The 115,343-nt window shown below is 37.8% G+C and carries 107 protein-coding genes (2 of these 107 running past the window's edge); 48 read left to right on the top strand and 59 right to left on the bottom strand.

Annotation, left to right across the window (positions count from 1 at the left end; genetic code table 11):
* On the bottom strand, positions 1 to 585 hold the 5' portion of the coding sequence (locus tag GGR22_RS01360) for a transporter (RefSeq protein ID WP_182492263.1). The gene continues 381 nt to the left of window position 1, outside the view; the window shows 585 of its 966 coding nt (coding positions 1–585); its start codon is at positions 583 to 585; its stop codon lies off the left edge, out of view.
* Between the two features lie 128 nt (positions 586 to 713).
* Between GGR22_RS01360 and GGR22_RS01355 the strand changes: the two genes are divergently transcribed.
* The 4 genes from GGR22_RS01355 (at position 714) to GGR22_RS01340 (ending at position 6,354) form a co-directional block, all read left to right on the top strand.
* Positions 714 to 992, top strand: a complete 279-nt coding sequence (locus tag GGR22_RS01355; RefSeq protein ID WP_121374610.1) for a DUF4834 family protein — start codon at positions 714 to 716, stop codon at positions 990 to 992.
* 72 nt (positions 993 to 1,064) lie between these two features.
* Entirely contained in the window at positions 1,065 to 3,518 is a 2,454-nt protein-coding gene (locus tag GGR22_RS01350; protein ID WP_182492262.1) for a YfhO family protein, read from the top strand.
* 45 nt (positions 3,519 to 3,563) lie between these two features.
* Entirely contained in the window at positions 3,564 to 4,841 is a 1,278-nt protein-coding gene (locus GGR22_RS01345) for a glycosyltransferase family 4 protein (protein WP_220477618.1), read from the top strand.
* A gap of 40 nt (positions 4,842 to 4,881) precedes the next feature.
* On the top strand, positions 4,882 to 6,354 hold the full coding sequence (locus GGR22_RS01340; RefSeq protein WP_182492261.1) for an oligosaccharide flippase family protein: 1,473 nt from the start codon (positions 4,882 to 4,884) through the stop codon (positions 6,352 to 6,354).
* A 196-nt stretch (positions 6,355 to 6,550) separates the two neighbouring features.
* Here the strand turns inward: GGR22_RS01340 and uvrA are convergent, their stop codons facing one another.
* Positions 6,551 to 9,337 carry an excinuclease ABC subunit UvrA gene (gene uvrA, locus GGR22_RS01335; protein ID WP_182492260.1) on the bottom strand — a complete coding sequence of 929 codons (2,787 nt, stop codon included), beginning with the start codon at positions 9,335 to 9,337 and terminating at the stop codon, positions 6,551 to 6,553.
* Positions 9,338 to 9,653: 316 nt separating this feature from the next.
* Here uvrA and GGR22_RS01330 point away from each other — a divergent pair, with 316 nt between their 5' ends.
* Entirely contained in the window at positions 9,654 to 10,238 is a 585-nt protein-coding gene (locus GGR22_RS01330; RefSeq protein WP_121376189.1) for an RNA polymerase sigma factor, read from the top strand.
* A gap of 236 nt (positions 10,239 to 10,474) precedes the next feature.
* On the opposite strand, the gene GGR22_RS01325 is transcribed toward GGR22_RS01330, so the two are convergent.
* Entirely contained in the window at positions 10,475 to 11,125 is a 651-nt protein-coding gene (locus GGR22_RS01325; protein ID WP_182492259.1) for an endonuclease III domain-containing protein, read from the bottom strand.
* An 84-nt stretch (positions 11,126 to 11,209) separates the two neighbouring features.
* On the opposite strand from GGR22_RS01325, the gene bcp reads away from it, so the two are divergent.
* Complete coding sequence (gene bcp, locus GGR22_RS01320; RefSeq protein ID WP_182492258.1) at positions 11,210 to 11,662, top strand: thioredoxin-dependent thiol peroxidase; 453 nt, start codon at positions 11,210 to 11,212, stop codon at positions 11,660 to 11,662.
* A gap of 74 nt (positions 11,663 to 11,736) precedes the next feature.
* On the opposite strand, the gene GGR22_RS01315 is transcribed toward bcp, so the two are convergent.
* Positions 11,737 to 13,209 carry a TonB-dependent receptor gene (locus GGR22_RS01315; RefSeq protein WP_121374603.1) on the bottom strand — a complete coding sequence of 491 codons (1,473 nt, stop codon included), beginning with the start codon at positions 13,207 to 13,209 and terminating at the stop codon, positions 11,737 to 11,739.
* Between the two features lie 85 nt (positions 13,210 to 13,294).
* Between GGR22_RS01315 and GGR22_RS01310 the strand changes: the two genes are divergently transcribed.
* From GGR22_RS01310 to GGR22_RS01300, 3 genes are read left to right on the top strand one after another with little or no spacing between them, the layout of a single operon-like run.
* Positions 13,295 to 14,059 (top strand): MBL fold metallo-hydrolase, encoded by a 765-nt coding sequence (locus tag GGR22_RS01310; protein WP_182492257.1) that lies wholly within the window; start codon positions 13,295 to 13,297, stop codon positions 14,057 to 14,059.
* Between the two features lie 13 nt (positions 14,060 to 14,072).
* On the top strand, positions 14,073 to 14,570 hold the full coding sequence (locus GGR22_RS01305) for a hypothetical protein (RefSeq protein ID WP_220477617.1): 498 nt from the start codon (positions 14,073 to 14,075) through the stop codon (positions 14,568 to 14,570).
* A gap of 50 nt (positions 14,571 to 14,620) precedes the next feature.
* Entirely contained in the window at positions 14,621 to 15,103 is a 483-nt protein-coding gene (locus GGR22_RS01300) for a hypothetical protein (protein ID WP_121374601.1), read from the top strand.
* Between the two features lie 46 nt (positions 15,104 to 15,149).
* Here the strand turns inward: GGR22_RS01300 and GGR22_RS01295 are convergent, their stop codons facing one another.
* Genes GGR22_RS01295 through GGR22_RS01280 form a run of 4 tightly spaced genes read right to left on the bottom strand, consistent with a single transcriptional unit; the run spans position 15,150 to position 19,328 of the window.
* Positions 15,150 to 15,800, bottom strand: a complete 651-nt coding sequence (locus GGR22_RS01295; RefSeq protein WP_182492256.1) for an alpha/beta hydrolase — start codon at positions 15,798 to 15,800, stop codon at positions 15,150 to 15,152.
* A 4-nt stretch (positions 15,801 to 15,804) separates the two neighbouring features.
* A complete protein-coding gene (locus GGR22_RS01290) occupies positions 15,805 to 16,131 on the bottom strand; it encodes a hypothetical protein (protein ID WP_121374599.1) in 327 nt (108 codons plus the stop codon).
* A gap of 3 nt (positions 16,132 to 16,134) precedes the next feature.
* Entirely contained in the window at positions 16,135 to 17,391 is a 1,257-nt protein-coding gene (locus GGR22_RS01285) for a dihydroorotase (RefSeq protein WP_182492255.1), read from the bottom strand.
* A complete protein-coding gene (locus tag GGR22_RS01280) occupies positions 17,388 to 19,328 on the bottom strand; it encodes a vWA domain-containing protein (protein WP_182492254.1) in 1,941 nt (646 codons plus the stop codon). The genes GGR22_RS01285 and GGR22_RS01280 overlap by 4 nt, the downstream gene beginning before the upstream one ends.
* Before the next feature lie 142 nt (positions 19,329 to 19,470).
* Here GGR22_RS01280 and GGR22_RS01275 point away from each other — a divergent pair, with 142 nt between their 5' ends.
* Positions 19,471 to 20,583, top strand: a complete 1,113-nt coding sequence (locus GGR22_RS01275) for a lactonase family protein (RefSeq protein WP_182492253.1) — start codon at positions 19,471 to 19,473, stop codon at positions 20,581 to 20,583.
* 7 nt (positions 20,584 to 20,590) lie between these two features.
* Here GGR22_RS01275 and GGR22_RS01270 read toward each other — a convergent pair whose 3' ends face one another.
* The 4 genes from GGR22_RS01270 to GGR22_RS01255 form a co-directional block, all read right to left on the bottom strand.
* Entirely contained in the window at positions 20,591 to 21,943 is a 1,353-nt protein-coding gene (locus tag GGR22_RS01270) for a DEAD/DEAH box helicase (RefSeq protein WP_182492252.1), read from the bottom strand.
* 80 nt (positions 21,944 to 22,023) lie between these two features.
* A complete protein-coding gene (locus tag GGR22_RS01265) occupies positions 22,024 to 22,788 on the bottom strand; it encodes a TIGR02757 family protein (protein ID WP_182492251.1) in 765 nt (254 codons plus the stop codon).
* A 3-nt stretch (positions 22,789 to 22,791) separates the two neighbouring features.
* Positions 22,792 to 24,483 carry an LIC_10190 family membrane protein gene (locus GGR22_RS01260; RefSeq protein WP_182492250.1) on the bottom strand — a complete coding sequence of 564 codons (1,692 nt, stop codon included), beginning with the start codon at positions 24,481 to 24,483 and terminating at the stop codon, positions 22,792 to 22,794.
* A 6-nt stretch (positions 24,484 to 24,489) separates the two neighbouring features.
* A complete protein-coding gene (locus GGR22_RS01255; protein WP_121374592.1) occupies positions 24,490 to 25,149 on the bottom strand; it encodes an ABC transporter ATP-binding protein in 660 nt (219 codons plus the stop codon).
* Between the two features lie 145 nt (positions 25,150 to 25,294).
* On the opposite strand from GGR22_RS01255, the gene msrA reads away from it, so the two are divergent.
* The gene (gene msrA, locus GGR22_RS01250; RefSeq protein ID WP_182492249.1) at positions 25,295 to 25,939 is read left to right on the top strand and encodes a peptide-methionine (S)-S-oxide reductase MsrA; all 645 of its coding nucleotides are present in this window, start codon (positions 25,295 to 25,297) and stop codon (positions 25,937 to 25,939) included.
* A gap of 43 nt (positions 25,940 to 25,982) precedes the next feature.
* Entirely contained in the window at positions 25,983 to 26,282 is a 300-nt protein-coding gene (locus GGR22_RS01245) for a hypothetical protein (RefSeq protein WP_121374590.1), read from the top strand.
* A 51-nt stretch (positions 26,283 to 26,333) separates the two neighbouring features.
* Here GGR22_RS01245 and GGR22_RS01240 read toward each other — a convergent pair whose 3' ends face one another.
* The 6 genes from GGR22_RS01240 to GGR22_RS01215 form a co-directional block, all read right to left on the bottom strand.
* Positions 26,334 to 26,660 (bottom strand): DUF6787 family protein, encoded by a 327-nt coding sequence (locus tag GGR22_RS01240; RefSeq protein ID WP_182492248.1) that lies wholly within the window; start codon positions 26,658 to 26,660, stop codon positions 26,334 to 26,336.
* A 30-nt stretch (positions 26,661 to 26,690) separates the two neighbouring features.
* A complete protein-coding gene (locus GGR22_RS01235; protein WP_182492247.1) occupies positions 26,691 to 27,116 on the bottom strand; it encodes a DUF6146 family protein in 426 nt (141 codons plus the stop codon).
* Positions 27,117 to 27,233: 117 nt separating this feature from the next.
* A complete protein-coding gene (locus GGR22_RS01230; RefSeq protein WP_182492246.1) occupies positions 27,234 to 27,791 on the bottom strand; it encodes a hypothetical protein in 558 nt (185 codons plus the stop codon).
* 67 nt (positions 27,792 to 27,858) lie between these two features.
* Complete coding sequence (locus GGR22_RS01225; RefSeq protein ID WP_121374586.1) at positions 27,859 to 28,818, bottom strand: D-2-hydroxyacid dehydrogenase; 960 nt, start codon at positions 28,816 to 28,818, stop codon at positions 27,859 to 27,861.
* An 18-nt stretch (positions 28,819 to 28,836) separates the two neighbouring features.
* Positions 28,837 to 29,910, bottom strand: coding sequence for a 3-phosphoserine/phosphohydroxythreonine transaminase (gene serC, locus GGR22_RS01220; RefSeq protein ID WP_182492245.1), 1,074 nt, complete (start codon positions 29,908 to 29,910; stop codon positions 28,837 to 28,839).
* Positions 29,911 to 30,055: 145 nt separating this feature from the next.
* Positions 30,056 to 31,114 carry an acyl-CoA reductase gene (locus tag GGR22_RS01215; RefSeq protein WP_182492244.1) on the bottom strand — a complete coding sequence of 353 codons (1,059 nt, stop codon included), beginning with the start codon at positions 31,112 to 31,114 and terminating at the stop codon, positions 30,056 to 30,058.
* Between the two features lie 114 nt (positions 31,115 to 31,228).
* Here GGR22_RS01215 and GGR22_RS01210 point away from each other — a divergent pair, with 114 nt between their 5' ends.
* Positions 31,229 to 31,579 (top strand): 4Fe-4S dicluster domain-containing protein, encoded by a 351-nt coding sequence (locus GGR22_RS01210; RefSeq protein WP_182492243.1) that lies wholly within the window; start codon positions 31,229 to 31,231, stop codon positions 31,577 to 31,579.
* 79 nt (positions 31,580 to 31,658) lie between these two features.
* Here GGR22_RS01210 and GGR22_RS01205 read toward each other — a convergent pair whose 3' ends face one another.
* Positions 31,659 to 32,198 (bottom strand): hypothetical protein, encoded by a 540-nt coding sequence (locus GGR22_RS01205; protein WP_121374582.1) that lies wholly within the window; start codon positions 32,196 to 32,198, stop codon positions 31,659 to 31,661.
* Between the two features lie 213 nt (positions 32,199 to 32,411).
* On the opposite strand from GGR22_RS01205, the gene ychF reads away from it, so the two are divergent.
* The 8 genes from ychF (at position 32,412) to GGR22_RS01165 (ending at position 42,614) form a co-directional block, all read left to right on the top strand.
* Positions 32,412 to 33,506, top strand: coding sequence for a redox-regulated ATPase YchF (ychF, locus tag GGR22_RS01200; protein ID WP_121374581.1), 1,095 nt, complete (start codon positions 32,412 to 32,414; stop codon positions 33,504 to 33,506).
* A 170-nt stretch (positions 33,507 to 33,676) separates the two neighbouring features.
* A complete protein-coding gene (locus tag GGR22_RS01195; protein WP_121374580.1) occupies positions 33,677 to 34,618 on the top strand; it encodes a YihY/virulence factor BrkB family protein in 942 nt (313 codons plus the stop codon).
* Positions 34,615 to 35,142: an NADPH-dependent FMN reductase gene (locus GGR22_RS01190; protein ID WP_182492242.1), complete on the top strand. Its 528-nt coding sequence runs from the start codon at positions 34,615 to 34,617 to the stop codon at positions 35,140 to 35,142. The genes GGR22_RS01195 and GGR22_RS01190 overlap by 4 nt, the downstream gene beginning before the upstream one ends.
* Complete coding sequence (locus GGR22_RS01185) at positions 35,139 to 35,822, top strand: TIGR02117 family protein (RefSeq protein WP_182492241.1); 684 nt, start codon at positions 35,139 to 35,141, stop codon at positions 35,820 to 35,822. Before GGR22_RS01190 ends, GGR22_RS01185 begins: the two co-directional genes overlap by 4 nt.
* 25 nt (positions 35,823 to 35,847) lie before the next feature.
* Positions 35,848 to 36,804 carry a transglutaminase domain-containing protein gene (locus GGR22_RS01180; RefSeq protein WP_182492240.1) on the top strand — a complete coding sequence of 319 codons (957 nt, stop codon included), beginning with the start codon at positions 35,848 to 35,850 and terminating at the stop codon, positions 36,802 to 36,804.
* Between the two features lie 113 nt (positions 36,805 to 36,917).
* Positions 36,918 to 37,925 (top strand): transglutaminase domain-containing protein, encoded by a 1,008-nt coding sequence (locus GGR22_RS01175; RefSeq protein ID WP_182492239.1) that lies wholly within the window; start codon positions 36,918 to 36,920, stop codon positions 37,923 to 37,925.
* Between the two features lie 141 nt (positions 37,926 to 38,066).
* Positions 38,067 to 39,920 carry a DNA topoisomerase IV subunit B gene (locus GGR22_RS01170; protein ID WP_121374577.1) on the top strand — a complete coding sequence of 618 codons (1,854 nt, stop codon included), beginning with the start codon at positions 38,067 to 38,069 and terminating at the stop codon, positions 39,918 to 39,920.
* A gap of 45 nt (positions 39,921 to 39,965) precedes the next feature.
* Positions 39,966 to 42,614, top strand: coding sequence for a DNA gyrase/topoisomerase IV subunit A (locus tag GGR22_RS01165; RefSeq protein ID WP_182492238.1), 2,649 nt, complete (start codon positions 39,966 to 39,968; stop codon positions 42,612 to 42,614).
* A gap of 40 nt (positions 42,615 to 42,654) precedes the next feature.
* On the opposite strand, the gene GGR22_RS01160 is transcribed toward GGR22_RS01165, so the two are convergent.
* The 10 genes from GGR22_RS01160 to GGR22_RS01115 form a co-directional block, all read right to left on the bottom strand.
* Complete coding sequence (locus GGR22_RS01160; RefSeq protein WP_182492237.1) at positions 42,655 to 44,439, bottom strand: cytochrome-c peroxidase; 1,785 nt, start codon at positions 44,437 to 44,439, stop codon at positions 42,655 to 42,657.
* Between the two features lie 70 nt (positions 44,440 to 44,509).
* On the bottom strand, positions 44,510 to 45,991 hold the full coding sequence (locus GGR22_RS01155; protein ID WP_121374574.1) for a PhoX family protein: 1,482 nt from the start codon (positions 45,989 to 45,991) through the stop codon (positions 44,510 to 44,512).
* Between the two features lie 524 nt (positions 45,992 to 46,515).
* Positions 46,516 to 47,292 carry a TerC family protein gene (locus GGR22_RS01150; RefSeq protein ID WP_121374573.1) on the bottom strand — a complete coding sequence of 259 codons (777 nt, stop codon included), beginning with the start codon at positions 47,290 to 47,292 and terminating at the stop codon, positions 46,516 to 46,518.
* 8 nt (positions 47,293 to 47,300) lie between these two features.
* A complete protein-coding gene (locus GGR22_RS01145; protein ID WP_121374572.1) occupies positions 47,301 to 47,681 on the bottom strand; it encodes a DNA topoisomerase IV in 381 nt (126 codons plus the stop codon).
* Positions 47,682 to 48,263, bottom strand: coding sequence for a DUF1572 family protein (locus GGR22_RS01140; protein WP_121374571.1), 582 nt, complete (start codon positions 48,261 to 48,263; stop codon positions 47,682 to 47,684).
* 1 nt (position 48,264) lies between these two features.
* A complete protein-coding gene (locus GGR22_RS01135; RefSeq protein WP_182492236.1) occupies positions 48,265 to 48,837 on the bottom strand; it encodes a pentapeptide repeat-containing protein in 573 nt (190 codons plus the stop codon).
* Positions 48,834 to 49,058, bottom strand: coding sequence for a DUF6095 family protein (locus tag GGR22_RS01130; RefSeq protein WP_182492235.1), 225 nt, complete (start codon positions 49,056 to 49,058; stop codon positions 48,834 to 48,836). Before GGR22_RS01130 ends, GGR22_RS01135 begins: the two co-directional genes overlap by 4 nt.
* Positions 49,059 to 49,061: 3 nt before the next feature.
* A complete protein-coding gene (murQ, locus tag GGR22_RS01125; protein ID WP_182492234.1) occupies positions 49,062 to 49,874 on the bottom strand; it encodes an N-acetylmuramic acid 6-phosphate etherase in 813 nt (270 codons plus the stop codon).
* 86 nt (positions 49,875 to 49,960) lie between these two features.
* On the bottom strand, positions 49,961 to 50,662 hold the full coding sequence (locus GGR22_RS01120) for a ZIP family metal transporter (RefSeq protein WP_182493493.1): 702 nt from the start codon (positions 50,660 to 50,662) through the stop codon (positions 49,961 to 49,963).
* A gap of 52 nt (positions 50,663 to 50,714) precedes the next feature.
* Positions 50,715 to 51,446, bottom strand: coding sequence for a class I SAM-dependent DNA methyltransferase (locus GGR22_RS01115; RefSeq protein ID WP_182492233.1), 732 nt, complete (start codon positions 51,444 to 51,446; stop codon positions 50,715 to 50,717).
* Between the two features lie 82 nt (positions 51,447 to 51,528).
* Between GGR22_RS01115 and GGR22_RS01110 the strand changes: the two genes are divergently transcribed.
* From GGR22_RS01110 to GGR22_RS01100, 3 genes are all read left to right on the top strand, one after another.
* Positions 51,529 to 52,692 (top strand): THUMP domain-containing class I SAM-dependent RNA methyltransferase, encoded by a 1,164-nt coding sequence (locus GGR22_RS01110; RefSeq protein WP_182492232.1) that lies wholly within the window; start codon positions 51,529 to 51,531, stop codon positions 52,690 to 52,692.
* Between the two features lie 26 nt (positions 52,693 to 52,718).
* On the top strand, positions 52,719 to 53,981 hold the full coding sequence (locus tag GGR22_RS01105; RefSeq protein WP_182492231.1) for a hypothetical protein: 1,263 nt from the start codon (positions 52,719 to 52,721) through the stop codon (positions 53,979 to 53,981).
* A gap of 64 nt (positions 53,982 to 54,045) precedes the next feature.
* Positions 54,046 to 54,279 carry a hypothetical protein gene (locus GGR22_RS01100; protein ID WP_121374564.1) on the top strand — a complete coding sequence of 78 codons (234 nt, stop codon included), beginning with the start codon at positions 54,046 to 54,048 and terminating at the stop codon, positions 54,277 to 54,279.
* Here GGR22_RS01100 and GGR22_RS01095 read toward each other — a convergent pair whose 3' ends face one another.
* Genes GGR22_RS01095 through rlmD form a run of 3 tightly spaced genes read right to left on the bottom strand, consistent with a single transcriptional unit; the run spans position 54,280 to position 56,958 of the window.
* Complete coding sequence (locus GGR22_RS01095; protein ID WP_182492230.1) at positions 54,280 to 55,020, bottom strand: DUF6048 family protein; 741 nt, start codon at positions 55,018 to 55,020, stop codon at positions 54,280 to 54,282.
* Positions 54,992 to 55,540, bottom strand: coding sequence for a DUF6452 family protein (locus tag GGR22_RS01090; RefSeq protein ID WP_182492229.1), 549 nt, complete (start codon positions 55,538 to 55,540; stop codon positions 54,992 to 54,994). The genes GGR22_RS01095 and GGR22_RS01090 overlap by 29 nt, the downstream gene beginning before the upstream one ends.
* Before the next feature lie 5 nt (positions 55,541 to 55,545).
* Positions 55,546 to 56,958, bottom strand: coding sequence for a 23S rRNA (uracil(1939)-C(5))-methyltransferase RlmD (gene rlmD, locus GGR22_RS01085; protein WP_182492228.1), 1,413 nt, complete (start codon positions 56,956 to 56,958; stop codon positions 55,546 to 55,548).
* 126 nt (positions 56,959 to 57,084) lie between these two features.
* Here rlmD and GGR22_RS01080 point away from each other — a divergent pair, with 126 nt between their 5' ends.
* The 3 genes from GGR22_RS01080 to rocD all read left to right on the top strand — a co-directional run bounded on the left by GGR22_RS01080 (position 57,085) and on the right by rocD (position 59,578).
* Positions 57,085 to 57,639, top strand: coding sequence for a DUF1697 domain-containing protein (locus tag GGR22_RS01080; RefSeq protein WP_182492227.1), 555 nt, complete (start codon positions 57,085 to 57,087; stop codon positions 57,637 to 57,639).
* An 83-nt stretch (positions 57,640 to 57,722) separates the two neighbouring features.
* Positions 57,723 to 58,139 carry an OsmC family protein gene (locus GGR22_RS01075; protein ID WP_182492226.1) on the top strand — a complete coding sequence of 139 codons (417 nt, stop codon included), beginning with the start codon at positions 57,723 to 57,725 and terminating at the stop codon, positions 58,137 to 58,139.
* 194 nt (positions 58,140 to 58,333) lie between these two features.
* Positions 58,334 to 59,578: an ornithine--oxo-acid transaminase gene (gene rocD / locus GGR22_RS01070; protein ID WP_182492225.1), complete on the top strand. Its 1,245-nt coding sequence runs from the start codon at positions 58,334 to 58,336 to the stop codon at positions 59,576 to 59,578.
* 54 nt (positions 59,579 to 59,632) lie between these two features.
* Here the strand turns inward: rocD and GGR22_RS01065 are convergent, their stop codons facing one another.
* Together GGR22_RS01065 and GGR22_RS01060 are read right to left on the bottom strand one after the other, a co-directional pair.
* Complete coding sequence (locus GGR22_RS01065; RefSeq protein WP_121374557.1) at positions 59,633 to 59,959, bottom strand: CCC motif membrane protein; 327 nt, start codon at positions 59,957 to 59,959, stop codon at positions 59,633 to 59,635.
* A gap of 22 nt (positions 59,960 to 59,981) precedes the next feature.
* Positions 59,982 to 60,257: a DUF2752 domain-containing protein gene (locus GGR22_RS01060; protein ID WP_121374556.1), complete on the bottom strand. Its 276-nt coding sequence runs from the start codon at positions 60,255 to 60,257 to the stop codon at positions 59,982 to 59,984.
* A gap of 111 nt (positions 60,258 to 60,368) precedes the next feature.
* Between GGR22_RS01060 and GGR22_RS01055 the strand changes: the two genes are divergently transcribed.
* Together GGR22_RS01055 and GGR22_RS01050 are read left to right on the top strand one after the other, a co-directional pair.
* Positions 60,369 to 60,554, top strand: coding sequence for a hypothetical protein (locus GGR22_RS01055; RefSeq protein ID WP_121376185.1), 186 nt, complete (start codon positions 60,369 to 60,371; stop codon positions 60,552 to 60,554).
* A complete protein-coding gene (locus GGR22_RS01050) occupies positions 60,544 to 61,098 on the top strand; it encodes a Smr/MutS family protein (protein WP_182493492.1) in 555 nt (184 codons plus the stop codon). Before GGR22_RS01055 ends, GGR22_RS01050 begins: the two co-directional genes overlap by 11 nt.
* 54 nt (positions 61,099 to 61,152) lie before the next feature.
* Here GGR22_RS01050 and GGR22_RS01045 read toward each other — a convergent pair whose 3' ends face one another.
* Entirely contained in the window at positions 61,153 to 62,154 is a 1,002-nt protein-coding gene (locus tag GGR22_RS01045; protein WP_182492224.1) for a hypothetical protein, read from the bottom strand.
* A gap of 131 nt (positions 62,155 to 62,285) precedes the next feature.
* On the opposite strand from GGR22_RS01045, the gene GGR22_RS01040 reads away from it, so the two are divergent.
* The 12 genes from GGR22_RS01040 (at position 62,286) to GGR22_RS00985 (ending at position 83,051) form a co-directional block, all read left to right on the top strand.
* Complete coding sequence (locus tag GGR22_RS01040) at positions 62,286 to 65,039, top strand: LuxR C-terminal-related transcriptional regulator (protein ID WP_182492223.1); 2,754 nt, start codon at positions 62,286 to 62,288, stop codon at positions 65,037 to 65,039.
* A gap of 254 nt (positions 65,040 to 65,293) precedes the next feature.
* Complete coding sequence (locus tag GGR22_RS01035) at positions 65,294 to 68,389, top strand: SusC/RagA family TonB-linked outer membrane protein (protein WP_121374552.1); 3,096 nt, start codon at positions 65,294 to 65,296, stop codon at positions 68,387 to 68,389.
* A gap of 11 nt (positions 68,390 to 68,400) precedes the next feature.
* Entirely contained in the window at positions 68,401 to 69,825 is a 1,425-nt protein-coding gene (locus GGR22_RS01030) for a RagB/SusD family nutrient uptake outer membrane protein (RefSeq protein ID WP_121374551.1), read from the top strand.
* Between the two features lie 14 nt (positions 69,826 to 69,839).
* Positions 69,840 to 71,210, top strand: coding sequence for a glucoamylase family protein (locus GGR22_RS01025; protein WP_182492222.1), 1,371 nt, complete (start codon positions 69,840 to 69,842; stop codon positions 71,208 to 71,210).
* Positions 71,211 to 71,213: 3 nt separating this feature from the next.
* On the top strand, positions 71,214 to 71,912 hold the full coding sequence (locus GGR22_RS01020; protein ID WP_182492221.1) for a carboxylesterase family protein: 699 nt from the start codon (positions 71,214 to 71,216) through the stop codon (positions 71,910 to 71,912).
* A 25-nt stretch (positions 71,913 to 71,937) separates the two neighbouring features.
* A complete protein-coding gene (locus GGR22_RS01015) occupies positions 71,938 to 74,181 on the top strand; it encodes a glycoside hydrolase family 3 N-terminal domain-containing protein (RefSeq protein WP_182492220.1) in 2,244 nt (747 codons plus the stop codon).
* A gap of 93 nt (positions 74,182 to 74,274) precedes the next feature.
* The gene (locus tag GGR22_RS01010) at positions 74,275 to 76,362 is read left to right on the top strand and encodes a glycoside hydrolase family 97 protein (protein WP_182492219.1); all 2,088 of its coding nucleotides are present in this window, start codon (positions 74,275 to 74,277) and stop codon (positions 76,360 to 76,362) included.
* Between the two features lie 21 nt (positions 76,363 to 76,383).
* Positions 76,384 to 78,174, top strand: coding sequence for a discoidin domain-containing protein (locus tag GGR22_RS01005; RefSeq protein WP_182492218.1), 1,791 nt, complete (start codon positions 76,384 to 76,386; stop codon positions 78,172 to 78,174).
* Positions 78,175 to 78,367: 193 nt separating this feature from the next.
* Positions 78,368 to 80,203, top strand: a complete 1,836-nt coding sequence (locus GGR22_RS01000; protein ID WP_121374545.1) for an MFS transporter — start codon at positions 78,368 to 78,370, stop codon at positions 80,201 to 80,203.
* Between the two features lie 78 nt (positions 80,204 to 80,281).
* Complete coding sequence (locus tag GGR22_RS00995) at positions 80,282 to 81,196, top strand: EamA family transporter (RefSeq protein WP_182492217.1); 915 nt, start codon at positions 80,282 to 80,284, stop codon at positions 81,194 to 81,196.
* A gap of 27 nt (positions 81,197 to 81,223) precedes the next feature.
* A complete protein-coding gene (locus GGR22_RS00990; RefSeq protein WP_182492216.1) occupies positions 81,224 to 82,348 on the top strand; it encodes a cysteine desulfurase family protein in 1,125 nt (374 codons plus the stop codon).
* 76 nt (positions 82,349 to 82,424) lie between these two features.
* Positions 82,425 to 83,051: a porin family protein gene (locus GGR22_RS00985; protein ID WP_182492215.1), complete on the top strand. Its 627-nt coding sequence runs from the start codon at positions 82,425 to 82,427 to the stop codon at positions 83,049 to 83,051.
* A gap of 94 nt (positions 83,052 to 83,145) precedes the next feature.
* Here GGR22_RS00985 and lpdA read toward each other — a convergent pair whose 3' ends face one another.
* The 4 genes from lpdA to truA all read right to left on the bottom strand — a co-directional run bounded on the left by lpdA (position 83,146) and on the right by truA (position 87,455).
* Complete coding sequence (gene lpdA / locus GGR22_RS00980; protein ID WP_182492214.1) at positions 83,146 to 84,534, bottom strand: dihydrolipoyl dehydrogenase; 1,389 nt, start codon at positions 84,532 to 84,534, stop codon at positions 83,146 to 83,148.
* Positions 84,535 to 84,630: 96 nt separating this feature from the next.
* Positions 84,631 to 84,921, bottom strand: a complete 291-nt coding sequence (locus GGR22_RS00975) for a hypothetical protein (protein ID WP_182492213.1) — start codon at positions 84,919 to 84,921, stop codon at positions 84,631 to 84,633.
* Between the two features lie 9 nt (positions 84,922 to 84,930).
* Positions 84,931 to 86,679: an ABC transporter ATP-binding protein gene (locus GGR22_RS00970; protein WP_121374539.1), complete on the bottom strand. Its 1,749-nt coding sequence runs from the start codon at positions 86,677 to 86,679 to the stop codon at positions 84,931 to 84,933.
* Between the two features lie 14 nt (positions 86,680 to 86,693).
* The gene (gene truA, locus GGR22_RS00965) at positions 86,694 to 87,455 is read right to left on the bottom strand and encodes a tRNA pseudouridine(38-40) synthase TruA (protein WP_182492212.1); all 762 of its coding nucleotides are present in this window, start codon (positions 87,453 to 87,455) and stop codon (positions 86,694 to 86,696) included.
* 155 nt (positions 87,456 to 87,610) lie between these two features.
* Here truA and GGR22_RS00960 point away from each other — a divergent pair, with 155 nt between their 5' ends.
* Positions 87,611 to 88,108 (top strand): metallophosphoesterase family protein, encoded by a 498-nt coding sequence (locus tag GGR22_RS00960; protein ID WP_121374537.1) that lies wholly within the window; start codon positions 87,611 to 87,613, stop codon positions 88,106 to 88,108.
* On the opposite strand, the gene GGR22_RS00955 is transcribed toward GGR22_RS00960, so the two are convergent.
* The 4 genes from GGR22_RS00955 to GGR22_RS00940 all read right to left on the bottom strand — a co-directional run bounded on the left by GGR22_RS00955 (position 88,105) and on the right by GGR22_RS00940 (position 91,430).
* Positions 88,105 to 89,883 carry an ATP-binding protein gene (locus tag GGR22_RS00955; RefSeq protein ID WP_182492211.1) on the bottom strand — a complete coding sequence of 593 codons (1,779 nt, stop codon included), beginning with the start codon at positions 89,881 to 89,883 and terminating at the stop codon, positions 88,105 to 88,107. The genes GGR22_RS00960 and GGR22_RS00955 overlap by 4 nt on opposite strands.
* A complete protein-coding gene (locus GGR22_RS00950; RefSeq protein WP_121374535.1) occupies positions 89,864 to 90,181 on the bottom strand; it encodes a hypothetical protein in 318 nt (105 codons plus the stop codon). Before GGR22_RS00950 ends, GGR22_RS00955 begins: the two co-directional genes overlap by 20 nt.
* Before the next feature lie 17 nt (positions 90,182 to 90,198).
* Positions 90,199 to 90,858, bottom strand: coding sequence for a response regulator (locus GGR22_RS00945; protein ID WP_121374534.1), 660 nt, complete (start codon positions 90,856 to 90,858; stop codon positions 90,199 to 90,201).
* Between the two features lie 161 nt (positions 90,859 to 91,019).
* Positions 91,020 to 91,430 (bottom strand): DUF4293 domain-containing protein, encoded by a 411-nt coding sequence (locus GGR22_RS00940; protein WP_121376184.1) that lies wholly within the window; start codon positions 91,428 to 91,430, stop codon positions 91,020 to 91,022.
* A 186-nt stretch (positions 91,431 to 91,616) separates the two neighbouring features.
* On the opposite strand from GGR22_RS00940, the gene rho reads away from it, so the two are divergent.
* Complete coding sequence (gene rho, locus GGR22_RS00935) at positions 91,617 to 93,446, top strand: transcription termination factor Rho (protein WP_182492210.1); 1,830 nt, start codon at positions 91,617 to 91,619, stop codon at positions 93,444 to 93,446.
* 57 nt (positions 93,447 to 93,503) lie between these two features.
* Here the strand turns inward: rho and GGR22_RS00930 are convergent, their stop codons facing one another.
* The 7 genes from GGR22_RS00930 to GGR22_RS00900 all read right to left on the bottom strand — a co-directional run bounded on the left by GGR22_RS00930 (position 93,504) and on the right by GGR22_RS00900 (position 101,473).
* Positions 93,504 to 94,301, bottom strand: coding sequence for a class I SAM-dependent methyltransferase (locus GGR22_RS00930; RefSeq protein WP_182492209.1), 798 nt, complete (start codon positions 94,299 to 94,301; stop codon positions 93,504 to 93,506).
* A gap of 81 nt (positions 94,302 to 94,382) precedes the next feature.
* On the bottom strand, positions 94,383 to 95,474 hold the full coding sequence (locus GGR22_RS00925) for an endonuclease (protein ID WP_182492208.1): 1,092 nt from the start codon (positions 95,472 to 95,474) through the stop codon (positions 94,383 to 94,385).
* Positions 95,475 to 95,607: 133 nt separating this feature from the next.
* Positions 95,608 to 96,717 (bottom strand): endonuclease, encoded by a 1,110-nt coding sequence (locus GGR22_RS00920; protein ID WP_182492207.1) that lies wholly within the window; start codon positions 96,715 to 96,717, stop codon positions 95,608 to 95,610.
* 132 nt (positions 96,718 to 96,849) lie between these two features.
* On the bottom strand, positions 96,850 to 97,941 hold the full coding sequence (locus GGR22_RS00915; protein ID WP_182492206.1) for an endonuclease: 1,092 nt from the start codon (positions 97,939 to 97,941) through the stop codon (positions 96,850 to 96,852).
* Between the two features lies 1 nt (position 97,942).
* On the bottom strand, positions 97,943 to 99,169 hold the full coding sequence (locus GGR22_RS00910) for an RsmB/NOP family class I SAM-dependent RNA methyltransferase (RefSeq protein WP_182492205.1): 1,227 nt from the start codon (positions 99,167 to 99,169) through the stop codon (positions 97,943 to 97,945).
* Positions 99,170 to 99,293: 124 nt separating this feature from the next.
* Positions 99,294 to 100,511, bottom strand: coding sequence for a hypothetical protein (locus GGR22_RS00905; protein WP_182492204.1), 1,218 nt, complete (start codon positions 100,509 to 100,511; stop codon positions 99,294 to 99,296).
* A gap of 89 nt (positions 100,512 to 100,600) precedes the next feature.
* On the bottom strand, positions 100,601 to 101,473 hold the full coding sequence (locus GGR22_RS00900; RefSeq protein ID WP_182492203.1) for a helix-turn-helix domain-containing protein: 873 nt from the start codon (positions 101,471 to 101,473) through the stop codon (positions 100,601 to 100,603).
* A gap of 115 nt (positions 101,474 to 101,588) precedes the next feature.
* Here GGR22_RS00900 and GGR22_RS00895 point away from each other — a divergent pair, with 115 nt between their 5' ends.
* Complete coding sequence (locus GGR22_RS00895; RefSeq protein ID WP_121374527.1) at positions 101,589 to 101,945, top strand: DUF983 domain-containing protein; 357 nt, start codon at positions 101,589 to 101,591, stop codon at positions 101,943 to 101,945.
* Here the strand turns inward: GGR22_RS00895 and GGR22_RS00890 are convergent.
* From GGR22_RS00890 to GGR22_RS00880, 3 genes are read right to left on the bottom strand one after another with little or no spacing between them, the layout of a single operon-like run.
* Positions 101,935 to 103,110 (bottom strand): PepSY-associated TM helix domain-containing protein, encoded by a 1,176-nt coding sequence (locus tag GGR22_RS00890; protein WP_246336905.1) that lies wholly within the window; start codon positions 103,108 to 103,110, stop codon positions 101,935 to 101,937. The two genes, GGR22_RS00895 and GGR22_RS00890, sit on opposite strands and share 11 nt — an antisense overlap.
* A 4-nt stretch (positions 103,111 to 103,114) precedes the next feature.
* Positions 103,115 to 104,215, bottom strand: coding sequence for a PepSY-associated TM helix domain-containing protein (locus GGR22_RS00885; RefSeq protein ID WP_182492202.1), 1,101 nt, complete (start codon positions 104,213 to 104,215; stop codon positions 103,115 to 103,117).
* Positions 104,216 to 106,639 carry a TonB-dependent receptor gene (locus tag GGR22_RS00880; RefSeq protein ID WP_182492201.1) on the bottom strand — a complete coding sequence of 808 codons (2,424 nt, stop codon included), beginning with the start codon at positions 106,637 to 106,639 and terminating at the stop codon, positions 104,216 to 104,218.
* A 364-nt stretch (positions 106,640 to 107,003) separates the two neighbouring features.
* On the opposite strand from GGR22_RS00880, the gene GGR22_RS00875 reads away from it, so the two are divergent.
* Positions 107,004 to 108,059 (top strand): sialidase family protein, encoded by a 1,056-nt coding sequence (locus GGR22_RS00875; RefSeq protein ID WP_182492200.1) that lies wholly within the window; start codon positions 107,004 to 107,006, stop codon positions 108,057 to 108,059.
* 4 nt (positions 108,060 to 108,063) lie between these two features.
* Here GGR22_RS00875 and GGR22_RS00870 read toward each other — a convergent pair whose 3' ends face one another.
* The 4 genes from GGR22_RS00870 to GGR22_RS00855 form a co-directional block, all read right to left on the bottom strand.
* Positions 108,064 to 108,501 (bottom strand): sensor of ECF-type sigma factor, encoded by a 438-nt coding sequence (locus GGR22_RS00870; protein ID WP_220477616.1) that lies wholly within the window; start codon positions 108,499 to 108,501, stop codon positions 108,064 to 108,066.
* A 2-nt stretch (positions 108,502 to 108,503) separates the two neighbouring features.
* Positions 108,504 to 108,917: a hypothetical protein gene (locus tag GGR22_RS00865; protein WP_182492199.1), complete on the bottom strand. Its 414-nt coding sequence runs from the start codon at positions 108,915 to 108,917 to the stop codon at positions 108,504 to 108,506.
* A 30-nt stretch (positions 108,918 to 108,947) separates the two neighbouring features.
* Entirely contained in the window at positions 108,948 to 109,490 is a 543-nt protein-coding gene (locus tag GGR22_RS00860) for an RNA polymerase sigma factor (RefSeq protein WP_182492198.1), read from the bottom strand.
* 123 nt (positions 109,491 to 109,613) lie between these two features.
* Complete coding sequence (locus tag GGR22_RS00855) at positions 109,614 to 110,792, bottom strand: SRPBCC family protein (RefSeq protein ID WP_182492197.1); 1,179 nt, start codon at positions 110,790 to 110,792, stop codon at positions 109,614 to 109,616.
* A 143-nt stretch (positions 110,793 to 110,935) separates the two neighbouring features.
* Here GGR22_RS00855 and GGR22_RS00850 point away from each other — a divergent pair, with 143 nt between their 5' ends.
* Positions 110,936 to 112,969: a dipeptidyl-peptidase 3 family protein gene (locus GGR22_RS00850; RefSeq protein WP_182492196.1), complete on the top strand. Its 2,034-nt coding sequence runs from the start codon at positions 110,936 to 110,938 to the stop codon at positions 112,967 to 112,969.
* Positions 112,970 to 113,019: 50 nt separating this feature from the next.
* Here the strand turns inward: GGR22_RS00850 and GGR22_RS00845 are convergent, their stop codons facing one another.
* Positions 113,020 to 113,208, bottom strand: a complete 189-nt coding sequence (locus tag GGR22_RS00845; RefSeq protein ID WP_121374519.1) for a hypothetical protein — start codon at positions 113,206 to 113,208, stop codon at positions 113,020 to 113,022.
* A gap of 80 nt (positions 113,209 to 113,288) precedes the next feature.
* Between GGR22_RS00845 and GGR22_RS00840 the strand changes: the two genes are divergently transcribed.
* Positions 113,289 to 113,672 carry a pyrophosphohydrolase domain-containing protein gene (locus GGR22_RS00840; protein ID WP_121374518.1) on the top strand — a complete coding sequence of 128 codons (384 nt, stop codon included), beginning with the start codon at positions 113,289 to 113,291 and terminating at the stop codon, positions 113,670 to 113,672.
* A gap of 227 nt (positions 113,673 to 113,899) precedes the next feature.
* Here GGR22_RS00840 and GGR22_RS00835 read toward each other — a convergent pair whose 3' ends face one another.
* Positions 113,900 to 114,967, bottom strand: coding sequence for a branched-chain amino acid aminotransferase (locus GGR22_RS00835; RefSeq protein ID WP_182492195.1), 1,068 nt, complete (start codon positions 114,965 to 114,967; stop codon positions 113,900 to 113,902).
* Positions 114,968 to 115,255: 288 nt separating this feature from the next.
* On the opposite strand from GGR22_RS00835, the gene GGR22_RS00830 reads away from it, so the two are divergent.
* Positions 115,256 to 115,343, top strand: the start of a protein-coding gene (locus tag GGR22_RS00830; RefSeq protein WP_246336904.1) for a DUF4920 domain-containing protein. 545 nt of this gene lie beyond the right edge of the window; only the first 88 of its 633 coding nucleotides appear in the window; the start codon lies at positions 115,256 to 115,258; the stop codon falls past the right edge of the window.

Raw genomic sequence — 115,343 nt, 5'->3', positions numbered from 1 at the left:
ATTCATGACGAACACATAGCGGCTTCCGAAATGGTTTTGCGTAATAACCATCAGCTTAGGGCTGATCTTCGGGTCGGTCGGAAAAGTATACGGATTGTTGGAGAAATTGATATTAGCTCCGGCATATACGCCCACGGCAGGAATAAATTGTCTCCATTTGAATCGGTGGTTGGCTTTCCAGCTATAGATGTTTACTTTTTCTTCGTAATTTTTAAAAGGATCATAGATGAGGTATTTGGCACCAAGCGTCAGTTTTTTGACTGCGTTTCTGTTTTCTGATCCTAAAACGGTATTGTACTGGTCAGCCTGATATTGCAGGTTCATGATGAATTCCAGCTGCTCTAGGAAAGCGCCATAACGGAGTGCCAGATCAAGGCCGAATCCTTTGGCATCGTAGTTTAAAAGGTCATGGTCTTCTGCCAAAGCATAAATTCCAGCTTCAGCTTGAAATACGGTCTTTCCGACTGAAAATCCAGACATGGATTCTCCAGGTCGGTTGGAGTTGATATCGTCAGTAAATTGGGCATAAATCGCAGAAGAACAGAAGGCGAAGAACAGTAAGGAAGCAAATCTTAATTTTGACATATTCTCTGTGGTTTTCATTAGCAATGGTTAGTATAACCCAAAAGTACTATAATTTATTATTTATTTAAGAAGGATATTTTAAATTTAAGCGTTCTATTTGCTAATTTTACGCTTTAAAATTTTAGATTATGCAATTCGCTTCATTTAACGGAGTTTTGAAAACCTTGTTTATCCTTGTCTGTATTTATTACGGCTTCAAGCTGTTGGCTAGGATATTTTTTCCAATCATGGTACGAACTGTAGTGCAAAAAGCAGAACAGAGTTTTCAACAGCAGCAGCAAAATTACCAAAGACAGAACAGCCAAGATGATTTTGTAAACGGCAACACCAATACCAACAGAAGATCAGACAGGCCTCGTGAGACTAAAAAAGTAGGCGAGTACATCGATTACGAAGAAATAGACTAAACTTTTCTTTGAATATATTTGCGGTAAAGCGTATCTTCACGCCTTTATTTATTTGTTTTCAATTTACACCGTATGAAAATAATCAGCAAGTATTATCCTCACTTATTGGCCATTTTAGGCTTTGTTTTGGTTTCCCTAATTTATTTTTATCCTGTGATGCAGGGCAAGCAGATTTACCAGTCTGATATTGCGCAGTATACAGGTATGGCAAAAGAGCAGAACGATTTCCGAGCCAAAGAAAAAGAAGAGCCGTATTGGACAAATGCTGCTTTTGGCGGAATGCCGACTTACCAATTAGGAGCCAAATACCCGAATGATTTTGTGGGTGCGCTGGATGATGCGTTGCGTTTTCTGCCTCGTCCTGCCGATTATCTTTTCTTGTACTTTCTCGGTTTTTACGGATTGCTATTAGTGCTTAGAGTCGATCCGCTTAAGGCCTTTTTCGGGGCTCTCGCCTTCGGTTTTTCGACTTATTTGATTATCATATTAGGTGTAGGACACAATGCCAAGGCCCATGCCATCGCTTATATGCCGCTGGTTGTAGCTGGTGTGGTTTTGGTCTTTAGGCGAAAATATATCTTGGGAGGTCTGCTTACGATGGTAGCTGGCGCTTTGGAAATCAACGCGAACCACTTCCAGATGACCTATTACCTGTTGTTTTTATTGCTGATATTAGGTGTCTTTTTTCTATACAAATACATTAAGCAAAAAGATTATAAAGGATTTTTATATGCCCTTGGAGTATTTGCAGTGGCAGGAATTCTGGCTATTGGAGCGAATGCGACCAGCTTGATGGCGACTTCAGAATATGCGGATTTCAGTATGCGCGGCAAAAGCGAACTGACCTACAACCCTGATGGTTCTAAAAACAGCACGACATCATCGATGTCGTATGACTATATCACGGAATACAGCTACGGAATCTCTGAGAGTTTGAATTTATTTGCGCCACGATTGTTTGGAGGATCTAATTCTGAGCACTTGGGAAGCGAATCTAAAGTATACGAGTTTATCTCGGCACAAGGAGCCACTCCAGAAGAAGCGAAAGGCTTTACAGAAGCCTACGCCAAAACTTATTGGGGCGACCAGCCTATCGTGGCGGCTCCAGCTTATATTGGCGCTGTCGTTTTCTTTTTATGCATTTTGGCTTTGTTCCACGATAAAAGAAAAATCAAATATGCGTTTTTAGCAGGAGCTATTTTCTCGCTGTTGCTTTCTTGGGGAAAGAACTTCCCGATTATGACTGACTTTTTCATCGACTTTGTTCCGATGTACGATAAATTCAGGGCCGTTTCGTCGATTCAGGTAATCCTTGAATTGTGTATTCCGGTTCTGGCAATTATGGGACTCCAAAGTTTTTTCAAATCCGAAAAAGACGAACAGTGGAAATCTTTGAAATTAGCTGCAGGCGTAAGCTTAGGAATCATCGTATTGCTTTTTGTAGCTAAAAGTATGTTTGATTTTACAGGACCGTATGATGCCCAAATGCAGCAGATGTTCAGCCAAGCACAAGGAAGCGATGCTTTCGGCTCTGGCTTTGTGGAAGCGTTAAGAGAAGATAGAAAAAGCATGTATAATGGAGACTTGTTACGTTCTGGATTCTTGATCTTAGTAGCTGCGGGCTTGTTATGGCTGCATGTGAAAAATAAATTATCACAGACTTTTGCTGTTGTATTGGTCGGTCTTTTTATGATCGGTGATTTGTTTTTTATTGACAAAAACTATTTAGATAGCACTGGTTTTGTAAGCGCAAGAGAAGTGAACGAGCCGTTCCAGCCGACGCATTCTGATTTGCAGATTTTAAAAGATACGACCCAATACCGTGTCTATGAAATTGCAGGAAGATTGCAGGCCAGAACATCTTATTTCCACAAATCATTGTCAGGTTATAGCGCCGTAAGACCGAGAAGAATAGAGCAGCTTTTTGACTATCAGATTGGCAAAAACAACTTGAACGTGTTGAACATGCTGAATACCAAATATGTCATCCAAGTTGATGAAAAAGGGCAGGAGTATCCGATTATAAATCCTGATGCCAACGGCAATGCTTGGTTTGTAAAAGAAGTAAAATTCGTAAATACGCCAGACGAAGAGATGAAGGCTTTGGATAAATTAGATACTAAAAACCAAGCGGTCTTCAACCAGAAAGAATTTAAGAATCCGATTTCAAAAACGTATCAAAAAGACAGCACGGCAACGATCGTGCTGAACAGCTACAAGCCGAACCATTTGAAATATACTTCTAATAATGCCAATAAAGGCTTGGCCGTTTTTTCTGAAATCTATTATCCAAAAGGATGGAAAGTGACAATTGACGGCAAAGAAACTGAACATTTTAGGGTAGACTATACTTTAAGAGGATTGGAAGTGCCTGCAGGAAAACATACGATTGAGTTTAAATTCGAGCCTCAAGTAGTAAAAACAGGAAGCACGATTACGTTAATCAGCTCAATATTGATGCTATTGCTTTTAGCGGGAGGCATCTATTTCGAAAACAAAAGGAAGAAATCCGAACCTAAAAATTAAGTTATCGAGTTATAACTCATAATTCCTAATTCATAACTCATAATTTTGAAAAAAGTACTTATCATAACTTATTATTGGCCGCCCGCCGGAGGACCCGGAGTCCAGCGCTGGCTGAAGTTTGTGAAGTACCTGCCAGACTTTGGCATACAGCCTATAGTGTATGTTCCCGAAAATCCGACCTATCCGATTATCGATGAAGGATTGGTTAGCGAAGTTTCTGACAAGGCAATCATCTTGAAGAACAAGATTTTTGAGCCGTATGGCTTTGCTTCTATTTTTTCGAAGAAAAAGACCAAGAAAATCAGTTCAGGCATTATCCCAAACCAAAAGAAACAATCCCTTTTGGAAAAACTTTTGCTTTGGATTCGTGGCAATGTTTTTATTCCGGATGCAAGGGTGTTTTGGGTAAAACCATCGGTATTGTTTTTGGAAAAATACATCAAGGAAAACGAAATTGATACAATAATCACCTCGGGACCGCCACATAGCCTTCATTTGATCGGTCTGGCGCTGAAAGAAAGAACAAAAGTGCAATGGCTTGCCGATTTTCGCGATCCGTGGACAACCATAGGCTATCACTCCCAATTGAAATTATCGGCTTCGGCTTCTAGAAAACATAAGGAATTGGAATCGATTGTCTTGAATGGTGCCGATACGATTTTGGTGACCAGCAATACTACAAAAAAGGAATTTGAAGCGCTGACTTCAAAACCTATCGAAGTGATTACGAATGGTTTTGATATCGAAAAAGTAGAAAAACAGCCGCTGGATGAAAAATTCAGCCTAGCGCATATTGGTTCTTTTTTGTCCGAAAGAAACCCGAGAATCTTATGGAAATGCCTCAAAGAAATCATCAAGGAAAATCCGGACTTCAAAAAAGATTTTGAGCTAAAATTAATCGGAGCCATAAGCCAAGAAGTATTGGATGCGATATCGGAGTTCCGACTTGACCGTTACGTGAGCAATCTGGGCTATGTTTCGCACAAGACAGCAGTGGAACATCAGAGAAAGTCGCAAATGCTTTTGCTGATTGAAATCAATTCTGAAGACACCAAAAGTATCATACCCGGAAAATTATTTGAATACATGGCTTCAGAAAGGCCTATTTTGGCTATTGGTCCAGAAGGTTCTGACTTCGCCACGATCATTAAGGAAACCAATACAGGAGCATTTTTTAATTACGATGAGTTCGATGCCTTGAAATCTAATATCTTGGCCAATTATGCTCTTTTCAAAGAAGGAAAATTAAAAACCTACGCAGTAGGATTACAACAATACAGCCGCAAAAGCCTTACGGAAAAGCTCTCAAAAATAGTGCAATAAGATCAACAAAAATCTTAAATCAAAAATCTAAAATCTTCACATGGGAATCGTATTAAATCAGTCTGCCAAGAACATTGCCGTTACCTATTTTGGTTTTGGTATTGGCGCTATTAATGCACTTTTTCTGTACACCAGCTTTTTAGGCAAGACCCATTATGGAATCGTTTCGTTTTTGCTTTCGGCCGCCAATATCATGATGCCGCTGATGGCGTTTGGCGTTCATAGCACGCTGATTCGGTTTTATGCGAAATACAAAGATGAAACAGAACGTGAGCGTTTCTTGAGCTTTATGCTCTTGATGCCGCTATTGCTGATTGTTCCGATCAGCATCATTACTATTTTTGGCTACGAGAAGATTGCTTCTTGGATTGTGGAAGACAACCCTACAGTCGAGCCTTTTCTGTGGCTGATTCCTGTCGTAGGCTTGTTTATGGGCTATTTCGAGATTTTTTATGCGTGGGTAAAAGTACACATGAAGTCTGTTTTTGGAAATTTTATCAGCGAAGTCTTGGTAAGGATCCTGACGACTGTTCTTTTGTGTTCTATTTATTTAGGATGGATTGACAAGGACACGTTTATTTATTGCATTGCCGGAGCGTATGGCTTGCAGATGCTAGCGATGATTATATATGCGATGTATGTCAAGATGCCTACGTTCCATGTCAAGGTTCCTGAAAATGTAAAGGATATTTTTGGTTATTCTTTCTTTATTATATTATCGGGCAGTGTTGCGGTTTTATTGCTTGACTTTGATAAGGTAATGATTCCGGCATATGAAGAAATCAGCAAGAATGCAGTATATTCTGTTGCTATTTATATTGCGACGGTTATCGCAGTTCCGAGTCGTGCCATGCTGCAGATTATCTACCCGATCACGGCACGCCTGATGAGCGAAGAAAAGATGGAGGAATTGAACGAGCTGTATAAAAAAAGTGCCATAAGCCTGCAGGTTTTTGGCGGTTTGGTGATGCTGGGAATCTTCTTGAATATCAAACAGCTCTATCTGGTAATTCCAGGGAATTATGAAGCCGGAATTTTAAGCGTTTTTTTGATTGGTCTAGGGAAGTTTTATGATGTAATCTTGGGAAATAACAATGCTATCATTCTCAATACGAAATACTATCGTATGGTCCTCCTTTTCGGCTTGCTTTTGGTCGTAATGATGATCGGATTAAACATGCTTTTTATACCGATGTATGGCATTACAGGTTCGGCCTTGGCTACCTTTATTTCAATCTTCGTTTACAATACCATCAAGCTTTTGTTTGTGGTAAAAAAGATGGATCTCTATCCGTTTACTAGAAATACCTTAAAATCGTTCGGGATTATAATCGTATTGTTCTGTGCTTTCTATTTCTGGGATTTTCCTTTTAATCCGTATGTGAATATCATCTTGAAATCAATATTGATTACGATTGCGTATGTATATCTGAATTATGTTTTCGCTATTTCTTCGGATATTAATTTGGTATTAAAAAATGTTATGAATAGAATAGGCAAGGGCTCAAAATAATAAATCCCGCCTACTTTGCAGTACAACGGGATTTATAACAAACCTAACCAACCAATTTTAATAATCAACCAAATTATTAAACTCTTAAATATTTTATCAGTTAACCAACTAACTTTTTATATCATAGTATATTCAAGTTCCATGCCAAAGTTAAAATGTCATGCTTCTTGAAGTGATAAATTAGTGTTAAACAGCGCTATAGTTTTTCCTTGAGGTATTTCCCCGTAATCGATTTTTTATTCTGTACGATTTCTTCTGGAGTACCAGACGCAATTAGGTGTCCGCCATTTTCGCCTCCTTCAGGACCGATATCAATAATATAGTCGGCACATTTTATCAAATCGAGATTGTGCTCGATGACAATGATCGAATGCCCTTTGTCTATCAACGCATCAAATGAAGCCAAGAGCTTTTTGATATCGTGGAAATGCAATCCCGTAGTCGGTTCATCAAAAACAAACAACGCCTTGTCCTTTGTCGCTCCTTTAACTAGGAATGTCGCCAGCTTGATTCGTTGTGCTTCTCCGCCCGAAAGTGTCGAAGAAGATTGCCCCAGCTGTACATAACCTAATCCCACATCTTGCAGCGGCTGTAATTTCTGAATGATTTTTGTCTGATTCTGTTCCTTGAAAAAGGCTACGGCATCGTCTATAGTCAAAGTCAATATATCATCGATATTTTTTCCTTCGTACGTAACTTCCAGAATTTCTTTCTTGAAACGTTTTCCGTTACAGGTATCGCAGACTAATTGCACATCGGCCATAAAAACCATTTCTACATTGATCGTACCTTCGCCTTTACAGGTTTCACAACGCCCACCATCTACGTTAAAAGAAAAGTGTTTCGGCTGGTAATTTCGTATCTGCGACAGTTTTTGCTTGGCAAATAAGTCACGGATATCATCATAGGCTTTTATATATGTCACCGGATTCGAGCGCGAGCTTCTGCCGATAGGATTCTGGTCTACATATTCGATATGCTTGATAAGCTGGTAGCTTCCGGTCATTTCGGTAAACTGCCCGGCTTTTTCTCCAACGCCTTCCAACGCTTTCTGCATGGCTGGGAAAAGGATCTTTTTGACGAGCGTACTTTTTCCACTTCCCGAAACTCCTGTAATTACCGTAAGCACTTCTAGTGGAAAGCGCACGTCTATATTTTGCAGGTTGTTTTCGCGAGCCCCTTTGATGTCGATGAAGTTTTTATACTTCCTGCGGATTCTTGGCGTTTTGATTTCTTCCTGTCCGTTTAAGTATTTAGCAGTCAACGATGTCGATTGAAGTATTTCGTCAAAAGTACCTTGAGCAACTAATTCACCTCCAAAAGTTCCAGCTTCTGGACCGATGTCGATAATCATATCGGCCGCTTTCATGATGTCTTCGTCATGTTCGACTACGATAACCGTATTTCCCAAATCACGAAGCGAAAGCAATACTTTTATTAATCTTTCAGTGTCTTTTGGATGAAGTCCGATACTAGGCTCATCCAAAATATACATCGAACCGACAAGGCTGCTTCCCAAAGAAGTGGCCAGATTGATTCGTTGTGATTCACCGCCTGATAATGTGGCAGAATTTCGGTTTAAGGTAAGATAATCCAAGCCAACTTCTGTCAAAAAGGCCAATCGGTTATTGATTTCTAAAAGCAATCGTTTGGCTACTTTTAGGTCGTATTCGGATAATTCCAGTTCCTTGAAAAAGACAACCAGTCTTTTGATTGGCAAATCGACCAAGTCGGAAATTGTCTTTCCGCCAATCTTGATGTAATTCGCTTCCTCGCGAAGACGTTTTCCTCGACAATCCGGACATTTGGTCTTGCCACGGTAGCGGGATAACATGACGCGGTTTTGTATCTTATAATTTTTTACTTCGAGTTCTTTGAAGAATTCATTCAATCCCACAAAATCTTTATTGCCTTTCCAAACCAACGCCTTCTGTTCTTCTGTAAGCTGGTAGTAGGGCTTGTGTATCGGAAAATCAAACTTATAGCCGTTCTTGACCAGTTCGTCTCGGTACCAGCTCATGCTTTCGCCGCGCCATGGATAAATAGCGTTTTCGAAGATAGACAAGGCTGTATTTGGAATAACTAGCTCTTCGTCAATCCCGATTATATTTCCGTAGCCTTGGCATGTAGGACAAGCACCATAGGGATTGTTGAAGCTAAAAAGGTGTACGTTTGGTTCGAAAAATTGAATGCCGTCTAGTGCAAAATTATTGCTGTAGGTAAAACGTTTTTCAGTATTCAGCTCTTGCAGATAGCAGATGCCTTTCCCTTCGTAAAAAGCGGTCTGTACGGCATCGGCAAGACGATTGTAGAATTCTTCTTCGTCTTTGACGACAATCCTGTCGATAATCAAAAGAATATCTTTGTTATCTAAAGTATGGCCGTCGATTTCATCGAGACGCACCATTTCGTTATTGATAAGGATACGGGCGAAACCTTGCTGCAAAAGCACTTTCAGCTTGTCTTCGAGCGCACGTCCTTCTTCAAGATGGATAGGAGCGAGGAGTAGCCATTTGCTTTCTAATTCAAACGATTTTACGTCATTGATGACATCTGTAATAGTATCTTTCTTGACTTCTTGTCCGGATATAGGAGAAAAGGTTTTTCCGATTCTGGCAAAAAGAAGCTTCAGGTAATCGTATATTTCAGTAGAAGTACCTACAGTCGAACGCGCATTTGTGGTATTGACCTTCTGTTCGATAGCAATCGCAGGAGCAATTCCTTTGATATAATCTACTTTGGGTTTGTCTAAACGTCCAAGGAATTGCCTTGCATACGACGACAAGCTTTCGACATATCTTCGTTGTCCTTCGGCGTACAAGGTATCAAAAGCGAGACTCGATTTTCCAGAGCCTGAAAGCCCCGTAATTACTACGAGTTTGTTTCTAGGAATGACGACATCTAAATTCTTAAGATTGTGAATTTGAGCGCCTTTGATGATAATATTTGTCTTTGGTTCTATTTTTGTGATATCAGTAATCATAGCAAATTTTGAGAGATGCAAAGATAATTAATTTAAGGAAGCTGTTGATGGTTTAAAATTGAGAAATATGTGTGTATTTCAATGTTAAAGGAGTGATAATTGTGTCGAAAATTGCTATGTTTTAGTGGATAATCATTGTTAAAATTTATTTTATTGTACGATTTATGTTAAAAATCAATATTTTGTTTTGTACTATAAAAAAAATAATACTACATTTGGTTCATAATTAATCTTAATTTAACACTTGCCTATTACAAAAAATTACTTTTTAGAAATTCTATTTTTCGTTTACAACCAAAAACTAAAAGGTAATACTATGGCAAATGTTCAAACCCCAGACGCTTTGTTGGTAAAGAGATATGTAGCAGGTGAAGAAATCGCCCTTGCTTCACTTATCGAAAGACACCAGTCAAAAATCTATGGATTTATCTATTCCAAGGTTTCTGACAGAGATATTACTGATGATATTTTTCAAGATACATTCATTAAAGTAATCCGCACCTTAAAATCAGGATCTTATAATGAAGAAGGAAAATTTCTTCCATGGGTAATGAGGATTGCTCATAATCTTATCGTAGATCATTTCAGAAGAAATAAAAAAATGCCAATGTTTAGAGAGACGGAAGATTTTTCTATCTTTTCGATTATGTCTGACAGTTGCCCGAATATCGAGAGCAAAATGATTACGGCACAAGTAGAAAATGATTTGAGAAAACTAATCGAAGAACTTCCAGACGATCAGAAAGAAGTACTGTTGATGAGAATCTATCAAGACCTTAGTTTTAAAGAAATCTCAGAGTTGACGGGCGTTAGCATCAATACGGCATTAGGAAGGATGCGTTATGCTCTGATGAACTTGAGAAAAGTTATCGACAAGCATCAAATTATCTTGACCAATTAACAATATTCGTATAATTGTTGCGTTGTAGTAGAAAGAACCTATAAAATAAATATATGGCAAAAATCTACTCTAAAAAATCATTAGCAACACAACCAATGCAGCCTAAGAAAGAAACAATATCGTTTTTATTAAATTACTCTAAAGCCTTGAGCTATATTAAAGTAAAAGGGCTAAAATTTGAGTCAATTGCTAACTGAGAAAATATCCCGATAATTTTTTATCGGGATATTTTTTTTTTACTTTTTGGTCAGCTCGGTCAATACTTTTTTACTTCCGATAGTACGGGTGATGATATCTTTTTCGAGATTCCAGCCTCTTGCTGGCGAATATTCTCTTCCGTACCAGATAATCTGAAGATGCAGGTCGTTCCATAATTCTTTAGGAAAAATCGCTTTGGCGTCTTTTTCGGTTTCTACTACATTTTTTCCGCTTGACAATCCCCAGCGATACATCAATCTATGGATATGCGTGTCTACCGGAAAAGCAGGAACTCCGAAAGCTTGCGACATGACTACGCTTGCGGTCTTATGGCCTACAGCCGGAAGCGATTCCAACGCTTCAAAGCTTTGCGGAACTTCGCCGTTGTATTTATCAATGAGGATGTGTGATAGTCCGTAAATTCCTTTCGATTTCATAGGCGATAGGCCGCAGGGACGTATGATATCTTGGATTTCTTCGACTGACATTTTTATCATATCGTAAGGGTTGTCGGCCTTTGCAAATAGGATAGGCGTGATTTGATTGACTCTTACATCTGTACATTGGGCAGAAAGCAGCACAGCTATCAGTAACGTATAAGCATCTTTATGGTCTAAAGGAACAGGGACGGTTGGATATAGTTGTTTTAACGTATTAATAACAAATGTTGCACGCTCTTTTTTGGTCATTTTTAGCTATTTTTATACTTGTAAAATTAGGATAAATATTTAGTTTTTCCTTGACTGATTCTCTAAAAACCCAATACCAAAAATATGACAACATTAAAAGCAGGCGACAAGGCACCGGATTTTTCTGGCTTTGATCAAGACGGAAAATTCCGCCAATTAGAAGATTATAAAGGAAAGAAATTGGTAGTTTTCTTTTATCCAAAAGCCAATACGCCGGGCTGTACTGCCGAAGCTTGTGATTTGCGCGACAATTTCGAGCGTTTTAAAGCCAATAATTATGAACTTCTTGGCGTCAGTGCCGATTCGCAAAAAGCACAAGGAAAATTCAAGGATAAGTTTAAGTTTCCGTTCCCGTTGCTAGCAGACGAAGATAAAGAAGTCATCCAGGCATTTGGAGTCTGGGGACCGAAGAAATTTATGGGAAGGACGTATGACGGTATCCACAGGACTACTTTTGTGATTAATGAAGAAGGCATTATAGAAGAAGTGATTTCGGATGTGAAAACCAAGGCGCATGCCAATCAGATCTTAAAGTAATTTATACGAATTCATAAAAAAAGCAGTATTCAATTTTATCTGAATACTGCTTTTTTATTTTTATCTGCTGAATCTTAATTCGTGCTTTCTTCCATGAGTTTCTTCGGGTCGTATCCGAAAAGATTGTCTCTTTTGATCAATTCGGCAATACCTTGCGGCAGCATGCTTTCCCAACCTGGTTTTCCTTTGCTGATCATTTTTAGTACTTCTCGAGAGAAAATTTCTAAGTCATGTTCGTCAAAATCTGTGATATCAACCACTTTTCCGTTGAATTTGAAGAATTTGTACAATTCCTTCATACGCGGATGAACTTTGAGATTTTCTGAGTTGATTACTACTCCGTCTTCATCTTTCATCGGATATAAGAAAACTTTTAAATCACGGTAGAATAATTTACCGAAAGCTTCCAAAATACCTCCGCTCAAGTGACGGTAATATTTCTCATCAAAAACGTCTACCAAGTTGTTGACACCCATGGCGAGTCCCATTCTCGCTTTGGTATAGTTAGAGAAATATTCAACAACTTTATAATATTCTTGGAAGTTGGAAATCATTACGGTCTGTCCTAACGAACAAAGTAACTCTGCTCTGTCCATGAAATCTCTTTCGTCAATTTCTCCATCGGAACGAAGATTGGAAAGCGTAATTTCAAAAACAACCAGCGTATTTTCCTTTTCTACTTTATTTTCTTCAAGAAACATTTTTAGCGACTTCTCATACATGTCCATGTTTACTCGCGTAACAGGTCGGAAGCTTCCTCTTAATGCCAAGATGTTTTTCTTGTACAATATCGCAGCCGGCAAAACGTTTTTTCCTTCCGGATCGAACATCACGGCATCTGTCATTCCATTTTTGACCAATTGAAGGCTCATCAAACGGTTGTCTACATCAGCAAAACGAGGTCCTGAAAAGTTTATCGTATCGATTTCCAATTGGTCTTTGTCCAAATGGTCATACAAATAACGCAACAGTTTTTTCGGGTCGTTGTATTTATAAAAAGCGCCATAAATCAAATTAACACCAAGAATACCAAGTGTTTCTTGCTGTAATCGTGCGTCAGTTTCTTTAAAGCGGATGTGCAGTACAATTTCGTTGTAATCTTCGTCTGGCTCGATCTGGTATTTGATTCCAACCCAGCCGTGGCCTTTGAATTGTTTCGCGAAGTCGATAGTGGCTACTGTATTCGCGTAGCTAAAAAACATCTTGCTCGGATGCTTGTCTCTTTTCAAACGCTGCTCTACAAGCTTGACTTCGTGCGAAAGCATTTTTTTAAGCCTAGCTTCAGTAACATATCTTCCGTCGGTTTCAGCGCCATAAATAGCGTCGCTAAAATCTTTATCATAAGCAGACATAGCTTTTGCTATAGTTCCAGAAGAACCGCCAGTTCTGAAGAAATGTCTTACGGTTTCTTGTCCGGCACCAATCTCTGCAAAAGTGCCATAAATATTTTCGTTCAAGTTAATACGGAGGGCTTTATCCTTTATAGAAGGAATTTGCTCGATGACCTTATCTCCTTTAAGTTTGATTTCGTTCTCGTCGTTTCTCATAATAGTGATAATACTTTGCAAAGTTAACAAAATAGGGCTTTTATTAAAGGGAATTAATCCTATTTTTGTAAAAAATTAACGTCAATTGAAAGTATATTTTTTAGGTACAGGAACTTCGCAAGGCATTCCAGTAATCGGAAGCAGTCACCCTGTATGTAAAAGCAATGATCCAAGAGACAAGCGCCTTCGCGTTTCGGTTTGGATTTCTTGGGAAAATCACTCTTTTGTCATTGATTGCGGCCCTGATTTTAGGCAGCAGATGCTGGTTTCCGAATGTCCAAAAATAGACGGAATCTTGTTCACGCATGAACATTCAGACCATACCGCTGGACTGGATGATATTAGGCCGTTCAACTTCAGGCAAGGCAATATTCCTATCTATCTCCACAAGCGCGTTTTAGAGTCTTTAAAGAGAAGGTTTGATTATGTCTTTGAAACGGTCGATAAGTATCCCGGAGCTCCTTCTGTAGAACCGATAGAAGTTGTCAATGGGCAAAATTTTTCTATCGGAGATAAAATAGCAATTCCGATTAATGTCATGCATGGCGGACTTCAGGTTTTTGGCTATAGGATTGACAATTTTGCTTATCTGACGGATGTCAAGACTATTGAGCAATCTGAAATTGAAAAGCTAAAAGGATTGAAAGTATTGGTCGTAAATGCCTTGAGAGAAGAACCGCACCATTCGCATTTTAATCTTGAGGAAGCGTTAGACTTTATCAAAATACTACAGCCTGAAAAGGCCTATCTGACTCACATCAGCCACCGAATGGGATTCCATGAGGAAGTACAAAAACAGCTTCCTGAGAATGTGTTTTTGGCGTATGACAACCTGCAAATAACTATTTAAATTGAAATAAACTATGAAAAAACCACTGCTTTATCTTTTCATATTATCCGTCTTGTTGAATATTTTCACGTACATGTATTTTACTAAAAAGACAAAATTTGAAGAAGATAGGATTGCTAATTTCCAAAAAGAATCCAAAGCAAAAAAAGATTCTATAGCAGCACTGAACAATCAGGTCATGGATGCCAATTATTTTTCGTTGGAATATAACGACAATGCGATAGAATATTTTGAAAACTTTGATGTGAATCAGCTGGCGGCAGAAATTCGTGATGAAATCAGCTCTTTGAATGAAAAGCCAGAAGGCAATCCGCTTACAAAATATGATAAGATTAATGATAACAAAGCAATCATTAACAAAATAAAAATCTTGAACAACCGCTGGATTATAGCCGATTTTAACATTGGCGGCGCTTGGGGTGAAGTCATGATCAAATATTTTAAAGAAGAGGGCAAGCCGACAGAATATGAAACGATGGATACTTTTATTTATCCGAAGACTCTTAAATAAAAGTTTTTTTATAATTTTATAGACTGTCAAGCCTAAACCCTCAATCGATTATGAAAAAAATATTTTTGCTGGCTCTTGTTGTCATTTCTGCTTATTCTTGCAAGGATTTAAGCAACGGCTCTGATATGACGATCCAAAAGGACAGCTTGGGAACTGTGGTCGGAAATGATAAGGATGATAAAGGCTGTGTTGCTTCGGCAGGCTATACTTGGTCTGAGCTGAAAAAGAATTGCATCCGTCCGTTTGAAGTCGGTATCCGCCTGAATCCTGCTACAGAAATAAAGCAAGGCGATGCTGTTTATAGTGCTTTTGCTGTCTTGGAAGAGAATGGCGACCGAGCCGAACTTTTTATACCTAACGAAAAATTGCCTTTGATGCTCGTGAGAGAATCAGAAGGAAAACCTTATGTGAAGGATGACTGGAAACTACAGACTACCAAAGGGTATAAACTTATGAAAGGCGATTCGCTATTGTATGCCGGCGCGCTGATTAATGAAGAAGTTATCACGGGAAGCGACAGAATAGACGACTAAGATTTAAATAATGATAAAAAAAGGATTCCATATTGGAATCCTTTTTTTATTTATGGTTTTCGAGCCAATTTTTGAAATCATAAAAATTTTGTGGAGAAACTCCGTGGCCGATAGGATATTCTTTATAAGTCACATCAATCCCTAAGTTTTTTAGCGCATCGGGAGCTTTTCTGGCCCATTCTACAGGAATGACCTGATCTACGGTTCCGTGGGAAGCAAACATTTTTAAATGGTTGAAATCCTTTTTTTCGTAACCAGAAACCAGCAAGTCTGGATTTAGGTAACCGCTTAACGCTACAACGTTTTTGATTTTTTCAGGATAGCTCAGCGCAACGGCATAACTCAAGATTGTTCCTTGACTGAAGCCAATTAAAGTAACGTCTTGAAAGTCAATAGGCAGGTCCGAAACCAATTCATTGATAAGTCTTGCTATCAAATCCCTTGATTCTCTTGCTTGGTCGTTGTCTGAAAATTTGTTCTCGTCGGCATCAAAATTTATAGCATACCAAGCATGGCCGTATGGCTGTAAATTATATGGTGCTCTTGCCGAAACTACATAATATTCATCTGGTAGTTCTGGTGCAAAGGAAAATAAATCTTCTTCATTGCTTCCGTAGCCGTGAAGCAACAACAATAAAGGATTTTTTTCTTTTTTTATTCTGGGCTCTCGAATGAGGTATTCTATGTTTGATTTCATTATTCTAAGTAAGATTTTTGAATGCTTTTTGGAAAAAGCTTCCTAGAAGAGGAATCATATTCATCTGTCCTTGCAGCGCGCTCACAAAGCTATAAGCCCAAAGTATAAAAATAAAAAGATACAATGCCGAGGAAATCATCCAGCTGTCAAACAATCCTACGGGATAGCCTAACGCAAAAAATAAAAGAAATATTCCTAAGGTCTGGCGAATGTAAAAGCCTGCAAAAGCATTTTTCTTGTCGCCGTTAAGTACTGCCGCTATAATCGTTCCTAAAATTGTAAGATGGGCGATGATTGCCGTATTTTTTCCTTCTTCAACTGTATTTTTCATAATCTAGTCGTTTAGAACTAATTTTTGGTTGTTGTATATTCCATAGGCTTTTCCTTTCATTGATTGTCCTAGGAAAGCTGAGTTTTTTGATTTTGACAAAATATTTTCTTTGCCAAATGTCCATTTTTCTTCTGGATTGAAAAGCGTGATATTGGCTTTATTACCTTCTTTAATTTCAGGATTCTCAATATTGAAGATTGCTTTTCCGGCTACCAATTTCTCAATGATACTATCTACAGGCAAAACGGTTGCTAAAGCTCCGAAAGTGCTTTCCAATCCGATGGTTCCGTTTTTAGCCATATCAAATTCCATTTTTTTATGCTCGATGTCTATCGGATTGTGATCCGAAGTAATCATATCGATAATGCCATCTTTTACTGCTTTAACCAATGCTTTTCTATCCGATTCGCTTCTTAAAGGCGGCGTTACTTTATATCTTGTATCGAAACCTTCTAGCTTTTCGTCCGTCAAGACCAAATTGTGAACCGCTACGCTGCACGTCACATTCAAGCCTTTAGCTTTTGCTTCTTTGATTAATTGTGCCGACTTTGCTGTCGAAATGGTAGGAATGTGCAATTTTCCTCCAGTATATTCTAAGATAAACAAATTTCTTGAAATCTGCAATTCTTCCGCCAAGGAAGGTATTCCTTTTAAACCTAATCGGGTGCTGACAATTCCTTCATTTGCTACGCCAGCTCCTTTGATATTGGAATCTTGAGAATAGGTAATAACCAATCCATCAAAATCTTGTACATATTGCAGCGCAATTTTTAGCAAGTTGGCGTTCGACAAGCTTTTGTTGTAATCTCCAAAAGCAACAGCGCCGGAATTTTTCATGTCGAATAATTCGGCAAGATCACTGCCTTCGCTATTTTTGGTCAAAGCTCCGATAGGGAATAAGTCCGTAGCAAAGCCTTCCGATTTTCTTTTTACAAAACTGATGCTGGATTGATTGTCTAGAATCGGAAAGCTATTCGGCTGCATCGCAATAGCAGTAAAGCCACTTTTTCCAGCAGTATCTAATCCGTTAGAAATTGTCTCTCGGTCTTCAAAACCAGGTTCGCCCAAGCTGACGCTAGAATCAAACCAGCCTTGAGATACGTGCAGATTTTCGAGAGATACTTCTTGTAGCTTGTCGGGGTTCTGCAATTTTTTTCCAATCTTGGTTATGACGCCACCCTCAATTTTTAAATCAGCAATTTCATTATGGTACGGGCTTTTAAGGTCGATAATTTTAGCTTGTCGGATGATTATGTTCATTTTACAAATTTTTGTATCAATATTTCAGTGACTAGAAACAGCAGGGTCAAAAACACAAACCATTTCCAAATTTCGTTGTCGGTTCGTTCCGTCTGTAAAGTATCAAAAACGTTGTCGATGCTTTCAATAACGTTATAATCGGATAATAAGGATTCGTTAGAAGCGCTCAAGTCGCTTTCGGTCCTGCCGTAGTTAAAGCTGATTTTCTTTAGCAGATTGTCTTGCTTGTATATTCCAAAATTTCCTGCTTCTTGAGGGAAATCGTTAAAAGTCAATTTTACTTTGTTATTCAGTATCTGCTGCATCGGAATAAACTTTTCATTGGCTTCTTCGGAAAGACTTCTGATTTCGACGATTTCGTCTTTTGACAAGGAAGCATCCATCAAAAACGGGCTGTTCTCACCGATTGTCAATGCGTTTATTCCGGTTTTCTGGCTGCTGAGTGCCATGTTGTAAAATGTCGGCACAATCAGCGGAGAGTTTTGGAAATTAGAATTATCCTTGTTTATAGGAGAAGAAAATACATAGACCGAACTGACTGGATTTTGTACAGCCGTAAGGAAAGCGCTTTGGTCGTCAAAGCTCAATATGGATGGATAGGCACTTGAAATTCCATACGAACTAGCGCTATTCGGATATTGGAAGTTGTCGATTTTTTTCTCAAATACCGTGCTGTATAGCGGATGATTGAAAGCAATTTTTGTGACTAATTTTTCTTTGTTTTCTAAAGATTTGAACTGGATTCCCCCAAAATTACCCATTAGGCTGTTCAGATTTGAAATACTGCTTTCTGCTGATGGAATTACAATTAGATTGCCTCCCTTTTCTACAAAAGATTTTAAAGTGGTCTGTAAAGCCTGTGGTATTTCTGGTAGTTCGTTTAAGACAATAGCATCTTGCTTTTCCAGAATATTATAGTCCAGCGATTTTAAGTCGAAATTATTAAATACGAACTCGCTGTCGGAATATATCTTTTTCAAGAAGTTGCTTTTTTCGGGCTGTCCGATGCTGACGACATTCAGTTTTTGCGGTTTCGAAATGCTGAAAAACAATTGATTGTCATAGTGCAAGGCATTGTCTTCGATTAAGGCATAGCCGTTAAAATCTTCTTTTGGAATCGTAAAATTGATGGATTTTTCTTTGCCTTCAAAATTTACGATGGTCTTGGCAATAAGCTTTTTATCATTGTATAAAGCAATTGGAATGTCGTTTTTATTATCGCCATACGAAGAAAGTTTTACGCCTATATCATAAAAATTGTCTGATGTCTGGTGGATAAATACGCTGTCGATAGAAATATTGTTTTTCTGTTCGGCCTTTGGAATGATAAAATACGTATTGAATGTAGAATCAATACTTTTCAGCTGTTTTGGCTGTAAACCGACAGCATCTGTAATCACGACGATGTCTTTGTTGTAAGGTGATTTTCTAGATTTTATCTTCGCCATCAGGTTGTCTAAAGCAAAAGGCGAAGCGCTATATTTTAGATTTTGCAATTCTCTTTGGATGGACTTTATATCCGTATTCCAGAAAATTTCTGAATTTGTGACCAGTGAAAATGTCTGGTTTTCCGGAGCATTTTCTAATAATTCCTGTACAGCCCTTTTCATCAGTTCGCCTTGTTTTCCTTTAGCTTGCATCGAAAACGAGTTGTCCAGAATGATAAACATTTCGTTTGTGATTCCTTTGCTGTCTTTTGCTTGGAAAAATGGTTGTGCAAAAGCAATAATCAAGCAGGCCAAAAGGAACAATCGCGTGAGCAGCAAAAGCCATTTCTTTAGTTTTGAGCTTTTTCGAGTCTGTATGGCAAGCTCTTTTAAGAAATGTACGTTGGTGAAATATTCTTTCTTGAAGCGTCGCAATTGAAACAAATGGACCAGAATTGGAATGACCAATAAGAAAAGGAAGTAAAGAATTTCAGGGTGTTTGAACTGCATTCATTGAAAGTTTGTCAAAAATACAAATTAGTTGGCAGTTGTCATTGCTAGTTTTGTGATTTTTTTGAACTATTAAATTAACAGTTCTTGAAGATGCTTTTGAGACTCGAAGCCTTATTTTTGCGGTAAACAATTATTGAAAATGAAAAAAATCGGGTTTCTACTTTCTGCCTTTTTCTTAGTACTAACGGCCAACGCTCAGGATAAAATCTATAGTTTGGTTGTGGGTACGTATACTAATCCCTGCGAGAGCAACGGAATTTATGTCTATGATTTTAGTACCGATACGGGTGATTTTTCTTTGAAAAGTACTTCCGATAAAATAATAAATCCAAGCTATCTGACTATTTCTGGCGATACAAAATTTTTGTATAGCGTAAATGAAAATGGAGCCGACAGCCAAGTGAGTGCTTTTGGATTTAATTCCAAAAACGGGAAATTAAATTTCTTGAATTCCCAAGATTCCCATGGAGCCGATCCTTGTTATATTATCAATGACGAAAAAAATGTCATTGTAGCTAATTATTCAGGTGGAAGTATTTCTGTCTTTGGGAAAAATGCTGATGGTAGCTTGAATAAAGCGAAACAAGTCATACAGCATGAAGGAAAAGGAATCAATGCCCAGCGTCAGGAAAGCGCCCACGTGCACATGGTTTATTTTTCGCCAGACAAGAAATACGTTTTTGCAAATGATTTGGGAACAGATCAGATTTCTGTCTACAAATACGATAAAAATGCTCCTGAAAAAGTTTTAGAATTAAAAGAAAGAATTGCCGTAAAATTAGGCAGCGGACCACGTCATTTGACATTTAGTAAAGATGGAAAATTTGCCTATCTGCTTCAGGAATTGGACGGAACACTGACTGTCTTTAAATATAAGAATGGTTCGCTAAAGCAGCTTCAAGAAACGACTATCGTTGCTAAAGATTTTAAAGGCGAAAATAGTGCCGCAGATATCCATATTTCGCCTAATGGTAAGTTTTTATATGCTACAAATAGGGGAGATGCCAACACAATCAATGCCTTTGTCATCAATAAAAAAGGGACTTTAGATTTGGTGAATCAGGTAAGCACAAAGGGCAAAGGGCCGAGGAATTTTGTGATTGATCCAACGGGTAAATTTTTGTTGGTAGGGCATCAGTACACGAATGAAATCGTAATTTTTAAGATTGATGAAACGACAGGAAAACTCTCTGATACAGGCAAACGAATCGAATTGTGTGCTCCGGTCTGTTTGGTTTTTACGAAAGCTTAAGGAAAATTTATTTGTCCTTATCTTTTCGTTTTTTATCACGTGATCTTTCCACGCCACGATTTCTAGACTTCGTTTTTCTAGGTTTTGTTTTTCCAGGACCTCCAAGATTGACTTTTTTGTTCTTGTCTGATTTTTCATGAAAAGCGCTACCGCCTTCTTTCTTGACTTTTTTCATCAGAAGCTTTACAGGCTGTCTTACTTTTTCCGATTCGATCAAGACTGTCGAAATTTCGACTCCTTCAGGAATTGGTTCCGTATCCACTTCTTTATTCATCAGCACTTCGCTTTCGATAAAGAATTCTTCTTCTTTCGGACCGACAAAACTGATGGCGATTCCGTCTTTGTCAGCACGTCCCGTCCTTCCGATTCTGTGGATGTACTGCTCTGGAACTTCCGAAACATCAAAATTCAGTACATGGGTAATGTCCGAAATATCCAAACCTCGCGCCATGACGTCTGTGGTGATGATTCCTCGAAGTGCTCCTTGCTGGAAGTTTTCCATCGTTGTCAGACGATAGTTTTGAGATTTATTAGAATGGATTACGCCAAATTGGTCACCGAAATCGTCTGTGATTCGGTCATAAACCATGTCTACAAATTTCTTGTTATTGACGAATATCAAGATTCTCGACATACTTTCATCATTTGACAAAAGGTATTTCAGAAGATTGATTTTTGTATTAAAATTCGGAACAGCATATTTAATCTGCTTGATTTTTTCCAACGGCGTTCCCGATGGAACCAACGAAACCTCTTCTGGAAAATCAAAATAATCTTCGAGAACAGCATCGACTTCATCTGTCATCGTAGCTGAAAATAGAATGTTTTGACGCTTTGGCTTCATCATAGCCAAGATAGAAGTCAGTTGAACGCGGAAACCAAGATTCAGCATTTCATCAAACTCGTCAATGACTAACTTTTGTGTTTCGTCAAAACGGATAACATTGTCCAAAGCCAAATCCATCACACGGCCAGGCGTACCAACCAAAATGTCAATTCCTTGATAAACAGACGTTTTTTGAGTGTTGATGTTTACACCACCGTAAATACCTAATGTTCTGACTGACATGTATTTTGTCAGTTTTTCGACTTCTTCCACAACTTGCACGACCAATTCTCTTGTTGGGACAAGAATTACGATTTTTGGCGTGTGTGTAGGAGTGAATTTGTATAGTTTTAATAAAGGCAAAAGATACGCAAAAGTCTTACCTGTACCAGTTTGTGCAATTCCCATCATATCACGGCCTGATGCAATCACAGAAAAAGATTTTTCCTGAATTGGAGTAGGCGATGTGAATCCTAAGTCATCAATTGCTTTTTGTAAGGATTTAGGAAGGTTGAATTGCTCAAAAGTGGACATAATGTGTAAATTTTGTGCAAAGGTACGTTAAAATTTGGACTTCGTTGGATTGTTTGATTTTTAGGGCATTAGATGATGAGCTAAAATCCTTCGAAAACGCCCAAGCCAAACAATGCAAAATCATATTTTACAGGATCTTTAGGGTCTAGTTTTCGCAACTGCTGGTCTAATTCAGCTAGCGCCTTTGCATCGTTTTGTTTTCGAGTTAAGAGTCCTAATTTTCGCGCCACATTTCCAGAATGTACATCTAACGGACAAGATAATGTTGAAGGTGAAATGCTTTTCCAAATACCAAAGTCAACTCCTTTTTTGTCTTGGCGTACCATCCATCTCAGAAACATGTTGATTCTTTTGGCCGCAGAATTATTTAGCGGATCGGAAATATGTTTTTGGGTTCTTTGCTGATGTTCAATTTCAAAGAAGATTTTTTTGAATTCGTGTATGCTTTTCTGCATGGTATCAGCTTCTTGATTTTTCAAAAAGACAGCTTCCAGTCCGTTGTGGTTTTTATAGATATGCTGCAAAGCCTTGATAAAACTGATAAAATCTTGGCCATTAAAAGTTCTATGTACAAAATTTTCTAACCGTTCCAATTGATACTCCTGATGCGTCATGATGAAATCATAAGGAGAATTCCCCATCAAATCCATCATTTTTTTAGAGTTGTTGATAATCATCTTTCGATTTCCCCAAGCAATTATGGAACTCAAAAAACCAGCAATCTCGATATCTTCTTTTAGGGAAAATAAATGCGGAATCTGAATCGGGTCGCTTTCAATAAAATCAGGCTTGTTATATAATTCGACTTTTTCGTCGAGGAAAATCTTTAGTTCTTTCTGAGTCATTTCTTATCTTTTTGAAGTGTCTTTTGCATAAAATCCATCCTTTATAGTATCACTTCGCATTTGGGGTTTTACTTGGTGTTTTTTTTCAAAATAATCGAGTTGCTTTTTTCTTACACAGGGTAACGGACCATCTCCAGTTCCCCAGAAAAAGTCAATATTTGTTGGATTATAATAATTCAGATTCTCATTTTTTAGCAATTCAAAAGCGGTATCGTATTTTGTGTCTGTATAGGGGAAAACGAAATTTTTAAAACTAAAATTACTTGATTCTAGCGTATGTTTGTTTTTTGTTAATAAGCTAAAATTCAAAGGTATAAAAACAAGTATTGTTAGTAAGAGTGTGAAAGCTGAAAGTGAAATTAGAATTATTTGTTTTTTATTTAGTATTAAAGATAGAAGTAAAAAACTAAAAATTAGAATGAAATTCATAAAAAAACGATACTGTGGAGACGACATAAAAAGCAGTATAAATTGAAGAACCATCACAGCATAAAGAATCCAAAACTTAGCTTTATTATAAAATTTATAAATTACAATTGGAGATAGTACAATTAAGACAATGCTTATCTTATTAAAAAATCCGTGAAGTTTTGGAAGATTTAACCAATGCATGAAAATTTCAAGAAAAGACATTTCTTGAAATTTTGATTTCGATAACGAATAGCCGAAATGTTTTGTCAGATCATAATAGTATGCTGCAATTTTTTCTGGAATCTGATAGTCAAAGGCCAATCCAAAATTTTTAGTTATTGGAAATAAAGGATATCCCGTGATAATTAAATTTTTAACGATAAAGAGAAATAAGATGACGAGAGCTAAACTAGTAATTTTATAGATTTTTAAATTCTTATAATTTTGAAAAAGGATAAAAATCGGAATCAAAGACAATGCGATAGATGTTGTTTTTATGTAAAGCGAGAAGAGCACTAAAATTGAAATCCAGTTGAAAGTTTCCGTACTAATCTTTCTGTAATTATCTAAAAATAAAGAACAAATTATAAAGGTGAAAACATAAATCGGAAGGTCAGGCGAAGGAGCACTTATAAATTGGAAAAGTAAAATATTTGAAAGGGGAAATAATCCAATAATCAGGTCTGTTTTATTTTTTGTTTTGAAATAATTGTCAAGTTTTTGGATTGAAAAAATATTTCCTAAAAGCAGACAAAATCCGCTCAAGTCATTGAAATTAGGATATATAAAAGAGAAATTAAAAGCACTTTGAAGCACATGCCATCCACTTGTTTGACCTAAATAAATATGCAAATTGCCTAAACCTTTTACAAAGCCATATTCGTTAATCCACTTAATTGTTTGAATATAATAGGATTCGTTATCAATTATAAAAGGGATTGAGGCACATTGTGCTACTATTAAAAGAGCAATTAAGCCTAGAAGAATTTTTAAGGTTTTGTCAAGAGGTTTTAATTCTAGAAAGAAGTTTTTATAAATAGAAATTATAGCTTTTTTGTTGCTTAAGAATAAAGCACAATTTAAAAACAAAATAGCCAAATAGAATTCGATATTTATCCTTCCGAAAATGGCCCAAAAGCTAGCCATTATAGTGGTCGAGAATAATCCAAGAATTGATAAGAAAGTAAGATTCTGAACTTTAAGCTTAAGGATTTTATCTAGGAGAAAACCTAGGTTTATGGTCGTAAATAAAATATAGACCCAACTTAAAAGTAATAAGATCATTTTGTTTTAAGGAATTAATCCATCAGACATTATCAGTTTTCTGTCAGCCATATTTGCCAATTCTTCATTGTGAGTTACAATAACGAAGGTTTGTCCGAATTCATCTCTTAGCTTAAAAAATAATTGGTGTAGGTTTTCTGCAGAAGCGGTATCGAGGTTTCCAGAAGGCTCGTCAGCAAATATTACAGCAGGCTTGTTGATTAACGAACGTGCAACAGCAACTCTTTGCTGTTCTCCTCCAGAAAGTTCTCCCGGTTTGTGGTTAATTCTATGTGATAATCCTAAATAATCTAATAGTCTTTTTGCTTCAGCCTCAGTTTCCGATTTTGATTTTCCAGCAATAAAGGCAGGAATGCATACATTTTCTAAAGCGGTAAATTCAGGTAGCAATTGATGAAACTGAAAAATAAATCCGAGCTGTAAGTTTCTAAAACGAGAAAGTGCCTTATCGTTTAGCTGCAAGATATTTTCTCCGTTTATCTGAAGCTGTGTACCATTTTCGATGCTAGGTTTGTCTAGAGTCCCAAGAATCTGCAGCAACGTAGTTTTTCCAGCTCCTGATGCCCCAACGATAGATACGATTTCGCCTTTTTCTATATGAAGATCAACGCCTTTCAGCACATGAAGCTTGTCGTAATATTTATGTAAATTCTTTGCCTGAATCATTTTTTGCAGTTTCTACAAAGAAACAAAGTTTTTGAAAAATTTCACATCTTTAGTACTATATTCTTTCGTAGATACAGTGATAAAGTTTAGTTAATGCTGTCTAGGAAACTTATAGATTGATTAATTTTGAGGAAAACATGATACAATGAAAAAGATGATCGGACTGCTGACGTTGATTACAATTTCATGCCAGTCAAAAGAAAAAGAACAATTAATTTCAGAAGTTAAGGAACCCGTAAAAATGGAAGTAGAAAAAGGATTAGAAGTCGCCACATTTGGAGGCGGCTGTTTTTGGTGCACAGAGGCTATCTTTTTAGAATTGGATGGCGTTAAAAAAGTAGAATCAGGATATATAGGCGGGAAGACTCCAAATCCGACGTATGAGGAGGTTTCTACAGGAACTACAGGACATGCAGAAGCAACGCAGATTACATTTGACCCAAGCAAGATCAGTTTTGGAGAATTGCTGGAAATCTTTTTTGCTACCCATGACCCAACAACTTTGAACCGTCAAGGCGCTGATGTGGGAACGCAATACAGAAGCGAAGTGTTTTATCATAGCGATGAACAGAAGAAAATTGCAGAAGACTATATTAAGCTGCTTGATTCTCAGAATACTTTCGGTAAGTCAGTGGTGACAAAGGTTTCTCCAGCGACTAAATTTTATGTTGCTGAAGATTATCACCAAAATTATTATGCAAGGAATAAAGAGAAATCCTATTGTAGTTATGTCATTACGCCAAAAGTCGAAAAAGTAAGAAAGCAGTACTCTGAGAAGCTCAAAAAATAATTGGCATTAGTTTTGCGTTATACAAGCAACTAAACGATTGAAAATGACAGAACAAGTTCAGATAAAGACCGCGTCAGATAAAAAGCAAAAACAGCTTATGCTGAGCCTTTTGTTTGATGCTATTGGAATGTTTTCGTATGCGTTGCCTTTCTTGGGAGAATTTGCAGATTTTGCTTGGGCTCCTATATCAGGATTTATCTTGGCAAGGATGTACAAAGGAACTGTTGGAACTGTTGGTGGAATTATTTCTTTTTTAGAAGAACTCTTTCCTTTCACTGACATCCTGCCGACTTTTACCCTAACATGGATATATACGTATTATTTCAGTAAGGAAAAGAAGTAAGCTAGCATATTAGCATAAAAAAAAGCCAGAATTAGTTTCTGGCTTTTTTATTTATTTTTCGGAATCAACTTTTTCCTTTGGCAATAAAAACCCCAATCTCATGCTCCGGATCATTCTTTTGGCAAACGGGAAGAAAAATCCTGATTGGCCGAAAAGATATCCAAATACCATCAGCATAAAAGGGTAGAGTGGCAGCACTAAAACCAATAAGATGATATAATAAAGCGACCAATGCGTATTTTCTTTTGTAATTCCGAGAAGTCCCATCAAAAAATAAGAAATTCGGGCAGAAAGCGAACCGTTGATGGCAAAGACAATAAATATTATGACAAGCTGGAAATTGGATGTAATTCCCCAGCGTTTTTTAAGCTTATTCATACTTAATAAATATAATGCAAAACTACAATTTTAAATTCGAGGGACAAAACCTCCCAGCTTTATATTATTGGTAAGTTGAAAATAAGTAAGATAATTGTAGAGCATATAATTTACTTCGTAACCATAATCGATATTGTTTTGATAATCGATGCTCATGTCGATAAGCCTATCGCCTCGATTGGCTCTAGCATTCCATTCAATAACCCATGTGCGGTTTCTTGCTTCTAGATATTGCTGCGAATAATAATCTCTTGGTTTTGCATAGGTATAAAACCAGCTGTTAAAGCCTGGATCGATAATAATTACTTCATAATCCAGTTCGTCATTAGCAATCCTGACCGTGTCATTTTGCACAGCTTTGTCGTCTTGTTTGAAAGTCTTCGCATTGTTATTTTTAGTTGCGGTGCATCCAAAAATAACGATGAAGAGAATTCCTATATAAACCAGATTTTTCATATCGTGAAGTTTGCATAAAGTTACTCATTCTGAACAGACCATTCTATTGATTTTTATATTTTTAACATAAAAAAGCCAGGCAATTGCCTGGCTCTAAGTTTATAGAAATTAGATTTTTTATCTTCCGAATAATTTCCCTAGCAAGCCTCCTATGCCGCCTTTTTTATTGACAGCAGCCATAGCATCGCTCATATCCACTTTACCGTCGTTGTTTTGGTCTAGACCAAATTGGCCGCCATATTTCTGGATGGCGTCCATGACAGAAGAATTTCCTTCGCCGCCAGAAAGTGAATTTACGATGTCGGAAATCTCAAAACTTTTATCATTTGGATTTTTTGCCTTCCCAATTAACGATCCTAATACCTTTGGGATTAATCCTCCAGCAACTCCTGAAGCTGCGTCGCCGCTAAGTCCGAATTTTTCACCCAGATTTCCAGAAAACTGTTCTGTTAATTGTTTTACGACAGGATTTGAAGCAGAACCCGCATTCTCGCCTTGGAATAATTCACCGATTTTATCAGCACCGCCTTCGGAAATAATTTTCTGCAGTCCAGAAAAAATAGAAGTGCTGGCTTCGTCCATCACACCTTCATTCAGCTCATTTGGTACGGCATTGTTATTTACAACTGCCTCATTTCCATATTGTTTTACTAAATCTGATAATTGTTCTAGCATCTTCTATAGATTTAAAGTTTAAAACAAATCTATGTAAAAAGATTTAAATTTAACAGAAAGAATAAATTTATATGTCTGATTTTAATAAACTTATAATTTGCTCTGCCAATTCAGTACCAATTCTGTCTTGAGCTTCAAGGGTAGCTGCTCCTATATGTGGTGTCAATGATATTTTTGGATGCATCAAAACTTGTACAGCAGGTGTCGGTTCTTCTTCAAAAACGTCTAAGCCTGCAAATAAAACTTTTCCACTATCCAAAGCCTCAATTAGTTCTACTTCATTGATTACGCCGCCTCGCGAGGCATTTACGATTCCTACGCCATCTTTCATCAGCTCAAATTCTTCTTTTCCGATTACATAGCCATCTTGGGCAGGGACGTGGAGGGAAATAAAATCAGAATGTTTGAAAATATCTTCCATAGGCTCGGTAACGATGTCTACGTTAATGAACTGTCCGTTATAAAAATCGACCTTGATTTCAGCATTGCCTACAAATTTATCAGAGGCAATAACGCGCATTCCAAGGCCGAGGCCAATTTTGGCGACTGCTTTTCCGATTCTTCCAAAGCCGATAATTCCAAGTGTTTTGCCTTTTAATTCAATTCCGTTCGCGTAGGCTTTTTTCAAGCCTTCAAAGTTAGAATCGCCCTCAAGAGGCATGTTGCGGTTGGCATCGTGAAGAAATCGTACACCGGAGAACAAATGAGCAAATACCAATTCAGCCACAGATTCTGACGACGAGGCTGGAGTATTTATGACATGGATGCCTTTTTCACGGGCATAATCCACATCGATATTGTCCATGCCGACACCGCCGCGGCCGATTACTTTTAACGAAGGACAATTGTCAATGATGTCTTGACGCACTTTTGTTGCGCTGCGAACCAAAAGCACAGCGACTTCATTCTTGTTGATATAATTGGCTACCTGCTCTTGAGCTACTTTTGTAGTGATGACTTCAAATCCGCCTTTCTCCAAAGCTTTGATACCGCTTTTAGAGATACCGTCATTGGCTAATACTTTCATGTTTTTTACTTTACTGTTTTAAGAAATTGTCTTTTCAAATTCTTGCATTACATCAACTAAGACCTGGACGCTTTCTAGCGGTAATGCATTGTACATTGAGGCTCTATAACCTCCGACTGAACGATGTCCTGATAGGCCAGAAATTCCGGCATCTTTCCATAATTTGTCAAAAGCAGCAGCTTGGGTTTCGTCTTTTAGAAGGAAAGTAGCATTCATAGTAGAACGATCTTCAGCTACGGCAGTTCCTATAAATAAAGGATTTCTATCGATTTCTGTGTACAAAAGCTTGGCTTTGGCTTCGTTGATTTTCTCAATTCCAGGAATGCCTCCAAGGTTTTTAAGCCATTGCAAGGTCAAAAGCGAGGTATAGACTGCAAAAACCGCCGGAGTATTATACATGCTTTCTTTGTCGATATGCTGCTGGTAGTTTAATATATTTGGAATAGTTCTGCCTGTCTTGCCTAAAATTTCTTCTTTGACAACAACGAGCGTAACGCCCGCTGGTCCCATATTTTTTTGAGCGCCTGCATAAATCAGGTCGAATTTTGAAAAATCTAACTGGCGTGAAAATATATCAGAACTCATATCGCAAACGATAGGAATATTCGTGTTCGGAAAATCCTTCATTTGCGTTCCAAAAATCGTATTGTTTGAAGTACAGTGAAAATAATCTGCATCCGCAGGAATTTCATACTGCTTCGGAATATGGTTGTAATTTTCTCCTTTAGAAGAAGCGACTACGATTGTTTCTCCAAAAGCCTTAGCTTCTTTAATGGCTCCAGCGGCCCAAGTACCTGTATCTAGATAAGACGCTTTGCCATTTTCTTTTAGCAAGTTGTAAGGGACTCTTAAAAATTCCATGCTGGCGCCGCCTTGCAAAAATAAAGCTTGGTAGCCTTTTCCTTCCAGGTCTAAAAGTTCTAAGACTAAAGCTCGGGCTTCCTCCATGACGGCTACGAAATCTTTGCTTCTATGCGAAATTTCTAAAATCGATAAGCCAGAATTATTGAAATTTAAAACTGCTTGTGCTGATTTTTCGAAGACTTCTTGCGGTAAAATGCAAGGACCTGCGCTATAATTGTGTTTTTTCATTGTGTGTGTTTAGGAAGTGTTGTCTAAAATTCTGAAAAGCAAATTTCAGAAATTAGCATTAAAGATTCCTTTACGTTTTTGTAATAATTTCACAAGGTTATTAACGAAAACGATATAGTAAGATTATGTTTATACAATGTTTTGTTTAAATTGATGAAAGAAATGCAATAGTATCGACATTGTCGGCATAATCCCAAAGCTCTGGTTTTTGTGTTTTTCCGAATGGAATGCTATTGTCGACAATTCCTTTTGAAACGATGCACTGAATCTGCTCATTGTCAGCTTCTAATCGATTTTTTAGTGTTTCTAAATCGTCGTAGAACTCATAAAAAACGCTTGAAATAGGAGAGGAATAGCTGGTATCTTCTTTGATGGTAAGGAATCCGTTATCTAACAATTTGAAGTTGCTCATCAAGAAGACAGCCTTGTTATAATCATAATTATTAGCGTATTTTTCGTAGTGGATAACGTCTTGGTATTCGAAAATCCCTTCAAAAAAAGAATCAAATTTATAGTCTTTCGGAACAAACAGCTTGGAAACGTTTCGGCATCCTAAGCCAAAATACCTAAAAATATCTTCACCCAGTCCGATGAAATCTTCTTTGGATTCGGAGCCGCCTAAGACAGCTACAGAATTTCTGTTTTTACGAATTATAGACGGTTTGTCTTTAAAATAATATTCAAAATAACGCGCCGTATTGTTACTTCCAGTAGCAATAACGGCGTCAAAATTTTCTAGTTTTCCATCTACAAAAGTGATGTACTCGGCTAATTTAGGTTCTATGGCGGTGAGATATTTCGCCAAGAAAGGCAATAAATGCTGGTCATTTGAAGATGTTTTGATTAAGACCTTATGTCCAGTGATGAGTACGGATAAAAAATCATGAAAGCCTACCAGCGGAATATTTCCCGCTAAAATCAGTCCGACGGTTTTGCCTCCTGTGTTTTCCAAATTATAGCTGGAAAGCCATTGATCGAGATTGTCTTTTGTCAACGCTTCTGCCCAAGAATTTACGGCAAAAAAGACCTGTTCAGGAGTATACCAGCCATTATGCGATTGCGATAATTGAATCAGATCCAGGAAATCATTGAAAAACAAATCATTATATAAAACGTTTTCTTTTTTAATACTTTCATTTTCAGAAAATTGGCTAAGAAATTTGCCAAGTTCAACAAAAATATTTTTTTTGTGTTCTAAAGTCATATTGATTTGCTTATGAATTGTTTTGGACGTAATTTTGCACAAAAATAAACCTTTTCTAGGCAGTAGGCAAGCCTAAAGCAGAATGCCTATAGCTTACAGCAAAAAAAAGAAAAAATGGCAATCATAATAACAGACGAATGCATCAACTGTGGTGCATGCGAACCAGAATGTCCGAATACCGCCATCTATGAAGGTGCGGACGACTGGAGATATAAAGACGGGACAAAATTAAGCGGCAAAATAGTACTTCCGAACGGCGAAGAAGTTGATGCGAATGATGCACAGACGCCACTTTCGGACGATATCTATTATATTGTTCCAGGAAAATGTACAGAATGCAAAGGATTTCACGAAGAGCCGCAATGTGCTGCAGTATGTCCTGTAGACTGTTGCGTTCCGGATGATAATCATGTAGAAAGCGAAGAAACGCTTTTAAACAGACAAGCATTCTTGCACGGCGAATAGCTTTCTTCTAAAACATAAAATAAAAAAAACCTGAATTATTAATTCAGGTTTTTTTTATGAAGTGATTTTGTATAAATGCTTATTGTTGCGAACGAACGTACGTTTCAATGCTTACTTTATCTGACTTGTCATCATACGTTTCAACAACTAAATTTCCGTTAGTGTCGAAATAACCTACAGAAGTCTGATTTTTTCCTCTATAGATATAACTGTTTGTAGTTGTTGCTCTCAAGATTCCCAATCGTTTTTTGTCTTGCGTAGAAATCACATATCCGGCAGGATCTAGAGTCAATTGATATGTTTTTCCGTTTGAAGTATAATAAGAAGAACGGTCAATATCTACAGTTCTTGTGCTTCCGTCAGGATTCATTACTTTGGTTTTTGAAACTACTTCAACAGGCGTTTCTTTCATATCCTTGTTTAAAGCTTTAGAATCTGCATTTTGGAACTCGATATTTTGAACTTCCTGTACCTCTTGAGTTTTTAAATATTTTTTCTCTCCATCTGAATCCTTCACCGTGGTTACAGTAGTTTTGGAAACATCAGTAACATTTTTATTCTGTGCCTGAAGGCTGATTGTAGCTAATAAGGCTACACTGCTTAATAAGATCGTTTTCATAGTGATTTGAATTAGAGTGTTTATTTTAACAAATTTAAGTTTTTTATGTTAAAATAATTAATAAAAAATCATAAAGTATTTGTAAAATATTGTTTTAGTTAGGAATATTTTAATTTTTTGGGAATCAAAATAGAAATGCAAATAGCGCTTAATTTCAAATCCAAAAGCTTATATTTGCACCCTTAAAATTATCAATATCATACTTATACCATAATGAAAGCAGGAATTGTAGGATTGCCAAATGTTGGAAAATCAACATTATTCAATTGTTTATCGAATGCAAAAGCACAAAGCGCGAACTTCCCGTTTTGTACCATTGAGCCTAATATTGGAGTCGTGAATGTGCCAGACCCGAGAATCAACAAGCTGGAAGAATTGGTAAAGCCAGAACGCGTTCAGATGGCGACAGTAGATATTGTAGATATCGCAGGATTGGTAAAAGGAGCGAGCAAAGGTGAAGGTCTAGGAAACCAATTCCTTGGAAACATCCGTGAGTGCAACGCTATCATCCACGTATTGCGTTGTTTTGATAATGATAATATTGTTCACGTAGACGGAAATGTAAATCCTATCCGCGATAAAGAAACTATTGATATTGAATTGCAGCTAAAGGATCTTGAGACTGTTGAAAAACGTCTTGAGAAAGTAAACCGTGCGGCAAAAACAGGAAACAAAGAAGCGCAGGTTGAGCAAGCATTGTTGAACAGAATCCGCGAAGCGCTTTTGCAAGCTAAATCCGCACGAACGATAACGCCACAAAATAATGACGAAGAAGCTTTAATGGAATCTTTCCAATTGATTACGGCAAAACCAGTATTATATGTTTGTAATGTTGACGAAAGCTCTGCTGTAAGCGGCAATAAATATGTAGATCAAGTTCGCGAATTGGTAAAAGACGAAGATGCAGAAGTTATCGTACTTTCTGTAGGAGCTGAAGCGGATATCACAGAATTAGAAAGCTACGAAGAGCGTCAGGTGTTCTTAGAAGACATGGGCTTGACAGAGCCAGGAGCTTCTGTTTTGATTCGTGCAGCTTATAAATTATTGAAGCAACAGACGTATTTCACAGCTGGTGTGAAAGAAGTTCGTGCTTGGACGATTAATATCGGAGCTACGGCACCGCAAGCGGCAGGCGTTATCCACACCGATTTCGAGAAAGGATTCATCCGTGCAGAAGTTATCGCTTATGATGACTATGTAGCTTTTGGTTCAGAAGCGAAAGTAAAAGAAGCAGGAAAACTTCGTGTAGAAGGAAAAGAATATATTGTAAAAGACGGAGACGTGATGCATTTCAGATTCAACGTTTAATCTTTTTAAACAAATTTTAAAAGGCGACACTTTTGTGTCGCTTTTTTTATGGCATGACAATAAGTATAAGAATGTGGCTTTAAATCTTCCTTACGTTAAAAATCCCATAAACCGATTCTTAAACTTCCCCAAATACGTTATATTTGAGTAAACCAAAACCAAAAATTATCATGAAAACCAAAGGATTGCTTTCAAAAACATGGTACTTGCTCAAGACGACTTTTAATGAATTTAACGATGACAATGCGATCAAATTAAGCGCGTCATTATCCTATTATACCATTTTCGCATTACCTCCCTTAATGATTATTATCATCACTATCTGCGGTTTCTTTTTTGGGACAGAAGCGGTTACGGGACAATTGTATGGGCAAATTAATGGGCTGGTCGGAAATGATGCCGCTATTCAAATACAAAACGCTATCAAAAATGTAGAGCTTTCCAATAGTAATGTTTTTGCAACGATATTTGGAGGTGTCATGCTTTTAATTGGAGCTTCGGGAGTTTTTGCAGAGATACAAAGCTCTATTAATTTTATTTGGGGACTTCGAGCAAAACCGAATAAAGGAATTAAAAAATTCATTCAAAATCGACTAATGTCTTTCTCGATGATTGCCTCTGTGGGATTCCTTTTATTGGTCAGTTTGCTGGTCAATTCTGTCATGGATTTATTAAGCGCAAGACTCAAGCTGTATTTTCCAGAAAGTACGGTTTATTTGTTTTATGTCTTAAATCTGATAATCGTATTTCTTATAATTACAATACTTTTTGCCATAATCTTTAGAACATTGCCAGACGGAAATATAAAATGGAAAGACGCTTTTATCGGAGCCTCGAGTACTTCCATACTGTTTATGATTGGTAAATTCGCTATTGGATTTTATTTGGGAAGTTCAGCAGTAGCAACAGTCTATGGAGCCGCAGGATCGGTGATAATTATTTTGCTTTGGGTATATTATTCCGCAATAATTCTTTACTTTGGTGCAGAATTCACTAAGGTCTATGCCAAAGCTTTTGGCGGCAGCATCAGCCCGAACGAATATTCTGTAGAAATTCAAAAAGAGATTTTTGAAATTACAGACGCGGAAACGAATACTAAATCCAAACTATGAAAATAATTGCCTTTGGCGGTAGCAATAGCTCGACCTCTATTAATAAAATGCTGGCAACCTATGCTACCGGTCTTTTTGAAAAAGCGGAAGTAGAAATCTTAGATCTCAACGACTATGAAATGCCTCTTTTTTCAGTTGATAGAGAAAAAGTTATCGGCCAGCACGAAATCGCAAAAAAGTTTTTGGCAAAATTAGCAGAAGCCGATATCTTGGTTATTTCGCTTGCGGAAAATAACGGCATCTATTCGGTCGCTTTTAAAAATATTTACGACTGGTGTTCTAGGATAGAAAACGAAGTATTCCAGCAAAAACCAATGCTGCTAATGGCGACTTCGCCAGGCGGAAGAGGAGGCAAAGGTGTTTTGGAATTTGCAAACGGCAACCTTCCAAGGCATGGCGGAAATATCAAAGCCCTTTTTTCGTTGCCAAGCTTTTATACTAATTTCGATGTTGAAAAGCGAATTATTTCAAACCCAGAATATGATAATCAATTGAAAGAAATCGTAAAAAACTTTCCTCTTTGAAACCCCTAAGAAAAATACTTCGCCTACTGCTGAAATTCCTTTTAGGGATTTTAGCTTTTTTTGTTCTCTATATAATTGTTGCCTTGGTTTTGCCAAGATTTTCAGTCAATTCTGAAGACAAGAATCCGACCGAAGATGTAGCGATTTATATCAAAAGTAATGGTGTTCACACGGATATCGTAGTTCCGATTAAGACAGAATATAAAGACTGGAGCGAGAAAATTAAATTTGACCACATCGCCTCAAAAGATGCTGCAATGCAATTTATTGGTTTTGGTTGGGGCGACAAAGGATTTTATCTGAACACGCCAGAATGGTCTGATTTAAAATTCAGTACTGCGTTCAATGCCGCATTTTATCTCGGAACTTCAGCGATGCATGCTACTTTTTTTAAGCAATTAAAAGAGAATGAAGATTGCATAAAAATCAATATCAGCAAAGAAGAATATGCAAAACTGATAAAATATATTGAAGATAGTTTTCAGTATGATGCAGATGGAAATCCAATCCTGATTCATGCGACGACCTATGGACAGAATGACAGCTTTTACGAAGCCAATCGCAAATACAGCCTATTCTATACCTGCAATACATGGGCAAATAATGCCTTGAAAAGTGCAGATCAAAAAGCCGCAGTTTGGACCCCTTCTGATACTGGAATATTTTGTCATTATAGATAAATTGTTTAACTAAATTATTTAAGCCTTGAAAAAAATAATTACTCTTTTAGTGTTTTTTTGTATTTCAAATTCTTTTTCAAAAGATTTTTTGGAAGTCGATGAAATTGTAAAAAAATATCCATCTAAAGTCCAAAACTTAGAAACCATAAGTAATTTGATAAAAAAGGATTTTACTGACGATTCTGAAAAAGCTAGAGCTGTGTATTCTTGGATAGCTTTTAATATTGAATTTGATGTTGCTGCTGCTTTTTCAATGAAAGGCCCGTCTGACATGGCATTTTCTTATCGAGATGAAAAAGAAAAGAAGGCTAAGGAAATAAAGTTCAAAGAAACAATCATTTCTAAAGCTTTGCTTTCAGGTAAAGCTATCTGTCATGGATATTCAATGTTATTTGAGAGATTAAGCAAGCTAGTAGGGCTAGAAAGCGAGATAATAATTGGAAATTTAAAGTCCGATCCATCACAAATTGGTCAGGTGAATTTGGCTACGGATCATGCATGGAATGCAGTAAAAATCAATAATGTATGGAAATTTGTCGATACGACACTTGGGGCTGGATATGTTTCTCAAAAAGACGATTCTTTTAAGCCAGACTTTAATGATTCATACTTTTTTATTTCTGCAGATGACCTATTTTTAAATCATTATCCAGAAGATAAAAAATGGATTACGATTAATAAGTCGAAACAAGACTTTTCAAAGTTGCCTGTGTATTACAGAGATTATTTTAAAGGTAATTATAAGATATCTCCAGAACTTGGAACTATTTCTTCTTCGGCAGCAAATTTTCATTTAGAAATTAAAAATCTAGGTGAATATGATAATGCTGAATATATTTTTAGTAGCGATAATAAGCTTACTTATCTAAATAACGAGAATAAAGAAACCCAATTTGACATTCCGCTATCTGGAAAATCAGGCGATTATTTGACGATATATGTCAATCGAAAAATTATGGTAACCTATTTAGTGAGTCGATAAAGGATTTTATTTTAATACGCTCGAATGGTGTGACCTGAAATTCAATAGGCTTGTCTCAGTCATAGTAATATTTATAGATTTCTTTTGGCAAGATTCTTGCTAATTGTCATGCTATGAAAGAGATATATGTAAGCGTTTTAAAAAAGGCATTTTTATGGATGCTTTTTTTGTGCCTGCCTGTTTTTGCGCAGGATTTTTCAAAAGTGGATGCCATTGTTTCCAATTATCCCAAAACATTTTCAAAACCAGAAGAACTAGCTTCAAAAATTAACCGTGATTTTTCGAAGGAAGAAGACAAAGCACGCGCAATTTTTTCGTGGATTGCTTTCAATGTAAAATACGATGTAAAAAGCTTTTTTTCTAGGTCAGGAGCAAACGTAACTGCCTATCGCTACCGAACAGAAGAAGAAAGATTGCAGAAGCAAAAGCAGATCAAGCTGGATAAAATCAATAGAGTGTTAAAGACAAATGTAGCGCTCTGTCAAGGCTATGCCTTGCTTTATGAACATCTTGCTAATTTGTCAGGATTAGAAAGTGCAGTCGTGACCGGAAATGCAAAAACAAGTCCGAGTGACATCGGGAAATTGCCAACAGAAAGCACGCACGCTTGGAATGCTGTAAAAGTCAATGGAAAATGGAAATTGCTCGATGTAACGTGGGGTGCAGGCGTCGTGAACGAACAAAAAAGAACTTTTGTTCCAAAGTTCAATTCAGGCTATTTTTTTACCGAGCCCGAGTTCTTTGTCTTGAATCATTTTCCAGACGAAAAGAATTGGATTCTAGGCAATTTTTCCGAAAAAGAGTATGCCAACTTTCCTTTTTATTATGCCGATTATATAAAGTCTGACTTTCGATTTATTGCTCCACAAAACGGAATTTTGTCCCTTAAAAAATCGAACACTATTCCATTTAAATTAGAAAATTTAGGAGAAAATGACAAAATATTTTATGTCCTGAGTTCGGACAATAAAGCCCAAAACGCCATCTTAAAACGAAACGGAAATAGCACAGAATTTGATGTTCATGTAGCTCCGAATTTAGATTGTTATTTGACTATTTTTGTAAACCAAAAAGCCGCTTCCATGTACAAAATAATACGCGGAAAATCGACTTCAATCTAACAGATAAGCAAAGCAAAAATCATAAATCTTCCATCACAAATCCCCAATTCCTTTGTCAATATTCTATTGATAACTTTACCCTGCAAGACTTTCATTTTTCTTGTCGATACTGTATATTAGCACAAAATCCATAATTTTCAAATGTCAGAACAAAATCAGTATACCGAAGACAATATCCGTTCTCTCGACTGGAAAGAGCACATCCGAATGCGTCCGGGAATGTATATCGGGAAATTAGGAGACGGTTCTTCACCAGATGATGGTATCTATATTTTATTAAAAGAGGTTTTAGACAACTGTATCGATGAGTTCGTTATGGGCGCCGGAAAAACTATCGAGGTGACTATCAAGGACAAGACGGTTTCCGTACGCGATTACGGCCGTGGAATTCCACTTGGAAAAGTAGTCGATGTGGTCTCGAAAATGAATACGGGTGGTAAATACGACTCGCTTGCTTTTAAGAAATCGGTCGGTCTGAATGGTGTCGGTACGAAAGCGGTAAACGCCTTATCCAATTATTTTAGGGTAGAATCTGTTCGTGAAGACAAACAGAAAGCCGCCGAATTTTCGGCAGGTAATTTAGTGCTTGAAGAAGATGTAATCGATACCACAAAGCGAAAAGGAACGAAAGTTACCTTTATTCCAGACGAAGCCATTTTCAAGAACTATAAATTCAGGAACGAATATATCCTGAAAATGCTGAAAAATTATTGCTACCTGAATACGGGCTTGACGATAATTTACAATGGCGAAAAATTTTATTCCGATAACGGACTTAAGGATTTATTAGAAGAAAATATTGCCGAAGACGATATGGTCTATCCGATCATCCATCTGCTAGGAGATGATATCGAAGTAGCCCTTACGCATAGCAAATCACAATATTCTGAAGAATACCATTCCTTCGTGAACGGTCAGAATACGACGCAAGGAGGAACCCATTTGGTTGCCTTCCGCGAAGCGCTCGTAAAAACGATTCGTGAATTCTACAACAAAGGTTTTGAACCTTCAGATGTACGAAAATCAATTGTCAGCGCCATTAGTGTCAAAGTGATGGAGCCTGTTTTCGAATCGCAGACCAAAACAAAGTTAGGTTCGACAGATATGGGGCCGGACTTGCCATCGGTTCGTACGTTTATCAATGATTTCGTTAAAAATAAATTAGATAATTTCCTTCACAAAAATCCAGAAACGGCCGAATTGCTTTTACGCAAGATTTTGCAGGCGGAGCGTGAAAGAAAAGAATTATCTGGAATCCGAAAATTAGCCAAAGACCGCGCTAAAAAAGCCAGTCTTCACAATAAAAAATTACGCGACTGCCGCGTACACTTGACCGATTCTAAAAACCCAAGAAGCTTAGAAAGCACGCTTTTTATCACCGAGGGAGATTCGGCTTCTGGTTCCATTACGAAATCGCGTGACGTTAATACCCAAGCCGTTTTCAGCTTGCGTGGAAAACCGCTGAATTCGTATGGCATGAGCAAAAAGATTGTCTACGAAAACGAAGAATTCAACCTGCTCCAAGCGGCTTTGAATATTGAAGAAGATATGGGCGACCTGCGTTACAACAATATCGTAATCGCAACCGATGCTGATGTCGACGGAATGCACATCCGATTGTTGCTGATTACCTTCTTCCTGCAGTTTTTCCCAGAATTAATCAAAGAAGGGCATTTGTATATTTTGCAGACGCCTTTGTTTAGGGTTAGAAACAGAAAGGAAACGATTTACTGCTATTCCGAAGAAGAACGCGTAAACGCCATCGAAAAGCTAAAACCGAAGCCAGAAATCACGCGATTTAAAGGTTTGGGAGAGATTTCTCCTGATGAGTTCAAGCATTTTATAGGAGATGATATCCGTTTAGACCCGATTATGTTGGACAAGCTCACCTCTATCGAACAGCTCTTGTCGTTTTACATGGGCAAAAATACGCCAGACAGGCAGGAGTTCATTATCAACAACTTGAAGGTGGAATTGGATGTGGTGGAAAAATAGAATACAATTTATAATCGAAATAATTTAAGGAACGAACTTGAATAAATGGACGAAGAAGAGAATTTAGAGCCAATAGAAGGTCAGCCAGAAGGAACAGGACAGCATTTTTACGACAACCAAGAAGAAGACAGCCAGGATACCATTACTAAGGTAACCGGAATGTACAAGGATTGGTTTTTGGATTATGCTTCCTACGTAATCCTTGAACGTGCCGTTCCTGCTATCGAAGATGGTTTCAAGCCTGTACAGCGCAGGATCATGCACTCCATGAAAGAGTTGGATGATGGTCGTTACAATAAAGTAGCGAATATTGTCGGGCATACCATGCAGTACCATCCTCACGGTGACGCGAGTATCGGCGATGCCATGGTACAGATCGGACAGAAGGACTTGATTATCGACATGCAGGGTAACTGGGGTAACATCCTTACTGGAGATAGTGCCGCAGCTTCTCGTTATATCGAAGCACGAATCAGCAAGTTTGGGCATGACGTTTTGTATTCGCCAAAGATTACATCGTGGCAGGCTTCTTATGACGGAAGACGCAACGAGCCGATCAATCTTCCCGTAAAATTTCCACTATTATTAGCGCAAGGTGCCGAAGGTATTGCCGTCGGACTTTCCACAAAAGTACTACCGCACAACTTTAATGAGCTGATTGATAGTTCCATAAAAATATTAAAAGGAAAACCTTTTACACTATACCCTGATTTTCCGACTGCGGGTATTGCCGATGTTTCTAATTATAACGATGGTATGCGTGGCGGACGTGTCCGCGTTCGTGCTAAAATCGGGCAATTGGACAAGCAGACGTTGGTGATTACCCAGATTCCGTTCAGCACGAATACGTCGACGTTGATTGAAAGTATCCTGAAAGCAAACGAAAAAGGGAAAATCAAGATCAAAAAAATTGAAGACAATACCGCCGCTGAGGTAGAAATCCTGATTCATCTTTTTCCAGGGGTTTCTCCTGATAAGACGATTGATGCGCTGTTTGCTTTTACAGCCTGCGAAACGTCTGTAGCGCCGTTAGGTTGCGTCATCGAGAACCATAAGCCTTTGTTTATCGGTGTTTCTGATATGTTGAAAATATCGACACACAGAACTGTTGATTTGCTGAAACGCGAGTTGGAAATCCAGCTTGACGAATTAGAAGAACAATGGCATTTCCTTTCTTTGGAACGTATTTTCATTGAAAAAAGAATCTACCGCTTGATTGAGGAAGAAGAAACGTGGGAAGGCGTTATCAAAGCCATCGATGAAGGACTAAAACCGTATGTACAGCATTTGAAACGTGCCGTAACCGAAGAAGATATTGTCCGTTTGACAGAAATCCGAATCAAGAGAATCTCTAAGTTTGATATTGACAAAGCACAAGAAAAGATCGAAGCTCTGGAAGGCGACATCGAGCAAGTAAAATACGATTTAGAGCATATTATTGATTTTGCCATTGCCTTTTTTACAAAGCTAAAAGAGAAATACGGAAAGGGAAGAGAACGCCAGACCGAACTCCGAATTTTTGATGATATCGAAGCGACAAAAGTAGTGCTGAGAAATACGAAACTCTATGTAAATAGGGAAGAAGGCTTTATCGGAACCGGCTTGAAAAAAGACGAATACGTTACCGATTGTTCCGATATTGATGATGTTATTGTTTTTCTTCGAAACGGAACCATGATGGTTTCTAAAGTCGATGACAAAAAGTTCGTTGGAAAAGATATTATCCATGTCGCTATTTTCGATAAAAACGACAAGCGCACGATTTATAACATGATCTACCGCGATGGTAAATCCGGGCCTTCTTATATCAAACGTTTCAACGTCTCTGGAATTACACGTGATAAAGCGTATGACCTGACCCAAGAAAAAGCAGGCTCGCAAGTACTGTATTTCTCCCATAATCCGAATGGCGAGGCCGAAGTCATTACGATTTTATTGCGCCAAGTCGGAAGCATCAAAAAACTGAAATTCGATATTGATTTTGCGACGCTGGCCATCAAAGGCAGGGCTTCTAAAGGAAATCTGGTGACCAAATACCCAATCAAAAAAATCGAATTGAAGGAGAAAGGAATTTCGACCTTAAAGCCAAGAAGAATCTGGTTTGACGATACGGTACAGAAACTAAATGTAGACGGAAGAGGCGAGCTGTTAGGCGAATTCCGACCAAATGACAGGCTGCTGATTATCAATCAGTCTGGAAAATTAAAAACCATTATTCCGGAACTGACGACGCATTTTGATGAAGATATGGTTGTTTTGGAAAAATGGATTCCTAAAAAACCGATTTCTGCGATTTATTATGATGGCGAAAAAGAACGCTATTATGTAAAGCGTTTCTTGATCGAAAACGAAAACAAAGAAGAAGTCTTTATTACAGAACATCCGAAATCACAATTAGAAATTGTTGCAACGGATTATCGCCCTGTAGCGGAGGTAGTATTTGCCAAGGTAAAAGGTGTTCAGAAAGAAAATCAGACGGTTGATTTAGAAAGCTTTATTGCCGTGAAAGGAATAAAGGCAATCGGAAATCAATTGACAGCCGATAAATTAAAACAGGTGAATCTGTTGGAACCTTTGCCGTATGAAATTCCGGAAGAAGAAGTCCCAGAAGAAATTGAAGTGTCTGGCGATACCGAAATTTCAGGAGATATACAGCTGGATGACGACGGACAGATTACGTTAAGCTTAGACTAAAATAAAAAACGGAATGCAATCGATTGCATTCCGTTTTTCGTTATTCATACCTTTTGTCGGTAAGTGTTTTCATAAAGGCAACCAAGGCTTTTTTCTCTGCTGCCGTCAAGTTTAGTTTGTCCGTCGGAAGCGTCTGGTTTTCTACGGAAAGGCCTAATCCTGTTCCGCCTCCCAAATCATAGAATTCTACAATTTCCTCTAACGTTTTATAAGCGCCGTTGTGCATATAAGGCCCCGTTACCGCAACATTGCGAAGCGTCGGTGTCTTAAAGGCTCCTTTGAGCTGTGGCAATTGGTTGAAAAGATATCTTCCAGTATCATCACTCAGGTGTTTTCCGGAAGCATCTTCTGGCGTACCGATAACTTCGTGTTCTGTTTTTGCAAAATTCGGAGGCACCGTTCCGTTAAACAAAGGGGTAAAGTGGCAGGTAGCGCATTTTGCCTTTCCCATAAAAACATTCATGCCTTGAAGTTCTTCGGTGTTCATCTTGGCTGTATCGCCTCTCATGTACAAATCAAACCTAGAATCAAACGAATTGAGCGAACGGACATAGCTGGCAATGGCATTCTGGATCTGCCAGGCTTCTGACTTTTCGGATTTCGGATAGGCTTTCTTGAATAGCTTTTGGTATTCTGTAGCTGCCGAAACTTTGGAATGAATGTCCGCCAGCGACCCGTGCATTTCGTCTTCGTTTTCAATAACATCAACGCTCTGTTTTTCTAAGTCGAGCTGTCTCATGTCCCAAAACTGGGCATTTTGCAGCGAAGCATAGGTGAGGGTAGGCGTATTGCGGTTTAGGTTCTTGCCTTTTAAAGAAATATTGGTCTTCAATCCGTCGGTAAATGCTTTTTCTGGATTATGGCAGGTGGCACAGCTTCTGTCGTTGTTTTTGGATAGCGTTTTGTCATAGAACAGTTTCTCGCCCAAAGCCACTTTTTCTTTAGAATATTTGTATTCGTTGGAAGCCACAAATCCATCCACGTCGAAAGCATTTTCATCAAATAAAGTCGTAGCCGTCGCTTTTAGCGGACGATTTCTTTCAACGAAAGGTATCTTTTCTTCTTTCTGGAAAGCGCTTAGTTTTCTGGAAATCGGATTTAGGTATTGCGTAATAAAGTCAGCCCTATTGAACGTATTAAAATCAGGGTTTGAATCGCAGTAGGCCTTTGCTTTGGCAACGATTTGCTGTAGTTCAGTCAAAGTCTTGCTTTTTGGATTGATAAGCAAAAGCAGTTCCGGTACTAATGCCAGGCTTTGTTTGGCTTCGGGGATGGAAGAGTTGAGTATCGGACTATCAAACCCCGTAATTCCTAACGTCAAGATCCTAAAGACATTTTGCTGCACAGCATCTACTACATAATCGTCGCTGATGGTAATGGCTTCAAAAGTAGCTTCTACTTGTTTGGCATTCGAGAGGAGTATGTCTAGCTCGCGGATGACCTCTTTTTTGTTTTCGGGACTGTATTCAGGATAGATGAGTTCTTCGATAACCTGAAAACCGTTAGGCACGAAAAATTTGTTTTCTTCCAATTCCATCTCGTCCAACGCTGGCCCGTTCATGAATCGTGCTGTTTCTGGTACAAAATATTCCACAGCCCATTCAATCCTTTTGTATTGCAGTCTGGATTTTTTAAACTGCTCTACGATTTCTTTTTGGGAAGCTTCCTTAAACACGATTTCTTGAAAAAGGATAATCTCATTTTTCAGTTTTGTAAGATCGACCAAAAGTTCCTGCTTTATGTTTTTCTCAGGCACGGCTTCTTTACAGCTAGAAAGGAGCAAGGAAAGCACTAGCGAGAGAAGGGCAAAGTATTTCAATTTCATGTAATTTGAATAAAAGCAACAACCCTTATGAAGGATAAGGGTTGTCAGTTATGGATATCTAAATTGAAAATTAGCGCTGTACGTTTCTGATGATTACCGTCTGGCCACCTTCTTTGTTTGTGCTTCTGCCGCTTCCGTCAGCATTTAGGAAAGCATCTTTCTGCCAAGTGTGCGGATGTACGTTGACCATGAAGGTATCCGGAACGCCGATGACATCAGAAATATCAATCATGGCTCCAAATTCCCAGCTTCCGAAACGCATTTCACCTGTCTGGTTGTACAAAGAGTTCCAAGCAGCATCCGTTCTTTTATGGTTCATGTTCAGCCAAGGCTTGTTTTGCTTAGTAGCAATGTTGTATTGCCAGATATACGAATCGTGTTGTGCCGCAGCATAGTAGCTGTCGCCATCTTCTTGGATGTACACGAAGTTTTCGGTAACGCAAAGGTTGTCAGGATTGATTAATCCCGTTCCCGGAGTACTGTCGCCTTCGGCTACTACTTCAAGAGTTCCAGCCAATGGGTTGTTGGCATCCATTTTTAATCGGTACACACGTCCCCACATCGTATAGCCATCTACAGGAGCGTTTGATGTCGCCTGACCTGTTGCTGTAAAATAGACTTCGCGGCTGTTGCTGCCTCCGCCTTTTCTGTAATCAACGTCTTCCACTCTTGAAAAACGGATAGCGCCTAAGTTGTTTACCGTCGTGTTGATTACCGCACCTGTAAGGTTTTTGGCATTCGGAATTTCAACAAACGAAACATTATACGTATTGTTTAAGGTCATAGCCGTTTCTACTTGGTTTCCGTCCGTTCTTTTTAAGGCATATAATTTTCCGTTCGACAGGTCGCCTACGGTATTGCTCATGTACATGATTAGCTGTCCGGCACTGGCATGAGACGTAGCATACGATTGGTCTTCTCCTATCAAGATAACAGTTTTGCCTTGGTACGCTTCTTTTGGAAGCGGCACGGCATTTTCCATACTTGCTTTTCCTAAAGCAGGAAGTACTCGGTCAGTTCTGCTTCTGTCGTTCGTAAGTCCCATTGGGTCGATACCGTGAACCATGCTTTCTTCGCCGCTTTCTCCAGCCGTCAAGAATATCGGTCCAAATCCGTGGATTTCTGGAACAGCCAATGTTGCAGAACACAAACGCGTCATACCTCCAACACCGTCAACAATATATTCTCCTTTGACAGGCTTGAACGTCTTGTCTAGGTATACTCTAGAAACCGCCTGTAGGATTTCGTGGTTGGAAATCAAGATGTAGCCTTCTCCAGAAGGATTTTTCATCAATCCGGCACCATCCGGCTGTGCGCCATAGACGAAGGTTGGCGATTGTGAAAGCTGGTCGGCACTCGTGATCAAGGTGCTGATCTGCATGTCTTCAAATCCGGCCATCGGAAAAACGAAAGGCGGTATTGAGGAATGCGATGTAAAATCAATGTCCTTGTTTACGGGAGTTCCGTTAGAATTGTCATCGTTCTGGCAGCTTGCCATCACAAGGCTCAATGTCGCCAATAAAGCGAAGTTTTTTGTTTTTAGTTGTCTCATTTTGTTGGTTTTTTGTTTGGCACAAAGCTATTTATGAGACGTTAACATTAAATTAAGGAATGATTTTTAAAAGTATATTTAAACGTAAAGGAATTGTTTTTTAAACCAACGGAATGTTATTTTATGTGCATGAAAGGGTATAAGTACCTAATTCATCTCCAAGCTTATGAAAAACACCCGCGAGCCCGATAAAAACGTTCGCCAACGTATGAAAATACCCCGTCCGACACGTTCTATCATCCGTGTTTGACGTCGCGACACCCGCGCTTGGCGTTCCGAACCTCAAAATCCAATCTCAGGACGCCAAAATTGGGGTCGCGAACGCCAGTTTTAGGGTTACTAACGTGTCGCCTGGAGTTAAGAACCCCGTACGCGGGACTTACAACGCCAATGGCAGATGATTGAACGTCAAGCGTGGGGTTTGGAGCGTCATTTTTAGTGAGCTAGGATAGAAGTAAGACAGATACTGCTCAAAAAAAAACGCTCCCAATCTGGAAGCGTTTTATATAGTATGTACTGTAAGCTTATTTAGAAGCTCTCTTGCGCATTTTCATATTGATAAATTCTACCGCAAGCGAGAAGGCAATGGCAAAGTACAAATAACCTTTTGGAACGGCACCTACGTGCTGTCCGGCCAATTGTGCGCCAGATAGGTGCATGCTTTCTGTAATCAGCATAAAACCGATAAGGATCAAGAAAGCCAATCCTAAAATCTGGATGGATGGGTTGGCATTGACAAAATTTCCAACAGGAACTGCAAAAAGCATCATGACTCCGACAGAGATAACTACAGCCGTAATCATAATATATAAGGCACCTTCTAGGCCGTTGGTCATTCCGACAGCTGTTAGGATGGAATCAACCGAGAAAATCAAGTCAATCAGCAAGATTTGAAGGATAACGTTGGAGAATGATTTTTTAGCAGCGCTGCCCAAGCTTTTTTCTTCTTCGCCTTTGTGGTCTACTTTTTCGTGTATTTCTTTGGTACTCTTATAAATCAAGAACAATCCTCCGAGTAATAAGATTAGGGCTTGTCCGGTAATATCGGCACTAAACCATCCAAAATCAAAAGAAAACAACGGCGCTTTCATGGCGATAAGAAGCGTGATTCCGAAAAGCAATCCGATTCTCATAAACATGGCCAAGAACAAACCTATTCTTGTGGCTTTTTTGCGGTCCTCAACAGGCAATTTTCCGGTTACAATCGAAATAAAGATGATGTTGTCGATACCCAAGATGATTTCCAGAAAGGTAAGGGTTAGCAAAGCGATCCAAGCGTCCGGATTTAAAAATACTTCCATTTTGATGTTTATTTATTGATTTTGGTTACTGTTCCTTTTTGTTTGTTTACGTCTCCTAATTTTGAAAACTCAAATGTATAAGAATTTTCGGTTGTACTCAAAATTTTCATGTGGATTGCTTGCTTTTCGGCCATATTCTTCGGATTTATTTTTTCCAAGACATATTCGCAATCGTTAATCCATCGGACAGAGGAACTGTCGGTCTTTCCCTCAAATGTATCAATTTCCAACGTATCGTTTCTTACAAAATGAGATGTTTTTTTTACACCATTGACTTCGTATGCAAATTCAAATTCTCCAGTTTTAAAGTCTTTGCAGTTGCGTTCTACCGTATAACATGAGGACAACAGTCCTAGTGAAAGTAATGCGAAAGGGAGTATTTTTTTCATTTATTTAGAGTTTAAGCCTTTTAGTTCGTCGTCGGTAAAATTTTTAATGGACTTTTCTTTTGAAAATTTGGCAGCGTTATAATCTCCCGATTTGTTTTTTGGTATAGAAAGGCTGTCCCATTCGGTCTTTTTTAATAGCTTGGCATAAAAGACAATCTGTCCGATATGATACGGATAATGTGCCAGCTGCCTGTTGATTGCTTCTACGACGGTATGGCCTTCATTTCGGATATAGATGATATCGGTAAGCTGTTCCGGCTGTAATGGGTTTAGCGCATTAAAAAGGCAGTCCCACGCCTCGTTCCATTTTTCTAGCAGTTCTTCTTTAGATTGGTAGGTATCTACAAATTCATCATCTCGCTTGCGCCAGTCTTTTTCTCCATCTGAAGTAAGAAAATCGGTCCAGCGCGAAAGCATGTTGCCATGCAGGTGCTTTACGATTGTGGCAATGCTGTTGGTATCTTCGTTTAGCGCTACAAAAAGCTGTTCGTCTTCTAATTGATGTATTGCTTTTTCGCCTAGTGTCTTGTAGTACAAAAACTGCTTTTTGGCACTTTCTAAAAAATGAGAATTTGCTTCCATATCAAACGAGTTTTAAGTTGTGTTTTTCTAATAAGCCGCCCGCATCTTTCAGCGAAAACTTTGCTTTTTTTATTGAATTTAATTCGGGATCGATCGAAAAGTTATAGGCTTTTGACAGATCAGCTTCCATTAGGATGGATTTGTCAAACAAGGCACCGTTTAGATTTATATCATCAAAAACAGCTTTGGTGAGGTTGGTACCGGAGAAATTGACTTCCTGCATGGACGAAGTTGAAAATTTAGTCTTCTGCATTTTCTTGTTCGCAAAAGAACAAAAATCTAACATGCAGTCTTTAAACTTTACTTCGAATAGGAAATCATCGCAATATTCAAAGGCAATGCCCATCATTTTACATTCCTCAAATTCGACGTTTTTTAGGCTTGTCGCATTCAGCTTTATCATCGAAAGGTTACAGCCTTTAAAAGTACAGTCTAAAAATTGGCTTTGCGAAAAGTTGCTGCCGTAGAAGTCGCAGTCTATAAAAGTACAGTTTTCAAATTCCCGATGGGTAACCGATTCTTCGGTATGGATTACTTTGGTAAACGTCTTGCCTATGTGAATCGTTTCTTTCATCGCTTCTTGAATAGGCTGTTCATGATTTTTCGGATACCTAAAAACATCATCATCATGGCTCCCAAACAGGCTAAAATACCAAAGCCCAAAACAACTACATACCACGGATGGCTTTGGTTTTTAAAAGCACTGTGGATGATGACAGGACCTAGAAAAAGCAAGGGCATTGCGATGGAAAGGTATAAGATTCCTTTTTGGAGTATTTTTTTATCAGTATTCATAGGTTACTTTTTATAATTCTCTATAGAATTTCTGACGTTCTTGTATTTTTCGAGTAATGATTTTGCTTCATCTTCTGATATGGAAAGTTCTTCCATGATCATTCCTACAGCTCGCCCTACTAGTTTGTGATTGCTCAATTGCATATCGACCATCTTGTTGCCTTTGACTTTTCCGAGCTGGATCATCGTTGCCGTCGAGATCATGTTTAGGACTAATTTCTGGGCGGTTCCGGCTTTCATTCGGGAGCTTCCGGTTACGAATTCGGGTCCGACCACCACGTCAATCGGAAAGTTAGATGTCTGTGACAGCGGACTTCCGGCATTGCAGGAAATGCTTCCTGTGGCGATGTTATTTTCATTGCATTTCTGCAGGCCTCCGATAACATAAGGCGTAGTTCCCGAAGCAGCGATTCCGATAACAATATCTTTTTCAGTAATATTCCACTCTTGCAGATCTTTCCAAGCTTGTTCTTTATCGTCTTCTGCAAATTCTACTGCTTTTCGGATGGCAGTGTCGCCTCCAGCAATAATTCCGATGACCCAATCAAATTGAACGCCAAATGTCGGCGGACATTCAGAAGCATCGACGATTCCTAATCGTCCAGAAGTTCCGGCTCCGATGTAGAATAATCGGCCACCGTTTTTCATCTTTTCGACTACTTTTTCAACCAATTTTTCAATCTGCGGCAGTGCCTTTTCAACGGCAAGCGGAACGGTCTTGTCTTCGTTATTGATGTTTTGAAGCAGCTCTGCAATAGGCATTTTTTCTAAGTGCTCGTATTTTGAAGATTGCTCTGTGGTTTTTATGAAGCTCATTTTTTAAAGTGCAAAGTGAATTAGTTTCAAAGTTACAAAGTTTTGCCTACTAAAGCAGGAGGCTAGGCTTTGAATTTAGCTTGATCTTATATAAAATAAGCCACTACAATTCCAATCGCAATCATCGACAGCTTAGCAAGATTGAATTTATGCCCTTCGCTGCTTTCAAAAATAATCGTAGACGAAATATGGAATAATATTCCGATTACGACTGCAGTAATTTCGGTATAATAAGCAGTCAAGAAGGGAAGGTATTCTGAAAGCACGGTTCCTAAAGGCGTCATTATTGCAAAGGCAATCATAAATAGCAAAATAGCCGTCTTGTTGAGGTTTGCATTGACGAAAAAAGAAGTCAGGATTATGGCAATCGGCAAGTGGTGTATGGCTATTCCTAATGCCAGGTCATGGTGATGGCTTACAGGAAAACCTTCTAACAATGCATGAATGCAAAGGCTGATAAATAGAAGCCAAGGCATTTTGTGGATTTCTTCATGGCCGTGAACGTGTCCGTGTTCCGCTCCTTTTGAGAAGAACTCTAAGATAATCTGGAATAAGATTCCGAGCATGATAAAAATCCCTATAACATTAGAATGCTCATGACCGTGGTCGTGATGGGCATGATGCTCGGCTTCATATACTTCGGGGAGCAGGTGCATCACCGTAATGGAAAGCAGGAATGATCCGCTAAAAGCCATCAATAGTTTCAGGTTGGTCTTTTTCTTTGGTTTTAGGAATAATGCGATGGCATAGCCGATTAAAACGGAAAGCAGGGGCAGTATATAAGGCAAAATGTTATTCATAGTGACACTTAGAAATTTAGTAGTGGTGGTTCGATCTAAATTATTTGAAAACCATTATCAATCGTTCGCTTTCGTGCTTGTAGAATTTTTTTAATTTATAATCCCCGAAAGTATCTAGGAGGAAAATACCCGCTTCTTCCATCATCTCTTCAAAATCCTCTAGTGTCAGGGCTTGGACTTTTTCTACGAAATGGAATTTCTCGCCTTTGTCCTCAAAATCAATTTCTTTGAAGATATGGCCGTCCTTTACATAGCGTTTAATCTTAAAATCGATGCCTTCTACGGTTTTGGTTTCTTCCGGAACCAGATTTTGGATAACGTGATGCACGTTCATAAAATCGATGACGGCAAAACCATATTCAGACAAGCTTTCTTTTATGGCTTTTAAAGTCGTAAGGTTGTCTTCGTCGTTTTCGAAATAGCCAAAGCTGGTAAACAGATTGAAAATGGCGTCGAATTTCTCATCAAACGAAACCCTCATGTCGTGAACCGTAAAATGCAATTTAGCATTTGAAGATTTAGAGGCTTCGGCAATGCTGTTTTCAGATAAGTCAGCACCCGTGACATCGTATCCAAGCTGGTTGAGATAGACCGAATGGCGGCCTTTTCCGCAGGCAAGGTCTAATATTTTTGCGTCTTCAGGAAGATTGAGATAATTCGTGATATTGTCCATAAACACTTGGGCTTCTTCATAATCTCGGTCTTTGTAGAGTATGTGGTAATATGGAGTGTCGAACCAAGAGGCAAACCAAGTATTTTTTTCTTTTTGCATCGTATTTATTTAAGCCACAAATTTAGTGTATTTTTGCAGAATATAACTATAAGTAGTGCCCATTTTAGAGGGTAAAATCCATATGGAAAATTTTAAAATGATAGCCAAGACCTTTTTTGGCTTTGAAGAAATATTAGCAAAAGAATTGCAGATTTTAGGAGCGCAAGACGTAGAACAAGGCGTGAGGATGGTGAGTTTTGTCGGTGATAAAGGATTTATGTATAAAGCCAATCTTTCGCTGCGAACTGCCTTGAAAATCTTGAAGCCGATTTACTATTTCAGAGCTACAAACGAGCAAGGCTTGTACAAAGGAATTTCGGGAATCGATTGGTCGCAGTATATGAACTCTAACCAGACTTTTGTAATCGATACGACGGTACATTCAGACTACTTCAAGCATTCGCAATTCGTTTCTCAGAAAAGCAAAGATGCGATTGTGGACCAATTTAGAAATAAGACAGGAGCAAGACCGAGTGTTGATAAGGATTACCCTGATTTGAGAATCAATATTCATATTGATAAAGACCAGATTTCGGTTGCTTTAGATACTTCTGGAAATTCGCTTCACCAAAGAGGCTACAGGACAGCGACCAATATAGCGCCTATCAATGAAGTTCTGGCTGCGGGAATGCTGTTGCTTTCTGGTTGGGACGGACAAGGACATTTTCTAGACCCGATGTGCGGTTCGGGAACCATCTTGGCGGAAGCCGCAATGATTGCCTGCAATATTCCGGCCAACCTAAACAGAAAAGAATTTGCTTTTGAGAAATGGAAGGATTGGGACAATGAGCTTTTCGACCAGATTATCGATTCGCTGATGAAAAAGATAAAGGAATTCCATTATACGATTCAAGGTTATGATAAAGCGCCTTCGGCGGTTTCAAAAGCAAAAGACAACATAAGAAATGCCAATTTAGACGAATATGTTTCTATCGCAGAAAAGAATTTCTTCGATACCGAAAAAACGACACAAGGCCCGCTGCATATGGTTTTCAATCCGCCTTATGGTGAACGTTTAGATATCGAGATGGAAAGTTTTTATAAAAATATTGGCGATACCCTAAAACAGAATTATCCGGGTACAAATGCTTGGTTTATCACCGCAAATCTCGAAGCTTTGAAGTTTGTGGGGCTAAAACCGTCAAGAAAAATCAAGCTTTTTAACGGAAGCCTGGAAGCACGATTGGTAAAATATGAAATGTATGAGGGTAGTAAAAGAGCCAAATTCGCGCCGCCTACTTCATAATTCTATAAAAGTAATAACGTGCGCTTATGAAATCCAAAATTTTGTTGCTCTTATGTTTGTTCTGTTTGCATCTGGCTTTTTCACAAGAAAGCAAGCAGGATTATTTGTCAAATAATAAGTTTGACCTAAATAAGCTGGCAGCATTTCCGCAAACGGAGATGAAAATAATAGGATTTGGGGCGTATCATGGAAGTGCCAAAACAGAAGAAGCAGAGTTATTGCTTTTGAAATCGGTATTAAAAAATAATACTATCCGATTCTATTTTCCTGAAACCGACTATAGCATTGCGTATTTCTTTAACGAATACCTCCAAAATGGAGACGAGAAATTGTTAAAAGATCTGGTTGAAACCTATGGCGGAAGAGTGCCTCAAGAGCGTTCTGTAGAAACCTTCATGAAATGGAGAAACCTTAAAAAGATAAATGACGATCTGGCATCAGACAAGAAAATAAAAGTTTTAGGCGCTGACCCTATTGTGAGCTACAAATATACCTGTAAGCATTTGCTGTCATTAGCGAATAGCGGAATAGGAAGCTGGAAGAAATTGGCCGTTTTGAAGGAGATGGTCGAAAAAGATACGGCAAACTATTCTCCCTATAAAGAAAACTATGCTAAGAAAATGCTCAGAGAATTTGTAGCGGATTATGAAGCAGATCAAAAATCCTATGAGAAATTTATAACTGATAAGAACCAGTTTCATCATTTGATTGCGACGATAAAGGAAAGTTTTGGAGAAAGTTCCAGAGAAAAAGCTATTTATAATAACTACATTGCCTTGTCAAAAATCTATAATTACGACAATGAGTTGAAATTTTTCAGATATGGTTTTGCACATTTGATGAAAATTAGAGAAGATGATAATTCTCCTTCATTTTTCACGCAGTTGATTGAAAATAAAATCTACAAAAAAGAAGAAATAGTTTCAATTCTAGGCTATCTGACCAAATCAAGAGTGCTTTGGGATGTCATTTATGATAAAAAGGGCAATTATAAAAAATCAACAACCGAAGGAGGCTTTGGTATCGGCGATTATAAAAAAGAATACTTTAAGGGAATTGACGAATTGAAAAAACAGAAGATTTCAGACATGACCATTTTCAGGCTCAACCAAAACGGAAGCCCTTATGAACAGATGGGTACTTCTGATCTAATGGAAGTTATTTTGACGCCCAAATCTAAAGAACAGATCGACTATAGTAAAAAATCGACGGCTGGTTTTATTGATTATGCTGTTTTGATTAGCAATTCCAAAGCAAATACTTCTATCTATAAACTTTCGGAAAAATAATTTTATAATTAGCTTTGCATCGATTATTCAACAGAGCCTATCTCTAATCTAACGAATTCATATAATGACTTTAAAAACAAAAGCATTCCTATACCAATTATTGTGCTTCGCCGCTTTGTTTATTCTTGTGCGCTTTTTAGTAGCTGCTTATACTAACCTGCAAGGATTTTGGATTCCGTTAACGGCATTTGTAGTAGGCACAATCCTTTCGCCTCAATTTCAGGCTATAAAAACGAATGACGGGGAAAAACTTTTTATGAAGTGGATTTTCATGAAAGGAATCAAGCAGCTAAAATAATTATTCTTCCTTTTTCTTTTCTTCCTCAACCTTAGGTAGGTTTTGCTTTTTGTAGATCGGAATGAAGTAGCTTATGGTGTAATTAAATCCTACGCCAAAATCACCATCATACGTCCTGTTAAAACCAGGAATGTACAAATTGTCAAAATCGCTAGGCTTTTTATTTGAAACCAAACGGTTCATGCGAAGCGTAAAGCCCATGAAAAGGTTGTCGAACACTTCTGCTTTTACGCCAGCAACGAATTCTATCCAATGCGCCGAAAGTCCATTGTATTTGCGAGATACGGTAACCACATCCGTTTCGTCAAAATAAGGATTAGGGTTATAGATAGTGTAGCTGTTCAATTCTTGAGAAAACGAGCTTACGCCATAGCGCATGCCAAGCGTAATCATGTTTTCCATGTCCAGCCAGTTTTTGTAGATATTGTAGTCAAAACCTGCCTTGAAATACGTTCCTTTTGTCGTAAAATTTAATTGAGGCTCGTCTGTTGTCTTTTTTTCATTACCGATTTCGCCAGCAATATAGATTTTTTGCGTCAGGCGGTAATCTCCCGTAATTTCAAAACCCTTATAATCTTTATCGTAGATCGATCTTGCTATTTTATACAGATCGGCTCCGACGCGCAAGCCATAGCGCTCGGTCTTCGGAACAATCGTATCGGGTTTCTTTTCTTGAGCAGCAGCGGATAATGAAATCAGCACTAAAGCCAGATTAAAAATAGATTTTAATGTGTATTTCATTTTCGGTTTCTATATTAGGTGTTTCGACAATAATATTGTTGATCCATTTATTACTGTCAACGGCATTTGGCTCTTGAATAGGACTTCCCGTTAGGTCAAAATTAGTCTTATAACCGCAAGCTCTGGAAACGTAGATTTCTTTAGTCGTATAATTGAAGGTAATCTTGTCTGCGTTCAGGATAGCAGGATTTGTACTGGTCGAATTTAGCGTAAGCGTATATTCTGTCGTCTCGCCATTGATTTTTAGAGGCAGTCCTATTTTGTTGGAATTCGCCAAATAACGGTTAGGGTCTGTCGATAGCAGGATGTCATTGAAAACAACTCCGTTTGGCGATCCATCCACAGCTACAGCTTTTAGGTTGGTTACCGTTTTTAAGACCGAAGGATTGTCTTTTTCGTAAAATTCGATAATCAATCTAGGAGTAGTGGGAGTGGTACCGGAACAGATATCGTCCTTCTCGCATCCGAAAAAACAAACGGCTATAAAAAGTGACGCAATTATAGTGTGGAATTTCTTCATCAATTTTATCTTTTTTCCAAAAGTACAACATTTTCAACGTGATGCGTCTGCGGGAACATATCCACAGGGCGAACTTTTGCAACTTTATAGAATTCGTCCATCAAAGCCAAATCGCGTGCTTGGGTTGCCGAGCTACAGCTCACGTAAACGATTCTGTCTGGAGCAATTTTTAAGATCTGTTGGATCACGTCTTTGTGCATCCCGTCTCTTGGTGGATCGGTAATAATCACATCAGGCTTGCCATGTTGGGTGATAAAAGCTTCGTTAAAGACAACTTTCATATCGCCGACGAAGAACTCACAATTGGTGATATTATTACGCTTTGCATTTTCTTTAGCATCGGCAATCGCTTCAGGAACAGCCTCGACACCAATTACTTTTTTCGCTTTTTTAGAGACGAATTGGGCAATGGTTCCCGTTCCCGTATATAAATCATACACCAGTTCGTTTCCGGTCAATCCAGCAAAATCACGTGTGATTTTATACAGTTCGTACGCTTGGTCTGAATTGGTCTGGTAAAAAGATTTGGCATTAATGCTGAATTTTAGCCCTTCCATTTCTTCCAGGATATAATCTCTCCCTTTGTAGAGAATTACGTTTTGGTCGTAAATCGTATCGTTTGGCTTGCCATTGATAACATACTGCAGCGACACGATATTTGGGAATTTTTCCAAAAGGAAATCCAATAAGGCTTCTCTTTGTTCTTTGTTCTCTTCAAAAAACTGAATCAATACCATGATTTCCCCTGTAGAAGCCGTACGAATCATCAACGTACGCAAAAGGCCTTCGTGGTTTCTCGGATTAAAAAAAGCAAGGTTGTGCTCGTTTGCATAATCACGAATCGAATTACGGATGGCATTGGACGGATCTTCTTGCAGATGACATTCCGTGATGTCCAAAATCTTGTCCCACATTTTTGGAATGTGGAAGCCAAGGGCATTTCGGTTTCCTAAATCCTCATCGCTTTCGATTTCTTTTTCGGTCAGCCAGCGGGCATTCGAAAAAGAAAATTCCATCTTATTTCTGTAGAAAAACTGCTTTTCAGAACCTAGAATCGGTTCGAATTCTGGCAGTTCTATCTTGCCGATTCTTTTTAAATGGTTGAAGACTTCGTTGTTTTTGTAGAACAGCTGCTTTTCATACGTCATGTTTTGCCATTTACAGCCTCCGCAAGCTCCAAAATGCTGGCAGACTGGTTCGATCCTGTCTTCAGAAAATTCATGAAAGGCTATGGCCTTTCCTTCATAATACGCCTTTCTTTTCTTGAAAGTCTGTACGTCTACCACATCGCCGGGCACTACATTCGGAATAAAAATTACTTTTCCGTCTGGTGCTTTTGCAACTGAAACTCCTTTAGCGCCTGCATCCAGCACCTTTATATTCTCAAAAACGATCTTGTCTGTCTTCTTTCTTCCCATACGGCAAAAATAAGCGATTGTTCTGTTTTTTGAATTGAAATTAAGAAAATTTTTCCATTGCTATTTGAGACCTTGCACAAGCTTGTTTTTTTATAAATTTGAGAGGAATTTAAAAGACAAAAAGCTATGAAATCTCATCTTGCTCTTCTTCGCGGAATCAATGTCAGCGGTCAAAAACTGATTAAAATGGAAGCTTTAAGAAAAGCTATGGAAGATAATGGTTATCAAAATGTTAAAACATATATACAGAGTGGAAATATTTTGTTTGATTCTTTAGAAAATTCTCCTGAAGCGGTAGAAAATCAAATCCATGACCTTATCGAAAAGTATTTTGGATTTGATGTTTCCGTTGTCGTTATCAACCAAGAAACTTTGGAATCGGTTTCTAAAAATAATCCCTATCTGAAAGAAAAAGAGATTGATTTGAAAAAGCTGTATATTACTTTTTTATGTTCTATGCCTGCCGAAGAAAATATAGAACTGCTCAAAAAAGCCAATTTTGAACCCGATGAAATTATTATTAAAGACCGTATTGTTTTTATGAAATACAACAATCCGGCTGGTAATTCAAAACTTACGAACAAGCTGATCGAAAGCAAGCTCAAAGTAAAGGCAACGGCCAGAAATTGGAATACGACGTTAAAGCTGTTGCAGCTGTTTCAAGAAAGAGACAGTGCGTAGATTCTTTTGTTAAAGTTTATGAAATTTAATTTCTTTCCGCTTTTGCTTTTCGTAATTTTAGGTAAAACAAATCTATAACAGTTATGAAAAGAAACGCTACAGCAGTCTGGGAAGGCTCATTAAAAGAAGGAAACGGAAAGATTTCTACACAAAGTACAGTTTTGAGCAATGCACAATATTCATTCAAGACCCGTTTTGAACAAGGAAATGGCACTAATCCCGAAGAATTGATTGCGGCTGCCCATGCAGGCTGTTTTACAATGCAATTGACGGCTTATCTAAACGAAGCAGGATTTACAGTGGCATCCATCGAAACCAAATGCGATGTTGATTTCCAAGACGGAAGCGTTGTAGGATCACATCTGTCGGTTTTGGCAAGAGTTGATGACATTTCAACAGATAAGTTTCAAGAATTGGTAAAAAAAGCAGAGACAACTTGTCCGATTTCACGATTGCTGAATACGAAAATCACATCAAATGCTACTTTGGTACTTCCTTGATAAATAGCCTATTTAAAATTATATGAATCCCATTTTTGCATCTGAAAAGTCAGTTGGAGAAATGGGATTTCCGTTTGTATTCGTTTACTACAACGATTGAAAATCAATTTAGATTCACTAATTTTGCAATGCGATATGGATGATTTCTCTCCACAAGAAGGAATTGATTTTTGAAGAATTAAAATACTTTCACAATGTCAGTTTTAGAAAAAAACAATGCTTCTGAAGCCATTTCTTTAGAAGATAAATTCGGCGCACACAATTATCATCCGCTTCCTGTAGTTTTAAGCAAGGGAGAAGGCGTATACGTTTGGGATACGGAAGGAAAAAGATACTATGATTTCCTTTCGGCTTATTCTGCGGTAAACCAAGGACACTGCCATCCAAAAATTATAGGAGCTTTAGTAAATCAGGCACAAACCTTGACGCTGACTTCAAGGGCTTTTTACAATGACAAGCTTGGGAAATATGAAGAATTCGTAACTCAATATTTCGGATTTGATAAAGTATTGCCGATGAATACGGGAGCAGAGGCAGTCGAGACGGCTATCAAGCTTTGCAGGAAATGGGCTTACGAAAAAAATGGAATCCCAGAAAACGAAGCGCAGATTATCGTATGTGATGGGAATTTCCATGGAAGAACTACCACGATTATCTCTTTTTCAAATGATGAAAATGCGCGCAAAAACTTTGGTCCTTACACTGCTGGCTTTATCAGTATTGCCTACGATGATTTAGAAGCTTTAGAAAATGTGCTTGAAACTCAGAAAAATGTTGCAGGCTTTTTAGTAGAGCCAATTCAAGGAGAAGCGGGTGTTTACGTACCATCAGAAGGTTATCTAGCGAAAGCAAAAGCACTTTGCGAAAAACATAACGTACTGTTTATTGCAGACGAAGTACAGACAGGAATTGCCAGAACAGGAAAATTATTAGCGGTTCACCATGAAAATGTACAGCCAGATATCTTGATATTAGGAAAAGCATTGTCAGGAGGCGCCTATCCAGTTTCGGCAGTATTAGCAAATGATGATATCATGAATGTAATCAAGCCAGGACAGCACGGTTCTACTTTTGGAGGAAATCCTATAGCGGCTGCAGTTGCTATTGCGGCATTAGAAGTTGTGAAAGAAGAAAAATTAGCTGAAAATGCGACTCGTCTTGGAAATATTTTCCGTGAAAAGCTAGGCGAGTATATCAAGACTAGCACTATTACGACGTTAGTTAGAGGAAAAGGATTGCTGAATGCCGTTGTAATTAATGATACAGAAGAAAGCGACACGGCTTGGAATATCTGTATGTCGTTGCGTGATAACGGACTTTTGGCGAAGCCTACGCATGGCAATATTATTCGTTTTGCGCCGCCTTTGGTCATGAACGAAGAACAGCTCTTGGATTGCGTTTCGATTATCATCAAGACGCTCAAAGAATTTGAGAAATAGAAATTAAAAAAGCCGCTGTAAAGCGGCTTTTTTGTTATTGGTTCTTCGTGATAATTATTTCTGTTGGATCTGGCGAATCCATTCTTGCTGCATCTCTTGTATTCCTTCTGGTCCGATAGCCACATAGAAATAAATGTTTACAATCAGATAAATTGCACTCAACGCGATTCCGATATACGCAAGAATTTTTCCTGTATTGATATTCGAATAGTTAGAATACAACTCTGGGTTTTCCAGATAAAGCTTTGTGTCTTTTTTTGCCAGCACGATTGCTATGATGCCTAGAATCAGACCGATTACGCCATAACAACAGCAAGTAAGGATTGATAAGATTCCAAGAATAAGAACGGCTTGAGCATTAGGTAATTTTTGTTTTTCCATAAGAGTAAAGAGGTTTTAGTTATTAGCTGGTTATTTTGTAAATGTAAGAAATTACCATTATTGTAGCATTGATTATGGCTAAAGAAATTATTAATTTATGATAATTTCTTGTCTTATCGATAAAATTCAGCCCTAAAACCATGAAAAACAAGATTGTAGTGTAAATGGCTGGAAACATATGGAAGGCATCGACAAACTCACCTTTTAAGATCAAGGCCAAGGCTCTTTGCGTACCGCATCCGAGGCAGTCTATTCCGAAAATTTTCTTGTTCATGCAGGGAATCATGTATTCTTCCATGGTCGTATAGATTTGATTGTACAATTTTACGAAAAAAGCATAAAGTTTGTTATTAACCAGATAATTATTTTTAAAGTTTACTACTTTTGGCAGACTACAATTAAAATTGTTATGAAAAAAATATATGTTCCCATAATGGCCCTTGCTGGAGTTTTTGCTTTATACGAGCAGAGCAAGCCGCATCCCAATGTGTATATTATGATTCTTGCAATCATCATTTTTATGTATGGAATGATGAGGCTGACAGCCAAAGTGCCAAGTAAAAACCAAGATAATTCTGATGATGATGTTAGCTAAAGGAGATAGGGTGACGGTGCTTGATGAAGCGGTTAATGGTGTTGTTCTATCAGTTAAAAATAACGAAGTGACGATAGAAACTGACGATGGATTTCAATTGACATATTTTGTCAATGAATTGGTTAAAATTCAGAATTTCAGTGATTTGAATTTTGGAATCGGAAGTCATAATTTAAGTCAGGTTTTGAAAGAAAAGGAAATCCCAAAACCAAGAAGTTTTGTAAAAGAAAAGAAACCAAAAGACGAAAGAGCTGCTCCAGAATTTGATTTGCACATTGAAAAACTAGTTCCCAATAAAAGAGGAATGTCCAATTATGATATCCTGACCTTACAGACTGAAACGGCAAAAAGACATATTGAATTTGCGATCAAGAACAGGATACCGAAAATTGTTTTTATACACGGTGTTGGTGAAGGTGTCTTAAAATCGGAACTCGATTTTTTGCTGGGTCGCTACGATGAAATTGTTTTTCAAGATGCCGATTACCAAAAATATGGTTTAGGCGCTACAGAAGTTTACATCAAGCAAAATCCTAATAGATAATAAAAAAGCCCAATAAATTTTATTGGGCTTTTTTGTTTTTTTTTGTATCGAAGACTAATTTGCCGTCCTATAATCTCCAAACGTTTGGATGCTTTGTACAAAGGTGTTGTTTGTAGCTCCGACTCTTTTGTATTTTACATTCGTAAGTGTAATCGTGTGGACAAGATTTGCGCCGTCTACTAAAGTTTCGATCTTGATTTCACCAGTTGCCGGGATAATGCCATTGCTGGCCACTCCATCTTCAGCTTGCCATTCTTCATACAAAGTAGGCAATCCTGCGCCATCTGTACTACATAGAGAGGTAGGCGTAACATCTCCTCCATATATTCTATAAGTAAGTTGATTGGTGTCGTTTACCAAATAAGTTGCCAAGCCTGCCGGTCCTTGAAAAACAGAAGCAGGAAGATTCAGTATTATCACCTCGTTGAGATTTTGTTTGTTTTCTGCATTTCCGACATTGGAATCAAATATTTTAAACAATCTGCCATCTGTACATTTTTGGATAGGTGTTGCGCCAAAAGCAAAAGTAATATTTGATTTAGTTTGGTATTTCCCGAAAATATATTCAGTATAGGTTACCGTTCCGCTACTCGCATTCGACAAGGTAATGTCTCTAAAAACAATAGAGTGGTCATATTTTGCTGCTTCAATAGTAGTTGTATTGTCTACAGGGGTTGTTTTGATTTCTATTTTGCCACTAGATTGATCTGCAGTGCTCCATTCGTCGATGACATTAGGAGATACAGGAGGGATCAAGGAGCAAAAATAATCAGTTGGAACTTCGCCGTTAAAAACGCGATAAATAATCTTATTTGCTGCTGAAATTTGCAGATTGCTGGTTCCTTCTAGATTTCTGAAAGGAAAAACGTTTGTCGGAAATTTTATCAGCAATGCTTCATTATTATTCAGCTTAAAAACAGAGTTCAATACCTCGCCATTCGTTGAGCAATTCGCTGCTGTCGCATTGCTAAAATCGAAGGAATCAAAAGTCAGGTCGCCATCATCGCAGGCACTTAATAAAAACAAGCAAGAGAGTATTCCAAAATACTTTTTCATTTCAATAGAATTTATAGCAAAAATAGTTTTTTTTATTATTCTGACAGACTACATTAATTTTTATTTAAGCTTCGGAATAGAACGCTTAAAATCGAATATGTTCTTATATTTGGAAAGCAAATCACTAAACCGTGAAATTTAAAACCCTACAGATCCTATTACTTTGGCTTTTCTCATTGTGTTCTCAGGCACAAGAACTTCTGCCTTTTGTTGAAAATTTTACCAAGTCTGATTATAATGGAGACAATCAGGTATGGAATGTAACTCAGGGAGAAGATAATGCCATGTACTTTGCAAATAACCATTATTTTTTGCGGTACAATGGCGTCAAATGGGAAAAGTATGCGCTTCCGAACAAGACTGTAATCCGTTCTATATTTATTGACGGAGACAGAGTCTATTCAGGTTCCTATAAAGAATTTGGCTATTGGAAAAGAATCAACGGTAAGATGAAATATTTTTCGCTCACCAACGGCAAAAATATTTTCTATGGCAGTTCCGATAACGAAGAGATATGGAAAATCTTTAAGTACAAAGGCAAGTTGTATTTCCAGACGTTTAATGAAATTTTTATTTATGACGGAAATACGATTAAAAAAGTAGAATTCCCTTCTCAAGTTTCCTATTGCTATCTTGTCGATGATGAGATTTATGTCGCGACTGTTCGTGAAGGCATTTATATCATGAAAGGAACCCAATTCATCAAGAAAAAGAATTGGGAAATTCTGGAAGAAAATGTAATCCATAATATTGAAAAGCATCACGGACAGGTTTACATCTTTACAAAAAATAAAGGTGTTTTTGTCGTAGTAAACGATAAGCTGGTTCCTTGGAATCATCCGTTAAATTCTGTGGTCAAGAGCGAGGTATTGGTTTCGGCAAAATTTGTAGATGACAATACCCTGGTTATAGGAAGCGGCTTGCAGGGGCTCTACATCATAAATCTAAATAATAACAGTTATAAGAACCTGAACAGGCAGAACGCGCTTAAAAATAACGCGATATTGTCTATCGGTATCGATAAGGAAAAAGATTTGTGGCTTGGGTTGGATAATGGAATCTGCCATGTAGAAATTAACTCTCCGCTTCGCGTGTTTTCTGATAATTCGGGTATTTTGGGTTCGGTATATTCGCTTTCAACCATAAACGACGGCTATCTTTTTGTGACCAATCATGGAATTTTCACCTGCAAAAATAAAATGCTGGAAGTCTTGCCTAATTCGCAAGGTCAGGTTTGGGATATCTATAAAAGAGACAACGAGTTTATCATTGGCCACAACGACGGAACTTTTTTATACGATGGAAGAACAGCGCGACTGCAAAAAGTGAGTCAGGTAAATGGAGGATGGAAATTCCTGAAAGGCGAATTTGAGAATGTATATTTTCAGGGGAATTATGCGGGAATTGTTGTTTATGAAGACACAAACGACTTGTCGAAATTCAAATTCTTGGATGGGCTAAAAAAACCAATCAAAAACATCGCGCAAAATAAGCCAGGAGAACTTTGGGCAGCAGACAATTACAGGAGTTTGTACAGGATTACCTATAATAAAGACTTCAGCGTCAAAAAAGTCGAAAATATTTCACAGCTTAATAATATAAAAAACGATTACGGCGTCAAGCTTTTTAGCTACAAGAACGAGATACTTTTTTTGATTGACAATTATTGGTATGTGTACAATTCTATTTCAGGAAAGTTGGTAAAAGACGAGCTTTTTAATGCTTCTTTTAAAAATATATCAGATATAATACCTATTGATGACGAAAATTTCCTTGTATTAAAAAATGGCCTTCTATATGTTGTTTCTCAAGTAAAAAATGAATTTGTATGGGAGCTGATTCCTGAAAAGTATTATGAAGGGCGAATCATCATCGAAAATATAAAAGTATATAAAGATGGTGATCAGTATCTGATGAACTTGGATGACGGCTTTATTTCGTTCCAGATCAACAAAAGCAAAAGAAAAATACAAGGCATTTATGCAGAAGCCTATTATCAAGGCAATCTTATTGACGAAAATACGCGCATCAAATACAACCAGTCTGTTGAAGTTAATGTGATAACGGAATATTTGGGATACAATCGTCCGGATTTGTTTTATAAGCTCAACGATTCTAACGGATTTATTCCAATAAAAAAAGGACATCTGATTCTAAATAATTTGAGCAGCGGCACGCAAGAGCTTGAGTTTTATTATAATGACGGGAAAAAATTTGTAAAAGTTGCTTCTTATAATTTTAATGTCAGAAAGCCTTGGTATTTTTCTGTCTGGATGATAGTGTTTTATGTGCTTATTATTTCTGGCAGTTTCTTTCTTTATTATAGATGGAATAAGATCAGATATCTGGAAAAGATCAAGCTGAAAGAAGAAGAGTTGAAGCACCAAAAAGAAATCCTCGAGCTGGAACTGAATACAGAGAATAAGCTGAAACTTCAGGAATATGAAAAGCACATTTTAGAAATTGAAGTGCAAAACAAAGCCTATGAAGTAGCCGGCAAGTCGCTTTCGATTGCCAAGCAAAGCGAAATGATCGACAGTATTCAGGAAATTCTTGAAACAGAGACAGATGTCAACCAGATCAAAAGCAAGATCAAAAAGTCAATCAAGATCAATGCGCTGAATAAAAATGAATGGGAAAGCTTTGAGCATAACTTGATGCAAAGCCATGAAGAATTCGTTCACAAGCTGTCTAATAAATTTCCAGTGCTTACTTCCAAAGATATTAAGCTTTGCATTTATCTTAAGATGAATTTATCTTCCAAAGAAATCGCTCCATTGATGAATATCTCGTTTCGAGGGGTGGAGCTACATCGTTATCGATTAAGAAAGAAATTAGGTCTTACTTCCGATGATAATCTTTCTAAGTTTATGATTAATATATAAGAAAGACCTGTTTTTTAATAATAATAAAATATTGGCATAATATTTTTATTAAATAACAACACATCAATACTACATCATTAACCGTTTTTAATGCCTCTTTAAATGTAGTGTCTTTTTTTATAAAACATTGTTATTCAGTTTTTTATTTTCTTTTTAAGTAAAAATGATGTATTCATGTAGTGACTTTCATAAGTTTACTACAACGTTGTAATTCGTTACTTTGGTATCACTAACTTTTAACAAAATATAAACAAATGAAAAACTTTATTTTCGGGGTATTCGTACTTCTTTTTTTTCAGGGACATCTCCATGCCCAGGATATAAAAGGTAAGGTACTGGATGAAAATGGAATTCCGCTCCCAGGAGTTAACATTTTAAGTTCTACATCAAGTTCGGTTTCAGATTTTGATGGAAATTTTTCAATCAATGCTAAAGAAGGCGAGCCCATTACCTTTACATTTTTGGGTTACGTAAGCCAGACAGTAAATGCGGCGGCTAACATGAGCGTGTCCATGAAAGTGGCAAGTACAGAACTTTCAGAAGTGGTGGTCGTAGGTTACGGTACGCAGAAAAAGACAGACCTGACCAGTGCTATTTCTACAATCAAATCAGACCAGATTTCAAAGCAGCCGGCATACAACGCCTTGCAATCTATACAAGGTAAGGCCGCGGGTGTAAACATCATAGCAAATGATGCACCTGGTGCTACACCAACAATTATCATCAGAGGTCTAGGAACTGCGGAATCAGGAAGATCGCCAATGTTTGTGGTAGACGGTGTTATCACAGGAAGCATTGCCAATTTGAATCCAAACGACATTGAGTCTTTTGATATCATGAAAGATGCAGCTTCTTCTGCAATTTACGGATCGAATGCTGCCAACGGAGTCGTATTTATTACAACTAAAAAAGGAAAACAAGGAAAGACTACTATTAAGGTAAATTCTTTCTATGGAGCAAAATCGACATTGAACCCTGTAAAAATGGCCAATTCAAGCCAATACGTTACTTTCTTTAATGAAAAACAAGCGGCGATTGGTTCTCCAGACAGACTTAACCTTAACCAGCCATACAACACGGATTGGTATGATGAATTGACAGGTGTAAGCTTTTCACAAAGCAATGATATCTCTTTTTCTGGAGGATCAGAAAATGCAACTTACTACTTCAGCTTCAATAACTATACTGAAGACGGACTTTTAGAAGGACATGAAGCTTCTAGAAATACGTTGAGATCTAGTAATACACTTAAAGCGATTGATGGAAAATTAAAAATCACTCAGAATTTCAGTGCTTCTTTCTCAAAATCGACTCCTAAACCGTACGGTTCTTTTACTGAAGCTTACAAGCAAGCTCCGGTTGTTCCAGTTTACTATCCTGATGGAAGATTTGCACAAAGCTTCTGGAATAGAACTACAGGAGAAGTAGGGTATATCATAGGGCCTGGAGAAACAGGAGGAAGATTGAATTCGATTGGTAACCCAGTTGCAAATGCTTTCTACCAAAATGAAAAAAACAAAATGGTTGAGCTTCAAGGATTGATTCAAGCTGACTATACTATTGTAGAAGGACTTACGGCTACTTCTAGATTTGGAGCTACTAAGTCGTATTCAAAAACAAGAATTTTCAACGACGTTAGAGGCAGATGGCTTACAGCAGATCCAATCCGAACTAGTGCTCAATTTGCGGCGAATGCTGCATCAAATCCAGGTGTTGTGGACTGGGCTAACAACTCTCTTTCTTATAAAGATGTTGAAAGCTTCCGATACAACTGGGATACTTACTTGACTTTCAACAAATCATTTGGAAAGCATAACCTTAATGCTACGGCAGGTGTGACTCAAGAAAGAAAGAATGATATTTATGAGTCGTACATGCAAGGATTCAACGTTCCTGAACAAGAACAATATTGGAACATCAACTTAGCTTCTGCTGATTACAGAAAAGTAGCGAATCAATTCTACTCAACTCCAACACAAGTATTGTCTTATTTTGGAAGATTGCAGTATAATTTCGACGAGAGATACTATATCTCTGGAACAATCAGAAGAGACGGTAACAGTATCTTCAAGCAAAATTCAAAATACTGGGGTACTTTCCCTTCTGTAAGCGCAGGATGGGTATTGACTAACGAAAGCTTCTTAAGCGATGTGAAAAATCTAGATTTCCTTAAGCTTAGAGTAGGATATGGTGAAGTAGGAAATGCGAACGTTCCTTTTAACGCAACAACAATCAATACTTCTCCTGGAACAGATGGTGGCGCAGGTATTAACAATAACAACTACGTATTTGGACCTAACCAAGACTTGGTTTTTGGTGCCAGTTCAGGAACTCCAGTAACCGACTTAACTTGGGAGGTTACTAAAGAGATCAATGCAGGTCTTGACTTCGAATTGCTTGACAGAAGATTATCAGGAAGCTTTGACTACTACAACAGGCTGAACACAAATGCAATCCTTAACATAACGCCATTATTAAACTCTCCAAACGAACTTAATTATTTTGATCACGGAGGAGAAGTTAGAAATGAAGGATATGAGCTAGCGCTTAACTGGAAAGATAATATTTCAGATGATTTCTCTTATAGCATCGGAGTAAATTATGCTAGAAATAAAAACACGCTTGAAAGTGTTAAGCCAGCTTATGACGGAATGACAGGAGGAAGCCTTGGTGACGGACAAATCACAAAAAGAATCCAAGAAGGACAGCCTTTATATTCTTGGTGGTTGCTAGAAGCTGACGGCGTTTGGCAGACTCAAGCCGAAATTGATGCTAATCCACACATCGGATCGCCAGCACCTGGGCACTTACGCTACAAAGATCAAAACAACGATGGTGTGATTGACGATAGAGATAAAAAATTCTTCGGTTCATACATTCCAAAATTCAGCTACGGTATCAACATCAACTTGATGTACAAAAACTTCGATTTATCTGTAGATGGATTCGGAGTAGGCGGAAACAAAGTTTATAACGGACTAAAAGGAAAACGCATCGATGGTGGTGAAAATATCGCAGAAGATACTTTCAACGGTCGTTGGACAGGTCCAGGATCAACAAACACAAATCCTGGTGCAAATAGAGACGCGCTATCTTCAAGCTACTTCCTAGAAGACGGTGACTACTTTAGAATCAACAACATTACGTTAGGATATACTTTCAAAGACATGTTTAAGATTTCTAGACTTAGAATTTACGGAACGGCACAAAATCCTTTCCTATTTACTAAATATTCAGGATTCACTCCAGAACTTAACAACAGTGGTGTTCCTAGAGAAACTGCAGGAATTGAAGTAGATGCCTATCCAAATATCAAGACATTCATTTTTGGTGTAAACATTGAATTTTAAGAAAAAATACTATGAAAATAAATTATAAAAAAATAGCTTGCCTCACTTTTGCTTTTGCTGTATTAGTGGGATGTGACGATTTCCTTGATGTTGATTCAAGAGAAAACGTGACAGAAGAGGATAGCAACCAGAACTTTGAGCCGGTGCAGTTTGTCAACGGTATCTACGGGATGATGACCAGCTGGGATTATGCTTTCTCGTATTTAGGAATTACTGAAATTATTTCAGACAATGCCGATAAAGGCAGCTCGCCTGGAGATCCAGGAGGAGATAAAGGATTGCTTGACGGACTTACATTCACGGCTACGGCAGGTTCTGTCGAAGCCATGTGGACAAACTGGTACAAAGCGATCGGACGTGCTTCTTACTCAATAAATTATACCGAAAATTACGGACTTACTGATGTTGCTTACAAAAACAGGCTTATTGGTGAAGCTAAATTTCTTAGAGCGTACCACTACTTTTTCTTGGTAAGAGCTTTCGGTGACGTGCCTTTGCAACATGTCGATTTGATCGTAAGAGCTCCAAAAGACCAAGTTTATGATTTTATTGAGCAAGACTTGCTTGAAGCGATTCAAGTATTGCCAGAGAAAAGCGAATATGCGCCAGCCGATTTAGGAAGAGCAACCAAAGGTGCTGCAAAAGCCTTATTAGCTAAAGTATACCTTTATCAAAAAGACTGGCAGAACGCCTATGAATATGCTGATGAAGTAATCACTTCTGGAGAATACGGTCTTGAGCCTGATTATGCACAAATTTGGAGAGCCAATACAGAGAACGGTGTAGAGTCCATTTTTGAAGTTCAAGCTCGTGGTGTCGCATTAGCGCATGGTGTTCAGCAATATTCTGAAACACAAGGAGCTAGAGGCCCAAGCGGCTGGGGTTGGGGATTCAATACGCCATCTCAAAACCTTTTAGACGCTTTTAATGCCGAAGGCGATGTGATTAGAAGAGATGCGACAATCATTTTCAGAGGAGAAACCTTGTATGATGGACGTGAAGTAAGTAATGCTGTAGAAAACCCGATGTATAATGAAAAAGCTTACTCTAGCGCAAATGCAGGCGCAGGAGACGGCGATAAAAACATCAGAGTATTGAGACTTGCAGAAATATATTTGATTCGCGCAGAAGCCGCTAATGAATTAAATAACCAAGATGTAGCCTTGTCTTCATTGAAAGAAGTTCGTGATAGAGTAAACTTAGGCGAAATCACCACAAGAGACCAAGCTTTGTTGAGAACCCTTATCTGGAAAGAAAGAAGACTAGAATTGGCTTTCGAACACGACAGATGGTTTGACTTAGTAAGGACTGGCCAAGCGGCACAAGCTATGCAAGCAAACGGCAAGCCGTTCGAAGTTGGAAAACACGAATTATTTCCAATACCAAACGCTCAATTAATACAAACACCAGCGATGGGACAAAACCTGAATTGGTAATTTAAACCCGATTAATGAAATACCTTCTTTTCATATTTTTAATAATTACAAGTTGTGGTTCAAACGAATCGTCTCCAAAAGGAGACGATTCGCCCACACCTTCAACTCCAACACCATTAACCGATGAGCAATTGGTTGATGTAGTGGAAAAACAAACGTTCAAATACTTTTGGGATTTTGCAGAGCCGAATTCAAAGCTCGCAAGAGAAAGATACCATCCTGATGGCAATTACCCAGAAAACGATTCCAATGTCGTAACAACTGGAGGTTCAGGTTTTGGCCTGATGTCTATCATTGCGGCAACTTCAAGAAATTATGTTTCCAGAAGCGAAGCAGTATCTCGATTAAATACCATTGCTGATTTTCTTGCCAATGCCGACAGATTCCATGGAGCTTGGCCTCACTGGATGGACGGCAATACAGGTCGTGTCAAGCCTTTCGGACAAAAAGATAACGGCGGCGATTTAGTGGAAACTGCATTTTTGTGCCAAGGTATTATCTGCGTTCGTGAATTTTTCAAAAACGGTTCCGAAGAAGAAAAAGCATTGGCCCAAAAATTTGACACCCTATGGAAAGGTGTGGATTGGAATTGGTACAGAAATAATCAAAATGTCTTGTATTGGCATTGGTCGCCTGACTATGCTTGGGAAATGAATTTTCCTTTAGAAGGCTACAACGAATGCCTGATTACGTATGTGCTTGCCAGTGCTTCGCCAACACATTCGATAGCGCCAACGGCCTACCATCAAGGTTGGGCAAGAAACGGAGGTATCGTATCTGCAGCGACAAAATACGGAATTCCTTTATTGCTGAAACACAACGGTGCCGAGCAGGCTGGAGGCCCTTTATTTTGGGCACACTATTCGTATTTAGGATTAGATCCTACGCAATTGACAGACCAATATGCAAATTATTGGAATGTGAATGTAAACCACACTAAAATTAATTACCAGCACTGTGTTGAAAATGCTGGAAATTTTGCAGGATACGGCCCTAATTATTGGGGACTGACAGCATCGTATTCTAGAAATCCAAACGGAAGTATAGGATATAATGCGCACATGCCAAGCAATGATATAGGAGTTATTTCTCCGACAGCCGCTATAAGCTCGATCGTGTATACTCCGGCAGAATCATTGGCCGCAATGCGAAATTTTTATGAAAATTATAGCGGACAGCTATGGGGTCCGGCAGGTTTTTATGATGCCCACAGCAAACATTACAATTGGATGGCAAACAGATACCTTGCAATTGATCAAGGGCCTATTGTCGTTATGCTTGAAAATTACCGCTCAGGCTTGCTCTGGAATCTATTCATGAATGCTCCAGAAGTACGCCAAGGCTTATTAAATCTTGGATTTCATTCCGGAAAATACGGATTTTAAAAGATGAGAATAAAGTTAGCTTTATTAGGTTTATTGGTTTCCGGTAGTTCTTTTGCGCAGAAAGACATTACCGGAACCATTACAACCGAAATTATTCAAAAGAATAAATTGAACTATGCATTGCATATTCCGAAAAATACAAAAGAAAAGAAACCGCTGCTCGTTTTTCTGCACGGTTCTGGAGAAAGAGGCTCAGATATTGAAAAAGTAAAAGTACACGGCCCTTTTAAATATTTAAAAAATAATGAATTAGAGAGTTACGTTCTTGCGCCTCAATGCCCTGAAAACGAATATTGGGATGCAGAAGTCTTATATAAATTGATACAAAAAGTCCAAAAAGAAAACAATATCGATTCGAGCCGTATCTATCTCACCGGTTTGAGCATGGGGGCTTGGGGAGCATGGAACTTGGCATTTTTGCATCCAGAAATGTTTGCCGCTCTTGTTCCTATTGCCGGTTTTGTGGATAGAGTTCCGATGATGGAAAATTGCAAGATTCAAGACATACCAACGCGAATCTTTCATGGATTGGTAGATGATGTGGTCGATGTGAATTATTCAATCGCAATCTATAAAAAGCTAAAATCGTGCAGCAAAGATATCGAACTGACCATTTTTGACGATGCCAATCACGACAGCTGGACCAGAGTATACGACAACAAAGAAATTTATGAATGGATAATGAAACAGCATAAACAATAAACAAATTTCCCAAATAAATAGCATAATGAAATTCAAAGCAGTATTACTATTATTATTAGCAAGTTCCCTTACGGTAAACGCCCAAAAGGATAAGAAAAAAAGCCAGATCAAGCCAAGGAAAGAATTCATTTCTGAACTTATGGCCAAAATGACCATTGATGAAAAAATAGGACAGTTGGTTCAATTTACAGCCGATGGTACTATCACCGGACCTGTTTCTGGAGATAACTATATAGAGCAAATTAAAAAAGGTAATGTCGGTTCTATTTTGAACGCGACAACTGTTAAATATACGGCCGAGCTTCAAAAGATGAACCTTGAAAATTCAAGACTTAAAATTCCGTTGCTTTTTGGCTATGATGTCATCCATGGTTATAGAACTATTTTTCCGATAACTTTAGGAGAATCGGCTTCATGGGACTTAAAAGCGGTTGAGCTTTCAGCTAAAATTGCAGCGGCCGAAGCTGCAGCAGGAGGTGTCCACTGGACATTTGCTCCAATGGTGGATATCGCTCGTGACCCGCGTTGGGGAAGAGTTTCAGAAGGAGCTGGCGAAGATACGTACCTAGGTTCAAAATTAGCGTTTGCAAGAGTAAGAGGTTTTCAAGGAACCGACCTTTCTTTAAATAATACAATTTTAGCCTGTACGAAACACTTCGCTGCTTATGGAGCTGCAGAAGCCGGACGTGATTACAATACAGTAGATATGTCCGAAAGAGTGTTGAGAGAAACTTATCTGCCTCCATTTAAAGCAACAGTTGATGCTGGTGTTAGGACTTTCATGACATCATTCAATGAAATTTCTGGCGTTCCGGCTACAGGAAACAAATTTTTGGTCAACGGAATTCTTAAAGACGAATGGAAATTTGACGGTTTCGTAGTGACAGATTATACAGGAATGAACGAAATGATTCCACACGGATTCGCAAAAGATGAAAAGCATGCCGGAGAATTGGCATTAAACGCTGGTGTTGATATGGATATGGTGGGCGGCATCTATATGAAACAATTGAAAAAATCATTGTCAGAAGGGAAAGTTACTGAAGCCCAAATCAATGATGCCTGCCGTAGAATCTTGGAAGCTAAATACGATCTAGGTCTTTTTGAAGATCCATACAGATATAATGATGCAAAGAGAGAAAAAGAAGTTATCTACAAAAAAGAATACCTAGATGCTGCCTTGGATGTAGCCAACAAATCGTTAGTCTTGCTGAAAAATAACAACAATGTACTTCCGTTGAAAAAAGAACAAAAAGTAGCTTTTGTCGGACCTTTGGTAAGCGATGAGTTTAACATTATTGGTTCTTGGGCAGCTTCTGGCGATAGAAACGGATTTGCAGTGAGCGTTGAAGAAGGCGTAAACAAAATCATCACGGACAAGAGCAAAATCAGTTTTGCAAAAGGCGTAGAGATTGTTGATGCAAAAAGAGACATGATCCAGAATGCGATTAACAATGCTAAAAATGCAGATGTTATTGTTGCCGTGATGGGTGAATTCGAAAACATGAGCGGCGAAGCAGCTTCTCGTACTAATATTGATTTGCCAGGAATCCAAAAAGAATTTCTAGCAGAATTGAAAAAGTTAGGCAAACCAATCGTTTTGGTATTATTAAACGGAAGACCGCTGACCTTAGAATGGGAAGACAAAAATATGGATGCAATCCTAGAAGCTTGGTGGCCTGGAACAAGAGGTGGCGATGCCATTGCTCAAACACTTTATGGAATCAACAACCCAAGTGGCAAATTGCCAATGACTTTCCCTAGAAATGTGGGTCAGATTCCAATCTATTACAACCATAAAAATACTGGACGTCCTTATTTGGGAACAGCAGATAACGAGCAGAAATACAAATCCCGTTACATCGACGTAGACAATTCTCCTTTATACGAATTCGGATATGGCTTGAGCTATACAAAATTCAGCTATTCTAATTTTAAAGTATCTTCCAACCAAATCAATTTCAGCCAAAAATTAAAAGCTAGCGTTGAAGTAGCAAATACAGGAAATTATGATGGAGAAGAAGTAGTCCAATTATATATCCATGATAAAGTCGGTTCTGTGACTAGGCCAGTAAAAGAACTAAAAGGTTTCCAAAAAATCTTCTTGAAAAAAGGAGAAAAGAAAACTGTAGAATTTGAAATCTCTGCAGAAGACTTGAAATTTTACGGAATCGATATGCAATTTGCTGCAGAACCTGGCGACTTTGAAGTTTTTGTCGGAGGTACCTCTGCAACAACTATGAAATTAGAGTTTGAGTTAGTTAAATAATTTTTTTTGTGAGTTTTGAAATGGCCCTTTAGAGAAACCTAAAGGGCTTTTTTCTAAAAAATCAATTAGCTGCTTTTAGATAAATTATATAGTATGAAAAACACCCTTACCTTATGCCTTCTCCTTTTGGCTGGAATCCTAAACGCCCAGACAATTCAATCTCCTTCCAAAGAAATTTCGGTAGCATTTAAACTGACTGCCGAAGGAAAACCATCGTATTCAGTAACCTACAAAAACAAGCAAGTCGTAAATGAAAGCTTATTAGGAATTGCATTGAAAGATACCGAAGCTTTAGACACAGGATTCACCATCGCAAATACCGAAAATAAAAGTGTCAACGAAAGCTGGAAGCCCGTTCTTGGCGAGCAGTCGACAATCCAAAACAAATACAACCAAGCGACTTTTTCGCTGGTTCAAAGAGATACAGGAAGAAAATTAGATATTGTCTTTAAGGTTTATGACGAAGGCGTTGCCTTTCGATATGAATTCCCAAAACAAGAAAAACTCAACTATTTTATTATTTCTGATGAAAAGACAGAGTTTAATTTGACAGGCAATCACAAAGTTTTCTGGATTCCTGGCGATTACGACAGCCAAGAATATGTTTACAACGAGACAAAATTATCAGAAATTGACAATGACAAGCTAAATCTCAATAATGGTATTGCTGTCAAATCGATTGGAGGAAGATATGTCGTGCAGTCGCCATTGATGATGAAATCGGCTGACAATCTTTATCTCAATATTTTTGAAGCCGCTGTGGTCAATTATCCAGTCATGCACTTAGATGTTAATGTTGCCAATTACAAGATGAAATCACATTTGGTACCGAATGCTATCGGTGATAAAGCCTATCTTCAAACGCCGGCAGTTTCGCCTTGGAGAACGATTATGGTCAGCGATGACGCAAGAGATATTGTCAGTTCCAAAATGATTTTGAATCTGAACGAACCTTCAAAAATTGACGATACTTCTTGGATCAAACCGATGAAATACGTTGGTGTTTGGTGGGAAATGCACGTCGGCATCTCTACTTGGGATTTGAGCGGTACGCAAGATGCTTCGCAAAAGAGTGTTGGCAAAAAACCACACGGAGCCACTACTGAAAACACAAAAAGATACATCGATTTTGCAGCAAAGCATGGTTTTGATGGCGTTTTGGTCGAAGGCTGGAATATAGGCTGGGAAGACTGGTTCGGGAATTGGAAAGAAGAAGTGTTTGACTTTACGACGCCTTATCCAGATTTTAATATTCAAGAAATCAGCGATTATGCAAAGTCTAAAAACGTAAAAATGATTATGCACCACGAAACTTCAGGTTCTGTTGCTAATTACGAAAGACGCTTGGATAGAGCCTATAACGTTATGAAAAAATACGGCTATCCGGCGGTAAAAACAGGATATGTCGGAAAAATTATTCCAAGAGGAGAATTTCATGACGGACAGGCAATGGTAAATCATTTCAACTATGTACCGCAAAGAGCCGCGGAATATAAGGTTATGGTCAACTCTCACGAATCTTCTCGACCGACAGGCGTAAGTAGGACATGGCCGAATTATATCGCAGCAGAAGCAGCAAGAGGTAATGAATTCAACGGTTGGAGTGTCGGAAATCCGCCTGTACATGAAACTATTCTTCCTTTTACGAGATTATTAGGAGGTCCGATGGATTATACACCTGGAGTTTTCGAAATCAAGATGAGTCATTACGATCCGAATAAAAAAGAGCAGGTCCATACGACTTTAGTTAAGCAATTAGCATTGTACATAACGATGTATTCTCCGTTGCAGATGGCTTCCGATTTGCCGCAAAATTATGAGAAGTATTCCGATGCTTTTCAGTTCATCAAAGACGTGGCCTTAGATTGGGACGAAAGCAAATACCTTGAAGCTGAACCTGGAGATTACTTAACCATTGCCAGAAAAGCAAAAGGAACCGAAAATTGGTTTGTTGGAGCCATTACAGATGAAAATCCTAGGAATACGACAATTTCGCTTGATTTCTTAATGCCAGGAAAAAAATACAAGGCAACCATTTATCAAGATGGAAAGACAGCCCATTGGGAGAAAAACCCGATCAATTACGAAATCAAGACTATCGAAGTTACCTCAAAAAGCAAGCTGAAACTGAATTTAGCTGCAGGCGGAGGAACAGCCATCAGTATTTTTCCAGCAAAATAAGCCAGACATAAAATCAGTACGATGAATTTTTTTAAAAAACGAAACCTGCAAAATACATTCAAAACCATTGCGATAGGAGCTTTGCTGCTTTCCTTTGGAGAAAGTTTTTCGCAACAAAAAACATATTGCAATCCGATAAATGTAGATTACGGCTATTGCCCGATTCCTAATTTTGTAACCCAAGGAAAACACCGAGCAACAGCTGATCCGGTAATCACTAATTTCAAGGGAGAATATTTTTTGTTTTCTACGAACCAATGGGGCTATTGGCATAGCGCCGATATGCTTGATTGGAAATTCATTCCAAGAAAATTCCTCCGTCCGGAACATAAAGTGTATGACGAGCTCTGTGCGCCGTCTTTGTCTTTTGTCAATGATACGTTGTTGGTAATCGGTTCGACGCATACCAAAGAATTTCCAATCTGGATGAGCAAGAATCCAAAAGTAGATGATTGGAAAGAACTGGTACATAAATCAGAAGCTGGTGCTTGGGACCCGCAGATTTTCTGGGATAAAGAAAAAGACGAAGTCTATATGTATTACGGTTCTAGCAATTTATATCCTTTATACGGAATGAAACTGAACCGCAAGACCTTCCAGCCCGAAGGTGAGCGTATTCCTGTTTTAGCCTTAAATGATGACGAGCACGGCTGGGAACGTTTTGGAGAATACAATGACAATACCTTTTTGCAACCTTTTACCGAAGGTGCTTTTATGACCAAACATAACAATAAGTATTATCTGCAATACGGTGCGCCTGGGACAGAATTTAGCGGTTATGCAGATGGAGTATACGTCAGTTCCAATCCTCTTGGGCCCTTTGAATACCAATCGCACAATCCGTTTTCGTACAAACCGGGCGGATTTGCAAGAGGAGCGGGGCATGGGGCAACTTATCAGGACACCAACAATGAGTACTGGCATGTTTCAACCATCGTAATTTCTACAAAAAATAATTTCGAAAGAAGAATCGGAATCTGGCCCGCAGGTTTTGATGAAGACGGAATCATGTACTCGAACACAGCCTACGGCGACTATCCAACGTACCTGCCATCGCAAAAAAAGAATCATTTGAATGAAAACTTTTCTGGCTGGATGCTTTTGAATTACAATAAGCCTGTCCAAGTTTCGTCAACTTTGGGCGGCTTCCAAGCTAATTTTGCGACAGATGAAGATATAAAGACCTATTGGTCGGCAAAAACTTCAAATAAAGGAGAATACCTGATTTCGGATTTAGGCGAAAAGTCTACAATCAATGCCATCCAGATTAATTATGCAGATCAGGATGTAGAATTGATGGGCAAGCCGGAAACGACCACAGGACACAAGTATATTATCTATTCGTCGAATGATAGAAAAAGCTGGAAAAAAGCTGTCGATAAAAGCAAAAATACCAAAGACGTGCCACACGATTATATCGAATTAGAAAAGCCAATTACGGCAAGATATCTAAAGCTAGAAAATATACAGATGCCGACGGGGAAATTTGCAATCAGCGGTTTTAGGGTTTTTGGAAAAGGCTCCGGTACAAAGCCAAATGCAGTGCAAAATTTCGCGCCTCTAAGAGCGGAAGCTAAGAAAAAGGGCGAGAGGAGAAACGTTTGGTTCAAATGGCAACAAGAACCAAATGCTGACGGATATGTAATCTATTTTGGAAAATCGCCTGAGAAATTATATGGTTCTATCATGGTCTATGGCAAAAATGAATATTATTTTAACGGATTGGATCGTTCGGATGCCTATTATTTCCAAATCGAAGCTTTTAATAATAACGGCATTGGACCAAAATCGGAGGTTAAAAAATCAGAATAGAAAAAAACGCGTAAAAAAGGTTTCGCAAACGTTGTATTTTGATTAAAAAACAGCTTAAGAAATCGTTTTCGTTAATAACTATCTTGTAATGTGTTGCTCGATGTTTTCATATAAATGTATATTTATCAAAAATTAAATCTTTTTTTTAAATACAATCTTATTTTTTATTGCTTTAACTAAACTATCTTAATAAATGAGTTCAGAAACTAAAACAAATTATCCTGCGCTGTATACTTTGATTACAGTATTTTTCTTTTGGGGATTTATTGCTGCTGGAAACAGTATTTTCATCCCTTTTTGCAAAAGCTATTTTTCGCTAGATCAATTCCAGTCACAGCTGATTGACTTTGCTTTTTATACGGCTTATTATTTAGGAGCGTTGCTGCTTTTTATATTTGGAGCTGTAAATGGAAAAGATTTAGTCGGAAAATGGGGCTATAAAAGAAGTATCGTTTACGGATTGTTATTTTCTGCTTTAGGAGCTGGAGCCATGATTATTGCGGTTGAAGCGAATGTATATGCCGGAATGCTTGTGGGTTTGTTTATCGTGGCCTTAGGCTTTTCATTACAACAGACAGCGGCCAATCCTTTTGCAGTTTTATTGGGTGATCCGAAAACTGGAACGAGCCGTCAGAATTTGGCTGGTGGAATCAACTCATTTGGAACTACAATCGGACCTATCATCGTTGGTTTCGCCTTATTCGGAACAGCAGCAGCAGTTAGCGACGACCAGATTAAAGGTTTAGGTTTAGATAAAGTAATTTTATTATACGTAGGCGTAGGAATCTTATTCTTGATTGCGGCCAGCGTATTTTACTTCTCAAAAAAATTACCAGCGGGAATCTCTGATGAGCCGATGGAAAAAGCAAACAAGGCTTTGACGACACTAATCATAATGACCGGATTATTGGCGATTATGTTTGCGCCAGTTTTTAACAGCTACAACTCACCAGAAGCGATAAGGATAGTAGAAATTGAAAAATCAATCGAACCTACTACAAAGGAAATCAAGAAGCTGAGCGACAATTTGGTGAAAATCAAGAAAGACAAAGTACTTACTGAAGAGCAAAAAACTACCGCTTCTGAAGAAATCAAAAATGAAATCAAAGTTTTAGAATTAAGCGTAGAGCCACAGCATGCAGAAATCAAAGCTATCAGACATCCTCTTGAAAAATATAGAATGTACTGGCTTTCTGGAGCCCTGGTAGTGATTGTGGGCGGACTTTTATTTGCCAACAGAAGCGCACAAAAGAAAAACGAAGGCTGGGGTGCCATGAAATACCCTCAATTGGTTTTGGGTATGCTTGCCATCTTTACGTATGTTGGAGTAGAGGTTGCTGTAGGTAGTAACTTGGGAGAATTGCTGAAACTGCCAGAATTCGGAAGTTTCCAATCTTCAGAAATTGCACCGTATATATCAATGTATTGGGGAAGTTTGATGATCGGCCGTTGGGCTGGAGCTATCAGTGTTTTTAACTTAAGTGCGAGCAAAAGACAATTAGCCTTGATTATCGTTCCGTTGATTGCTTTCTCAGTAATTATAGGAGTAAATACGATTGCACAGCAAGATATGACGCCATTGTATTATTATGTAATTTGCGTATTACTGCAAGTTTTAGTATTCTTCCTTAGTAAAAACAAACCAGCAAGAACATTAATCTTGTTCGGAATGATGGGTGTTATTGCTATGCTAATCGGATTGTTCTCAACAGGAACTGTAGCAATCTATGCTTTCCTTGCTGGTGGATTAGCTTGCAGTATCATGTGGCCGTCAATTTTTACATTGTCGATTACGGGTCTTGGAAAATATACAGCTCAAGGTTCTGCATTCTTGGTCATGATGATTTTAGGTGGTGGAATCATTCCTCCAATCCAAGGAAAATTGTCTGATATCATCGGAATCCATGCTTCGTATGTTGTGCCTGTAATTTGTTTTGCTTATTTGACTTTCTTCGCGATTGCGGTAAAAGGAATCCTAAAAAGACAGAACATAGATGTAGATGCTATCGAAGCTGAAGGAGCACATTAATTTATCTTAACGAATTCATAATAAAGAATCCGGAGCAGATTGTATTACCTACATTTGCTTCGGATTTTTTACTTCTACATGAGACTTTCAAAATACTATTTGGCGGCGATTACGGCCTTTATAATCTGGGGATTTTTCAGTCTGGCTTTAAAGCCGTTATATGAATATCCATCCTTAGATATTTTGTTTTACAGGGTATTCCTTTGTGTCGTCTTGATGATGGGAATCAATCTTTTTTTTAGAAGAAAGACCTTGAAAGAAACCAAGGAAAATTTCAAACTCATGTCACCGGTTCAGAAAAGAAACGTTGTCCTTCTCACATTGGGGGGCTCCTTGCTTTTATCTGCTAACTGGTTCTTTTTTATCTACGTCATGAACCATGTGAGCGTGAAAGCGGCTTCGTTTGCCTATCTCGTCTGTCCGATCCTGACGACTGTTTTTGCCTATTTTATCCTGAAGGAAAAATTAAACAAATGGCAATGGACAGCTGTTGGCTTGAGTATTTTTAGCTGTGTCTTGTTATCGTTTAATCATTTTATGGATATTTTTTATAGCTTGATTGTGGCTGCCACGTATGCTATGTATCTTGTCTCGCAGCGAAAAAATACGGCAATCGATAAGTTTTTATTGCTGACGTTGCAATTAACGACCACGGCCATCATTCTCTTGCCATTTTATCCTTTTTATAGTTCCGAAGTTCCCACAGCATTTGATTTTTATTTCTTTTTGGTAATTATCGTTGTCCTGTTTACGATTATTCCGCTGTTCCTGAACTTATATGCCTTGAAAGGAGTTAATTCTTCTACAGTAGGGATTTTGCTTTATATTAATCCGCTGATCAACTTTTTCCTAGCCATTTTTTATTACAAAGAAGAAATTACCCCTTTTCAGATTATAGCCTATTCTTTGATATTGCTTTCGATTATTGTTTTCAACAGCAAGCATATTTTTAAGTCAAAGCCAAAAGAACTGCAAGCCAAAGATATTTTGTAATTCATTTTATATCACGACTTTTGTATCATGAAAAATGTATATCTCGATAATGCTTCCACAACAGCCTTGCGACCAGAAGTTATCCAAGAAATAACTCGCGTGATGCAGGAAGATTATGGAAATCCTTCATCAACCCACAGTTTTGGAAGAACGGCCAAAAACATACTCGAATCTTCAAGAAAATCAATTGCAAAACAGCTCAATGCGACGGCTCAGGAAATTATTTTTACCTCTGGCGGCACAGAAGCCGATAATTGGATTCTTCGTTCTGCAGTCGAAGATTTAAAAATAAAAAGAATCATCACAAGCAAAATCGAGCATCATGCGGTGCTGAATTCTGTTTTGGCATTGCTGGAAGAATATGCTATTCAAGTAGATTATGTCAATCTGAAATCGAATGGAGAGATTGATATCAATCATTTAGTAGAATTGCTTTCGCAAGAAATTCCGACGTTAGTTTCATTGATGCACGTAAATAATGAGACAGGAACTATTCTCGATATCGAAAAAACGGCAAGACTTTGTAAACAATACAAGGCCTTTTTCCATTCCGATACCATACAGTCTATAGGAAAAACAGAAATCGACCTGCAAAAGACTGAAGTAGATTTTATCGTTGCCAGCGCTCATAAATTCCACGGACCGAAGGGAGTTGGTTTTGCTTTTATCAGAAAAAATTCGGGATTACAGCCGATGATTTTTGGCGGTGAACAAGAAAAAGGACTTCGCGCCGGAACAGAGGCCATCCATAATATTGCTGGAATGGCAAAAGCTTTGGAGCTTTCGTATGAAAATTTAGCTGCGGAAAGAAAGCACATTTTATCCATCAAAAACTATTTTGTTGAGCAACTGCAGCTTTTTTTTCCTGATTTTAAAATTAATGGAAATACTGACGGTTTTTATAATATAATCAATGTGCTATTGCCTTTTTCTGAAGAAAAAACGGCTATGATTCTTTTTAGCCTCGACATGAAAGGAATTGCTGTTTCAAGAGGAAGTGCCTGCCAGTCAGGAAGTATTAAGCCTTCGCATGTGTTGAAAGAAATGCTTTCAGAAGAAGACATTAAAAAGCCTAGCTTGCGGATTTCTTTGAGCCATTTTAATACAAAAGAAGACATCGACCTGCTAATTGAGGCTTTGAAAACCGTATAACTTTCCGAGATAAATTTCATAGTTATTTGATATACAGTTCTAATTTATTCTCTATGTTTGCGTAAAAACAAACTTTATGAAAAGAACATTAATTACCTCAATGGCTATCTTGGGCTTCATTTTTACCTCCACAGCACAAGACAAAGGGAAATTGGAATTTGGTTTGGGCATAGGCTTGAACAGTTCCAATATCAGCACGACCTATGATTCAGCTGATCCAAGCATCAATTTCAATTTAGGGGCTACGGCAGATTATTATTTTTCTGACCGATGGAGTATCAAAGCTAAATTCATCTATGACAGAAAAGGATGGGACAATGACCTTATTCCAGTTGTAGGTCCTGGTGGATCTAGATTTGTGAGAACAGACATCAATGTAGATTATATTACGGTTCCGGTAATGGCAGGATGGCATTTCGGAAGCAAGAGAAATTGGTATTTAAACTTTGGGCCTTACATTGGCTTTTTGATGAGTGCAAAAGATACGGAGCTTGATTCTGACCTAAAGGATAGTTTTAATACAGTGGATGGCGGTATTGCCTTTGGAATAGGTGTAAAAATTCCAGTATCGGACAAGCTTAAGTTTTTTATCGAATATGAAGGACAGGGCGGGATTGCCGAAGTTTTTAAAAATAATGATGGAGACCAAATTACCAATTCAAGAAGCGCTTTCAATGTAGGAATCAACTTTTTGCTTTATTAGTAGCATATAAAAACACAAAAAAGCCGTTTTGAATTTCAAAATGGCTTTTTTTATTTTGTTCTTCCTGCAAATCTAAAATCTGCAATCTGAAATTTTATAAGTGGATTACCTCTCCATAAGCATCGGCAGCAGCTTCCATGATAGCCTCGCTCATTGTAGGATGCGGGTGAATCGACTTGATGATCTCATGACCTGTAGTTTCTAATTTTCTAGCTACGACAGCTTCGGCAATCATATCGGTAACGCCAGAACCAATCATGTGGCATCCTAACCATTCGCCATATTTGGCGTCAAAAATTACTTTTACGAAACCATCAGGAGTTCCAGCAGCTTTTGCTTTTCCTGAAGCTGAGAAAGGGAATTTACCGATTTTCAATTCATAGCCTTTTTCTCTAGCTTGTTTTTCTGTCAAACCAACAGAAGCGATTTCTGGAGTCGCATACGTACAGCCAGGAACGTTTCCGTAATCTAGAGGCTCTACATGAAGACCAGCGATTTTTTCAACACAAAGAATTCCTTCTGCAGAAGCAACGTGTGCCAAGGCTTGCCCAGGAACTACATCTCCGATAGCATAGTAACCAGGGATATTAGTTTGATAGTAAGAATTTACTAAAATTTTATCTCTGTCAGTTGCAATTCCAACTTCTTCAAGACCGATATTTTCAATATTCGATTTGATTCCGACAGCAGAAAGTACGATATCAGCTTCAAGAATTTCTTCTCCTTTAGCAGTTTTTACAGTAGCTTTCACGCCATTTCCAGTAGTATCTACTTTTTCAACAGAAGCATTAGTCATCACTTTGATACCTGCTTTTTTCAAAGAACGCTCAAATTGTTTTGAGATATCCTCGTCTTCTACAGGAACTACATTTGGCATAAATTCAACGATGGTAACTTCCGTTCCCATTGCATTGTAAAAATGGGCAAATTCAACTCCGATTGCTCCAGAACCTACAACAATCATCGATTTAGGCTGTTCAGACAACGACATCGCTTGGCGGTATCCGATTACTTTTTTGCCATCTTGTGGCAAGTTTGGCAATTCGCGAGAGCGAGCTCCAGTTGCAATGATGATATGGTCGGCATCATATTCTGTAGTTTTTCCGTCTTTGCCAATAACGTCGATTTTCTTTCCGGCTTTTACTTTTCCAGTACCTTCAATAACGTCGATTTTGTTCTTTTTCATCAAAAACTGGATACCTTTGCTCATTCCGTCGGCAACACCGCGCGAACGTGAGATTACGGCATTAAAGTCTTTGTCAAATTTTTCAATGGTCAAGCCATAGTCAGAAGCATGTTTTAGGTAATCAAAAACCTGCGCTGATTTTAACAATGCTTTGGTTGGGATACATCCCCAGTTCAAGCAGATACCGCCCAGATTTTCTTTTTCGATTATGGCAACTTTAAAGCCTAATTGCGCTGCTCTGATGGCTGTTACATAACCACCAGGACCGCTTCCTAAAACAATAATATCGTATTTCATTAGAATATAATTTTTTCTTGTTATTTGAGAGTACGAAAATAGTTAATTATTTGGTCATGGAAAAGTTTCGGAGTTGCAAAGTTTCCACAAGCCTTGTTAGTATCCGTTTTTCTTTTTAGATACGATTCTAATGAATCCGTATAAAATTAATGTCTGCAATACTACATTGATCAGCATAAGCATCAAGCCGAAATTAGCAGAACCTTGCGCATAAAATGGATAGCTTTTATCGATAATATAAATCGGAAAGCTTAGAAATATAATCAGCAAACTGCAAATGGTTTTTAGAAGTCGACTGGAGGTCTCTTCCATGATAAACGTACAGGATATCGTGATTATAATCTCTAATACGATTACTATAAAAAGAAGTTTGAAAAATAATTTCATGGCTTTCTTTTAGCTTTCTACTGCAAATTGTGAGTAGTAGAGATTTTTATAATAACCTTCCGTTTTGTTGATCAATTCATAATGTGTTCCTTGTTCTACAACATTTCCTTTTTCCATGACGATAATCTTATCGGCATTTACGATAGTTGCTAAACGATGCGCTATTACGATTGATGTCCTGCCTTTGGTGATGGTTTCGGTTGCTCTTTGGATTAAATCTTCTGAATACGAATCGATAGATGATGTGGCTTCGTCCAAAATCAAAATGCTCGGGTTGCTGACAAAAGCTCTTAAAAAAGCTATCAATTGGCGTTGACCAGAAGACAGCATTACGCCACGTTCTTTTACGTTATAATCATAGCCGTGCGGCAGTGTCATAATGAAATCATGCACTCCGATTTCTTTTGCCGCCTTGATAACATCTTCTCTTGAAATGTTTGGATTTTCCAGAGTGATATTGTTGTGTATCGTATCTGCAAAAAGGAAAACATCTTGCAATACGACAGCAATTTGATTCCTAAGGCTTTTTAGAGTAAAATCTCGTATGTCGGTACCATCGATAAGGATCTCACCTCCATTGATTTCATAAAAACGATTCAGTAGGTTTATGATGGTTGATTTTCCTGCTCCAGTGGCTCCCACGATGGCGATAGTTTCACCTTCTTCTACATGAATATTGATGCCCTTTAAGACATCTTCTTTGCCAGTGTAACTGAAATGCACATCCTTAAAATCAATGTTTCCTTTGAAAGTTGGAGCGGTAACTTTTCCTTTGTCTTGGATATGTCCTTCGGTGTCTAAAACTTCAAAAACGCGGTTTGCGGCAATCATTCCCATCTGCATCTCATTAAATTTATCCGCAATCTGACGTAAAGGATTGTAAAGCATTCCGATAAACATAGTATATGAAAATAAGTCTCCAAACGTTGTAGAACCATTTCCTGCCAAAATGTTCAATCCGCCGTACCATACGACCAATCCTAGCGAAATAGACGAAACAATATCGGCAATCGGGAAGAAAATCGAGTTGTACCAAACGTTTTTAATCCACGCTTTTTTATGCTTATCATTGATTATCTTAAACTTTTCATATTCAATGTCCTCTCTTGAAAAAAGCTGTACGATTTTCATTCCGGTCACGCGCTCTTGTACAAATGTATTCAGGTTGGCAATCTGCGTTCTTACTTCTTCAAAAGCAACCTGCATCTTTTTTTGGAAAACACGTGTCGCATAGACCAAAACAGGCATGGCGCACATGACGATAATCGTAAGCTTCCAGTTCATGTAGAACATAAAGAGCAGTACGACAACCATTTTCAGCAGGTCGCTTATAATCATAAACAATCCTTGGCTGAAAATTTTAGAAATAGATTCAATATCGAAAACGGAGCGGGTTACGAGCTTTCCGACAGGTTCATTGTCGAAATATTTCATCTTAAAGCTCATCAGGTGGTTGAAAAGCTTTACGCGAATATCCCTGATGATATCTTGTCCGAGCCAGTTGGCAAGAAAGACAAAATAAAATTGAGAGACAACCTCTACAATCAAGGCTCCTGCCATCAAAAGGATGAAGTATAGCAAACCTGTGGCGTCTTCTTTTTGTATGTAGCTGTCGACTGTTTGCTTTAATAAATAGGGACGGAGTGCCGCAAAAATAGACAAGGTAACCGCAAACACAATAACCCAATAATATCGGGATTTGTACGGTTTTGTGTACTCCATTATTCGTTTAAATATTTTGGTATCTGATGCTTTCATTGCTTTATTTGAGGCTATTTTTTGTCAGCGGGCTCGTTGCTGTAAATATAAGGATATTCTACTTTTGTCAAAAACAGGCCGTGTGCCGGAGCAGAAGGCCCTGCTTGATTTCGATCTTTACTTTCGATGATTTTCCTGAAATCTTCCAGGCTTGTTTTTCCAATTCCGACTTCTACCAAAGTGCCTACAATAGCGCGGACCATGTTTCGGAGAAAGCGATCTGCTGCAATCGTGAAAATTAGCTTATTGTCATTTTGTTTCCAATCAGCTTCCATGATCTTGCATTGGAATGTTTTGACATCGGTATTTACTTTTGAAAAACATTGGAAATCGCTAAACTCAAAAAGAATTTTTGCAGCTTGATTCATCTTTTCAATATCCAGCTTTTGATGGAAATACCAGCTATGCTGTTCCTCAAAGACATCCTTTATAGTATTGATATGATATTCATACGTACGTTTCACAGCATCAAAACGAGCATGTGCATCGTCACTTACAGAATGAATATGGATGATGGCAATGTCTTTTGGAAGATAAGAATTCAGCTTTGCTTTTAAAAAAACGATGTCTAACGAATTCTCAACATCAAAATGTGCAAACATCTGCTTGGCATGAACACCAGTATCCGTTCTCCCTGCTCCCATGATTTCTATCGTATCTCTGAGCAAGACAGAAAGCGCCTTGCCTAATGTTTCTTGAACAGAAGGAGCATTCGGCTGCTGTTGCCATCCGTGATAATTTTTTCCGTTATACGCGAATTCGATGAAATATCTCAAGGTGAAGTAAATCCAAAGTTTTTGAAGAACAAAGATAGTTATAAGTTGGGATGCAAAGTTTCAATTTTTTCTTAAAAGTTATGAACTAAAACATCGGATCTTCGGCTTTAGAAATGGAAACTTTGTAATTTTACCCAGATATAATTTAAAAATTGATGAGAAAAATTCTTTTGCTTTCCGATACGCATGGCCATATTGACGATACAATCTTAAAGTATGTCGATCAGGCTGATGAGGTATGGCATGCAGGTGATATCGGAGATTTGAACGTGACAGATACTCTAAAAAAGCACAAGCCCCTGCGTGCTGTTTTTGGAAATATTGACGGCGACAAAGCAAGAATGGAATTTCCGCTCCACAATAGGTTTAGGTGCGAAGATGTCGATGTATGGATTACGCATATCGGAGGATATCCTGGAAAATATAGCCCTGCTATCAAAAACGAGATTGCAATAAATCCACCTAAGCTTTTTATTACCGGACATTCCCATATATTGAAAGTAATGTTTGATAAGAAATTAAACCTGCTCCATATGAATCCCGGCGCTTGCGGAATCCATGGTTTTCATCAAGTACGGACAATGCTTCGTTTTGTAATTGAAGGCGATAAAATCAAAGATTTAGAAGTGATTGAGATAGGGAAGAAGCCTTAAGCTTTCGAAATCTGTATCTTGATATAAATCAACGTTCCCGCGTTTATTTTTGAGTTGATGGTAATGCTGCCTTTCAAATGTTTTATCCTAGATTTTATCTGTGTAAGTCCGAAACCATCGCTGGAGAGTTCTTTGCTGGTGTCGAATCCTTTACCATCGTCTTCAATCGTTATCAAGAGCTGGTCGCCGTTTTCTTCTAAAGTGATATACGCCTTTGAAGCTTTGCTATGTTTCATGATATTATTGAAAAGCTCTGCGATGATAAAATAGACACGCATTTCAAATTCTTCATTGTAGCGTTTTCCCTGTGGCACATAGCTTGAATATTCGAATTGGAGAATCGAATTGGAATTTTTTTCGCATAAATCCTGCAAAGCATGGAAAATCCCAAATTTGGCTAACAATGGCGGAATCAATTCATGCGATAGGTCTCTTACATTGTCATGTGCTTCTTTTAGAATGGCCCTTGTCTTTTGTATCTCTTCCGAATGTTCAGTAGGATTGTTTGCACTATAGGCAGAAAGATGAAGTCCGGCAGATGACAAGAGTGCACTGATGCTGTCATGTAATATAGTAGCAATATTTTTTCGCTCGATTTCTTGTCCGTCGATTGTTGCGTTGATTATATTCTGTTTAATCTGCCTATCAAATTCTATAAATTTATTTTTTTGCTTAAGCCTTAAATTTTGATAGAAGAAATAGAATAAGATAGTACTGAAGGCAAAAAGTGCAATAAAAATCAAGATTATCTTTTGGTTATTTTTTTGCTTTTCTTCTAGTAACCGTTGCTTTTCCTTGTTTTCATTTTCGATTTTCTCAATTTTATATTTTGTTTCAACGTCAGAGATAGCTCGCTTTATATTGTCTTCATAAATAGTCTCGTTGACATGAAAATATTTATTCATGTAATCGATGGCATTTTTATAATCGCCGACCATTTCGTAACCGTATGACAGGTTGAGATAAGTATCTCCGACCTCTTGAGAGATAGTATCTTTTGGGTTTATAGCCAACGATTTTAGGTATTGCTCGATACCTTTTTTGTAGTTTTTTTCGACGACGAGATAATGATAGCCCAAATTGCTCAATGCAGTACAAATTTGCCTGATATTGTTTGACTTTTCAGAGTAATACATAGAAGAATCCAAGTATTTTCTGGCCAGATGGTATTTCTGATTTGTAATGTAATAGCTGTAATAATTATTATAGCTGAAGGCTAATTCATTCGGGTCATTTAATTCTTTGGCACTTTTCATGATTTTTTCCATATAGTAAAAAGCACTATCGGAATTAGTCATGATATGGACTTTGAAAAGCCTTTGGTATATAAAGGAATTTTGGTTTATAAGCTTGTTTTTTCGGCCTATAGAAAGAGATTTGTAGTAATAGTTTTTTGCCTTATCATAATTTCGGATAGAGGCATAACGATGCCCAATATCTTCTAAGATTTCCATTCTAGATTTTGTGATATTGTGCTCTTCGGCAATTTTTAATGCTTTAAATAACGTCTCAAAGGATTTTTGATTATCGTTAAGCATAAAATAGATGTCAGCCTTTTTGAGGCTGACATCGCAATACTTTTTGTAATCTTTGTTTTCTAGATAAAATTTTGACTTTTCTCTCGAATATTTTAATCCTTTCAGATAGTCTTTGTTCTCAATATAGTAAGATAAAGAGTCTTGAGTTTTATTTTGAGTAATGGCAAATCCAGAAAAAGTAAAGAATAGCAGTATTGTCCAAAACGGAAATTTGAAATTAGTCCATTTTAAGATCATCTATCCTAAGTCTCGGTTTTTTAGTTACAGGATCACCAAGGCCTCCTCCTCCGTTAGAATTACCATCAGGCAGTTCGAAATCTACAGTTAATACATTGTCAATACAAGTATAAGACTCTTCATAAAGTACAAACTCAGGTGAAGGATCTTTTTCGTATGGCTTTAAGGTAACCGCGATGATGTTAACATCATAAGGATCTAAATAAGTGGTATACTCGCAGTTAATTGGAATTTGAAAAGCTACTTTAAAGGATTCTTCATCTTTTCCAACTCCATAGTTTTTTAAAAATAGTGACATAATTACTGATTTATAGGTTAATTAATTAAGTTATGTTTCAAGGCATATTTTACCAACCCAATCGTGGTTTTCACATTGAGTTTCTTTATTAAGTTTTTTCGGTGGGTTTCAACGGTATTGGTGCTGATATTCAGCTCTTCTCCGATCTGTGTTCCGCTATATTCCATTGTAATGAGTTTCAGTACTTCCAATTCCCTTTCTGTAATTGAAGAAAGCGGCATGGCTTCGCTAATGTAACTCTGCTGTGGGATTTTAGAAAACGAGTCAAAAATCCGATCGCGTATGGATTGCGAGAAATATTCTTCGCCATTTGCGACTGCATTTATAGCTTCAATAATATTTTCTCCGGCACTTTGTTTACTAAGATAACCATTAGCGCCTAGTTTTAATACTTCTTTTATAATTTTCACGTCATCATAGCTGGAGAGAATGATGACCTTGCAGCAAAAACCTTTTACAGAAAATTCACGCAGTACTTCAATGCCGTCTTTTTTAGGCATGTTAATGTCCATAACAAGTACGTCTGCCTTGTTTTTTAAGACATCTTCAACTAGATTTTCACCGTTTAGGGAGTATCCGGCCACCTCAAATCTCTTATTTGTCTTCAGCATAGAAAGCATTCCGTCAATCAGAACTTGGTGATCGTCAGCTAGATATATTCTTATTTTTGTGTCCATTTATGGGGAAATTGGCTTAACCAAATTTAACTTTTTTTTTGAAGTAATGCCACAAGAATTTAATTTACCTTACGAAATGCGATAAAAATCGATGAAATACAAAAAAAGCCTAGACACTGTCCAGGCTTTTTTACGCACTAAATAAAACTAAGTTTATAGGTTTATCTCAATCGATCCACAGATTTTACGAGATCTTCATCCTTTTTTATGGCTTTGTTTGCAAGCACTAAAAAAACGATAGAAAAAATAGGTAGAAACATCCCAATACCCTTCTCTGAGGTCGCCACCTCTCCGGATAAGCTTAGCGAATGATATACAAATAATCCTAATAAAATTAAATTTAATATGATGTTCAATCTGCCCAAGACAAATTGCAGTTTTCGATTTTTAAACAAAAAAATAGTAATTAGGGAAAGAGCAGCGCTCAGGCCAAACAAAATCATATCTGACATGTGATCCATTGCAAATGTTTTTTGACCAGCAGAAGAAGTTTCTAATGGAAAAACAAAAGGCAATATTCCCATAATAATAAAGGCAATCAGTAGATAGATAGTCTGGATTCTCTGAATCATTATTCTCTGTTTTGTCCCACAAAAATATATTTTCTTTTTCATAAATACTATTGCATGATAAAAATTTATTCGTATTATTGCATAAGTAATCCGTAAGCACTTCATTTAGCGGATCATCCATTTCGAAAAAAATTACAATCACAACTACTCTTCAAAGATTCCAAACAATTAATTCAAATAACATTCATGTTTGATATTTCTGTATTAAAAGAAATGAAGCTGTCGGAGCTTCAAGATATTGCGAAAGCAACCAAAAAAATAAAGATTAACGGAGTAAAAAAAGAAGCCTTGATTTATCAAATACTGGATTATCAAGCAGCAAACCCTGAAGTTATTTCTCCTGCTCCGTCGGCTGAAACTGGAGAAACTAAATCAAAAAGAACTAGAATACTTCCGGAAAAGAAACCGAAAATTGTAAAAGAAGAGAACACTACTCTTTTTTCTGAACCTAATCCGACTCCAGCAGAAGAATTACCGATTCAAGAAAAAAGGAAACCTATAGCAAAACCTGCAATTGCTCCAAAACCAGCTATTAATACTACTTCCGATGCGGCAGTACCGCCAGTTCAAAAAGAACGAAAGCTGATAAAATTCAAGAAAAATAATTTTGATAAACCACAAGCCGTTTCTGAGGAAATTGCTGAAAATAATACAGACGAGACAGCTGTAGCGACACAGCCAGCTGTTGAGACAGAAAATATTCCCGTTGAAAAGAATATTGAAAAACAGGCAAAACAACCGCAACAGCAAAATCAAAAGCTAAATCCGAACCAAAAAAATAATCCAAACGGAAACGGGAACCAAAATCCTAACCAAAACCCAAATTCGAATCCGAACGGTAATACAAATCCAAATTTCAAAGGCAACAAAAAAGTCAATTTTAGAGATGCTGATTTTGAATTTGATGGTATAATTGAAAGTGAAGGCGTTCTAGAAATGATGCCTGATGGGTATGGGTTTTTGCGTTCATCAGATTATAACTATTTAGCTTCGCCTGATGATATTTATCTTTCTACTTCACAAATACGCCTTTTTGGATTGAAAACAGGGGACACGGTAAAAGGTGTTGTCCGCCCGCCGAAAGAAGGAGAAAAATATTTTCCGCTAGTAAGAGTCCTAAAAATTAACGGACACGATCCGCAGGTTGTTAGAGACCGAGTTTCTTTTGAGCATCTGACGCCACTTTTCCCAGAAGAAAAGTTCGATCTGGCAGGAAAACAAAGCTCTATTTCTACAAGAATCATCGATTTGTTCTCTCCAATCGGAAAAGGACAAAGAGGTATGATTGTTGCGCAGCCAAAAACAGGTAAGACCATGCTTTTGAAGGATATTGCCAATACAATTGCTGCAAACCATCCAGAAGTATACTTAATCGTATTACTGATTGACGAAAGACCGGAAGAGGTAACTGATATGCAACGAAGCGTTAGAGGAGAAGTTATTGCTTCTACGTTTGATGAACCAGCTGACAGACACGTAAAAGTAGCCAATATTGTTTTGGAAAAAGCAAAAAGATTAGTAGAGTGCGGTCATGATGTAGTGATTCTTTTAGATTCTATTACGCGTTTGGCAAGAGCTTATAATACGGTACAGCCAGCTTCAGGAAAGGTATTGAGCGGTGGTGTTGATGCTAATGCACTTCAGAAACCAAAACGTTTCTTTGGTGCTGCAAGAAATATTGAAAATGGCGGTTCTCTAAGTATTATCGCAACGGCTCTGACCGAAACAGGTTCTAAAATGGACGAGGTGATCTTTGAAGAATTTAAAGGAACTGGAAATATGGAATTGCAATTGGATAGAAAAATTGCGAACAAACGTATTTTCCCAGCAATCGATCTTACTTCTTCAAGTACCAGAAGAGACGACCTGCTTTTGGATGAAGGAACAATTCAAAGAATGTGGATCATGCGTAAGTATTTGGCTGACATGAATCCGGTAGAAGCGATGGACTTTATCAACGATCGTTTCAAGAAGACAAGAAATAATGAAGAATTCCTGATTTCGATGAATGATTAATTCGTTGAAATTTAAATAATAAAAAACTCCAATTTGCTAATTGGAGTTTTTTTATGCCTATTGTTTTTTGGTTGCGACTACAGCATACACCATAGGGATCTTGTTTCCTATGTGTTGGATACGATATTTCTTGGGTTCAAATTCTTCTGTCTTGTTGAAGCAATTATAAGGCGAGTAATCGTATTCGTCAAAAGAACCTATTTCTAACTTGTTTTGGATAAGGCTGTTGAGAATTTCACTGATGGAATGATTCCAATTGATTGTCTTTAGGGCTACAGGCGCATTTTTATCCGCGTAAGTTCCGTTTACGGTTTCAATTATAGGCTCATCTTTGAAGTAATTATAGCCAATCTTATCAAAATCATCATCAAACATCCATACAACTGGATGGAAATCTACCAATAAAAATTTGCCGCCAGGTTTCAGGAATTTGTGGATAACTTTTGCCCATCTATCTAAGTCAGGTAGCCAGCCGATGGTTCCGTAGCTGGTAAAAACAATATCAAATTCTTCATCAAGATGATCAGGAAGGCTATAGATATCGCAGTTTATAAATTGAGTTTCAATGCTTAATTTTTCTGCCATTTCTCTTGCTCTAGCAATTGCTTTGTCTGATAAATCAACACCTGTTGCTTTGGCACCCAGTCTTGACAATGATAGGGTATCTTGACCGAAATGGCATTGCAAATGCAATACTTTTTTATCTTTAAGACTTCCCAGCAAATCCAACTCAATCGAATTCAAGGAATTCTTTCCTTCTAAAAAACTTTTCTGGTCATAAAATTCAGAATCGATGTGGATATCAGTTTTTTCATTCCAAGTTTCTCTGTTTATATCTAAGTAATTTTCTTCCATTGTAAAATTTATTTTGCATAAATATATAAAAAAAGCCTTTCTGATGGTTCAGAAAGGCTTTGTATTCTAAAGCTAAAAAAATTAGTTTATAATTACTTTTTTGGTAGCTAACTGATTATTAGAGGCTAACTTTAAGAAATAAAACCCAGAAGGTAAGTTTTCTAAAGTATATGTATTTCCTTGAGATGCCGGATTCTTAATTTCCTGCACAATCTGTCCGTTGATATTTATCAGCTGGATTCCATCCAGGATCATATCAGAATTGATATTGATTTTGTGGTCATTTGATGGATTTGGATAAACTACAACAGCAGAAAGCGGGTTGAAATCTGGAGTAGAAAGCGACGGCCAACGATTTTCAGCAGCAGGACCTCCCCAAATTAATGTTGCCAAATACGGATTGTCAATAAAAGGATTTCTGTTTCCTTGACCATAAGCATTGTTCGCATTCCCTAAATAAGTATTACGGTTGTCTTCATATTGCGAAACAGGATCTTCTGCATTCCATTGAAGGAATAAATCAATCATGTTGGAATCGCTTGCTACAGCCGTGCCTACGCCAACATTTTTTGGAAGGCAGCGATTGCCATATCTAAGATACATATACATCATCATTCGGGCAACATCGCCTTTCCATTCGTCGCCAGGATACCATGTCGAAGAAGTTATATCACGTGAATTTCCAGATCCTGCTGCGAATTTTTCACTACCTCTATCCCCATTTCTTTGTACATCAGACGCTCTTAAATGGTGAGCATCTGCACCAGGCCCGGAAGTTCCTAAAGCTGGTGTTCCTAAAGATTTGGCATACGTATGCTCTCTGTTCCATTGGCAGGTAGCGCCACCGCCATCGCTATTTTTATTTCTTCGTCTGTGATCGTTATCGTCTGCTTGTGATGAAGGGCATATATTGTTGCTGAATCCATACAGAAGCAAGACATTGGTATTTGTTGCGTCTTGCGGATCAAGGTCAATTATTTGGATGGCTTGTTCAGCATCGTCATAACTTAAAGTTTTGGTGTGGGTAGAGGTAATTTTTTGTGCAAGAGCTGTCTTCAAAGCATTTCCAGTCAGACTGAAATCGACTCCATTATAATAAGAGGCAGGGCCACCAGCTTGCGCAAATGCAAATGAAGCGGAAAGCATCATTGCAAAAGAGTAAAAGTTTTTCATTAAAATTAAATTTTGGACGACAAATGTAATTTGTTTTGCCAATAGAATTTTAAAATTAACGCAATAATCGAATAAAAAAATGCCTGAAATTTAACAATCAGGCATTTTGTAAGATTTATATGTAAAAAAGCAATTAGTTTATGATTACTTTCTTTGTTGTCGATTGGCTATCAGAAGTCAGTTTCAAGAAATAAAACCCAGAAGGAATATTTTCCACAGTATAGGTGTTGCTCTGTGCCGCAGGATTTTTAATTTCTTGCATGATCTGTCCATTGATGTTTACCAATTGAATTTCGTCCAATTGTACTTCTGAATCGATATTTATCCTATGATTGTTCGATGGATTTGGATATACAGCAATTATAGATAAAGCATCAAAAGAAGGAGTAAAAAGAGCATTCCCCCAAACTGTATTGACATATTCTGGATGATCAATATAAGGATTTCTATTTCCTTGGTGGCTGTAGATTGCATTGTTGATAGCAATTTCTCGTGGACTTACAGGATCTTGCTGATGCCAAGTTAGTAAAATGTTTAGAAAAGTGCTAGAAAAAACTCTATTGCTTGAACCGTCAAACATTGCCTTTACTTCTGTTGTTGACGGAGCATTTGTATAAAGGCTGGGCATGTTGCTTTCATATCTGGTAGCAAAATAAAAATAAGCTCTTGCAATATCACCTTTGAATTCGTCTATAGGTTCAAAAACAGTTCCGGTAAATCCTGCAGAATAGCCAGAATTAAGATTAGGGCCTAATTTTGATCCATTTGTAGATGTCCATGTTGCAGTTCCGACTTTTCCAAAAGGGAAATTGTCGCGCTTGTTGTTGACATATCCGTCTGTTGGAAAAAGATGGTGCGCATCAGAATACATAGGGGCGGCAGAAGCAAAATAAGATTTAGGAATAACATGTTCTCTATTATAGCAGCTACCTTCGCCAGTATAACTTCCGCATTGATCAGAAGGCACTGAAAAAGTATAAGAATCTGTACCTCCTGGTTTCTCGGAATAGACATCTAGCAAAGTATTGTCGTTTTCGTAGTAATGATCTTTATATGCCGTGTTTTGATATAATGTCCATAAAGCATCATAGGACTTGGGATTGTGGCCGTTGGAGATGATTGTTTTTAATTGGGTTTTTAAGGCATAGCCTGTACCTGTAGCATTATTGTAATATCCAGTTGGGATTTGGCCGTAGCCAAGGGCCACTGTAAGCAATAGTGCAAAAGCGTAAAAGTTTTTCATTAAATTAAATTTTGGACGACAAATGTAATTTGTTTGTCAATAGAATTTTAAAATTTAACGCAATAATCCAATAAAAAAATGCCTGAAATTTTGACAATCAGGCATTTTGTAAGATTTATATGTAAAAAGCAATTAGTTTATGATTACTTTTTTTGTTGTTGATTGGCTATCAGAAGTCAGCTTTAAGAAATAAAATCCAGAAGGAAGATTTTCTAAAGTATAGGTATTGCTTTGTGACGACGGATTCTTGATTTGTTGCATGATCTGCCCGTTGATGTTTATCAGCTGTATTTCGTCCAATTGTACTTCTGAATCAATATTGATCTTGTGATTGTTGGAAGGATTTGGATATACTGCAATAGCTGCTAAAGATTCATAAGCAGGAATGGACAATGGAGTTCCCCACACCGCAGTTACATAGGTATTATTGTCGATGTAAGGATTTCTGTTATTTTGGCGTGCATAAACGGCATTGTTTCTTGCAATTTCTTTAGCACTAACCGGATCTTGCTGATTCCAAGTCAGTAAAATGTTTAAAAAAGTAGGAGAGAAGGCTCTTCCGCTTGAACCATCAAACATTACTTTTGATGTAGAAGAAGAGGAAGTATAAAAGCCTGCCAGTTGCGTTTCATATCGTGTTGCAAAATAAAAAAGCAATCGTGCAAAATCACCTTTATATTCATCAATAGGCTCAAAAACTGTAGATGCATATCCTGCAGAATATCCAGAATTTAGGTTGTTCCCTAGTTTTGATCCATTTATAGACGTCCATGATGCATTTTGTACAACTCCAAACGGATAATCGTCTCTTTTTGCATTGACAACTTTATCTGTAGGCAATACGAAATGTGCATCTGCATACATTGGCAAGGTAGAATTACCAAAATAACTTTGCGGAACGGTATGCTCACGGTTAAAAAACACACACTCTTGTCCTGCAGGATCGGTTCCATTGTCTTGATTACCGCCGCTTGTAACTGGACCAAAAGTAAAATCACAATTAGAATACATATCCCAAACCTTGCCATTAGGCTTTACATCAGAAGTTTGGTACGTCGTGTATAAACCAGCATAACCACGATCATTATGATTTTTTATAATGTTATAAAGCTGTGTTTTTAGAGTATATCCAGTACCCGTAGCAGAATTATAATAACCTGCCGGAGCTTGTGCAAATCCAATTGCGGCAAAGAGCAGGAATAATAAAGTGTAATTTTTCTTCATGTTATGATTTTTTTTCTTCTTTTCGTTCAAACAACGCCATGTAGAATCCATCAAATCCCGACTCAGACGCCAAGATCTTCGTATCTTTGACAAAGGTAAAGTTTTTCCCTATATCCGTTGTTAAGAAACGTTTAACTTGTTCTTGATTTTCAGAGGGTAAGATGGAACAAGTCGCATACACCATTTTTCCTCCCGGCTTTACTATTTTGGAATAGTTTTCTAAAACTTCAGCTTGTACTTTTCTGATATTGTCAATAAATTCAGGCTGTAGTTTCCATTTCGCATCAGGATTTCTTTTTAAGACTCCTAAACCGCTGCAGGGTGCATCAATCAAGACTCTGTCTGCTTTTTCATGTAGTTTTTTGATTACCTTTGTCGTGTCGATTACTCGGTATTCAATATTGAAAGCACCATTTCTTTTCGCTCTCAGTTTTAACTGCTTCAGCTTACTTTCGTATAAATCCATAGCAATCAACTGCCCTTTGTTTTCCATCAATGAAGCCATGTGAAGCGTTTTTCCTCCTGCACCAGCGCAGGTATCGACAACTCTCATTCCAGGTTTGATATCCAAGAATGCAGCGACTAATTGCGAACTGGCATCTTGTACTTCAAAAAAACCTTCCTTGAAAGCATCTGTCAAGAAAACGTTGGCTCTTTCTTTCAATACCAATGCATCTGGCTGGTCTTTCAAGAATTCTGTTTCTATGTCTTGGTCCATTAAAATAGCACGAAGCTTTTCTTTGGTGGTTTTTAGCGTATTGACTCTCAAGATTACTTTTGCTGGCTGGTTCTGTGCCGCAATTTCTTTAGCCCACAGTTCTTCTCCAAGTTCTTTTACGCCCAATTCATCCATCCAATCTGGAATAGATTCTTTGTATTTTCGAACTTTAGAAAGCTCATCAAAACGGCCTTTTATTTTTCGCTCTGGAGTTCCTTCAAGCTGTCTCCAATCTGGAATCGGATATCCTCTAAGTACAGCCCAGACTGCAAAAATTCTCCAAAGGTTGTCTCTGTCAAAAGGTTCTCTAACTTCTGCGATTTCCATGTAGAGTCTTTTCCAGCGGACGATATCATAAATGGTTTCGGCTACAAATTTTCTATCGCTGCTTCCCCAACGCTTGTCTTTTTTTAAAGCTCTTGCCACGACTTTATCTGCATATTCTCCGTCATTGAAAATAGCGCTCAATGAATCGATAGTTGTATAAACTAAATTTCTGTGTAATCTCATTTTATGTAATTGATGTGCAAAGGTATCACATTTTTTGCTTGTTTGCCAATGTGTTTGTATGCGGAGGTATTGCATGAAAAAGGAGGCCTTTTGGAGCCTCCTTTGTTATTTGTGAAATTAGGGTTTAGCCTCTTGAGCCTCCGCCTCTAGAACTAGAGTTGCCTCTTGAACTTCCTCCGTCATTGCTTCTTGACTGTTGCGGTGCACTTTGTCTAGGTGCTGAATTGCCTCTGCTGACATTTGTAGGCGCTGTATTTCGAGATGGCGCTTCCGCTCTTGACGTGTTTGTCCTTGTCGGTGCTTGCGTTCTTTGCGTTGAGCTGGTTCGCGTATTGCTTTCGACTCTTGCTGGCGCTTCTGTTCGGGCAGGACTTGTTCTTGTTGTTGAGTTTACTCTAACCGGAGTGCTTTCTGAACGTGTCGTATTTCTTGTTGAAGAATTCAAAGTACGCGTATCATTATTTCTCGTTTGAGTTGATGCCCTATTTGTATTTGAACTATTTCTTGTCGTCGTTGTAGAATTTCTAGTTCCAGATGTAGTTGTATTTCGAGTTACATTTGAAGCTCTAGTTCCTGTAGCAGCTTGGTTTCTAGTTGATCCTTGACGGGTTTGAACTAATTCGTGCCTGTTGCTCACATTGTTTCTTTGCGTAAATGATCTGTCTGGGTGTTGTCTTTCGTATCCGTTAGAACGTCTCGTAGTGTACATGGCCTCGGCTCTTGAACTTCTTCTCGTGCTTACATAGTTATAGTGGTTGTGCACGTTGATATGGTTGTGCACATGTCTGTGGTATCTGTAAACAGGATAAGGATTCCATGCATAATAGTAAGTCGGATAATAGCTCCAATACCAAGGAGAATAGTAAGGTCTGTAATAATTTGTCCAAAAGACATTAAAAATTACGGGTCTTGAAACATATACAGGCTCATAAATGTAATTTGTACCGTACATATACACATCTCCTACAACTTGGACTTGCACGTTATTATTGCCGTCTCTCTCTACTTCGATAGTTGCAACGTCTTGATACACATCGCGCTCTAATACCGATTGGATAATGATCAAGTGGGTATTGTTTTCTACGGCTTCAATGACTCTTAAGTAATCTACTTGATTGTCGCCGTTCAAGTCAAGATTAGAAATCTGTATTTTTGGGTCGTTCAGCCTTCTTTCAAAATCAGCCAAATCTTCAGAATCTCCAAAGATAGAAGCTACGGCTTTTAAGTCGAGGTTGTCACTGATGTCATTGCTGTTGGCAGTAACGGTTGTCCTGTCTTGTGCCTGAATTTGAATTGCAAATAAAAATGCAAAGAGGGCAGATGTTATTAATTTCGTTTTCATGATTTCTAATTATTTTAAGTGTTCTTGACTGATGTTTTTTTCTTTTGATTTGTAATAACCAATATCTGTGCCAAGATTTTTTAGGGCAATCAGTAAAGTTTTAAAAACCCAGTAGGAGTAAGGCCTGAGCTTTTCTTAAATAATTTTGAAAAATAAGCATAATCCTCATAACCCAAAGATTCGGCAATGGCCGAAAAACTATTTTTTGTGTGCAAGAATCTTCTTTTTGCTTCTAAGATAATCCGGTCTGAAATTACTTCAGAAGCTGTTTTTCCGATGACGGTTTTTGTAATCCTGTTTAAATGTTTCGGACTAATATTCATCCAATCAGCATATTGCGAAGGCGACTTTTCTGTGATGTAATTTTTTTCAATCAAATCTTCAAATTGCTGGAATTTTTCAGAATAAGAATTGGATCGGATAATTTTCTGCGTATTTTCCTCAAGATATAATCTCGATAATTCTACATAAATAATATCAATATAGCTCAAGATAAGCTGCTGCTGAAAATTGTTTTTGGTGTGATATTCTTCAAAAAGCTTTTGGAATAAAGCTTCCGTTTTCTTGCTGTTTTTTGCATCCAAAGCTAAATGAGGAGTGTTTTGAATCGAATAAAAAAAAGGGAATTGGTGCATTCTGTTGTGTGAATAATGCAAATCATAGAAATCAGAAGTATGCGAAAAAATATAACCGTCGATATCTTCTGAAAGTTCCCAATGGTGGGTTTTTCCTGGTGCCAAAAGAAAGACGCTTCCGGGCTTGATTTCATAAGAATTGAAATCAATTTCGTGCCTTCCAGAACCTTTCGTAAAAAGAATAGCCAAGTAAGAATTATGCTTGTGCGGTCGTGTTATCTTGCTATGATTCTCTAAAATGTGAGGAGGAATTCTATTGACAAAAAAATCTTTTTGTCCTTCGTCCAGCTTGAGCTGGCTGATGTCTAAAACGCTAATCATTTCCATGGAATAAATATACGATAAATTTTAAAATGTCCGAATACTACAAATTTTAGCGTATTTACTCTATTGTGAAAGCTTGTCTTATTTCTGAACTTTGTCCTAATAAAACAATAAAGTCATGTCATTTTTAAAAAATGTAATTCAGAATAAATGTCCGAATTGCGGAAAAGGGAAAGTTTTTAAAACCAACGGGAATCCATTTTTGTTCCAAATGCCTGAAATGCACCCTGAATGCTCAGAGTGTGGACATAAGTTTGTGAAAGAGCCAGGATATTTCTTTGGTGCGATGTATGTTAGTTACGGACTTGCTGTTGCCGAAATGGTCGCTACTTTTTTTATCTCAAGATTATTTGTGACGAGTCTGGTTCATAGCCTTTTGTTTATCGTTGCTGCTGCTTTTTTGCTGTGCACGATTAATTTCAGGTATTCAAGGCTGCTTTGGATTTATATGTTTGATAGCAAGGCTAATGTCTGATTGGCTTTGCTGTTTTTTTCTTGAATTTTCGGCCATACCAGATTAAAAAACCAGTAACAGGAAGCAGTCCGCAGATAAAACTAGCTATAAATGCTAAGACTTTTCCAGGGAATCCTAGTATCGCGCCAACGTGGATGTCGTAATTGGCGGTGATTAGTTTTTCACCAAAATTCTTGTCAGCATGATTTCTGTTCAGCAGCATTTCTCCTGATTTCTGTGCAAAGCGCATCTGATGCGAAACATAGTAGGTGTTTTCATTTTGCTGTACATAAATATCGACAGTTGCTAACGAATCCGCGGGTTTTCCCAGACTGAAAGCATCGGCATCGGGATAAGCCAGCTTTGTTTTTTCTAAGGCAGTTTCCATTACATTGGAAATTTTCGGAAGATTTTTGTGTGCTTCTTTTGCAACTATTTCTGGCGGATTAGTAGTTCCAGAACCTGCAACATAAACAAGATCGTGAAACCATGAGAAGGCCCAAACCATTCCTGTAAAGGCGATAATCAATGCAATGGTAGCGATATAAAATCCGAAGATGTTGTGGATGTCATAGTTTTTTCGTTTCCACTTCGTGGTTTCCTTCCATTGGAATTTAAAACGTTGTTTCCTAGCTGCTTTGTTTTTGGGCCACCATAAAATGATTCCTGTAATAAGCATTATCACAAAAATAAAGGTCGACCAGCCTACAATTTGCTGGCCAAGACCTATTTCTAGCAATAAGCTCCAGTGGATGTATTTTACGATGTTGAAAAAATCCATTTCTTCATCGTAAATAGCCAAAATTTCTCCAGAATAAGGATTTACATAAATTGATTTGTAATAGTCGATTGCTCCGAAGTAGGTGATAGCATCGTCATTTCCTTTGTAGCAACCAAAAATCCATGCTTTTTCAGGATTATTAGAGACTTTTACGTTAGAAATTTTAATTGAGGTGCCAATTTTTTGCTGCGTATCGTCCCAAAGTTTTGAAATGGGAATCGTATTCGGCTTTACTTCCGAAACGTACATTGCGTCTTTGCGGAGTGCTTCTGTAATCTCGACACTAAAAACATAAATACATCCCGTAACGGACAATAATAAAACAATCGAGCCAGAAACCATTCCGAGCCAGAGGTGTATTTTTCCAATCCAATGCTTGAAGCCGTATTTGTTTTTCTTTGCCAATGATTTATTTTTTTGCTTTTTTGTTTCTTCTTCCCCAGAAAATTATAAATCCGGTTACAGGTAAAGCTGCTGCAAATAGGCTCAATATAAAAGCGATTATTTTTCCGGTTATTCCGAAGAATTGTCCAGTATGCAATCCGTAATTCATTTCTTGGAGCTGTGTTCCGGGATTTTTATTTTCGTATAAATTCGAGCTTAAAAGCTCTCCAGTTTTAGGATGGAAATCTAAATTGGACTGATGGTCAAAGTCCATCGCATCGGGATACGAACCTGTTATGATTGCTGCTTTTTCGCCTTGATACCAGACAAAAAACATTTCGTCATCAGGCTTAATCTTGAATGCTTGTGAAAGTGCAATATCCATAGGATTTGCTTTTGAAGAAGTGGTCAGCGTAGCATCAATTGCTGGAGAAAAATCGTCTTTTGGGTTGTCTTGCCCAAGATTTCCAACAAAATACATTGTCTTGTGCATCCATTCATAGGAAAAAGTGAGGCCTGTCAAAGCAATGACCAAGACAAACAGCGAGATATAAAATCCAGTCACGTTATGCCAGTCGTAATTCACGCGGCGCCATTTGGCTTTCCACTTGATTTTTATTCTGTTTTTTAAATCTTTGCGTTTCTTCGGCCACCACAATATGATTCCGGAGAGGAGCATCACAATAAAAATAATAGTTGAGATTCCGACAATATGTTTTCCGATTTCTGGCGGCAGCCAAAGGTGCATGTGTAGGTCTTCTACGATGGCAAAAAAATCATCTTCGATGCTTTCCTGCTTCAAAAATTTTCCTGAATACGGATTGAAATATAAATTGTAGGGTTTGTCGTTAATGCTTGAATACACAATTGCAGGCCTGTCTTTTCCGTAAAAGACAATCATGTCTGCGGTAGCTGTTGGAAAAAGTTCTTTTGCTTTTGATTGCAATTCTGAAGCTAAAACATACGATTTGCTTTCAACTTTCACTTTTCGATAGTCTCTTGTCAAGTCTTTAATCTCGTCGTGAAAGCAAAAGATAGAGCCGGTGATGCTCACTATAAACACAATAAGCCCGGAGGTGAGTCCGAGCCATTTGTGTAAAAATCGTATGCTTTTTTTGAAATTCATCTAGAATTTATACGACACGCTTCCCATGAAAGTTCTTGGCGCTTGTACATTTATTGTCGTATAACCATTAAAATACAATTCATCAGTAAGGTTGTTTACCTTTAATGAAAGCCTGTATTTTGGCTGGTCATAATACAATGCCGCATTGATGACTGCGTAAGATGGCAATGAAAAAGTCTGTACATCGGCGCTATTGCCAGAGCTTAATGGATTTCTGTTATAGATAAATGTCTTGTCGGCATAATTTCCTCCAAAACCAAAGCCTAGACCTTTCAATTTTGAGGCTTGCAAGCTGTAGCTGATCCAATAGTTGACCATGTTTTCAGGACCTGCGGTTTCTGGTCTTAATCCGTTTACATCTGCATTGGCATTGTTTAGCTTGCTGTTATTGAACGCATAACCGATGATAAAATTTAAGCCAGGAATTGGATTGGCAGTAATTTCAGCTTCAAAACCTTTGCTCGTTTGGTTTCCGTCTTGAACGTTAGTGTTTGCTAACTGTCCAGTTCTAAGAATGTCTTTTACTTCAATGTTGTAATAGCTAAAAGTCGCGCTTACTTTGTTTTGGAATGTATTGATTTTCACCCCAGCTTCAAACTGATTGGCTTGTTCTGGATCGAAAGCTTTCAATTGAGGCGTTCCATTTACATCGGCTAATTGATAACCAATATTTCTAAAGCTATTTTGGTAGTTCCCAAAAACAGAAACTTGGTCTTTTATAATTTGGTACACGGCACCGAATTTTGGAGACAAGGCATTTTGAGAAAAAGCTCCAGAAGTCGTATTGGCTGCCGGGTCAAAATTTCCTTCATTGTTATAGTGGTCAAAACGCAATGCAGCCGAAAGGATTAATCGATCTGTAACATTAATTACGTCAGAAATATAGGTACTGTATGTTGTCAAAGAACTGTGTGTTTTGTAATGTGTTCCCTGGGCAAACAAAGCCTCAGCTGCTTGTGGCGTAAAATTATAATAGTTGTCGTTTGCGCCGGCATAATTTACAGTATCAAAATAGAAGAAGGTCGGTAGATAACCATAACCAACTTTGCTCTCTGAGCGGTAGATATCACCGCCAAGCAAGAATCTATTTTTCATTCCGAAAATCTCGAATTCTCCGTTGAAATTTTGCTGGAATTCGATAATGTTATCTCTTCCATCGATGTTCCATACGTTTCTCGACATTTCGTTATTTCCTAATAAGTAGAACCAAGTTTGTGGGCCGACAGATTGGTTCGAACTGGTACTAAAAACCGTCTGAGATTTCCAGTTATCCGACATTTGGTAGTTAGCTTGTGCGAAAATGTTGGCTGTTTTTGTATTCATCATAAATTCATCACCTACGAATGATCTTTTCCAGTTCATCTTGATATCATTTGCACTGTGAAGGCCTAAGCTGTTTGGAGTTTGGCCAAACGGAATGTAAATCAGAGGCATTGAAGAAGCGTCTACATTTGACAGTTCCGCGTCAATAGAAATAGAAAGCTTTTCGTTTACCTGATAAGAGAATGACGGAGCGAAAAAGTAGCTTCTTGTATGTCCGTAATCTTGGAAGGTATTCGCATTATTGTAAGCCGCATTTACTCTTAATAAAGCGGTATTGTCATCGTTAATTGGAGTGTTAATATCGGCAGTCACGCGGTTTAAACCGTAGCTTCCTGCTTGATACGAAATTTCTCCGCCAAAGTTGTCATATGGCTTTTTTGTTACTCGGTTGATCAAACCTCCGTAGGAAGTAAGCAAGCTGCCAAAAAGTGTAGCTGAAGGACCTTTGACACTTTCTAACCTTTCTAAGTTGGAAGCATCAACATTATTCGTGATTTTTCCTGCAATACCATTTCTTAATAAGCTTTGTGTGATAAATCCGCGTGAAGAAAAGTAAGAACCTCCATCACCAACACGGCCAGTCGAAGCCCATAATTGGTACAATCCAGGAATGTTTTTTAGAGCTTCATCTTGATTGACAACCAATTGGTCTTTCATCAATTCTTTGGTAACCACACTATACACTTGAGAATTTTCAAGATTTTTGATTGGCATTTTTGAAACATAATTACTTTCAGATTTTGTATATCTGTTGATGTTTCCTGTAATAACGACTTCTGCCAAAGTCTCATTCTTGTTGTTCAGCGAAATGTTTTCTAAAGCAGTTGTTTGGTTTTCTACGATAGTAAAAGGAACCTCTTTAGAAGTATATCCCACGAAAGTAACTTTCAAGACGTAGTCGCCGGTTTTTATATTTTTTATTTCAAATTTACCTTCAGAATCCGTTTGGGTTCCGAATCTAGTACCATTTACAGTAACGGTAACCGATTCAAGCGGTGTGTTGTCTGTTGAGGCAATTTTGCCAGTTACTATGCCATTTTGTGCGAATGAAATCGTACTGAAAAAGACACTGACAAGTAATGTCATTATTAATTTATTCATTTTGAATAAGATTTAGATTAGATTTAAATGCTGTGCAAAAGTAATTCGCAAAAGACAAGCAAGCAAGACTTATTTAGAATTAATACAAATAAAATAAACGATTTATCGTTTGAAAGAAAAATATAGATAAGAATTATGATAATCCTTTTTTTAGCTACAATGTGATAGAAAAAGTTTAGACATTTCCTTAATTATTTTTTATATTGATTTGGATGTTTGGAAATATTATAGCGTTTATTTTTATGCATAATAATCATAATTTGTATTTTATCGGTTTTTTTTGCAGTTGGCTGATTGTCAATAATAATTTCTAAAAAAGCTGTTTATTCTTTTGTTTCTTTGCAACCTAATAACCAAAAATACCATGAAAAACATACTATATGTTTTATTGCTACCGCTACTATTTTCAGAATGTAAGCATGAAATAAAATCAGAGAAAAGTGATTATTTTTCAAGCGTAACTATAGATACTCTCTTGCTGGATACGATCAGTATTAGAGCGATTATTGCTGACAATAGCAAGATTTGGTATGCTGCCGATAAAGGAAGGTATGGGTATTGCGATATTGCAACTAAAGAAAAATTTCAAGAAACGATTTCAAAAGACAGCATCAATCCAGAATTTAGGAGCATTGCCAAAAACAGCGGTTCCATTTTTATGATGAGCGTGGGTACTCCAGGATTGCTTTATAAAGTAGCGAAAGACGGTTCCGGAACAAAACTTGTTTATAAAGACGATAACGAAAAAACGTTCTTCGATTCCATGCAGTTTTGGAATGATAAAGACGGTATCGCGATAGGGGATCCTACAGATAGTTGCTTTTCGGTAATTATCACGAGAGATTCTGGAAATACATGGCATAAGATACCCTGCAATAAGCTTCCTAAAATTGTTTCAGGCGAAGCGGCTTTTGCAGCAAGCAATACTAATTTAGTCGTAAAGAATAATATTGCTTGGATTGTTTCGGGAGGGAAAAAAGCTAGAATTTTTTATACTTCTGATAAGGGGGATTCTTGGGAGGTTTTCAATACTCCGATTGTCCAAGGCGAAGCTATGACTGGGATTTTTTCAGCCGATTTTTATGACGAGAATATAGGATTTGCCGTAGGAGGTAATTATGAAAAGCCGGAATTGAATTTCAAAAACAAAGCACTAACTATAAACGGAGGAAAAACTTGGACACTCATTGGAGAAAACACAGGTTTTGGCTATGCTTCCTGTGTTCAGTTTGTTCCGGAATCGGGAGGAAAGCAAATCGTGGCGGTTGGGCATTCGGGATTGTATTATTCTTCAGACAACGGATCCACCTGGAAGCAATTTTCTAAAGACAAAGATCTTTACACGATCCGCTTTATTGATAACCATACTGCGATTGCTGCTGGAAAAAACAAAATCATCAAGATTCAATTTAAAAAATAAGGCCCTATTTTCTCGGGCCTTTTTCTTTGTATTGTCTTAATAATTTTCTGTTGAAATCATCTTCTGCCTTTTTTAATTTCAAGATTTTTACAGGGCTTATAATCGATTTCAGACTGCTGACAAGCTTTCTTCTATTTTGGAATAGTTCTTCTTCATAATCTTCCATCTGATTGATTACAACTAATGCTTCTTTATCAGACATGGAATCAATTCCTTCGATTTTTTTACCTAGAGCTCGCATTTTCTGATGCTTTAATTCAAATTGTTTTTCATCGAAAGCATTGTAAACAGGCCAGAATTTTGCAGCTTCATCAGAAGTCAAAGACAATTCGGTAGTTATAAAGGCTGTTTTTAAGGCCTTGATCTGCTCTCTTTTATCGTTACCTTGCGCAGAAGCGGATAAGGCAAAAGCAAGCAAAATAAGCGTAAATAGATTTTTCATAATTATTCGGTTAAGTAGTTTTCTAAATTAGTATTGTCAGACAAGGCACTCTCGACTACAGCATCATCAACCTTTAAGTCAGATTCCAACGCTTCGATATCTTCGTTGTCCAGCAGATTGATCAAGTCATATTGACTGATAGTGGATTGATAAGCCAGATAATTTTCCATAGTTTCCTCATCAACTGATGTGTTGCCTGTGTCGGTCTTGTTCAAGAAAGGAATTGAGATTCCTAAAATTAAAACCGCTGCGACAGCCACAAACCAATTTTTCCTTCTTTGGAAAATTGAAATTACAGGTTTTTCCTCCTGAGCGATTTTCGCAAGCATCTGTTCCGAGAAATTCTCGAAATATCCGTCGGGCATCTTGAATCCGGACTTTATTTTTGGCGAGTTTTCTAAATTAAATGAGTTCATGTTCTTTTGACTTTATAAATCTAAAAAGGTTTAATTTTTAAGCATATATTCTTCGATTTTCTTCACGGCATGATGGTACGAAGCTTTTAACGCGCCAACCGAAGTTCCCAGTATTTCCGACAGTTCTTCATACTTTAGTTCCTCGAAATACCGCATCTTGAAAACCAATTGCTGCTTTTCGGGCAAGATTGCGATTGCTTTTTGAAGCTTCAGTTGAATCTCATCACCTTCAAAATAAGAATCGGCCTTTAAGCTTTCTATCTGCTTTTGCTGAAAATTCTCGCTAGTCATTCCATTGCGCTTGGCTTTAGCATTCAGAAACGTTATTGCCTCGTTCGTCGCTATCCGATAAAGCCAGGAGAATAATTTGCTTTCTCCTTTAAAATTCGCCAGATGCTGAAAAACCTTTACGAAAGTGTTCTGCAATACGTCATTGGCATCATCATGATTCAGAACAATGTTTCGGATGTGATTGTACAGCGGTTTTTGATAAGTAGACAACAGCAACTGAAACGCTTTATTCTGCGTTTTTGGATTCAAAAGATCTTTTATGAAAGTCTGTTCGTCGAGCAAAAGCAATTTTTTATTGATAAGACTAAAGATAAGCGAAAAGGTTTAATCACAATATGCATTAGCTCACTTTTGCTAAAAAGAAAAGCCCAGACAATGCTGGGCTTTGTATAAAAATGGTATAAATTATTCGATGACTTTAGCTTCTCGAACTGCTGGTTTGGCAGCTGGTTGTGCTGGAGTTTTCGCCTTTGGAGTATTTGTATTTGTCGTTGCTGGAGTTTTAGTCACAGGAGAAGTAGTAGCCTCGCTTGTAGGAGCAGGAACTGTTGTAGCTTCTGCAGGAGCTGAGCTTCCTACCGGTACGTAAATTTCGGTAACCCATTTTGAAGGGTTTTTGACTTGCGATGCAGAAACTGAATATACTTCAATATAGCTTCCTGATTTATTTTCCGTCAAATTGTTCTTCTTGATATGAGCAAAAGCTTTATCCCAAGCTTCTTTGCTGTGTGAATAATCACCATTCAATGTTGTTTTTAAAGCTTGGAAAGGCTCTAGTTTTCCGCTAGTGTAATCGCTTCCTTCGGCAGTAAAAATCTCATCACGCATCGGCAGGCATACAGAAAAGCTTGCTTTGTTATCAGGAACGTCATAAGTGTCATATAATACAAAAGGACTTCCAGTCAGCGTGATATTATTTTCTTTAAAAAATCGCAACATGCTTGGCAGCACAAGACTTACATTTTTTTGGACTTCTGGAATTTTGCAAGTTATTTTTTGCTGGAAGTAATAGCCTCCTGTCTTTTGGACAACGCCGTCTACTTTTATAGAATACGTATTGATTTCGTATGAAATGACCTTGTCTAGTTTGGCTAAAGTTCGTTCCTGCATGTCGCCGACCATTTTTGCACTGCCGCCTTTTAAGACTGCATAAGCTTTTGCCATAAAACTTAGTTTTCCTTTGGAATGCCATGTCACTTTTGTGCCTCCGACAGTATCCTTAAAAGTCAAGTAAGCTTTGCCCTCATTGCCAGAAAAAATTACTTTCTGGGCGATGCTATCATTTTCTTTTTCAAATATTGTTTCTGTTTTTCCCTCGCCAGAACTGCCTTTCCAAGAATAGGAAGCTCCTTTTCCAATCGTAGTATCTGAATAGGTAAACTGCATGTTCGGATCGTCATCTTTCCATGCTCCGAAATCTTCCCAATTTTTATAATCGTTGACATAGCTGAAAACAACTGACTTTTGTGCTTTGATAACTCTGCTTCGCTCTGTTTCGAATTCTCCAGGCTGTGTTGCCACATAAACAGTCAGTCCGATTATAGCAAGAAGCAGTAACAGCAATATGTATTTCAGTATTCTCATAAAAAATTTATTTTTAGGCGTTTTTCCTTTATGCAAAAGTAAGAAAAATTGTTTGCAATCAATTGATCCGAAGCCTTGCATTTAGTTCCATGAAGAAATCGTTATATTTGTTTTTTTAATAGTAAATAACCAAAATTTAGAATATGAAATTAAAAACCATTGCAGGGATATTTCTTGCATCGGCATTTCTTGTTTCTTGCGGAAAAGAAAAAGAAGAGTCGAAAGAAGTCGCAGCAAACACAGAGGATTTTCAGTACGAAGTCGAGCAGTTTGCAGATATAAAAGTATTGCGTTATCAAGTTCCGGGTTGGGAAAATCTTACCCTGAAAGAACAAAAATTAGTGTATTACCTGACGCAAGCAGGTATGGCTGGCCGCGATATTCACTGGGACCAAAACTACAAGCACAATCTAAAAATCAGAAAAGCGCTAGAAAATATCTACCAAAACTACAAAGGTGATAAGGCTTCTGAAGATTGGAAAAATTTCGAAATCTATTTAAAAAGAGTTTGGTTTTCTAACGGAATCCACCACCATTATTCAAGCGATAAAATCAAGCCTGATTTTACAAAAGACTATTTCCAAAAATTGCTTTCAGAAACTAAAACCACACTGGCTCCAGAAGTCGTAGAAATTTTGTTTAACGATCAAGATGCCAAAAAAGTAAATCTTGACGAATCAAAAGGATTGCTTGCGGGTTCGGCTGTCAATTTTTATGATAAAGGAATCACTGATAAGGAAGCAGAAGCTTTTTACAAAACTAAAAAAAGCCCTGATGCTAAAAGACCATATTCTTTTGGTTTAAACTCTAAATTGGTTCGCAATGCCAACGGACAGATTGAAGAAAAAGTATGGAAAAGCGGCGGTATGTACGGACCAGCAATCGATAAGATTATCTATTGGTTAGAAAAAGCGCAAGGAGTTGCGGAAAATAAAAAACAAGGCGATGCTATTGCATTACTGATCAAATATTACAAAACGGGTGATTTAAAAACTTGGGATGATTACAACATCGCTTGGACAGAAGCTACAGAAGGAAACATCGATTATATCAATGGCTTCGTAGAAGTGTACAATGACCCGCTAGGCTATAGAGGTTCTTACGAATCTGTCGTGCAGATCAAAGACTTCGACATGTCTAAAAAGATGGAAGTAATTTCTAAAAATGCCCAGTGGTTTGAAGACAATTCGACGCTTATGCCGGCTCATAAAAAGAAAAATGTTGTAGGAGTTTCTTATAAAGTTGTTGTCGTGGCTGGTGAATCGGGTGATTCTTCGCCTAGTACTCCGATTGGAGTCAATCTTCCAAATGCAGATTGGATTCGTGCTGAACATGGCTCAAAATCGGTTTCATTAGGAAATATAGTAGATTCGTATAACCATGCTGGTGGTTCTGATCGTTTGAAAGAATTTGCAAATGATAAAGAAGAAATCGAATTGGAAGAGAAATATGGAGAAGTGGCAGATAAGCTGCATACGGCTTTGCATGAAGTTGTCGGACATGCTTCTGGCCAAATCAACCCTGGTGTTGGAACACCTAAAGAAACATTGAAAAGTTATGCTTCGACTTTAGAAGAAGGAAGAGCTGACTTAGTTGGTTTGTTTTATCTATACAATCCAAAACTACAAGAATTAGGTTTGGTTGACGATTGGAAAAAAGTCGGAACGGCAGCTTATGATGGTTACATCCGTAATGGATTAATGACTCAATTGATTCGTTTAGAGCCGGGAGCTGATATCGAAGAAGCGCACATGAGAAACCGTCAGTGGGTGAGTGCTTGGGTTTTTGAAAAAGGCAAAAAAGACAATGTAATCGAAAAAATTACCCGTGACGGAAAAACCTATTTCAATATTACGAATTATGAAAAACTTCATGAATTGTTCGGACAGCTTTTGAAAGAAACTCAGCGAATTAAATCAGAAGGAGATTTTGCTGCTGGAAAAGCATTGGTAGAAAATTATGGCGTAAAAGTTGACCAGAAATTACACAAAGAAGTTTTGGATCGAAACAAGAAATTCAAATCGGCTCCATATAGCGGATTCGTAAATCCTGTTTTAGTTCCTAAGATGGATGACAAAGGAGAAATCACTTCTTTTGAAATCCAACAGCCAAAAACTTTTGCAGAACAGATGCTTTACTATTCTAAAACGTATGGTTTGCTTCCTGAAGAAAACTAAAAAAATAGAAGTTTAAAAAGAAACGCCCCGAGAAATCGAGGCGTTTTTTTTTAATGCTTGAGATAAACTTTTATGACAAATAATAATCCGATGAAAGCTAAAAAGCCTAATAAAACCAAATAGCTTTTTTTGTAAAATATCTTGTGCAGCTTCAGATCTTTTCGGTAGGCGTAAATCATTGCCACTATAAAAGCGACAACAAAGAAACCGGCAAAAGTCCATTGACCTTGAGTAAACATAGTGTATAAGTTTTTATGCAAAAGTAGTTATTTGTACTCAAAAGTCAGTATTTTGCAGTACCATTTAATTTTTGAAGATTATGCAGAAACAACTCAACGCAGTAAAGGAATTTCACCAAGCATTTGGGCTTGGAGTCAGCGAAACTCCCAAAGGAGATTTAGGCGAAAGCAAAAACATGCTACGTTACAATTTGATGAAAGAAGAAAACGAGGAATATCTTGAAGCAGTACAGAATGACGATAAGGTTGAAATAGCCGATGCTTTAGGCGATATGCTTTATATCTTGTGCGGTACGATAATCGAACACGGATTACAGCATAAAATTGAAGAAGTTTTTGACGAAATACAGCGCAGCAACATGAGCAAATTAGGAGAAGACGGAAAACCAATCTACCGCGAAGACGGAAAAGTGATGAAAGGTCCGAATTACTTCAAGCCTGATTTTTCCCTAATATTGAAATAAAAAAATCCCGAAAACACTTTCGGGATTTTTTTATGAATTATACAAAAACTAGGAAATATAAGCCCGCCCAAACTGAAATAAAAAACAATCCAGGATAAACGACTGTGCTTAAATTCTGTTTTAAATTTTTCTTTACAAAAGCTAAATATAAAAGATAAGCAACAAACGCAATTAAAAGCCCGATGGTAATAAATGGATACAGCATATTCTTATATTTTTAAAAGTTTCTAAATCTTAACGGTCCAGCCAAAAGTATCTTCTTCCAATTTATATTGGATATTGGTCAATTTGTCTTTCAATTTCAGAGCAACCGAATCTTCTAGTTTTGGAAGCTCAAAATATTCATCTTTATAAGAGAAACCAACAATAGGATTGATTACTGCTGCAGTTCCGGCACCAAAAATTTCTTTTAAAGTTCCGTTTTTTGCAGCCTCTACAAGTTCCCAAACCAAAACAGAACGAACTTGTATGTCGATTCCTTCTTTTTCTGCCAGCGCTATGATGCTTTTTCGAGTGACACCGTCCAAAATCCTTTCGCTTGTCGGAGCCGTAAATAAAGTATCATTAATTCTAAAGAAAACGTTCATTGTTCCTGCTTCTTCCAGCTTGGTATGCGTGGCATCATCGGTCCAGATAATTTGCTGGAAACCTTGCTCATTTGCCAGTTTCGTCGGATAAAATTGAGCAGAATAGTTTCCTGCTGCTTTTGCAGCGCCAATTCCGCCATTTGCGGCACGGCTATAATGTTCTGCAATAATTACCTTCACTTCGCCAGAATAGTATGCTTTTGCAGGCGAAAGGATAATCATAAAACGATATTGCGAAGAAGGAGCAGCAACAACGCCAGTTCCGGTTGCAATCATAAAAGGACGTATGTATAAGGTATTTCCTTTTCCTTTTTTAACCCAGTCTTTTTCGATTTTCAAGATTTCATGCAGTCCGCCTAAAAATACCTCTTCAGGAACTTCTGGCATTGCCATTCTTTTGGCGGATTTGTTGAAACGATCAAAATTTTCATCTGGCCTAAAAAGCCAGACATCATCATTATTGTCTTTATAAGCCTTCATACCTTCAAATATGGCCTGTCCGTAATGGAAGACTTTTGCAGAAGGATCAAGAAGAAAAGGCTCATAAGGCTTGATGGTCGGTTTTTGCCATTTTCCGTCCTTGAAATCACAAATCAGCATATGGTCTGTAAAGATGTTTCCAAAGACAAGATTGTCAAAATCAATATCATTAATTTTTGTAGATGAAGCTCTAACTATATCGATTTCGTTATTGGTGCTTAGATTCATTTGGTTGAGGTTAGTTTAGGTTGTAAAATATTGAAAATCAAAATATTGAATGGTTTTTGTTTGATGCTAATTTTCAATAAATCTTAATGTTGCTAAATTAATAAAATTTGGAAAGTTTTGGCGTAAAAAAGGAATTATCTTCCTCAGAATTGCCACTTTTCTAAAATTAATTGTTTACGGCTTAAAATCTTATATAATTAGCAATAAAACCTAAAATTTATTAATTATGAGGGTTCATGTTATAGTGAAATCGCTATTTTTGTAGCAGAAATTAAAATCTATACCTACATGAAGAATATATTCGTTTTGGCTTGCTCACTAATGGTTTTGGCAAGCTGTGCTGACAAAAAAAATGAAACAGAAAAAGTAGAGGAAA

Origin of the sequence: Flavobacterium gossypii, assembly GCF_014138495.1 — a bacterium.
Taxonomy (GTDB): Bacteria; Bacteroidota; Bacteroidia; order Flavobacteriales; family Flavobacteriaceae; genus Flavobacterium; species Flavobacterium endophyticum.
This window is presented reverse-complemented; position numbering and strand designations above follow the sequence as displayed.

Excerpts from the sequence above, each read along its gene's own strand:
- GGR22_RS01355 (WP_121374610.1), top strand. The coding sequence starts at position 714 with ATGCAATTCGCTTCATTTAACGGAGTTTTGAAAACCTTGTTTATCCTT.
- GGR22_RS01350 (WP_182492262.1), top strand. The coding sequence starts at position 1,065 with ATGAAAATAATCAGCAAGTATTATCCTCACTTATTGGCCATTTTAGGC.
- GGR22_RS01340 (WP_182492261.1), top strand. The coding sequence starts at position 4,882 with ATGGGAATCGTATTAAATCAGTCTGCCAAGAACATTGCCGTTACCTAT.
- uvrA (WP_182492260.1), bottom strand. The coding sequence starts at position 9,337 with ATGATTACTGATATCACAAAAATAGAACCAAAGACAAATATTATCATC.
- GGR22_RS01330 (WP_121376189.1), top strand. The coding sequence starts at position 9,654 with ATGGCAAATGTTCAAACCCCAGACGCTTTGTTGGTAAAGAGATATGTA.
- GGR22_RS01325 (WP_182492259.1), bottom strand. The coding sequence starts at position 11,125 with ATGACCAAAAAAGAGCGTGCAACATTTGTTATTAATACGTTAAAACAA.
- bcp (WP_182492258.1), top strand. The coding sequence starts at position 11,210 with ATGACAACATTAAAAGCAGGCGACAAGGCACCGGATTTTTCTGGCTTT.
- GGR22_RS01315 (WP_121374603.1), bottom strand. The coding sequence starts at position 13,209 with ATGAGAAACGACGAGAACGAAATCAAACTTAAAGGAGATAAGGTCATC.
- GGR22_RS01305 (WP_220477617.1), top strand. The coding sequence starts at position 14,073 with ATGAAAAAACCACTGCTTTATCTTTTCATATTATCCGTCTTGTTGAAT.
- GGR22_RS01300 (WP_121374601.1), top strand. The coding sequence starts at position 14,621 with ATGAAAAAAATATTTTTGCTGGCTCTTGTTGTCATTTCTGCTTATTCT.
- GGR22_RS01295 (WP_182492256.1), bottom strand. The coding sequence starts at position 15,800 with ATGAAATCAAACATAGAATACCTCATTCGAGAGCCCAGAATAAAAAAA.
- GGR22_RS01290 (WP_121374599.1), bottom strand. The coding sequence starts at position 16,131 with ATGAAAAATACAGTTGAAGAAGGAAAAAATACGGCAATCATCGCCCAT.
- GGR22_RS01285 (WP_182492255.1), bottom strand. The coding sequence starts at position 17,391 with ATGAACATAATCATCCGACAAGCTAAAATTATCGACCTTAAAAGCCCG.
- GGR22_RS01280 (WP_182492254.1), bottom strand. The coding sequence starts at position 19,328 with ATGCAGTTCAAACACCCTGAAATTCTTTACTTCCTTTTCTTATTGGTC.
- GGR22_RS01275 (WP_182492253.1), top strand. The coding sequence starts at position 19,471 with ATGAAAAAAATCGGGTTTCTACTTTCTGCCTTTTTCTTAGTACTAACG.
- GGR22_RS01270 (WP_182492252.1), bottom strand. The coding sequence starts at position 21,943 with ATGTCCACTTTTGAGCAATTCAACCTTCCTAAATCCTTACAAAAAGCA.
- GGR22_RS01265 (WP_182492251.1), bottom strand. The coding sequence starts at position 22,788 with ATGACTCAGAAAGAACTAAAGATTTTCCTCGACGAAAAAGTCGAATTA.
- GGR22_RS01260 (WP_182492250.1), bottom strand. The coding sequence starts at position 24,483 with ATGATCTTATTACTTTTAAGTTGGGTCTATATTTTATTTACGACCATA.
- GGR22_RS01255 (WP_121374592.1), bottom strand. The coding sequence starts at position 25,149 with ATGATTCAGGCAAAGAATTTACATAAATATTACGACAAGCTTCATGTG.
- msrA (WP_182492249.1), top strand. The coding sequence starts at position 25,295 with ATGAAAAAGATGATCGGACTGCTGACGTTGATTACAATTTCATGCCAG.
- GGR22_RS01245 (WP_121374590.1), top strand. The coding sequence starts at position 25,983 with ATGACAGAACAAGTTCAGATAAAGACCGCGTCAGATAAAAAGCAAAAA.
- GGR22_RS01240 (WP_182492248.1), bottom strand. The coding sequence starts at position 26,660 with ATGAATAAGCTTAAAAAACGCTGGGGAATTACATCCAATTTCCAGCTT.
- GGR22_RS01235 (WP_182492247.1), bottom strand. The coding sequence starts at position 27,116 with ATGAAAAATCTGGTTTATATAGGAATTCTCTTCATCGTTATTTTTGGA.
- GGR22_RS01230 (WP_182492246.1), bottom strand. The coding sequence starts at position 27,791 with ATGCTAGAACAATTATCAGATTTAGTAAAACAATATGGAAATGAGGCA.
- GGR22_RS01225 (WP_121374586.1), bottom strand. The coding sequence starts at position 28,818 with ATGAAAGTATTAGCCAATGACGGTATCTCTAAAAGCGGTATCAAAGCT.
- serC (WP_182492245.1), bottom strand. The coding sequence starts at position 29,910 with ATGAAAAAACACAATTATAGCGCAGGTCCTTGCATTTTACCGCAAGAA.
- GGR22_RS01215 (WP_182492244.1), bottom strand. The coding sequence starts at position 31,114 with ATGACTTTAGAACACAAAAAAAATATTTTTGTTGAACTTGGCAAATTT.
- GGR22_RS01210 (WP_182492243.1), top strand. The coding sequence starts at position 31,229 with ATGGCAATCATAATAACAGACGAATGCATCAACTGTGGTGCATGCGAA.
- GGR22_RS01205 (WP_121374582.1), bottom strand. The coding sequence starts at position 32,198 with ATGAAAACGATCTTATTAAGCAGTGTAGCCTTATTAGCTACAATCAGC.
- ychF (WP_121374581.1), top strand. The coding sequence starts at position 32,412 with ATGAAAGCAGGAATTGTAGGATTGCCAAATGTTGGAAAATCAACATTA.
- GGR22_RS01195 (WP_121374580.1), top strand. The coding sequence starts at position 33,677 with ATGAAAACCAAAGGATTGCTTTCAAAAACATGGTACTTGCTCAAGACG.
- GGR22_RS01190 (WP_182492242.1), top strand. The coding sequence starts at position 34,615 with ATGAAAATAATTGCCTTTGGCGGTAGCAATAGCTCGACCTCTATTAAT.
- GGR22_RS01175 (WP_182492239.1), top strand. The coding sequence starts at position 36,918 with ATGAAAGAGATATATGTAAGCGTTTTAAAAAAGGCATTTTTATGGATG.
- GGR22_RS01170 (WP_121374577.1), top strand. The coding sequence starts at position 38,067 with ATGTCAGAACAAAATCAGTATACCGAAGACAATATCCGTTCTCTCGAC.
- GGR22_RS01165 (WP_182492238.1), top strand. The coding sequence starts at position 39,966 with ATGGACGAAGAAGAGAATTTAGAGCCAATAGAAGGTCAGCCAGAAGGA.
- GGR22_RS01160 (WP_182492237.1), bottom strand. The coding sequence starts at position 44,439 with ATGAAATTGAAATACTTTGCCCTTCTCTCGCTAGTGCTTTCCTTGCTC.
- GGR22_RS01155 (WP_121374574.1), bottom strand. The coding sequence starts at position 45,991 with ATGAGACAACTAAAAACAAAAAACTTCGCTTTATTGGCGACATTGAGC.
- GGR22_RS01150 (WP_121374573.1), bottom strand. The coding sequence starts at position 47,292 with ATGGAAGTATTTTTAAATCCGGACGCTTGGATCGCTTTGCTAACCCTT.
- GGR22_RS01145 (WP_121374572.1), bottom strand. The coding sequence starts at position 47,681 with ATGAAAAAAATACTCCCTTTCGCATTACTTTCACTAGGACTGTTGTCC.
- GGR22_RS01140 (WP_121374571.1), bottom strand. The coding sequence starts at position 48,263 with ATGGAAGCAAATTCTCATTTTTTAGAAAGTGCCAAAAAGCAGTTTTTG.
- GGR22_RS01135 (WP_182492236.1), bottom strand. The coding sequence starts at position 48,837 with ATGAAAGAAACGATTCACATAGGCAAGACGTTTACCAAAGTAATCCAT.
- GGR22_RS01130 (WP_182492235.1), bottom strand. The coding sequence starts at position 49,058 with ATGAATACTGATAAAAAAATACTCCAAAAAGGAATCTTATACCTTTCC.
- murQ (WP_182492234.1), bottom strand. The coding sequence starts at position 49,874 with ATGAGCTTCATAAAAACCACAGAGCAATCTTCAAAATACGAGCACTTA.
- GGR22_RS01115 (WP_182492233.1), bottom strand. The coding sequence starts at position 51,446 with ATGCAAAAAGAAAAAAATACTTGGTTTGCCTCTTGGTTCGACACTCCA.
- GGR22_RS01110 (WP_182492232.1), top strand. The coding sequence starts at position 51,529 with ATGGAAAATTTTAAAATGATAGCCAAGACCTTTTTTGGCTTTGAAGAA.
- GGR22_RS01105 (WP_182492231.1), top strand. The coding sequence starts at position 52,719 with ATGAAATCCAAAATTTTGTTGCTCTTATGTTTGTTCTGTTTGCATCTG.
- GGR22_RS01100 (WP_121374564.1), top strand. The coding sequence starts at position 54,046 with ATGACTTTAAAAACAAAAGCATTCCTATACCAATTATTGTGCTTCGCC.
- GGR22_RS01095 (WP_182492230.1), bottom strand. The coding sequence starts at position 55,020 with ATGAAATACACATTAAAATCTATTTTTAATCTGGCTTTAGTGCTGATT.
- GGR22_RS01090 (WP_182492229.1), bottom strand. The coding sequence starts at position 55,540 with ATGAAGAAATTCCACACTATAATTGCGTCACTTTTTATAGCCGTTTGT.
- rlmD (WP_182492228.1), bottom strand. The coding sequence starts at position 56,958 with ATGGGAAGAAAGAAGACAGACAAGATCGTTTTTGAGAATATAAAGGTG.
- GGR22_RS01080 (WP_182492227.1), top strand. The coding sequence starts at position 57,085 with ATGAAATCTCATCTTGCTCTTCTTCGCGGAATCAATGTCAGCGGTCAA.
- GGR22_RS01075 (WP_182492226.1), top strand. The coding sequence starts at position 57,723 with ATGAAAAGAAACGCTACAGCAGTCTGGGAAGGCTCATTAAAAGAAGGA.
- rocD (WP_182492225.1), top strand. The coding sequence starts at position 58,334 with ATGTCAGTTTTAGAAAAAAACAATGCTTCTGAAGCCATTTCTTTAGAA.
- GGR22_RS01065 (WP_121374557.1), bottom strand. The coding sequence starts at position 59,959 with ATGGAAAAACAAAAATTACCTAATGCTCAAGCCGTTCTTATTCTTGGA.
- GGR22_RS01060 (WP_121374556.1), bottom strand. The coding sequence starts at position 60,257 with ATGGAAGAATACATGATTCCCTGCATGAACAAGAAAATTTTCGGAATA.
- GGR22_RS01055 (WP_121376185.1), top strand. The coding sequence starts at position 60,369 with ATGAAAAAAATATATGTTCCCATAATGGCCCTTGCTGGAGTTTTTGCT.
- GGR22_RS01050 (WP_182493492.1), top strand. The coding sequence starts at position 60,544 with ATGTTAGCTAAAGGAGATAGGGTGACGGTGCTTGATGAAGCGGTTAAT.
- GGR22_RS01045 (WP_182492224.1), bottom strand. The coding sequence starts at position 62,154 with ATGAAAAAGTATTTTGGAATACTCTCTTGCTTGTTTTTATTAAGTGCC.
- GGR22_RS01035 (WP_121374552.1), top strand. The coding sequence starts at position 65,294 with ATGAAAAACTTTATTTTCGGGGTATTCGTACTTCTTTTTTTTCAGGGA.
- GGR22_RS01030 (WP_121374551.1), top strand. The coding sequence starts at position 68,401 with ATGAAAATAAATTATAAAAAAATAGCTTGCCTCACTTTTGCTTTTGCT.
- GGR22_RS01025 (WP_182492222.1), top strand. The coding sequence starts at position 69,840 with ATGAAATACCTTCTTTTCATATTTTTAATAATTACAAGTTGTGGTTCA.
- GGR22_RS01020 (WP_182492221.1), top strand. The coding sequence starts at position 71,214 with ATGAGAATAAAGTTAGCTTTATTAGGTTTATTGGTTTCCGGTAGTTCT.
- GGR22_RS01015 (WP_182492220.1), top strand. The coding sequence starts at position 71,938 with ATGAAATTCAAAGCAGTATTACTATTATTATTAGCAAGTTCCCTTACG.
- GGR22_RS01010 (WP_182492219.1), top strand. The coding sequence starts at position 74,275 with ATGAAAAACACCCTTACCTTATGCCTTCTCCTTTTGGCTGGAATCCTA.
- GGR22_RS01005 (WP_182492218.1), top strand. The coding sequence starts at position 76,384 with ATGAATTTTTTTAAAAAACGAAACCTGCAAAATACATTCAAAACCATT.
- GGR22_RS01000 (WP_121374545.1), top strand. The coding sequence starts at position 78,368 with ATGAGTTCAGAAACTAAAACAAATTATCCTGCGCTGTATACTTTGATT.
- GGR22_RS00995 (WP_182492217.1), top strand. The coding sequence starts at position 80,282 with ATGAGACTTTCAAAATACTATTTGGCGGCGATTACGGCCTTTATAATC.
- GGR22_RS00990 (WP_182492216.1), top strand. The coding sequence starts at position 81,224 with ATGAAAAATGTATATCTCGATAATGCTTCCACAACAGCCTTGCGACCA.
- GGR22_RS00985 (WP_182492215.1), top strand. The coding sequence starts at position 82,425 with ATGAAAAGAACATTAATTACCTCAATGGCTATCTTGGGCTTCATTTTT.
- lpdA (WP_182492214.1), bottom strand. The coding sequence starts at position 84,534 with ATGAAATACGATATTATTGTTTTAGGAAGCGGTCCTGGTGGTTATGTA.
- GGR22_RS00975 (WP_182492213.1), bottom strand. The coding sequence starts at position 84,921 with ATGAAATTATTTTTCAAACTTCTTTTTATAGTAATCGTATTAGAGATT.
- GGR22_RS00970 (WP_121374539.1), bottom strand. The coding sequence starts at position 86,679 with ATGAAAGCATCAGATACCAAAATATTTAAACGAATAATGGAGTACACA.
- GGR22_RS00960 (WP_121374537.1), top strand. The coding sequence starts at position 87,611 with ATGAGAAAAATTCTTTTGCTTTCCGATACGCATGGCCATATTGACGAT.
- GGR22_RS00955 (WP_182492211.1), bottom strand. The coding sequence starts at position 89,883 with ATGATCTTAAAATGGACTAATTTCAAATTTCCGTTTTGGACAATACTG.
- GGR22_RS00950 (WP_121374535.1), bottom strand. The coding sequence starts at position 90,181 with ATGTCACTATTTTTAAAAAACTATGGAGTTGGAAAAGATGAAGAATCC.
- GGR22_RS00945 (WP_121374534.1), bottom strand. The coding sequence starts at position 90,858 with ATGGACACAAAAATAAGAATATATCTAGCTGACGATCACCAAGTTCTG.
- GGR22_RS00940 (WP_121376184.1), bottom strand. The coding sequence starts at position 91,430 with ATGATTCAGAGAATCCAGACTATCTATCTACTGATTGCCTTTATTATT.
- rho (WP_182492210.1), top strand. The coding sequence starts at position 91,617 with ATGTTTGATATTTCTGTATTAAAAGAAATGAAGCTGTCGGAGCTTCAA.
- GGR22_RS00930 (WP_182492209.1), bottom strand. The coding sequence starts at position 94,301 with ATGGAAGAAAATTACTTAGATATAAACAGAGAAACTTGGAATGAAAAA.
- GGR22_RS00925 (WP_182492208.1), bottom strand. The coding sequence starts at position 95,474 with ATGAAAAACTTTTACTCTTTTGCAATGATGCTTTCCGCTTCATTTGCA.
- GGR22_RS00920 (WP_182492207.1), bottom strand. The coding sequence starts at position 96,717 with ATGAAAAACTTTTACGCTTTTGCACTATTGCTTACAGTGGCCCTTGGC.
- GGR22_RS00915 (WP_182492206.1), bottom strand. The coding sequence starts at position 97,941 with ATGAAGAAAAATTACACTTTATTATTCCTGCTCTTTGCCGCAATTGGA.
- GGR22_RS00910 (WP_182492205.1), bottom strand. The coding sequence starts at position 99,169 with ATGAGATTACACAGAAATTTAGTTTATACAACTATCGATTCATTGAGC.
- GGR22_RS00905 (WP_182492204.1), bottom strand. The coding sequence starts at position 100,511 with ATGAAAACGAAATTAATAACATCTGCCCTCTTTGCATTTTTATTTGCA.
- GGR22_RS00900 (WP_182492203.1), bottom strand. The coding sequence starts at position 101,473 with ATGGAAATGATTAGCGTTTTAGACATCAGCCAGCTCAAGCTGGACGAA.
- GGR22_RS00895 (WP_121374527.1), top strand. The coding sequence starts at position 101,589 with ATGTCATTTTTAAAAAATGTAATTCAGAATAAATGTCCGAATTGCGGA.
- GGR22_RS00885 (WP_182492202.1), bottom strand. The coding sequence starts at position 104,215 with ATGAATTTCAAAAAAAGCATACGATTTTTACACAAATGGCTCGGACTC.
- GGR22_RS00880 (WP_182492201.1), bottom strand. The coding sequence starts at position 106,639 with ATGAATAAATTAATAATGACATTACTTGTCAGTGTCTTTTTCAGTACG.
- GGR22_RS00875 (WP_182492200.1), top strand. The coding sequence starts at position 107,004 with ATGAAAAACATACTATATGTTTTATTGCTACCGCTACTATTTTCAGAA.
- GGR22_RS00870 (WP_220477616.1), bottom strand. The coding sequence starts at position 108,501 with ATGAAAAATCTATTTACGCTTATTTTGCTTGCTTTTGCCTTATCCGCT.
- GGR22_RS00865 (WP_182492199.1), bottom strand. The coding sequence starts at position 108,917 with ATGAACTCATTTAATTTAGAAAACTCGCCAAAAATAAAGTCCGGATTC.
- GGR22_RS00855 (WP_182492197.1), bottom strand. The coding sequence starts at position 110,792 with ATGAGAATACTGAAATACATATTGCTGTTACTGCTTCTTGCTATAATC.
- GGR22_RS00850 (WP_182492196.1), top strand. The coding sequence starts at position 110,936 with ATGAAATTAAAAACCATTGCAGGGATATTTCTTGCATCGGCATTTCTT.
- GGR22_RS00845 (WP_121374519.1), bottom strand. The coding sequence starts at position 113,208 with ATGTTTACTCAAGGTCAATGGACTTTTGCCGGTTTCTTTGTTGTCGCT.
- GGR22_RS00840 (WP_121374518.1), top strand. The coding sequence starts at position 113,289 with ATGCAGAAACAACTCAACGCAGTAAAGGAATTTCACCAAGCATTTGGG.
- GGR22_RS00835 (WP_182492195.1), bottom strand. The coding sequence starts at position 114,967 with ATGAATCTAAGCACCAATAACGAAATCGATATAGTTAGAGCTTCATCT.